Source organism: Rhodococcus sp. FG69, from assembly GCF_057808915.1.
This window is the reverse complement of record NZ_JBMDIX010000011.1, coordinates 56377-159088: the sequence shown is the minus strand read 5'-3', so window position 1 is coordinate 159088 and position 102712 is coordinate 56377. Positions and strand designations below refer to the sequence as shown.

Annotated in this window: 101 protein-coding genes, 1 tRNA gene and 4 pseudogenes (1 of these 106 cut by a window edge); 64 read left to right on the top strand and 42 right to left on the bottom strand. The window is 62.5% G+C overall.

The window, feature by feature from the left end:
- Positions 1-36 precede the first annotated feature (36 nt).
- Complete coding sequence (locus ACODSO_RS11330) at positions 37-396, bottom strand: LysR family transcriptional regulator (protein WP_489037052.1); 360 nt, start codon at positions 394-396, stop codon at positions 37-39.
- 136 nt (positions 397-532) lie between these two features.
- Positions 533-1273, bottom strand: coding sequence for an SDR family NAD(P)-dependent oxidoreductase (locus ACODSO_RS11325; protein WP_489037051.1), 741 nt, complete (start codon positions 1271-1273; stop codon positions 533-535).
- Positions 1274-1410: 137 nt separating this feature from the next.
- On the opposite strand from ACODSO_RS11325, the gene ACODSO_RS11320 reads away from it, so the two are divergent.
- Positions 1411-1863, top strand: coding sequence for a MarR family winged helix-turn-helix transcriptional regulator (locus ACODSO_RS11320; RefSeq protein WP_068368039.1), 453 nt, complete (start codon positions 1411-1413; stop codon positions 1861-1863).
- Between the two features lie 103 nt (positions 1864-1966).
- On the opposite strand, the gene ACODSO_RS11315 is transcribed toward ACODSO_RS11320, so the two are convergent.
- Positions 1967-2647: a TetR/AcrR family transcriptional regulator gene (locus tag ACODSO_RS11315; protein WP_068368040.1), complete on the bottom strand. Its 681-nt coding sequence runs from the start codon at positions 2645-2647 to the stop codon at positions 1967-1969.
- Between the two features lie 278 nt (positions 2648-2925).
- Here ACODSO_RS11315 and ACODSO_RS11310 point away from each other — a divergent pair, with 278 nt between their 5' ends.
- Positions 2926-3330 carry a RidA family protein gene (locus ACODSO_RS11310; RefSeq protein ID WP_068368045.1) on the top strand — a complete coding sequence of 135 codons (405 nt, stop codon included), beginning with the start codon at positions 2926-2928 and terminating at the stop codon, positions 3328-3330.
- Between the two features lie 204 nt (positions 3331-3534).
- On the opposite strand, the gene ACODSO_RS11305 is transcribed toward ACODSO_RS11310, so the two are convergent.
- From ACODSO_RS11305 to ACODSO_RS11280, 6 genes are all read right to left on the bottom strand, one after another.
- Positions 3535-3957, bottom strand: a complete 423-nt coding sequence (locus ACODSO_RS11305) for a nuclear transport factor 2 family protein (protein WP_489037050.1) — start codon at positions 3955-3957, stop codon at positions 3535-3537.
- Positions 3954-4076 (bottom strand): hypothetical protein, encoded by a 123-nt coding sequence (locus tag ACODSO_RS11300; protein ID WP_269455165.1) that lies wholly within the window; start codon positions 4074-4076, stop codon positions 3954-3956. The genes ACODSO_RS11305 and ACODSO_RS11300 overlap by 4 nt, the downstream gene beginning before the upstream one ends.
- 32 nt (positions 4077-4108) lie before the next feature.
- Positions 4109-5281, bottom strand: a complete 1173-nt coding sequence (locus tag ACODSO_RS11295) for an alpha/beta hydrolase family protein (RefSeq protein WP_489037049.1) — start codon at positions 5279-5281, stop codon at positions 4109-4111.
- Positions 5232-6620, bottom strand: a complete 1389-nt coding sequence (locus tag ACODSO_RS11290; RefSeq protein WP_489037060.1) for an APC family permease — start codon at positions 6618-6620, stop codon at positions 5232-5234. Before ACODSO_RS11290 ends, ACODSO_RS11295 begins: the two co-directional genes overlap by 50 nt.
- Before the next feature lie 17 nt (positions 6621-6637).
- Positions 6638-7033, bottom strand: a complete 396-nt coding sequence (locus ACODSO_RS11285) for an amidase family protein (RefSeq protein ID WP_489037048.1) — start codon at positions 7031-7033, stop codon at positions 6638-6640.
- Between the two features lie 311 nt (positions 7034-7344).
- Positions 7345-7974, bottom strand: a complete 630-nt coding sequence (locus ACODSO_RS11280; protein WP_288438582.1) for an IclR family transcriptional regulator domain-containing protein — start codon at positions 7972-7974, stop codon at positions 7345-7347.
- A gap of 249 nt (positions 7975-8223) precedes the next feature.
- Between ACODSO_RS11280 and ACODSO_RS11275 the strand changes: the two genes are divergently transcribed.
- Together ACODSO_RS11275 and ACODSO_RS11270 are read left to right on the top strand one after the other, a co-directional pair.
- A complete protein-coding gene (locus tag ACODSO_RS11275; protein WP_157894436.1) occupies positions 8224-8373 on the top strand; it encodes a hypothetical protein in 150 nt (49 codons plus the stop codon).
- A 60-nt stretch (positions 8374-8433) separates the two neighbouring features.
- Entirely contained in the window at positions 8434-9300 is an 867-nt protein-coding gene (locus ACODSO_RS11270; RefSeq protein ID WP_047040723.1) for an aldo/keto reductase, read from the top strand.
- A 125-nt stretch (positions 9301-9425) separates the two neighbouring features.
- On the opposite strand, the gene ACODSO_RS11265 is transcribed toward ACODSO_RS11270, so the two are convergent.
- Positions 9426-10640 carry an integrase catalytic domain-containing protein gene (locus tag ACODSO_RS11265; RefSeq protein ID WP_157894437.1) on the bottom strand — a complete coding sequence of 405 codons (1215 nt, stop codon included), beginning with the start codon at positions 10638-10640 and terminating at the stop codon, positions 9426-9428.
- Positions 10641-10994: 354 nt separating this feature from the next.
- Between ACODSO_RS11265 and ACODSO_RS11260 the strand changes: the two genes are divergently transcribed.
- From ACODSO_RS11260 to ACODSO_RS11220, 9 genes and pseudogenes are all read left to right on the top strand, one after another.
- A complete protein-coding gene (locus ACODSO_RS11260; protein WP_047040730.1) occupies positions 10995-12236 on the top strand; it encodes an IS110 family RNA-guided transposase in 1242 nt (413 codons plus the stop codon).
- A gap of 170 nt (positions 12237-12406) precedes the next feature.
- Complete coding sequence (locus ACODSO_RS11255) at positions 12407-13870, top strand: aromatic ring-hydroxylating oxygenase subunit alpha (RefSeq protein ID WP_047040736.1); 1464 nt, start codon at positions 12407-12409, stop codon at positions 13868-13870.
- Between the two features lie 8 nt (positions 13871-13878).
- On the top strand, positions 13879-14478 hold the full coding sequence (locus ACODSO_RS11250) for a 3-phenylpropionate/cinnamic acid dioxygenase subunit beta (RefSeq protein WP_095795377.1): 600 nt from the start codon (positions 13879-13881) through the stop codon (positions 14476-14478).
- A complete protein-coding gene (locus ACODSO_RS11245) occupies positions 14475-14807 on the top strand; it encodes a hypothetical protein (protein ID WP_047040740.1) in 333 nt (110 codons plus the stop codon). Before ACODSO_RS11250 ends, ACODSO_RS11245 begins: the two co-directional genes overlap by 4 nt.
- An 18-nt stretch (positions 14808-14825) precedes the next feature.
- Entirely contained in the window at positions 14826-15020 is a 195-nt protein-coding gene (locus ACODSO_RS11240; protein ID WP_047040743.1) for a ferredoxin, read from the top strand.
- On the top strand, positions 15020-16252 hold the full coding sequence (locus ACODSO_RS11235; RefSeq protein ID WP_047040745.1) for an NAD(P)/FAD-dependent oxidoreductase: 1233 nt from the start codon (positions 15020-15022) through the stop codon (positions 16250-16252). The genes ACODSO_RS11240 and ACODSO_RS11235 overlap by 1 nt, the downstream gene beginning before the upstream one ends.
- Positions 16252-16998, top strand: a complete 747-nt coding sequence (gene phtC / locus ACODSO_RS11230) for a 3,4-dihydroxyphthalate decarboxylase (RefSeq protein WP_047040748.1) — start codon at positions 16252-16254, stop codon at positions 16996-16998. The genes ACODSO_RS11235 and phtC (ACODSO_RS11230) overlap by 1 nt, the downstream gene beginning before the upstream one ends.
- 70 nt (positions 16999-17068) lie before the next feature.
- A pseudogene (gene phtC / locus ACODSO_RS11225) lies at positions 17069-17524 on the top strand (3,4-dihydroxyphthalate decarboxylase); the annotation flags it as partial.
- Positions 17525-17580: 56 nt separating this feature from the next.
- Positions 17581-18372: an IclR family transcriptional regulator gene (locus tag ACODSO_RS11220; protein WP_047040750.1), complete on the top strand. Its 792-nt coding sequence runs from the start codon at positions 17581-17583 to the stop codon at positions 18370-18372.
- A gap of 267 nt (positions 18373-18639) precedes the next feature.
- Here ACODSO_RS11220 and ACODSO_RS11215 read toward each other — a convergent pair.
- The 6 genes and pseudogenes from ACODSO_RS11215 to ACODSO_RS11190 form a co-directional block, all read right to left on the bottom strand.
- Positions 18640-19701: pseudogene (locus ACODSO_RS11215) on the bottom strand (ISL3 family transposase); the annotation flags it as partial.
- A gap of 126 nt (positions 19702-19827) precedes the next feature.
- On the bottom strand, positions 19828-20250 hold the full coding sequence (locus ACODSO_RS11210) for a hypothetical protein (protein ID WP_156525812.1): 423 nt from the start codon (positions 20248-20250) through the stop codon (positions 19828-19830).
- A 179-nt stretch (positions 20251-20429) separates the two neighbouring features.
- Positions 20430-21221, bottom strand: coding sequence for an IS21-like element IS1415 family helper ATPase IstB (gene istB, locus ACODSO_RS11205; RefSeq protein WP_003944771.1), 792 nt, complete (start codon positions 21219-21221; stop codon positions 20430-20432).
- Complete coding sequence (istA, locus tag ACODSO_RS11200; RefSeq protein ID WP_030538069.1) at positions 21221-22762, bottom strand: IS21-like element IS1415 family transposase; 1542 nt, start codon at positions 22760-22762, stop codon at positions 21221-21223. The genes istB and istA overlap by 1 nt, the downstream gene beginning before the upstream one ends.
- 115 nt (positions 22763-22877) lie before the next feature.
- On the bottom strand, positions 22878-23051 hold the full coding sequence (locus tag ACODSO_RS11195) for a hypothetical protein (protein WP_489037047.1): 174 nt from the start codon (positions 23049-23051) through the stop codon (positions 22878-22880).
- 94 nt (positions 23052-23145) lie between these two features.
- On the bottom strand, positions 23146-23523 hold the full coding sequence (locus tag ACODSO_RS11190) for a hypothetical protein (protein WP_047040757.1): 378 nt from the start codon (positions 23521-23523) through the stop codon (positions 23146-23148).
- A 161-nt stretch (positions 23524-23684) separates the two neighbouring features.
- Here ACODSO_RS11190 and ACODSO_RS11185 point away from each other — a divergent pair, with 161 nt between their 5' ends.
- The gene (locus ACODSO_RS11185) at positions 23685-23975 is read left to right on the top strand and encodes a transposase (RefSeq protein WP_047040760.1); all 291 of its coding nucleotides are present in this window, start codon (positions 23685-23687) and stop codon (positions 23973-23975) included.
- 5 nt (positions 23976-23980) lie between these two features.
- On the top strand, positions 23981-24865 hold the full coding sequence (locus tag ACODSO_RS11180) for an IS3 family transposase (protein ID WP_489037046.1): 885 nt from the start codon (positions 23981-23983) through the stop codon (positions 24863-24865).
- A gap of 523 nt (positions 24866-25388) precedes the next feature.
- On the opposite strand, the pseudogene ACODSO_RS11175 reads toward ACODSO_RS11180, so the two are convergent.
- Positions 25389-25715 (bottom strand): annotated as a pseudogene (locus tag ACODSO_RS11175) (transposase); the annotation flags it as partial.
- Between the two features lie 77 nt (positions 25716-25792).
- On the opposite strand from ACODSO_RS11175, the pseudogene ACODSO_RS11170 reads away from it, so the two are divergent.
- A pseudogene (locus ACODSO_RS11170) lies at positions 25793-25942 on the top strand (IS1634 family transposase); the annotation flags it as partial.
- A gap of 586 nt (positions 25943-26528) precedes the next feature.
- On the opposite strand, the gene ACODSO_RS11165 reads toward ACODSO_RS11170, so the two are convergent.
- On the bottom strand, positions 26529-27440 hold the full coding sequence (locus ACODSO_RS11165) for an alpha/beta fold hydrolase (RefSeq protein ID WP_489037045.1): 912 nt from the start codon (positions 27438-27440) through the stop codon (positions 26529-26531).
- Between the two features lie 712 nt (positions 27441-28152).
- Between ACODSO_RS11165 and ACODSO_RS11160 the strand changes: the two genes are divergently transcribed.
- The 3 genes from ACODSO_RS11160 (at position 28153) to ACODSO_RS11150 (ending at position 32636) form a co-directional block, all read left to right on the top strand.
- Positions 28153-29409, top strand: a complete 1257-nt coding sequence (locus tag ACODSO_RS11160) for an MFS transporter (protein ID WP_489037044.1) — start codon at positions 28153-28155, stop codon at positions 29407-29409.
- 204 nt (positions 29410-29613) lie between these two features.
- Positions 29614-31062 carry a glycosyltransferase family 87 protein gene (locus tag ACODSO_RS11155; protein WP_064257180.1) on the top strand — a complete coding sequence of 483 codons (1449 nt, stop codon included), beginning with the start codon at positions 29614-29616 and terminating at the stop codon, positions 31060-31062.
- A 32-nt stretch (positions 31063-31094) separates the two neighbouring features.
- Positions 31095-32636, top strand: a complete 1542-nt coding sequence (locus ACODSO_RS11150; protein WP_489037043.1) for a carboxylesterase/lipase family protein — start codon at positions 31095-31097, stop codon at positions 32634-32636.
- Here ACODSO_RS11150 and ACODSO_RS11145 read toward each other — a convergent pair.
- Positions 32629-33495 carry a DNA-formamidopyrimidine glycosylase family protein gene (locus ACODSO_RS11145; RefSeq protein ID WP_489037042.1) on the bottom strand — a complete coding sequence of 289 codons (867 nt, stop codon included), beginning with the start codon at positions 33493-33495 and terminating at the stop codon, positions 32629-32631. The genes ACODSO_RS11150 and ACODSO_RS11145 overlap by 8 nt on opposite strands.
- Positions 33496-33524: 29 nt before the next feature.
- Between ACODSO_RS11145 and ACODSO_RS11140 the strand changes: the two genes are divergently transcribed.
- From ACODSO_RS11140 to ACODSO_RS11130, 3 genes are read left to right on the top strand one after another with little or no spacing between them, the layout of a single operon-like run.
- Positions 33525-34325, top strand: a complete 801-nt coding sequence (locus ACODSO_RS11140; protein WP_489037059.1) for a thymidylate synthase — start codon at positions 33525-33527, stop codon at positions 34323-34325.
- A complete protein-coding gene (locus tag ACODSO_RS11135; RefSeq protein ID WP_489037041.1) occupies positions 34322-34831 on the top strand; it encodes a dihydrofolate reductase in 510 nt (169 codons plus the stop codon). The genes ACODSO_RS11140 and ACODSO_RS11135 overlap by 4 nt, the downstream gene beginning before the upstream one ends.
- Positions 34832-34885: 54 nt before the next feature.
- The gene (locus ACODSO_RS11130) at positions 34886-35212 is read left to right on the top strand and encodes a cupin domain-containing protein (protein WP_032395790.1); all 327 of its coding nucleotides are present in this window, start codon (positions 34886-34888) and stop codon (positions 35210-35212) included.
- Here the strand turns inward: ACODSO_RS11130 and ACODSO_RS11125 are convergent.
- Positions 35205-36065, bottom strand: a complete 861-nt coding sequence (locus tag ACODSO_RS11125; RefSeq protein WP_064257158.1) for a universal stress protein — start codon at positions 36063-36065, stop codon at positions 35205-35207. The genes ACODSO_RS11130 and ACODSO_RS11125 overlap by 8 nt on opposite strands.
- A 98-nt stretch (positions 36066-36163) precedes the next feature.
- Positions 36164-37069, bottom strand: a complete 906-nt coding sequence (locus tag ACODSO_RS11120; protein WP_064257159.1) for an acyl-ACP desaturase — start codon at positions 37067-37069, stop codon at positions 36164-36166.
- 327 nt (positions 37070-37396) lie between these two features.
- Between ACODSO_RS11120 and ACODSO_RS11115 the strand changes: the two genes are divergently transcribed.
- The 9 genes from ACODSO_RS11115 (at position 37397) to ACODSO_RS11075 (ending at position 48036) form a co-directional block, all read left to right on the top strand.
- Positions 37397-38629, top strand: a complete 1233-nt coding sequence (locus tag ACODSO_RS11115; RefSeq protein WP_032377353.1) for a PucR family transcriptional regulator — start codon at positions 37397-37399, stop codon at positions 38627-38629.
- Between the two features lie 87 nt (positions 38630-38716).
- Positions 38717-39418, top strand: a complete 702-nt coding sequence (locus ACODSO_RS11110) for an ABC transporter ATP-binding protein (RefSeq protein ID WP_057479335.1) — start codon at positions 38717-38719, stop codon at positions 39416-39418.
- Complete coding sequence (locus tag ACODSO_RS11105; protein WP_064257160.1) at positions 39415-41886, top strand: ABC transporter permease; 2472 nt, start codon at positions 39415-39417, stop codon at positions 41884-41886. Before ACODSO_RS11110 ends, ACODSO_RS11105 begins: the two co-directional genes overlap by 4 nt.
- Positions 41887-42056: 170 nt before the next feature.
- Positions 42057-42683 carry an isochorismatase family protein gene (locus ACODSO_RS11100; RefSeq protein WP_064257161.1) on the top strand — a complete coding sequence of 209 codons (627 nt, stop codon included), beginning with the start codon at positions 42057-42059 and terminating at the stop codon, positions 42681-42683.
- A 114-nt stretch (positions 42684-42797) separates the two neighbouring features.
- A tRNA-Arg gene (locus ACODSO_RS11095) sits at positions 42798-42873 on the top strand.
- A 75-nt stretch (positions 42874-42948) separates the two neighbouring features.
- A complete protein-coding gene (locus ACODSO_RS11090) occupies positions 42949-43707 on the top strand; it encodes a CPBP family intramembrane glutamic endopeptidase (RefSeq protein WP_156665549.1) in 759 nt (252 codons plus the stop codon).
- Positions 43708-43783: 76 nt separating this feature from the next.
- Entirely contained in the window at positions 43784-45139 is a 1356-nt protein-coding gene (locus ACODSO_RS11085; protein WP_082900148.1) for an HNH endonuclease, read from the top strand.
- A gap of 222 nt (positions 45140-45361) precedes the next feature.
- Positions 45362-46765 (top strand): DEAD/DEAH box helicase, encoded by a 1404-nt coding sequence (locus ACODSO_RS11080; RefSeq protein WP_057479224.1) that lies wholly within the window; start codon positions 45362-45364, stop codon positions 46763-46765.
- A 155-nt stretch (positions 46766-46920) separates the two neighbouring features.
- The gene (locus tag ACODSO_RS11075; protein ID WP_296779686.1) at positions 46921-48036 is read left to right on the top strand and encodes a DUF2232 domain-containing protein; all 1116 of its coding nucleotides are present in this window, start codon (positions 46921-46923) and stop codon (positions 48034-48036) included.
- 97 nt (positions 48037-48133) lie between these two features.
- Here ACODSO_RS11075 and ACODSO_RS11070 read toward each other — a convergent pair whose 3' ends face one another.
- Together ACODSO_RS11070 and ACODSO_RS11065 are read right to left on the bottom strand one after the other, a co-directional pair.
- On the bottom strand, positions 48134-48568 hold the full coding sequence (locus ACODSO_RS11070) for a hypothetical protein (protein ID WP_197481895.1): 435 nt from the start codon (positions 48566-48568) through the stop codon (positions 48134-48136).
- Positions 48569-48874: 306 nt separating this feature from the next.
- Positions 48875-49333: a hypothetical protein gene (locus tag ACODSO_RS11065; protein WP_064257162.1), complete on the bottom strand. Its 459-nt coding sequence runs from the start codon at positions 49331-49333 to the stop codon at positions 48875-48877.
- A gap of 166 nt (positions 49334-49499) precedes the next feature.
- On the opposite strand from ACODSO_RS11065, the gene ACODSO_RS11060 reads away from it, so the two are divergent.
- From ACODSO_RS11060 to ACODSO_RS11035, 6 genes are all read left to right on the top strand, one after another.
- Positions 49500-49964, top strand: a complete 465-nt coding sequence (locus ACODSO_RS11060) for a hypothetical protein (RefSeq protein ID WP_064257163.1) — start codon at positions 49500-49502, stop codon at positions 49962-49964.
- Positions 49964-51844, top strand: a complete 1881-nt coding sequence (locus tag ACODSO_RS11055; RefSeq protein ID WP_064257164.1) for an AcrVA2 family anti-CRISPR protein — start codon at positions 49964-49966, stop codon at positions 51842-51844. The genes ACODSO_RS11060 and ACODSO_RS11055 overlap by 1 nt, the downstream gene beginning before the upstream one ends.
- Positions 51841-52209 (top strand): hypothetical protein, encoded by a 369-nt coding sequence (locus ACODSO_RS11050; RefSeq protein ID WP_064257165.1) that lies wholly within the window; start codon positions 51841-51843, stop codon positions 52207-52209. The genes ACODSO_RS11055 and ACODSO_RS11050 overlap by 4 nt, the downstream gene beginning before the upstream one ends.
- A gap of 138 nt (positions 52210-52347) precedes the next feature.
- The gene (locus tag ACODSO_RS11045) at positions 52348-52698 is read left to right on the top strand and encodes a hypothetical protein (RefSeq protein ID WP_064257166.1); all 351 of its coding nucleotides are present in this window, start codon (positions 52348-52350) and stop codon (positions 52696-52698) included.
- Positions 52699-52894: 196 nt separating this feature from the next.
- Complete coding sequence (locus ACODSO_RS11040; protein WP_157920713.1) at positions 52895-53044, top strand: hypothetical protein; 150 nt, start codon at positions 52895-52897, stop codon at positions 53042-53044.
- A gap of 245 nt (positions 53045-53289) precedes the next feature.
- Complete coding sequence (locus tag ACODSO_RS11035) at positions 53290-54306, top strand: LacI family DNA-binding transcriptional regulator (protein WP_489037040.1); 1017 nt, start codon at positions 53290-53292, stop codon at positions 54304-54306.
- Positions 54307-54805: 499 nt separating this feature from the next.
- Here ACODSO_RS11035 and ACODSO_RS11030 read toward each other — a convergent pair whose 3' ends face one another.
- The 4 genes from ACODSO_RS11030 to ACODSO_RS11015 all read right to left on the bottom strand — a co-directional run bounded on the left by ACODSO_RS11030 (position 54806) and on the right by ACODSO_RS11015 (position 57714).
- Positions 54806-54958, bottom strand: a complete 153-nt coding sequence (locus ACODSO_RS11030) for a cold shock domain-containing protein (RefSeq protein WP_489037058.1) — start codon at positions 54956-54958, stop codon at positions 54806-54808.
- Between the two features lie 521 nt (positions 54959-55479).
- The gene (locus ACODSO_RS11025) at positions 55480-55731 is read right to left on the bottom strand and encodes a hypothetical protein (protein WP_489037039.1); all 252 of its coding nucleotides are present in this window, start codon (positions 55729-55731) and stop codon (positions 55480-55482) included.
- A gap of 234 nt (positions 55732-55965) precedes the next feature.
- Entirely contained in the window at positions 55966-56469 is a 504-nt protein-coding gene (locus ACODSO_RS11020; RefSeq protein WP_489037038.1) for a DUF8608 domain-containing protein, read from the bottom strand.
- 183 nt (positions 56470-56652) lie between these two features.
- Positions 56653-57714: a S1 family peptidase gene (locus ACODSO_RS11015; RefSeq protein ID WP_489037037.1), complete on the bottom strand. Its 1062-nt coding sequence runs from the start codon at positions 57712-57714 to the stop codon at positions 56653-56655.
- A 409-nt stretch (positions 57715-58123) separates the two neighbouring features.
- Between ACODSO_RS11015 and ACODSO_RS11010 the strand changes: the two genes are divergently transcribed.
- A complete protein-coding gene (locus ACODSO_RS11010) occupies positions 58124-59473 on the top strand; it encodes a Fic family protein (RefSeq protein WP_489037036.1) in 1350 nt (449 codons plus the stop codon).
- Positions 59474-60879: 1406 nt separating this feature from the next.
- Positions 60880-62406, top strand: coding sequence for a hypothetical protein (locus tag ACODSO_RS11005; RefSeq protein WP_489037035.1), 1527 nt, complete (start codon positions 60880-60882; stop codon positions 62404-62406).
- 227 nt (positions 62407-62633) lie between these two features.
- On the opposite strand, the gene ACODSO_RS11000 is transcribed toward ACODSO_RS11005, so the two are convergent.
- The 3 genes from ACODSO_RS11000 to ACODSO_RS10990 all read right to left on the bottom strand — a co-directional run bounded on the left by ACODSO_RS11000 (position 62634) and on the right by ACODSO_RS10990 (position 66313).
- Entirely contained in the window at positions 62634-63197 is a 564-nt protein-coding gene (locus tag ACODSO_RS11000) for a hypothetical protein (protein ID WP_489037034.1), read from the bottom strand.
- 593 nt (positions 63198-63790) lie between these two features.
- Positions 63791-65623, bottom strand: coding sequence for a hypothetical protein (locus tag ACODSO_RS10995; protein ID WP_489037033.1), 1833 nt, complete (start codon positions 65621-65623; stop codon positions 63791-63793).
- Between the two features lie 288 nt (positions 65624-65911).
- Positions 65912-66313 (bottom strand): nuclear transport factor 2 family protein, encoded by a 402-nt coding sequence (locus tag ACODSO_RS10990; RefSeq protein ID WP_489037032.1) that lies wholly within the window; start codon positions 66311-66313, stop codon positions 65912-65914.
- A 642-nt stretch (positions 66314-66955) separates the two neighbouring features.
- On the opposite strand from ACODSO_RS10990, the gene ACODSO_RS10985 reads away from it, so the two are divergent.
- Positions 66956-67093 (top strand): hypothetical protein, encoded by a 138-nt coding sequence (locus ACODSO_RS10985; RefSeq protein ID WP_489037031.1) that lies wholly within the window; start codon positions 66956-66958, stop codon positions 67091-67093.
- A 106-nt stretch (positions 67094-67199) separates the two neighbouring features.
- Here ACODSO_RS10985 and ACODSO_RS10980 read toward each other — a convergent pair whose 3' ends face one another.
- Genes ACODSO_RS10980 through ACODSO_RS10965 form a run of 4 tightly spaced genes read right to left on the bottom strand, consistent with a single transcriptional unit; the run spans position 67200 to position 70021 of the window.
- Positions 67200-68621 (bottom strand): carboxylesterase/lipase family protein, encoded by a 1422-nt coding sequence (locus ACODSO_RS10980; RefSeq protein ID WP_489037030.1) that lies wholly within the window; start codon positions 68619-68621, stop codon positions 67200-67202.
- Positions 68618-68926, bottom strand: a complete 309-nt coding sequence (locus ACODSO_RS10975; RefSeq protein ID WP_489037029.1) for an alpha-L-rhamnosidase C-terminal domain-containing protein — start codon at positions 68924-68926, stop codon at positions 68618-68620. The genes ACODSO_RS10980 and ACODSO_RS10975 overlap by 4 nt, the downstream gene beginning before the upstream one ends.
- Positions 68919-69371 (bottom strand): alpha-L-rhamnosidase-related protein, encoded by a 453-nt coding sequence (locus tag ACODSO_RS10970; protein WP_489037028.1) that lies wholly within the window; start codon positions 69369-69371, stop codon positions 68919-68921. The genes ACODSO_RS10975 and ACODSO_RS10970 overlap by 8 nt, the downstream gene beginning before the upstream one ends.
- Positions 69368-70021, bottom strand: a complete 654-nt coding sequence (locus tag ACODSO_RS10965; RefSeq protein WP_489037027.1) for a TetR/AcrR family transcriptional regulator — start codon at positions 70019-70021, stop codon at positions 69368-69370. The genes ACODSO_RS10970 and ACODSO_RS10965 overlap by 4 nt, the downstream gene beginning before the upstream one ends.
- A gap of 105 nt (positions 70022-70126) precedes the next feature.
- Between ACODSO_RS10965 and ACODSO_RS10960 the strand changes: the two genes are divergently transcribed.
- Both ACODSO_RS10960 and ACODSO_RS10955 read left to right on the top strand, forming a co-directional pair.
- A complete protein-coding gene (locus ACODSO_RS10960; RefSeq protein ID WP_489037026.1) occupies positions 70127-71605 on the top strand; it encodes an MFS transporter in 1479 nt (492 codons plus the stop codon).
- A gap of 71 nt (positions 71606-71676) precedes the next feature.
- Positions 71677-71976, top strand: coding sequence for a hypothetical protein (locus ACODSO_RS10955; RefSeq protein WP_489037025.1), 300 nt, complete (start codon positions 71677-71679; stop codon positions 71974-71976).
- A 365-nt stretch (positions 71977-72341) separates the two neighbouring features.
- Here the strand turns inward: ACODSO_RS10955 and ACODSO_RS10950 are convergent, their stop codons facing one another.
- Together ACODSO_RS10950 and ACODSO_RS10945 are read right to left on the bottom strand one after the other, a co-directional pair.
- Positions 72342-72926 carry a TetR/AcrR family transcriptional regulator gene (locus ACODSO_RS10950; protein ID WP_489037024.1) on the bottom strand — a complete coding sequence of 195 codons (585 nt, stop codon included), beginning with the start codon at positions 72924-72926 and terminating at the stop codon, positions 72342-72344.
- Positions 72919-73755, bottom strand: coding sequence for an alpha/beta fold hydrolase (locus ACODSO_RS10945; RefSeq protein WP_489037023.1), 837 nt, complete (start codon positions 73753-73755; stop codon positions 72919-72921). The genes ACODSO_RS10950 and ACODSO_RS10945 overlap by 8 nt, the downstream gene beginning before the upstream one ends.
- Positions 73756-73922: 167 nt before the next feature.
- On the opposite strand from ACODSO_RS10945, the gene ACODSO_RS10940 reads away from it, so the two are divergent.
- From ACODSO_RS10940 to ACODSO_RS10925, 4 genes are read left to right on the top strand one after another with little or no spacing between them, the layout of a single operon-like run.
- The gene (locus ACODSO_RS10940; RefSeq protein ID WP_489037022.1) at positions 73923-74276 is read left to right on the top strand and encodes a PadR family transcriptional regulator; all 354 of its coding nucleotides are present in this window, start codon (positions 73923-73925) and stop codon (positions 74274-74276) included.
- Between the two features lie 2 nt (positions 74277-74278).
- On the top strand, positions 74279-74659 hold the full coding sequence (locus ACODSO_RS10935; RefSeq protein WP_489037021.1) for a DUF1048 domain-containing protein: 381 nt from the start codon (positions 74279-74281) through the stop codon (positions 74657-74659).
- The gene (locus ACODSO_RS10930; RefSeq protein WP_489037020.1) at positions 74656-75468 is read left to right on the top strand and encodes an ABC transporter ATP-binding protein; all 813 of its coding nucleotides are present in this window, start codon (positions 74656-74658) and stop codon (positions 75466-75468) included. Before ACODSO_RS10935 ends, ACODSO_RS10930 begins: the two co-directional genes overlap by 4 nt.
- Entirely contained in the window at positions 75465-76229 is a 765-nt protein-coding gene (locus tag ACODSO_RS10925; RefSeq protein WP_489037019.1) for an ABC transporter permease, read from the top strand. The genes ACODSO_RS10930 and ACODSO_RS10925 overlap by 4 nt, the downstream gene beginning before the upstream one ends.
- A 178-nt stretch (positions 76230-76407) precedes the next feature.
- Here the strand turns inward: ACODSO_RS10925 and ACODSO_RS10920 are convergent, their stop codons facing one another.
- Positions 76408-77052, bottom strand: coding sequence for a TetR/AcrR family transcriptional regulator (locus tag ACODSO_RS10920; RefSeq protein ID WP_489037018.1), 645 nt, complete (start codon positions 77050-77052; stop codon positions 76408-76410).
- A gap of 131 nt (positions 77053-77183) precedes the next feature.
- Between ACODSO_RS10920 and ACODSO_RS10915 the strand changes: the two genes are divergently transcribed.
- From ACODSO_RS10915 to ACODSO_RS10870, 10 genes are all read left to right on the top strand, one after another.
- The gene (locus ACODSO_RS10915; protein ID WP_197480580.1) at positions 77184-78554 is read left to right on the top strand and encodes an oxygenase MpaB family protein; all 1371 of its coding nucleotides are present in this window, start codon (positions 77184-77186) and stop codon (positions 78552-78554) included.
- 138 nt (positions 78555-78692) lie between these two features.
- Complete coding sequence (locus tag ACODSO_RS10910; RefSeq protein WP_231912324.1) at positions 78693-79433, top strand: MlaE family ABC transporter permease; 741 nt, start codon at positions 78693-78695, stop codon at positions 79431-79433.
- Positions 79433-80296: an ABC transporter permease gene (locus ACODSO_RS10905; RefSeq protein WP_068369157.1), complete on the top strand. Its 864-nt coding sequence runs from the start codon at positions 79433-79435 to the stop codon at positions 80294-80296. Before ACODSO_RS10910 ends, ACODSO_RS10905 begins: the two co-directional genes overlap by 1 nt.
- 5 nt (positions 80297-80301) lie before the next feature.
- Positions 80302-81357, top strand: a complete 1056-nt coding sequence (locus ACODSO_RS10900; RefSeq protein WP_489037017.1) for an MlaD family protein — start codon at positions 80302-80304, stop codon at positions 81355-81357.
- Positions 81357-82364: an MlaD family protein gene (locus ACODSO_RS10895; RefSeq protein ID WP_068369145.1), complete on the top strand. Its 1008-nt coding sequence runs from the start codon at positions 81357-81359 to the stop codon at positions 82362-82364. The genes ACODSO_RS10900 and ACODSO_RS10895 overlap by 1 nt, the downstream gene beginning before the upstream one ends.
- The gene (locus tag ACODSO_RS10890) at positions 82361-83341 is read left to right on the top strand and encodes an MlaD family protein (protein WP_082897529.1); all 981 of its coding nucleotides are present in this window, start codon (positions 82361-82363) and stop codon (positions 83339-83341) included. Before ACODSO_RS10895 ends, ACODSO_RS10890 begins: the two co-directional genes overlap by 4 nt.
- Positions 83341-84441 (top strand): MlaD family protein, encoded by a 1101-nt coding sequence (locus tag ACODSO_RS10885; RefSeq protein ID WP_068369140.1) that lies wholly within the window; start codon positions 83341-83343, stop codon positions 84439-84441. The genes ACODSO_RS10890 and ACODSO_RS10885 overlap by 1 nt, the downstream gene beginning before the upstream one ends.
- Positions 84438-85499, top strand: coding sequence for an MlaD family protein (locus ACODSO_RS10880; RefSeq protein ID WP_231912323.1), 1062 nt, complete (start codon positions 84438-84440; stop codon positions 85497-85499). The genes ACODSO_RS10885 and ACODSO_RS10880 overlap by 4 nt, the downstream gene beginning before the upstream one ends.
- 62 nt (positions 85500-85561) lie before the next feature.
- The gene (locus ACODSO_RS10875; RefSeq protein WP_489037016.1) at positions 85562-86458 is read left to right on the top strand and encodes an MlaD family protein; all 897 of its coding nucleotides are present in this window, start codon (positions 85562-85564) and stop codon (positions 86456-86458) included.
- Between the two features lie 13 nt (positions 86459-86471).
- The gene (locus tag ACODSO_RS10870) at positions 86472-87059 is read left to right on the top strand and encodes a hypothetical protein (protein ID WP_068369130.1); all 588 of its coding nucleotides are present in this window, start codon (positions 86472-86474) and stop codon (positions 87057-87059) included.
- Between the two features lie 57 nt (positions 87060-87116).
- Here the strand turns inward: ACODSO_RS10870 and ACODSO_RS10865 are convergent, their stop codons facing one another.
- The 4 genes from ACODSO_RS10865 to ACODSO_RS10850 all read right to left on the bottom strand — a co-directional run bounded on the left by ACODSO_RS10865 (position 87117) and on the right by ACODSO_RS10850 (position 92392).
- On the bottom strand, positions 87117-87686 hold the full coding sequence (locus ACODSO_RS10865; RefSeq protein WP_068369154.1) for a TetR/AcrR family transcriptional regulator: 570 nt from the start codon (positions 87684-87686) through the stop codon (positions 87117-87119).
- Positions 87687-87728: 42 nt separating this feature from the next.
- The gene (locus tag ACODSO_RS10860) at positions 87729-88604 is read right to left on the bottom strand and encodes an SDR family NAD(P)-dependent oxidoreductase (protein ID WP_068369127.1); all 876 of its coding nucleotides are present in this window, start codon (positions 88602-88604) and stop codon (positions 87729-87731) included.
- Positions 88605-88662: 58 nt separating this feature from the next.
- Complete coding sequence (locus tag ACODSO_RS10855; RefSeq protein WP_489037057.1) at positions 88663-91197, bottom strand: AMP-binding protein; 2535 nt, start codon at positions 91195-91197, stop codon at positions 88663-88665.
- 238 nt (positions 91198-91435) lie between these two features.
- On the bottom strand, positions 91436-92392 hold the full coding sequence (locus tag ACODSO_RS10850; protein ID WP_489037056.1) for a LacI family DNA-binding transcriptional regulator: 957 nt from the start codon (positions 92390-92392) through the stop codon (positions 91436-91438).
- A 248-nt stretch (positions 92393-92640) separates the two neighbouring features.
- Here ACODSO_RS10850 and ACODSO_RS10845 point away from each other — a divergent pair, with 248 nt between their 5' ends.
- A complete protein-coding gene (locus ACODSO_RS10845) occupies positions 92641-93417 on the top strand; it encodes a TIM barrel protein (protein WP_489037015.1) in 777 nt (258 codons plus the stop codon).
- 217 nt (positions 93418-93634) lie between these two features.
- Here ACODSO_RS10845 and ACODSO_RS10840 read toward each other — a convergent pair whose 3' ends face one another.
- Entirely contained in the window at positions 93635-94381 is a 747-nt protein-coding gene (locus ACODSO_RS10840) for an SDR family oxidoreductase (RefSeq protein WP_489037014.1), read from the bottom strand.
- 311 nt (positions 94382-94692) lie between these two features.
- On the opposite strand from ACODSO_RS10840, the gene ACODSO_RS10835 reads away from it, so the two are divergent.
- From ACODSO_RS10835 to ACODSO_RS10805, 7 genes are all read left to right on the top strand, one after another.
- Positions 94693-95910 (top strand): cytochrome P450, encoded by a 1218-nt coding sequence (locus ACODSO_RS10835; protein ID WP_489037013.1) that lies wholly within the window; start codon positions 94693-94695, stop codon positions 95908-95910.
- An 87-nt stretch (positions 95911-95997) separates the two neighbouring features.
- The gene (locus ACODSO_RS10830; RefSeq protein ID WP_489037055.1) at positions 95998-97254 is read left to right on the top strand and encodes an FAD-dependent oxidoreductase; all 1257 of its coding nucleotides are present in this window, start codon (positions 95998-96000) and stop codon (positions 97252-97254) included.
- A gap of 33 nt (positions 97255-97287) precedes the next feature.
- Positions 97288-97752, top strand: a complete 465-nt coding sequence (locus tag ACODSO_RS10825) for a flavodoxin domain-containing protein (protein WP_489037012.1) — start codon at positions 97288-97290, stop codon at positions 97750-97752.
- A gap of 83 nt (positions 97753-97835) precedes the next feature.
- The gene (locus tag ACODSO_RS10820; RefSeq protein WP_489037011.1) at positions 97836-100508 is read left to right on the top strand and encodes a helix-turn-helix transcriptional regulator; all 2673 of its coding nucleotides are present in this window, start codon (positions 97836-97838) and stop codon (positions 100506-100508) included.
- A gap of 211 nt (positions 100509-100719) precedes the next feature.
- Positions 100720-101775, top strand: coding sequence for an LLM class flavin-dependent oxidoreductase (locus tag ACODSO_RS10815; protein WP_489037010.1), 1056 nt, complete (start codon positions 100720-100722; stop codon positions 101773-101775).
- Between the two features lie 32 nt (positions 101776-101807).
- Positions 101808-102194, top strand: coding sequence for a nuclear transport factor 2 family protein (locus ACODSO_RS10810; RefSeq protein WP_489037009.1), 387 nt, complete (start codon positions 101808-101810; stop codon positions 102192-102194).
- Positions 102181-102712: the 5' portion of an SDR family NAD(P)-dependent oxidoreductase gene (locus ACODSO_RS10805; RefSeq protein ID WP_489037008.1), read on the top strand. Its footprint extends 425 nt past the window's final position; the window shows 532 of its 957 coding nt (coding positions 1-532); it begins with the start codon at positions 102181-102183; its stop codon lies beyond the right edge, outside the window. Before ACODSO_RS10810 ends, ACODSO_RS10805 begins: the two co-directional genes overlap by 14 nt.

Genomic DNA, 102712 nt, shown 5'->3' with positions numbered 1-102712 from the left:
CGAGAATCGACGGAAAACTCGAGCCGACACGCCGACCTAACAAAGTACTACTAGGACCGTGATTCCGTAATCGCTTAGCAGAACACCAAATTCGCGCGTCGACTGCGCAGGGTCGAACTCGGGTTGCGCGGAGAAGACACGCTCGACGCCATCGAGGGCAAGGCCGGTGCGTTGACGAAGTTCGGCTGCCAGCGGAGTCAGGTGGTATTCGTTGCCGACTCGGTAGAGCAGTTCGTCACCGAAGTGTCGTCGCAGGCGCGCCAGGGAAGCTGACAGCGCGGGCTGGCTCAGGCTCAGTTGCTGAGCGGCTTTGGTCACGCTCTTGTGCTGTACAAGAGCGTCGAGCGAGACCAGCAGGTTCAGATCGAGGCTCGCGACACTGATCACCTTGCGCATCCACGCATCCTAACTGTGCAGTGTCGCTTGCCCCGTGGAGGAATTCGATCTGATCGGAGATCTTCGTGCGCCGATTGCGCAGCGTGTCTTGAGCTGCGGGTCGAATGAAGGCGACTTCTGTGGGAGCGAGGGCCGGTCAGATTGCGGTGCGCCCACCGTCGACGGGGAATGTGCTGCCGGTGACGTAGCTCGCCCGCTCCGAGGAAAGGAACAGGATCATTTCTCCGATCTCGGTCGGCTCCGCTGCCCGTTGCATGGCGGTTGTCAGGCCGACCGTATCGAACCAATCCCGCGGTGCGGCAGCGGTGTAGGTCGGTCCGGGTGCGACGCTGTTTATTCGGACACCTCGAGCGCTGTATTCGGCCGCCCATGATCGTGTCAACGATTCCAAGGCCGATTTGGTGGCACCGTAGACTGCCGCCCCGGGAGTTCCGACGGCTCCGGCCATACTGCTGACGTTCACGATGCTGCCGCTACCGCGCTCCGCCATTCCGGGCGCGATGCCAGCGACGAGAAAAAACGCTCCGCGAATATTGGTGGCGATCATCTTGTCGAAATCGGTGGGTGTGAGCGCTTCGGTCGGGCCCAAGATCGCCGTCCCTGCGTTATTGACGAGAATGTCGACAGGACGCGCACGGGCCACGTCGAGGACATCGTCCAGTCCGGATTGTTCGCCCACGTCCGCACTGACGAACTCTACTGAGCCGCCCTCGGCGGAAATCCTGTCGCACAACGCCTCGCCGCGTTGTCGGTCACGACCGACCGCCACGACGTGAGCGCCTGCAGCCGACAGCCCGTGCGCCACTGCTCCACCAATGCCAGCCGTTGCGCCCGTGACCACGGCAGTCTTTCCTGAGAGTCCGTATCTGTCATGCATCTGATGACCCCTTGCGTTTGTGATGTTGTCGTCGGTTCGGCAACTCAATGGAGAGTACATGCTGGTGCATAATATGCAAATGCATAGGTTGATGACACATAAATTGTGCTTGCATACGATGTGGGTACAATCAAGGTATGCCGCAACCATGGACAGAGGATCAGCTCGCACGGGCGTGGCACGACTTGATGGGTAGCTACCACACAGTTCTGTGCAAGCTCGATGTGGCGCTCAAGCGTGATCACGACCTCAGCTCGAGCGAGTTCGAGGTACTGCAGGTTCTCTATTCGGATCGCGAGGCCGAAGCTGTTCGGATGAACCAGTTGAGCGAGCAGGTGCATCTGTCGCAGTCCGCGTTGTCGAGGTTGGTTGCGAACCTGGAGGGTGACGGGCTGGTGGTCCGGGTTATGGCATCGAGTGATCGGCGTTCGGTAGTTGTGTCGATCACCGAAGAAGGCCGGCAGCGGTACGTGGACGCGAAGCCGACACAGCGTCTTGTCCTGCGGGAGCACGCGTCCGAGTGCTTGCCGCCGGGGGCGGAGCTTGCGGATCCGACCGGCGCTGCCGGAAGCGTGTGCGGCGCAGGATAGTCAATTCTTGGACGTCGCTGCGCCGGTCGTGAAGCGGTGTTCTGGAGACCTCGATCGACTGTGCGGCATCAGGTTTCGACCGGTGTGTGTGTCGGGTGGTGTTTCAGCCGCGGTCCGGCCGGTTCATTGCTGCCCACACGTGCTCGTGCGTCGGTGGATCGGGGAGGGGTGCGGCGTGATCTGCTCGATACGCCTGAATCATCAACGCTACGTGGCGCTTCCATGCGTCGGGTGCGGCATTGCGCATACCGCTGATGACGCCGGCGTTAGAAAGTAGGAGAAGTACGAAGTCCTGTGTGACGAAGTCGTTCCGCAGTGTGCCCTCGTCTTGGGCGCGCCTAACGATTTCGGCGAAGCCGTCAGCTGTGCGTCGGCGCTGTTCTTCGAGGCTCGGCGACTCGGGGAAAGTCAGCGTCAGCACGTCACGAAGGCCGATGTCCGATGCCTGCATTGCGCACGCCTCGTTGACGAATTGACAGAAAGCCGACCAGCCGTCCGGGAGCTCGAGCGCATCTCGCACCGCTTCGCTGTATCGGCGCATCTTGTCCTCGAAGCTCGCCGCAATGAGCTCGTCTCGTGTCGGGAAACGTCGGTACAGGGTAGCGATACCGACGTCAGCCCTCTCGGCTATCGCTTCGAGGGGAACATTGAGCCCGTGCTCGGCGAAGAGGGCACGTGCTGCCTTCAATATCCGCTCTCGGTTTCGCGCTGCATCTGAACGGAGTGGCTCCGCCGACCCGAGTTCGGGAGGGGCGACGGGTCGTGGTTCTTCGCGTTGCGCCATCGTCCGTTTTGCCTTTCGAAATTTCGTGCAAGCACGAGATGGCGGGTCTGCACCGCGGTGGCCTGCGAGTCAGATCTGATCGTACGCAGTCGATACCGGACCGAGGCTGTGCGTCCGGTTGAAGGGTGTGCGTCCGGTTGAAGGGTGTGCGAGATCTTACGCAGGGGCTGCTAGCGGTCCGTCCTAAGTGGAAGTCTTCCTCCGAATCCGACGTATGCGTGCTACGCTCGATTCGGAGGATAACCTCCACTTAACGATTCGCTTCCGAAAGGATGACAATGACTGTCACCGAACCTTCCACCCGCTTTCTGGCACAGGCACCACACGGGTTTTCCAACGTTGTCGAAGTGTCCGGAGGTCGACTGGTATTCATCACCGGCCAAATGGCGCTCGACGCGGCAGGCTCCCTGGTGGGGCCCGGAGATTTCGAGGCCCAGTTCGAGCAGGCGTTCAGGAACATCGAATCTCAACTCGCTGTCGTGGGCGCGACCTTCGACAATGTGGTCAAAATTTCGGTCCTGGCGGAGGAAGGATTCGTGGAGAGTGCCCACAAGTTCGGCGAAGTTCGAGACCGGTTCGTCAACACGACGAATCCGCCTGCGAGCGCTATCGTTCTCACGCCGAGGCTGGTTCACCCTGGAGCGCTCGTCGATATTTCCGCGATAGCTCATTTGACGGAGTGAGTCGAGGTGTCCCCCGCCGCAGGCGAGGTCGGGCGCTTTGACCTCGTGTGCCTGACACGAGTGATCCCGCTTCCCGCGAGCTCGATAGAGGTCGATCACGGTGTCGATTTCGTCTCCGCGCGAGGGCAGGGTGCCGTATCGCTCTCGTGGCTCGGCCAGGCCACTTCCGTTGAGCGAGTAGGTGGTCGAACCGACAGGCTGGGCTCAGGCCCCATCCCCGGTCATCTCCATAGGGACGTTGTCACTGACCACCGAGATGATTCGCCAGAGGGCGTCGACGCATGCCAAAAGAAACACGTCGATAGCATTCGATGGTTCTTGGTGAGTGAAGTTCATCGTAAAGTTCTGGTGCACTACTGCGACGGAGCCAAATATGTCAACGGTTCGGGTTGTTGGCGTCTCTGTATAGCCGTGGTCGCTGAGGCTGTGTTGCATCTGCGCTCGACTGTATTCCTCTAGGCTCATCACGGTGATTGCGTCATCCTGTGGAAAGACGCGGAGCGCAAGGGTTGCAGATGGGACGAACAACCGGCAGAAGTCCTGCCATTGAGGCTGCTCTCCTGGCTCGAATCCGATCAATTCGTAAGCTTCGTCGACAATCGAGCCGATTCGTTCTTGTTCGGTCACTGCATCACTCGCGCATACAGTGTCGGGTCGATTTTCGGCAGCGCAACGCCGGTGCCGGTGTGCGCTCCGACATCTTCGACGGTGATCTTCGCATTGTGGTGCTTACCGTTATGGGGCATGCCTCGTCCTTTCAGAGCGCCGGGTGCGTAGTTCACGCCGTAGCCGGCCGGGGATCGATGACGAAAGCCCCGATCTCGCGGTGGGCAAGCGCCTCGCTGATGTTGCCGTGCAATAACTCTCGTGCTTCGATGTTCGATCTCAGGTGGGCGTCCATGTGTGCCGTGATGAGACCTCGCCACGCCTGATGCGCCTCGGCACCTGGGACAATTTCGTTCGCGGGTACGACCGATGCGGCGACGAGAGGCCAGTTGCCGCATTCGCGTTGTGGGAAGAGTGCGGCAATTCGGTGTGCGAATTCGCGCAGCCACTCCTGGCCGGTGTCGATGTCGTCCACGAAGTGATTGTGATCGGCGGATTGCAGCACCACCATTTGCCGATCATGGGTAGGGACACGACGGAGAAGTTCCAGCTGACCGTCGAGTGGCAGGAGCGCATCGCGATCGGCGGCGAGTAGGAGTGTTGCAGCCGGTTGCTTCCAGTCCAGGTCCAGAAGTGCCCTGAACAGGTTGGATTCGTTCGGGACCACGGGGGAGCGCCCGCCGGCGGGGCACATGGGGACGACGGCTGCGATCCGGGCGTCGCTCGCCGGTGCTTGAAGTGAACTCCAGCCCCCGAAGCTTGCGCCGGTGATACCGACCGCACTGACGTCGACATCGAGAGATGCTTCGGCTCGGTCGACGAGGAAAGTGATGTCGCCCTTCCGAGCATCTGCGATTGCTGTCAGGTGATGGTGCAGCGCGTGCGCGTCGGTGGGCTGCGTCTGGGCCGACAAGAATGCGTCGACGTCGGTGTACGTGCTCAGGACAACATCCGGCGAGACAACGATGTATCCGTGACTGGCCAGGTGGGTTCCGATGAACGTCGACTCGCGCCGGAAGCCGGCCCAACCGTGGATCAGCAGAATCAAACGGTGGGGTCCTGGTAGTGCGGGTGCGTTGCGTATCGCTGCTTGTTTCGAGAGCTCGACGTCCGTGTCGTTCTCTGTGACCCAGCCTGGAGCGAACGAATCCTGTCGTTGAGGATCTAGGTCGTGACCGCGGACTTCGTCTGTGGCCGGGTACCAGATTTCGACGGGTAGCTCGCGGTTGCGCTCGTCGTCGAACCACGAGTGCGTACGCCTACAGGATGTCGTCCGCGATCGAATGAGTTGTAGGTCATGAAGACTCCTGGTTGTGCTGATCTGGCGATGATCTGGGGTGCGCACTGTGCGGGCTTGTGTGATCGCGGCGGAGGAGTGCCCACGCCATCCCGCCGAGGAAGAGAAGGAACATCAGGGCCGAAACAATCAAGTTGGCAGCGCCGGTGCGTGCGGTGAACAGTTCGATATTTGCGATGATTGCTGCGATGATTGCTGCCAGGCACGCGGCGGCCAGTCCTGAGGTGACGAGGACGACGGTTCTGGTTCGGGATGGGGTACGACGGTAGAAATAGCAGATTATTGCGATGCCGGCCAGAAGTTCGAGGAGAGGAATTCCGATGATGGCGGGGGTGCTTCCAAGGATGTACAGATCGAGGTAGGGATCCCCGTTGAAGAATGCGAAAGCGGTGATGACGACGAAAGTCAGTGCGGTATGCGACACGCTTGCTTTCCATGGCGTTCTCGACTTCTGGCGAATTGTGTTGAGCCACTTCGGGGCCATGCCGTTCGACCCCATGGTCGCCAGGTAACGCGCGGTGGCGTTGTGGAACGCGAGGATGGAAGCGAACCAGCTCGCAACTATCAAGACCTCGAATATTCTGACTGCCCAGGTGCCGACATATGTCTGAGTCGCTGTGAAGAACATGGTTGTCGGATCTGTGGCGGCGGCCGAGACTGCACCGATATTTCCATACGCTGTGATTAATGCCCATGTGACAAAGGAATACAGTGCCGCCAGCGCCACTATCACGAGGAATGTTGCACGTGCGATGGAACGCTTGTTCTTGACTTCATCGGAATAGATCGCAGTCGCCTCGAAGCCTGCGAAGGCAGCGAAAGTGACTGCGAACATTGCGCCGCTGTGCCCTCCGAAGACTTCCTTCGGTTGCCAGGGTGCGATCGAGGGGCCCTCTGCCCCTCCTTGCCACACAATGACGCAGGCCACTACGAGGAGCATGGCGATCTCGACGACGATAATGGCCCCGAGGACCTTGGCGTTGGCTTCGATCCTCAGGATGCCGAACACACCCATCAATGCTGCGACTCCGAGCGCCCACACTGTCCAGGGCACCTCGAAGCCCAGCAGATCTTGACTCGCGATGTCCGCGAAGACAGCGAACGCACCAGTGGCACCGATCGCTGCAAGGGCGTAGGTCGCGACTGCAACGTACGCGGCTCCCACTCCTGGGACCCGGCCGATGCCTTCGACAACGAATTCGTAGAGTCCGCCGATCTGTTGGACCCGTTGGGCCATGGCGACAAAACCGACGGCGAAGAGCAAGAGGACGACCGCGGTGACGATGAAGGCACCTACCGTGCCGATGCCGCCGCGTCCGATGGCCAGGGGAACGGCACTGAGCACGAACCCCACGGGAGCCGCAGCTGCCACGACGAAGAAGAGCAGGTGTGGGGTGCCGAGGGTCAGTGTCGGTTCCGATGGCCACGTCCGCCAAGCCGGCGGCGACCGCTGCCGCGGTTCAGGGGGTTTCCCACGGCGCCGAAGTCGCTGCTGGTGCTGAAAGGACCATAGGCCAGGGCATGCAGGTTGGCCGTTCCGATGATGACGGCACCGGCTGCACGAAGGCGAGTGATGACCGCGGCTTCGGATCCGGCTTCCATGCGGAAGGCCCCGGTAGCGCCCGAGGCGGCCCACCCGTTGATACGCATGATGTCCTTGACGGCCACGATGGCCCCGCGAGCAACAACATCGCTCTTGGAGTCGCCGGTAATGTCCGAGAAAGCTTGCAGCTTCTGGGTATCAGCAGCCTGCATCCGCACGGTGATGTTCCGGCGGTCTCCCTTGAAGGGCTGTGGCATGGCATCCTCATTCCTTGGTTTTCCATGGACATTCTCCATGGAATCGGAATCAGGTTCCCTTAAGTGGGATGTCGCTGCCGTGTCGCGCCAATCGCCTCGCAGTCGTTCCCGCAGGTCGACCCCGTTATTCCCGCGCGAGCGTAGGTCCTCGGCTAGGCTGCACGACGTTGATGGTGACATGGTTCCAATATGTCACAAACTCAAGAAATTTTAGTTATGGAGCAAGCTGCGGCTTCGAGGTTAGCGCTTCCAGGCCCGCCGAACGACGGCTTCGACCTCGGCAGCATCGGCTGTTGAGCCGATCCCGGAGTTCAAGGCGCCCCGGAACAGGTTCCTAGTTGCCAGGAGTGATCGGAAGTACTGTCCTCGGCGGTCGATTCGTCGAGCCTGCACGCCAAGGAACTTAGCAGCTTCAGCTCCTGGTCGGCCAGCGACCAGCCTTGCTCCCGGGCCGCGGTTATCCTCTTCCGGATTTCCTCGCGGTCGATCGCGGTGTTGCCGGTCAGGCTTTCCGGCACCAGGGCTTCCAGATATTCATCAAGCTCCCCCTCGGTGAGCCCGGAGAGAAGGACGCGCCCGGTCGCCGTCGCGTACGCCGGCAGGCTGGTGCCGATGATGATGTTGACGGTCAGGACGCGGTCGGCGTGGACCCGGTCCACGTAGACCACGCTGCCCCGGTGCAGCACCGTCAGCGATGCTGTCTCGCCAGCCTCCTGCACCAGCGACGCAAGGTGCGGATGGGCCACCGCCAGCAGCTTATGGCTCAGCAGATAGGCATCCCCGATCTCCAGCACTGCTAGCCGCAAGGAATAGCCACTGGCGTCGTAGGACAGATAACCCAGGTATTCCAGGGTGAGGATGAATCGCCCCGCCGCGGTCCTGGCGATCCCGACGAACTCGGCAACATCCGAGACCGACAATGGCCTGTCCTGGCTGCTGATAGGCCTTCAGCACGGACAAAGCCCGGGCCAACGCCTCGACATGGCCCGGGTCGCTCTTCTTCAAAAGGGAGGCGGTCTCCGGGAGGCTTGGCCCTATCCGAAGCTATCTCATGGCGATGCGTTTAATGGCCCCCACTGGCGAGGATTACAGGCCAGACGGCGCTGGGCGGGCGGCTACCACTGCCACACCGGCAGATCTCGCCAGTTCTCTGCTGAACGGAATTAACATCTGGACAGCAGTTATGCGTTGTGCTTCACTTGCTGGATTACGGCGACCGTGCCGAGCTGCCGCATCTGGCCAGTCTGTTCGACATCGACAACAAGTGTGGCGGCGGCGTTGGCTTGCAGGAGGCAAACGCCTACCTTGAGCTGACCGCACCCGTGATGGCCCAAACATAAAGAGCTGAGGCTTCAGCCGTTTAGCAAACTATCGACAGATCCGAAAGACGAGGCCCTCCGATGATAAATGAAACGAGTACGGCTCCGAGACCAGGTGCGACCTCAAGGCTGCCCTTGCTGAACGGACACAGTATGCCGCGGATCGGCCTCGGAACATGGCCGATGCTGGACGCCGAATGCGAGCAAGCCGTCCGCTGTGCCGTGCAGACCGGCTACAGGCTGGTCGACACGGCCGTTCAATACCGCAACGAAGAAGCCGTGGGCCGCGGCATCAGAACCGCCGGCGTCCCGCGGGCGGAACTCTTTATTTCCAGCAAGTTCAACAAGGAGTCCCACAGCGTCGACGGCGTCCGTCGGGCGTACGACGAAAGCCTGCGGAAGCTTAGGGTCGACTATCTGGACATGTTCATGTGCCATTGGCCGGTGCCGGCGCTTGGCGCGTATGCGGAGGCATGGAAAGGCCTTGTAACCCTGTTAGAGGAAGGCGCCGTCAAGGCCATCGGCGTCTCCAACTTCAAGCCGGCCCACCTGAGGAAAATCATCGAAGCGACCGGAGTCGTTCCGGACGTCAACCAGATTCAGCTAAGTCCTGCTCTGGCGCGCACACAACCGCGTGCGGTCCACCGGGAGCTGGGAATCCTCACCCAATCCTGGAGCCCGATCGGCCGTGAATCCGGACTGCGTGCGAACCCCCTTGTGGTGGCCATCGCCGACCGTCTGAACAGGTCACCTGCCCAGGTCCTGCTGCGATGGCACATTCAGCAGGACCTGGTGCCCATCCCGCAGGCTTCGGACCCCGTCTGGTTGAGAGAGAACATCTCTGCGTTCGATTTCACCCTGACCGCCGACGACATGAACGATCTGGCCCGCCTGGATATGGGCGAAACTGCTGCGCGGGACTCAGATGCTGCGGAAAACGGTCACTGAATCCCGGCCAACGGACGCGGTCCGGCGGGGCCTCGGCCACTCGGCCGACTGGGGCCGTGGTGCCTCATGTCAAGATGCTCGCCAAATGATTCCTGCGTGCCTCATCTATTGTGCTCGCGAAAGTCTCATGCTGCGTGGGGTGCTTGGGAGTAGGTCTTGGCGGCGGCCAGCCGGATGAGTCGCTGCTGGATCTCGTTGATCCGGTTCGTCAGGCCGGCCAGGTCCAGACTGGCGTAGAGCTCGTCCAGGTAGTGACGTTGGGGTTCGAGCATGATCCCGGTGTCCTTGATCCGGTCTGCCGGGGTCCGCGGGTCGTCGTAGCTGCGCACTGACTTCCCCTTGCGGCTCAGGTGATATCCGGTGACTTTCTTGGTGGGCAGGAACAGGTTTTTGCGCAGGTTCACCAGCGGCCAGAGCTCGTTCAGGAGCCCCAATTCAGCATCGGTGTCGTAGCGGTAGTTGAACGCCGAGCGGCGGACGACGGCCTCGTTTTTCTGCTCCACGAACGGGTTGTCGTTGGAGTGGTGGGGCCGGGACCGGGTCATGCGGATGTTATGGGCATTGCACCAGGTAGTGACCGGATCGTTGAGGAATTCAGAGCCGTTGTCGCTATGGATGTGGTCGATGGGGTATGGGAATTCGTCCAGGATTTCATCCATCGCCTTGACCACCCATTTGGCGGCTTTGTTCTTGATCGCCCGGTTGCTGGTCCAGCCGGTGTACACGTCCGTGGCGGTCAGTGTGAATGCGTACTGGCCTTTGGCATTGTTGCCGCAATGCGCGACCGTATCGATGGCAACCAGGCCAGGCTGCCAGTCAATATCCGGGATGCGGGACATGATCGGGATCGACTCGGTGTACTGGTTCCGCCGCGACCTGGTCGTGGACTTCCCGTCCGGATACATCGAGAGCTTGAACGGTGCCAGCAGCCGGTCGATCGTTGCCGCGCTCATCGCCAGCAACTGGTCATGCACTGCGGGGCTGTAACGGGCCCGCACCCTCCCGAAAGCGCCAGCGCGGATATGGGCGTCCATGTTGGCCAGTGTGGTGCCCATGACCGCGGCCAGGTACTTCCCGCAGGGCTGCCCAGCCACGACCCAGACCTGCTGGAGCACCTTCACCGTGTCATAGCCATACGTCGGCGGTCTCGGCTTGCGCACCTCCATACGGGCCGGGCCCCGCCGCTTGAAGGCCCTGCCCAGCTGCCGCCGGGCATTCGCCCTCGACCAGCCCACCTCCGCCACCAACCGGTCCAGGATCTCGCCCTTGGCCTTCTTCGACGCCGCCACATACGCGCCGGCTTCCTTCTTAGTGATTTCCCTGCGCGCAGACAACGTCAACCCATACATCCCTCCAGCACACCAAAGCACCCGACCATGCACCAGAGATTTCGCGAGCATTTCCCAAATGAGCGTGCCAGCGCCGCTGCGCGCCGTGGGTGTCGAAAGTCCCTCTTGACGCACCTTGCCTCTGGTGAATCGGATGGCTCAGCGGGATGATGGTGGTGTCTGCCGTGTCCGACGCCGGTCGTTCCTTGGTGCTGTTGTTTGGCCCGTAAATGAGCGTGGTGCGGAGGGTTCCACGGGAACCGTGGATTGTTGCTGTGAGCACGAGTATTAGAGTCCTGATTTAATTCCACCCTCTACATGGCAGGCATCACCACCCATTGAAACAAGCAGGTTAGGAGGTGTCCCGTGGACTTGGTTCATGAACGTGCCGCGGGCATTGATATTTCCAAGGGTGACGCGAAGGTCGCCATCCGGTCCCCGGGCAAGCGTGCCGGGACTTTTTCCACCGAGGTCACCACCTGGGGTTCCACCACCAATCAGATCCTCGCCCTGCGGGACATGCTGGTCGCCGCGAAGGTCACCACGGTGGTCATGGAGGCAACCAGTGATTACTGGAAGCCGTTCTACTACCTGATGGAGGACCTCCTGCCAGTGATGCTCGTCAATGCGAAGGCGGCCCGCAACATTCCCGGGCGAAAAACTGACGTGTCCGACGCTTCCTGGTTAGCTCAGCTCGGTGCGCACGGGCTGCTGCGCCCTTGTTTTGTCCCGCCTCAACCGATCCGCGTACTTCGGGATTTGACCCGGGCACGAACCATCGCCACCCAGGACCGGACCCGGGAAGTCCAACGACTGGAGAAATTTCTGGAGTCTACCGGCCTTAAGCTCTCGGACCATGTTTCGGACCTGATGGGTGTCTCCTCCCGGGCCATGCTCAAGGCACTTATCAAGGGTGAGCGGGATCCGCAGGTGTTGGCTGACCTGGCTCGGGGGCGCATGCGCGTGCGGGTTCCCGAGCTCGTAGAGGCGCTGACCGGACGCTTCGAGGTGCACCATGCTTATCTTTGCAACATGCATCTGGAACGCATCGATTCCATCACTCGGTGCGTCGAGGAACTCACCACCCGCATCAACGAGGCGATGGAACCCTTTCAAACGGCACGGGAATTTCTAGCTACCATTCCCGGGGTCTCCACCCTCGTGGCCGATGTCATCATCGCCGAAACCGGGGCAGACATGAGCTCCTTCCAGAGCCCGGGCCGACTCGCATCCTGGGCGGGCCTAAGCCCAGGATCCAACGAGTCTGCCGGCCGGGCAAAGTCCACCAGGACCCGACCTGGGAACCGCTATCTCAAGGGCGCTCTGGGCGTCGCGGCCTTGTCGATTTCCAGAAACCCCAAGAACAGCTACCTCGGGGCACGCTATAAGAGACTCATTGTGCGCCGCGGCAAGATGAAAGCCATCGTCGCCACCCAACACTCCATCCTCACCGCCGTCTGGCACATGCTCGCGGACGGCGAGTGCTACCACGACCCAGGATCCGACTTCTTTACCAAAAAGGACCCCACCCGCACCAAGAACAACGCCATCCGCCGCCTCCAAGAACTCGGCTACAACGTCACCTTAAGTAACCAGGAGGCAGCCTGACCCACCTTACTTTCGTATTAGGCACGCACCCCATTTCGCGAGCACTTTAGATGAGTCTCGTCGGGGGCTTGACGAACGCCACACTTTAAGTCATTCTCTTTCTAAAAGAAACTATCTCTGATTACCAGAGATGACTGGCGTCTTGCCGGCCCGGACAAGGAGATCCATCAATGACTGACCACAGCGGCGTGATTCAGGATGTACGGCAGGGCATGATCCCTGCACACATTTACAACGACAAAGAGATCTTCGAGCTTGAAAAGGAGCGGGTCTTTGGTCGCAGCTGGCTTTTCGTCGCCCACGAATCCGAGGTGCCCGAAGCTGGCGACTACGTGGTGCGCCGCGTCCTGGAAGACTCATTCATCATTTCCCGTGATGAACATGGAGAAATCCGGGCACTGTTCAACATGTGCCTTCACCGCGGCATGCAGGTCTGCCGCACGGAGATGGGAAACGCTTCCCACTTCCGTTGCCCGTACCACGGGTGGTCCTACCGTAACGACGGCCGCATAGTCGGACTGCCCTTCCACAAAGAGGCATACGGCGGCGAAGAGGGCTTCAAGAAGCAGGGGCAGACGTTGCTGCCTGCTCCTTCCCTGGGCATCTACAACGGCCTTATCTTCGTCAGCCTGGATCCTGACGCAGAGCCGTTGGAGGACTTCCTGGGTGACTTCAAGTTCTACATGGACTACTACACGAAGCAAAGCTCCGGCGGGATTGAACTGCGCGGGCCGCAGCGGTGGCGGGTCAAGGCCAACTGGAAAATCGGAGCCGAAAACTTCGCCGGCGACATGTATCACACCCCCCAGACCCACACCTCCGTCGTCGAAATTGGTTTGTTCCGCGAACCAAAGGCGGAAAAGCGCAAGGACGGGACAACCTATTGGGCCGGCAACGGCGGCGGAACTACCTACAAGCTTCCCGAAGGAAGCCTGGAGGACCGCCTCCGCTACGTGGGCTACCCGGACGAGATGATCGCCCGCATGAAAGAGCAGTGGAGCCAGGAGCAGCTCGACGTCGTGGGCAAGGACGGGTTCATGGTGTCGGCGGCGTCGGTGTTCCCGAACATGAGCTTCGTGCACAACTGGCCACGGGTCGAAGAAGACTCCGATGAAGTGCTCCCGTTCATCTCCATCCGGCAGTGGCAGCCAATCAGTGAAGACGAGACCGAGATCGTATCGTGGTTCGCCGTCGACAAGAACGCGCCCGAAGAGTTTAAGGCACTTTCCTACAAGGCCTATCTCATGTGCTTTGGCAGCGGCGGCATGTTCGAGCAGGACGACGTGGAAAACTGGGTTTCCTTGACCAGCACCGCCGGCGGCCCGATGGCACGGCGCCTGCTGCTGAACAGCCGCATGGGCATGCTGGAAAACGGACAGAACGTCGTCGAACCCCTGACCCCCGAGCAGTACTCCGGCCCCGGCTCGACCCGCGTCGGATACAGCGAATACAACCAGCGTGAACTGCTCCTGCGATGGGCCAACCATCTTGAACGACCGATGGAAAAAGCGGCCCAGGTGCACGTCGGCAGCAATCCGGTGCAGGACTGTCCGTCTGACACCCCGGATTCTTTCCCGGCTCCCGCTGAGCACAACGGGCACGCCCCGGCAATGACCGTTTCGAAGGAGGGCTAGCCGTGGGTATTGAAGCCGTAACCGAACGCAGCAACAAATCTCTCTCGGAGCAGTCGGTGCTGGGAGGGCACGCCCCCCGTACTCAGAGGACGGGTGACTCCCTGCCGTTCAATGATGAACTTCATCTGCAAGCCCACAAGTGGCTTGTCGATGAATCCTATTTGCTCGACGCACAGGAGTACGACGAGTGGCTGAGCCGCCTCACGGACGACGTGCACTATCTCATGCCGGTGAGGGTGACCACTGCCCTCGGGGCCGGTTACAGCACGTCTCCCGGGATGGCGCACATGGATGAAAACAAGTACTCGCTGAGCCGCAGGGCGGCGCGCTTCGCCACGGAACACGCCTGGACCGAAGACCCTCCGTCGCGGCTGCGCCACTACGTCACCAACGTCCGGACGTTCCGTACCGGTAACCCGGATGAGATCATCGTGGATTCGGCGGTCCTGCTGTTCCGCAGCCGGGGCGACGTCCGCGAGGCCGCGACCGTGTCGGCAGGCAGGGAGGATCTGCTGCGCCGCACCGGCTCCGGCTGGCAGCTCGCCCGCCGCACCATCATGGTCGACGAGGCGGTCATCCGGATGCAGAATCTGGCCATATTCCTATGAAACTCGAATGGGAAGGCGAAGAGGAGGACCGCCTTGCCGCCATTCGAGCGGCGGAGGAGCGCGACCGGCTGGAAGCACGGGTCAACGGCGCTCCGATCGTGATCGCCAACGAATTCTCCGAAGTCCAGGTAAGCCGCGTCGAGACGCGGAACGGCTCGCGGCTGATGATCAAGTCCCCGCGCTCCGGCCAGTGGGTGTCCCTGTGCCCCCTGGAGCTGGAAGCCCTCACCTGGCAGGCGCCGGCAACCTTCTCGGCCATGATCGGGCATCCGTTCGGGCCGCTTGTCACCGAGGACGAGCAGCCGCCCCAGAACAAAAACAACATCTAGAGGCCAAGGAGATTGACAATGCCTACCGTAAAAGCAGATCTGCAAGCCTGCCAGGGCTACGCCAACTGCGTCGTTGGGGCACCCGACTACTTTGATCTGGATGACGACGGAATCGTTGTTCTCCTCAGGACCAAAGTTCCCGAGGCCGAGCGTTCCCGTGTCACCGAGGCTGCCCGCAGCTGCCCGGTGTCCGCCCTAGTAGTGGAGGACTGATGAACACGACCACAGTTATCGTCGGCTCCTCAACCGGCGGCGTGCGTGCTGCCCAGTCCCTGCGCCTGGAGGGGTATGAAGGCGACATCGTCCTCGTCGGTGCTGAGACGGAACTCCCGTACGACAAGCCGCCGTTGTCCAAATCCGTCCTCTCCGGCAAAGCAGAGGAGTCGTCCATCCGCCTCCTTACCCGCGAGCAGGCGGAGGAAGCCAGCATCCGGCTGCTGCTCGGGCACGCCGCCACAGGCATCGATGTCGCCGGAAACCTGTTGTACCTCCAGGACCACGAACCCCTACACTTCGACAACCTTGTGATCGCCACGGGCGCATCTGCCCGACCCTCACCCTGGGGCCAACGGCCCGGGATCCACGTGCTCCGTTCCCTGGACGATGCCCGGAAACTGCGCGCCGACCTCCTCAAAGGCGGGGAACTGGCAGTGATCGGCGCCGGTTTCATCGGTGCCGAAGCAGCCGCGACGGCACGTACGCTCGGTCTGGAAGTGACAGTCATCGACCCGATGCCCATACCAATGAGCCGCATCTTCAACGCCGAAATCGCACAGCTGTTTGGAGAACTCCACCGCAACAACGGCGTCACCACGATCTTTGGCACCGGAGTCGAGGCCATTGAGGGCGAGCACGGGTCCTTCAGCGTCAGGCTTACCAACGGCCAGACAGTACAAGCCGCCACCGTTCTCATCGGGATCGGCGCGGTTCCCAACGACGCCTGGCTGGCCTCCTCGGGACTGCTGGTGGACAACGGCGTCGTGCTGGACGAGTTCTGCAGGGCTGTGGACGCCCCGAACGTGTATGGCGTCGGCGACGTGGCGCGCTGGCGGCATCAGAAGCACGGTGCGGACATCCGGATCGAGCACTGGACAAACGCGGTTGAGCAAGCCTCATGCGTCGCCCACAACATCACCCATCCGGACAGTCCCCGCGAGTACACACCGGTTGAATACGTCTGGAGCGACCAGCACGACTGGAAAATCCAGGTCGTCGGTCGCGTGGGAGGCAACGCCGACCATGTCCTCATCGGAGACCCTGAGCTGCACGGTCGGTTCGCAGCGCTCTACACCACCGACGGAGTGGAACTGTACGGTGCCGCGATCGTGAACTGGCCGAAGGCCCTGCTTGCCTGCCGCCGCGGCATGGGATCAGGGATCGGCGTGCAGGAACTGCGCGACAAACTCGAGCTCCTGCTCGAGCCCCGGCCGACGGCGGCACTCTGATGCGGGGAAGTCAGCCGCCGGTGGTCCACGAAGAGCAACGGCAGGCCATCGCAATGGCCTGCCGGGTCCTGGCCGGCCGCGGCCTCGCCGACGGAATCCTCGGCCACATCAGTGCGCGAACGGGGGAGAACGAGCTCTTGGTCCGTTGCAGGGGTCCCAAGGAGCGTGGCCTCGCGCACACCGAAGCCAACGACATCCGGCTGGTCGACCTCGACGGCAATCCCGCCGCCGAAGGCGAGCTCGACAGCGGCTACACGGTCCCCAACGAGCTGCCTCTGCACACCGAGCTGCTGCGGCGGCGCCCGGATATCAACTCCGTTGTGCATGCCCACCCCCCGCAGGTCGTGGCCGCCGACTTGGCAGGGCTCGCTATCCGGCCGATCGTCGGGGCGTTCGACATCCCGGGCACCCGCCTGGCGGCAGACGGAATACCCGTCTACCCCAGAGGAGTGCTCGTGCGAAACCGCGAGCTCGCAGCGGAAATGCTCGACGCCATGGGCGATCGGCCCGTGGTGCTGCTGCGCGGACACGGCCTCACCAGCGCGGCGCCGACGATGGAGCAGGCGGTCCTCCAAGCCATCAGCGTAAACACCTTGGCAGGCCTGTCGCTTCAGATCACAGCAGCCGGAGGGCAGCTGCACGACCTTCCCGGTCCCGACATGGCGGAGCTGCCAGATCTCGGAGGGCCGTTCAACATCGCGACCGCCTGGCGACACGAGCTCGCCCGGCTGAGCGTCAGCCCATGAAGCCGGCCAGCGCGGCAGTGCCGACAGTCCCGCCGACGCTGGGTACGATACAAGGCATGCGATCGACAGAGACAGAAGACGGATCCAAATACGGTCCGCCGCCGCAATACCCCCCCCGCAGGTCGTGGCCGCCGACTTGGCAGGGCTCGCTATCCGGCCGATCGTCGGGGCGTTCGACATCCCGGGCACCCGCCTGGCGGCAGACGGAATACCCGTCTACCCCAGAGGAGTGCTCGTGCGAAACCGCGAGCTCGCAGCGGAAATGCTCGACGCCATGGGCGATCGGCCCGTGGTGCTGCTGCGCGGACACGGCCTCACCAGCGCGGCGCCGACGATGGAGCAGGCGGTCCTCCAAGCCATCAGCGTAAACACCTTGGCAGGCCTGTCGCTTCAGATCACAGCAGCCGGAGGGCAGCTGCACGACCTTCCCGGTCCCGACATGGCGGAGCTGCCAGATCTCGGAGGGCCGTTCAACATCGCGACCGCCTGGCGACACGAGCTCGCCCGGCTGAGCGTCAGCCCATGAAGCCGGCCAGCGCGGCAGTGCCGACAGTCCCGCCGACGCTGGGTACGATACAAGGCATGCGATCGACAGAGACAGAAGACGGATCCAAATACGGTCCGCCGCCGCAATACCCCATCGAGTCTGTTGATAACGCCCTGCGGCTGCTCCTGCTGTTCGAAACCCAGCCCAGCATCAGGCTGACCGATGCCAGCACTTACTTGGGCGTGGCGTCGTCGACGGCGCACCGGCTGATGGGCATGCTTCTCTACCGTGGCTTCGTTCGGCAGAACCCGGCGACCCGGGCCTACGAACCTGGGCAGGCGCTGAGCTCGATTGCCTTTGCGATCAGACGGCAGGTGGACATCCGGACACTGGCCCGGCCGGTCCTCGAGCGGATCTTCGAACAAACGGGAGAAACCGTCCACTTCGCCAGGCTTGAGAGGACTGACGTCCAATTCATCGACGCCATCGAAAGCAGGCGAGCGGTCCGCGTCGGTTCCCGCCAGGGCCTCACCTTGCCAGCAAACTGCACTGCGACTGGTAAAGCGATGCTGAGCCTCCTCGGTGAGAAGCAGCTGCGGAATCTGTACCCAGGGCAGGAACTCCCCAAGCTGACTACCAACTCAATTACCTCCAGGTCGGACCTTGAAAGGGAGCTCGACGAAATCCGGCACAGGGGTTACGCAAATAGCCGCGAAGAGAGCGAAGACGGGGTGACATCGGTCGCCGCCGCGGTTGCCGGCCCAAGCGGCACTGTCTACGGAATCAACGTATCTGTGCCGGCCCACCGCATGTCGGAGGAGCTTCGCAGCGACCTCGGGGGCATGCTCCGGGCAGCCGCAGAAGAACTCCAGGGGCGCCTGGTCTAGAAGACTTAAAGCGGCTTCGCGTTTAGGCATGGTTGGTCTGTTTGTTCCGGTAGGGGCGGTGGCCGCCGGCGGCCAGTAGGCATCTGAGTCTGTAGTTGGTGAAGTTGCGGAAGCCGCGGGCGATTCGGCGGGTGGTTTCGATGACGCCATTGAATCGCTTCGGTGGGTCCGTTGGAAGCGCCGTGGGTGTCGAAGTAGGCTAGGATCGCTGTCTTCCATTGAGTGTCCGCCCGAGTCGGGCGACTTCCGGGATGGGGAGGTCGGGAATGATGTGATTACTTCGTTGACGAGTTCCCGGCCCCGCTCCGGGCGGGCGTGGTAGATGTTGCGGAGCTTCTGGTAGCACTGCCAGGCCAGGGTGACTTCGTGGCCGTGATCCCCGGCGCTGAGCTTAGCATCGAGCCGGGCGGCTTGTTTGTCGGTGAGGTGTTCGGCGCCGATCTGCAGGGTTCGACGGATTCCGTAGAGCGGGTCGCCCTTGCGGCCGCGGTGTCCCAGGGTGTCCTGCTGGACCCGGCGGCGGACCTCGTCGATCATGGCCGAGCCGAGCTTCACGACATGGAACGCGTTCAGAACGGCGATGGCTTCGGGCAGCTCGTCACGGATCGCGTTCGCGTAGCCGCGGAACGGATCCAGCGCGGCGGTCTTGATCCCGGCAGTGAACCCTGCGCCGCGTTCTTTGAGCCAGTCCGCATAGGCCTTCCCCGACCGGCCCGGAACCAGGTCAAGCAACCTGGCGTGCACCACCCCCGCGGGGTCGCGGGTGTGGTCCACGATCCCGGTGACCATGCCGGTTCCGGGCGGGCCGGTGTGGGACCAGACATGCTCATCGACCCCGAGCGCATCTACCCCGGTCAGCCGGCCGGTCGATGCGATCCGCCGGGTGGCTTCGATCCTGACCGCGTCCCAGACGGTGTGCCAGGAGACGCCGAGCTGATGGGCCAAGGCGGAGACCGAGGTGTCGAAATGCTGGAGCGCATCGGTCGCCCACCCGGCGGCCCTGGCGGTGAGCTTCGCCCGTGGTCCTGCCAGCGGGTGCTCCTCTGTGAACGTCGTTCTCGGGCAGTCCGGGTCCGGGCACCGCCAGACACGTTTGGCCCACAGCAGCCGCACCGGGCGGCCGAAACAGGGAATGTCATGGAGACGGACCTGGCGGCGTCCATGCCCGACCGCGATGACGCCGCAGTCGGCGCAGCCGGTGACGTTCTCCCCGGTTTCGACGCCCAGAAGCAGGCCGGTACCGGTTGCCGTGACGGAGCTGACGCGGACGCCCTCGACACCGAGCAGCGCATCCGCGCGCGTGCACCAGCGGCCACCGGAACACGACATAGAGTTATTCATGTCAGGGTCTCTTTTGGGTATTGGTTGCTTGGTCGCGACCAATTCAAAGAGGCCCTGACCTCTTTCCTGCCGCACCACGCCGCAGCTGCATGCGGCCACGCCCTGCCCCCGGCGTCAGACGGCCCTCACCCTGCTCATCGTCGAAGGCCCAAGGCGACCGGCTTCCCGGCGAACGCGGCCGCAGGCGCCGGACTCCTCCGGCCGCCAGATTGTGTGCACGCCAACGTCGAGCAACTTCCGCTCACCGACGTCCGTGATGACCCAGACAAATCCGTGTTCCGGAAACGTCATGTCAACCCGCCCGTACCACAATGCCCCGGTTTCATGATCCCTCACAGCGATGCGGTGCCCGCGGGCCAGGGACAGGAAGACTTCGATTTCGCATTCTGTCAGCGACTCTTTCAACCCATTCCTCCCCGGCGCTGCGCCGAGAGCCGCCGTACGCAGGGAACAGCCGGCCTGGCGGGCGGCGGGGCAGACCATGCTAAAAACGCTGCCAGCCGGCGCGCCGGAGAGATCGCTCTGCTGTCCGTTCATCGCAGCCCGCTCCCCCACCTTTCGAGTGTCACACCGCGTGGAACGTCGCTGTCCAGGCGCGCTTCTGTCAATGGCCACGAAGTTCTCCCCGTAGGCGGCCAGTAGTTCTCCCCGCTGGTGGCCACGGGTTCTCCCCGGTGGCGGCCAGTTGTTTTTCCCCACCCGCTTTCTGATTTGGGTTAGCTGAAGGGCTTCACCCCCTTGCCGGTGGTGGCTTCGGTGAGGCGGAAGGAGTCGCCGTCGGTGACGACGACGTGCGCATGGTGCAGGAGCCGGTCAACGGTGGCGGTGGCCAATGTTTTGGGCATGATCTCGTCGAAGCCGGAGGGGTGCAGGTTGCTCGAGACGGCAATCGCTCGGCGTTCGTAGGCAGCGTCGACGAGGCGATAGAATCCTTCGGCGGCGTCTTCAGAGACCGGGAGCAGACCGATGTCGTCGACGATGATCAGGTCGGAGCGGATGATCCTCGTCAGGGCTCGGGCGATGGAGTCGTCGGCACGGTGCCGGCGGACCAGGGCACCGAGGTCTTCGATGGTGAACCAAGACACCGCCAGCCCAGCTTCGACTGCGGCCTGCCCGAGTGCCTCGGTGAAGTGAGACTTGCCAGTTCCCGAAGGCCCACAGACGCAGAAACATTCACGCCGCCCGACCCACTCCAGGGTGCGGAGCGCGTCCTGGGTGGCGCGGGGAATCGACGATTTCGTTTCGTCCCAGTCGCCGAAGGTCTTGCCGGTAGGGAAACCCGCGCGTTTGCGGCGAGTGTGCAGGTTCGCCCGGTCCCGGCCGGCGGCTTCCTCAGCGAGGAGAACCCGCACGACTTCGGCGGGGTCCCAGCGTTGGGCTTTCGCGGTCGGGATGATATCGCTCAAGGACCTGCGGATATGGGGCAGTTTCAGGCGTTTAGTCAGGTCGATCGCCTCGGCCAACGGGTCGCCGTTAGCGCTGGTAACAGTGCGCAAAGGGGTGCTCATCAGGCGTCATCGCTTTCATCGTCAGTAGTGGCTGGGCTGGCCGGCGCTGGTGTCTGGCCGAAGGTGGACCAGGCGGCGGTGCCCGGTTGCAGAGTGTGGTTCTCGCTGCGACGGACCGGATCAGCGTGTTCGTGGGTGACTTGGTAGTCGAGGATCGAGATCAGGTCCCGATCGGCGAACCGGCCGGTCATCGCCGCCGTCCCCAACGCTCTGTCGACTGCGTCCGGGGAGTGCAGCTTCGAAAGGTCCACGGCCTCGGCCATCTTCGCCCTGATGCGGCGCGCTCCCGCGGCGGCAGCCTCGACCAGCCAGCTGTTGGCACCCTGGCCCAACTGTAGGAAGGCGAGCTCGGCGGCGGTACGAGGCTTGGGCACCCGGTCGGCGGCGTCGCGGTCTGGGCGGGGTGGGTAGTGGTCGTTGTCGAGGACCGGTGAACCGGGTTGGCCGCGGCGGTGCCGCGCGACTTCGACTGCACCGCCATCATTGTCGACGGCGGTCACGATCAGCTCCTCACCATGGAAGCGGGCCCAGACCCGAGTGTCGATCAACGTGTGCGGCACCGAATACCGCACCCCTTCCACCGAGATCGTCGACTCCCAGTTCACCCGCCGGGTAGTGCCGAACACCGCGGTGAACGGAGATTTCGGCAGCGGATGCAGCCGCTGCAACTCTTCGGCCAGCCGCTCGACCGGCCGCCGCCGAGTAGAGCTGTGGACGCGGGTGTTGACGTCGGTGCAGAACTGCCGGCAAGCCGACTCGAGCTCACCGAAAGAGTGATACTGCTCGCGCAGGTTCACCTCCTTCGGCAACAGGTCGGCTTTGGCGATCCGCACCGTCGCCTCACTTCCTCCCTTCGACTCCGGATCAGCAGGTAAACACGTCCGCAGCGTCGTGCCGTAATGCCGTGCCACCTCCACGATCTCCGGATTGCGGACCGCGATCCCGGCCACGTGATCGATCGTCGCGGTCTTCTCGTTGTCGGTGAGGACATAGACCGGAACCCCGCCCAAGCGGCGGAATGTCGCATCCAAACACGCCGCCACCGTCGGCAATGTCTTGTCCCAGATCGGGATCACCACCCGAAATCGCGACCACGCCAACCATGCGCAGAACAACGTCGTCTTCCGGCCGGAAATCGTTGGCCCGTCACCGAAGTCGTACTGTAACCACAGCCCAGGTTCGGTTACCCACGGCCGATACACTCGCCGCCGACCAGCCCGAAACTGGGCCTTCGCCTCCGCGACCGTCCGGCGCGTGGTCCGCTCACCGCCGGTGAACCCCAGCGCGACGATCCGTTCGTGGATGACATCCGCGCGGACCTTGCCCTGCGAGCGGACCACCAACTCCTCGATCTTCGGCAGAAAGTCGTCGATCGCCCGCGCTCGATGCCGCCGGCGGTCCGGCGGCTGCCCCGCAGCGCGCATCTGCACATACCGGGCCACCGTGTGGTGATCACACCCAGCCAGCTCCGCCGCCGCCCGATAACTACCCGTGAGGTCGTACGCCTCCAAAATTTCCATGATCTCCCTGCTCGATTTCATCCACCCAGCGTTGCCGGGACCGAATCTGACTCACAGCAGGTGGGGAACTATCTGGCCGTACGCGGGGAGAAACCATGGCCACAAAATGCGCCATAAATGGCCGCCAGTGGGGAGCTTACGATGGCCGTCGACACGCTTCATAGCGGCCCGGGGCGAGGCGGGCCACCGAGATGCCGACGTGTTCAGCCATCGCCGCCGGCTTCAGCAGATCCACCGCTTCATCCAGGGCGGCGTCCAGTTCTTTTCGGGTGTGAACGGCGACGACGAGACAACCGGGTGCTGCGTGCATGGTCAAATCCTTAATCTGAGGGCGGTGATCAGTACTTTGGGACACGCCAAATGTCCCTGGGACGGAACGGAGGAGCGGCAGCCCGCCGGCATGATCAAGCCAGGGCCCAAATCCCGGCGGCCCCGGCGGAACCTAGGGGACCAAGGCTTCCGGCAGAAGAAGGGGCAGGACCGTGGAACGCTGCAGAACGGCGGCGGTTTACCTCCGACAGTCCCATGATGGTGGCTTCAACATCTTCCAGGGATTGCTGAATCCAGGCGAGGGCGGCCAGGTCATCGGAACTGTGGGCCGCGTCGATTGATGACGCCTCTAGGAGCGCAGCCCGGCGGCTGATCCTGCCGGAAAGTTCGAGGATCAACGGCGGAATCATGGCCAGGGATTCACCCCGCGTTAGGTGCGCGAAGGCTTCTTTTCCAGCGCCACGGTGGGTGACGGCGACCGTGAGGGCCAGATCTGAGGAGTTTGTGGTCATGGGTCTGTCCTTCAGGTTGTTCAAAGTCCTGGTCTTTTCGGAGTGCTTCCGGTACGACGGAAGGGGAGTCTCGGGTGGTTCGTCCCGCCGCAGATCGTCCGCGCCGCAGGCACACTGAGGTGTACTACTGATGTGAGACACAGTTTGAAAGGATTGTGCTCATGTCTGCTCGACCTACCTATTCCGATGAGTTCAAGGCTGATGCCGTTGAGCTCGTGGTTTCATCTGGCCGTTCGCCGGCTTCTGTCGCTCCGGAGCTCGGCATTTCCGTCACCGCGTTGAAACGCTGGGTGCGGGTGTCCCGTGAGGGGCAACCAGGCGGTGGGGGGAAACCGGATGATCCGGTGGATCCTGCGAAATACAAGGCGTTGGAAGCACGGATGCGTGAGCTGGAGAGGGAGAACGATTTCCTGAAAAAAGTTTCGGCGTTCTTCGCCAAAGAACAACGGTAGAGGACTTGTACCGAGTTGTTCAGGAGAAGAACGCCGACTTCCCGGTGGCCTGGATGTGCCGCCAGCTTGGTCTCCCACGGGCGACGTATTACCGGCGGCTGGACGGCGGCGACACCCCGACTGCGCTGCGCCGCCGGGAACTGACGGATCAGGTGAAGACCGTCTTCGATTCCTCCGACGGGATCTTCGGGCACCGCATGGTCCATGCGAAACTTGCCGCCGCCGGCATCGAGGTTTCGGTGGGCACTGTCGCGGGGATCATGGCCGAAAACGGGTGGGCGGCAAAGCGGATGAGAGCGTTCAAGCGCACCACGATCGCCTCGGATCCGGATAAAGTCTTCGAGGACCTCATCGGCCGGGACTTCACTGCAGAAGCCCCTGGAACGCGTCTGGTGGGCGATATTACCTACCTGCGCACCGGCGAAGGGTGGCTGTATTTGGCCACTGTCATTGACCTGTGCACCCGCATGGTCGTCGGCTGGGCCATGGCTGAGCACATGCGCGCCTCGTTGGTTACCGGAGCCCTGACGATGGCCAGGGACAGCGGCCACCTGAGCCCCAACGCCATTTTTCACAGCGACCACGGAACGCAGTACACCTCCCGGGAAATGGGCGCCTGGTGCGCAGGAAACAAGATCCGCCAATCCATGGGCGCCACCGGGGTGTGCTGGGACAATGCAGTCGCAGAATCGCTGTTCTCATCCCTGAAAAACGAGTTCTACCATCACCACAGCTTCACCACCCGCCAGGACGCCAGACGGGCGACCATGCGCTACATCGAAGTGTTCTACAACCGCTGGCGCCCTCACACCAACAACGAGGGTCTGCCGCCCGCGACAGCAATGGCCAACTTCACAACCAGAAACCAGCCGCTTCCCGCTGCTGCCTGACCGAAAAGAAACTACCCGACTGTCTCACATCCTTGACACACCTCACACCGTCCGCCACCGGAATGGGCCTGCGGCACGGACGGTCTGCGGCTCTACAAGCCCGGGCGCACCTCCCGATCGACGCAGCCAAATACGAAACGGCAGCTTTCAAGGCCGCGTTCTCCACGGCCCGGTCTTTGGTTTCAACAACACCGACCGTCAGTGCCCCTGCCCGGCCGAGACATCAACCATGCTTAACTGCGAAGGGCCCTTAAAGCGACCCCGTACTGCTCCGGCAGTACTTTCCAAAGGGCACGGACCTGAACGTGTGGAGTTAGACCAGCTCGATGACGTCTGCGACGGACTCAACGACAGGCCCCGAGCATGTCTCAACGACCGCTCGCCACGGGCAGCCATGCAACGATTAGGACACCGGATGCAAACACATCTAATTCGCAACGTTCACTAGAAACCGCCCCGTATATCGGGGGCTGATCCTCGGCGCCAACGCAGCACGGGACCTTCGCAGCAGGGCCTATCGGCACCCCTCCCGGTCCCGCGGAACGTCGATCTGCACCGGGCCTGTCGTCTCCGTCAGCACGGTCTGGGACCGCGTTCCGTTGCGCGAGTTGGCAGTATCCTTCGCCGCCGTGTCGTGCCGTTCATAACCGAGGTGCTCGGTCAGTTCCTCGTCCAGGGCGGTTTCGATGACGGTCTTGGTCAGCTGCTTGAGCAGTCCGTCAGGACCGGCCAGGGACAGCCCCTGCTCCCTCGCCATCCTGACCAGCTCGCGGGCAGCCTCGGCCTCGGATTTCTCTGTCAGTTCGTCAACGGTTTTCGTACTCGGCACAGCCTCAAGTGTTGCGGCCATATCGGGCTCCTTCCCGCCAGGCTTGCCGCCCCGGCGTGTCGAGCCGGATACACCGTTAATTCCCCAGTCCCTGCCCGGGCAGCACGCCGCTGAAGAAGGCGAGGTTCCTGAAGGTCACCGGCGCCGAGAAGATGTCCGCAGCAGCGGTGATCGGCGCGTATCACGACCTGTGGCAGGTTGAGGCGTCCTTCCGCATGACCAAGTCCGATCTGAAGGCCCGGCCAGTGTGAGCCCCGCCCGGCACCGATCTCAGACCCAGAACCGGCCGCAGCCGAGGGCTTCCACGATGGGGACCGCTTCTTCCTCCGCCCCCTCTGGCGGGGCCAGCCAGTGGCCCGTGGAAGGGGGAGCGGAATCAGGGGTAGAATCCACCCCGCGGGAGGACCGCCATGCCCCAATGCGGGCCGCCCTGCGGCTGTCGCCCGCCGAAGGATCCCGCGCTTGTGCGTCATCCGGCGCCTGCGCCGGGCCGGCCCGGCGCGCTGAGCGCAACCGGCACACCAGCCCGGGCAACAATTCCCTCAACCGGGTTCGTCCGGGGAGGACGGAGCCACGGGCGCCGCGATCTCTTTCACGGGCACATCACGCCCAGCCGAAAACCGCCGCTGTCTTCGGCCCCTCTCCCAGAGCCCACCGTGGTCGCCGGAAACCGGACACGAACAGGGGGGCCACTTCAAGAGATACAGGCCAGTTTGTCCGCGATCGCGGTGTTCGACTCGCACGCCGAAGCCAGCAGCACGATCTGGGCGCGCTGCGCCAATCCGGCACGGACTCGAAGACCCCGTCAAGCGGGATAGTTCCCCAGGATCACCATCAACGACGCGTCGCATAGCTGGCGCTGCGACGGCCTGCGTAGTCCGCCAGGATTCGAACGAAGTCCTCGGTTCGCTCCGCGAAGACGGCGTGGCCCGCGGTTCCCAGGATGTGCAGGCTCGTGGTCTCCGAGACGAGGGCGAGCTTCTGGTAGAAGGCGATGCCCAGGTCAACCGGCGCCGAGCGATCGTCGCGGCCCCAGACGACTTCGACGGGAATATTGACCTCGCCGGCGAAGAGGCGAGCGCGGATGTCGTCCTTCGCCGCCTGAAGACTCGGCTCCCAGTATTTCTTCTCAACCATCGGGTAGGTCTTGAGGGCGTTCTGGTGGTTCTCCTTGACGTACTTAGCGGCGGCCGCATTGATTTGTTCCTGCGGCACCGGGGTCACGTACAGCGCACGGAAGTAGGCTCCGCAGATCTCCTCCGGAGACGCGTCCGCCGGAAGCGAACGCGTGATCGCGTCGTAGAACTCAACGTCGCGGAACTTAGCGTCGGTGCCAGCGAGCGTCGCGCTCGACACGATGAAGAGACCTTTGGTCGACTCCGGCATGTCAAGAGCGAGCTTGCTCGCCAGCAGGCCACCGCGCGAGTGCCCGACCAGAATCATGTCCTCGAGTCCCAGAGCGTCGATGAAGCCCCTGGCGTGCTTGACCACCGCATCGAACGTCCACTCGGCATGCGTCGGCGCGAGGTCAGTCTCTCCCTGCCCCAGCTTGTCGAAGGTCACGACGCGGAAGCCCTTGTCGACCAGAGGAGCGATGACGGGAGCCCAACCATCCCCGCCGACCGGCATGCTCATACCCGAGTGGCCACCGTGGATCAGGAGGATGACCGGACCCTCGCCCTGATCGATATAGCGCGTCCTGATTCCGCCGACGGATATGTAGTTCACGGACAGGTCTGTGTTCAACTCAAGCCTCCTGATCAAAGCAACTGGCTCGCCTATGGGGCGAGTATCTGCCATTTCTGTCACACAGAGAAGCCTTCTGTCAAGAGGGATCCGTGATTCAACGCCGGTGACAAGTTGAACGCCCGCGATCGCCGTCGACATCCCGGTCGTCGGTTGACGCTCGTTGTGCGCCAGCTGCTGATGGGGCCCGCCGAGCCCATCCCGATTGGTACGCCTTGGTTGACGTGAATACACGCCGATACAACAGCAACCACAACCGGCTGGCTGCCAGGCGCCATACCAACATCCGTGCGCCTACTCGACATTGGCTCTCCACGGCTCCACTGGGCCGCCTGGCCAGCGTCAACGCGATCGAGTAGGCGGGCGACCGCCACGAGCTGCGAAGCCCGGATTGAGCGGAACCATTGACGAACGACGAGCGAGTGGATAGCACCCATCAGAGTCACTCTCTGCCTAACAGAGGGCAGTGGCCCACAGGCCATCATGCTCCAACTGGAATGCAGCGCCAGGTCAATCTCCCCCAGGAAGAGAGATTGACCTTCGACGTGAAAATGCTCTCGAGCGAGACAAAAAGCTTCTGCGACGCGACATGCCGTCGCGTGTTCGACACAACTTCGCTTCAAGTGGTCGGATGCATCAGTGATCGCGAATTAGACACATGGAGAAGTTCGACATTCTCACCCTCCGCCTATTAGAGAAGGAAGACTGACCAATGAAACAAACACTGTCCAAATTCGAGTCTGAGTCGGTACGTACCCACTCTCGCCGTGCCGCCATCGCCGCCGCAGCCGGTAATGTCTTGGAGGGTTATGACATCGGGATTTATGGCTATTCGGCGGTTATCCTCGCCAAGCTCTTCTTTTCTGACAACGGAACCGGCGCGTTGATCTTAACCTTTGCCGTCTTCGCCTCCGGCTACCTCACGAAGCCACTGGGCGCCGTGCTGTTTGGCCACATTGGAGACCGTTACGGCCGGCGCTTGGCTCTCGTTACTTCAGTCCTGCTCATCGGTATTTGCACGGTACTTATTGGTGTGCTGCCAACCCAGGCCTCCATCGGAATTTCTGCGCCTATCCTACTTACAATTCTCCGCCTGCTCCAGGGCATCGCAGCTGGAGGCGAATCATCTGGCTCGGCCATCTTTATGGTTGAGTCGGCCCCGCCCGCGCACCGCGGCCTCTACGGAAGCTGGCAGCAGGTAAGTACAGCTGGAGGTCTATTGCTTAGCTCGGGAGCGATTGGTGTCCTGTCAGCCGTATTCACTCAGGAAGAAATTTTCGTTTGGGCATGGAGGATCCCCTTCCTTCTCGCCATATTCACAACTCTCGGAGCCCTGTGGCTGCGCCTCGGAGTCGAGGAGACCCCCACGTTTGAGGCACTCGAAAAGAGTGATGCAGTTGTGCACAACCCATTGATGGTTAGCATCAAAAAATTCTGGAGAGAGATAGTCGTGACCATCGGGGTCGCGACAATTGGATCAGTCGGTTACTACATCTTCCTCATGTACATGCCGTCTTACTTGATTGCGGTAATCCACGTCGATCCGAACACTGCGCGCTGGTCTAACGTCACGGCAATTGTCGCGTTCGCAGCGCTCACCCCAATCTTTGGCGGCCTCTCTGACCGCGTCGGGCGCAAGCCACTCTTGCTCGGATCCTGCATCGGCTTCGTACTGCTCAGTTTTCCCGCCATGTATCTGATTACTCAGGGGTCAACCGCACTGATCTATATCGGGCAACTTATCCCAGCCGCGCTGCTTGCCATCTACTCCGGTGCCGTGATGACCGCGTTCGTTGAGCTATTCCGCACCGAGGTTCGGTACACGGCTATGGCAGTGGGATACAACATATCAGTACTCCGCGCCCGCACCGACGGCCACGGTCGCACCGACGACTGCTCCGCCGCAGGTGACCCTGCCGATTCCGACGGAGATCTCCCCGCCCGTCGTCATCACGCCACGGCAGGTTGAAATTCTGCCCGGAGTGACGATTCCGCTTCCCGGGTTGGCACCGGCTCAGCCGGCACCGGCCGCGCCCGAACCGGCTACTCCCGGGCAGTAGCGACTCCACCGGTGACGACCGAACCCGACCGCAAGGGTCGAGCATTGGCGAGCCCCGGTCGCCTCGACGCGGCGAGCGAGAATGACCGAGATCTACCCAGTCGGACCGATCCGATGGCCGGGGAATTGTCCTCGGTCATCGGCGGTCCGGTCGGACGTCACGCGGTGATCGGACGGCAACGGTGGTTCACCGCACTGCGGGTGATCCTGCTGTTGGCGGTGATCTTCCTGTGCTTCGGTTGGTTCGCGAAGGCGGCGTGCATTCAGCAGGCTCCGGTCGGTCCCAACGGTGAACTGGGACTGGATTGGAGTGGCAGCCGGCAGTACGTGGCCATGTGCTATTCGGACACCGTGCCGCTGTACGGTGCCGAGCGACTCGACCAAGGCGCGTTCCCGTACAAGAAGTCCTGGGAAGAAACCAAGGCCGACGGCTCGACCCAGGTTCGATACATGGAGTACCCGGTGCTCGCGGGGCTGTACCAGTACGGCTCGATGGTCGTCGGGAAGATGTGGAACTCGCTGAGTTTCCTTCCCCAGGCCCTGCCCGTCGTCGTGTATTTCAACGTGGTTGCCCTGGGTCTCGCCGTCGCCTGGCTCGTCACCGTGTGGGCCACGGCAATAGCTGCGGGACGGCGGATCTGGGACGCGGCCCTGGTCGCCGCGTCGCCGCTGGTGATCGTCCACGGCTTCACCAATTTCGACGCTCTGGCCGCGGCTTTCGCGCTCACCGGTCTGTTGGCATGGGCCAAGAAGAGGCCGGTTCTCGCCGGTGTGCTGATCGGACTCGGCGGTGCCACTAAGCTCTATCCCCTGCTGTTCCTCGGTCCGCTTCTGGTGTTGTGCTGGCGGACCGGCCGGATGCGGGAGTGGGGCCTCACCGCGAGCGCTGCCATCGGAGCCTGGCTGGCCGTGAATCTTCCTCTGGCGCTGCTGTATCCGTCGGGGTGGTACGAGTTCTTCCGGCTCAACTCCGAGCGCGGAGCCGACCCCGATTCCCTGTACAACGTGGTCACCTCGTTCACCGGCTGGCCCGGTTTCGACGGTCCGCTCTATGCAGGCGCCAAGCCCCTGATCCTCAATGCCGTGACGCTGGTGTTGTTCGCCATCGTGTGTGCGGTGATCGCCTACATCGGCACGACGGCCCCCGTGCGGCCGCGGCTCGCGCAGTTGATATTCCTGGTGGTCGCCGGCTTCCTGCTCACCAACAAGGTATGGAGCCCGCAGTATTCGCTGTGGCTGGTTCCACTGGCCGTGCTTGCGTTACCGCATCGCCGAATACTGTTGGCGTGGATGACGATCGACGCGTTCGTCTGGTTCCCGCGGATGTACTACTACTTGGGCGTGGAGAACAAGGGCGTGCCCGAGCAATGGTTCACCGCAGCCGTCGTGGTGCGCGATATCGCGGTGATCGGGTTGTGCGCGTTGATCATTCGGCAGATCTACCGGCCGTCCGAAGACCTCATTCGAAACGGCAGCGCCGTCGACCCGCTCGGTGGCGTTCTCGACGGCGCTGCAGATCGGGTCAGGGCCCGCCCGGTCACATATAGCGGCCCAACTGCTTGACGGCTTCACCGGCGTGCTTGTACACTCGCGACATGGCTGTGACGACACGCGTGACCACCTCCGACGGCATCATCGAGGGAAAGCCCGTCGGTGACCTCACCACCTGGCGAGGCATTCCCTACGCCGCCCCACCCGTCGGCCCACTGCGTTTCCGGGCGCCGCAACCCACCGAACCGTGGGACGGCGTGCGCGACGCCACCGAGTGGGGCAATGCCTCCGTTCAGCACAAGCGAGGCACGATGCTCGCGATCGGCAAGTACCAGCCGTCCAGCGAGGACTGCCTGACGCTCAATGTGCTCGCCCCCAGCGCACCGAGCGCGAACCCGCGTCCGGTCATGGTGTTCATCCATGGCGGGATGTACACCCTCGGCACGTCCGCTACTCCCCTGTACGGCGGCGGCTCCCTGGTGCGCCGCTCGCTGAAGGACGGCGACGGCATCATCTACGTCTCGGTCAACTACCGACTCGGCGCTCTCGGCTACCTCGACATGTCCCAGTTCTCCACTCCCGAGCGGCCGTTCGACTCCAACCTCGGCTTGCGAGATCAGGTAGCCGCTCTGGAATGGGTGCAACGCAACATCGCCGAGTTCGGCGGCGATCCGAGCAACGTCACCGTTTTCGGTGAGTCTGCCGGCGGCAACGCCGTCACCACCCTGATGACGGTTCCCTCGGCCAAAGGCCTTTTCGCTCAGGCCATTTCCGAGAGTTCCGCTCCCGGCATGACCGCCACCAAGGAGCGCGCCGATCAATGGGCGCGGGAATACGTCGGCTACCTCGGCGGCACCGTCGAGAACGCTGCCGAGACCCTCGAGAACGCCGAGGTACTACGGCTCGGACGCGCGGGGACCAAGCTGGGTCTCACCACGTGGCACCGCACTCCGGGCCTGCTCCCGTTCGGCCCGGTGATCGACGGCGACTTCCTACCGATCAGCCCGGTCGAGGCGTATGCGAACGGAACCGCGCACCGCGTGCCGCTGATCATCGGTACCAATGCCCGTGAGGGAACGCTGTTTCCGAAGTTTCACGTGTTGCCCACCAATCCAGAGCGCATCACCAAGCTGTTCTCACTCACCGATCCCGACGCCGAAGCGGTGGTCACTTCGGGCTACCGGGGCTACCCGAACGAGCGTGCCGCCATCGACTTCGGCGGCGACTTCACCTTCTGGAAGCCGTCACTGGAAGTGGCCGAGGGACATTCGCGTCACGCACCGACGTACTTCTACCGCTTCGACTTCGCCCCGCGATCGATGAAACTGCTCGGCCTCGATGCCACCCACGGCTTCGAGCTGTTCGCCGTGTTCGGCATCAACGAGACCCTCTTCGGCAAGGGGCTCACTCTGGCCGGAGGACGTAAGGCCTTCGCCGAGGTCACCGAGCAGGTGCAGTCGAACTGGATTGCGTTCGCCACCAACGGAAAACCGTTGGACACGTGGCCGGCGTACGACGAGGATTCGCGTCGGACATTGATCTTCGACACCCGCACCCGGGTACAGAAGGACCCACGGAGCGACCGGCGCAAGGCATGGGAAGGCTACCGGGGCTACGACAGCCAGAAGCTCGAACCCGTCACTTGAGCAGTCGCGACATGCGACGGTCGGCGAGAATCTTGCCGGCCGTCTGGCATGTCGCGCAGTACTGAAACGAGCGATCGACGTAGGCGACCTCGCGCACCGGGTCGCCGCACACCGGGCACGGAAGTCCGGTTCTGGCGTGCACTCGCATCCCCGATCGCTTCTCCCCCTTCAGACGCGCCGCATCCTGCCCGGCCGACCGCGCCACCGCGTCGGACAGGACCGAGCGCATCGCGGCATAGAGCGCGCCGACTGATTCGGGATCGAGCTTGCTCGACGACGCGAACGGCGAGAGCTTCGCGACGTGCAGTATCTCGTCCGAGTAGGCGTTTCCGATGCCGGCCAACAGCGACTGATCCACCAACGAGGTCTTCAGTCGCGCGGTGGTGCCGGCGAGGATCTCGGCGAATTCGAGTTCGGTGACCGTGAGCGCATCCGGCCCGAGCCTGGCGATGCTCGCGACCTGTTGCGGGTCGCGCACCACCCACACCGCCAGCCGCTTCTTGGTACCCGCCTCGGTGAGATCGATGGCGGGCGTCGCTCCTTCCGGGGTGAAGAAATGGATCCGCAGCGCCAAGGGTCCTTTGCCCGGCTTCGGCGGTGCGACGCTGGGATTGTCCACCCACCGCAGCCATCCTCCGCGAGAGAGATGGGTGATCAGCCAGAGGTCACCGGCGCGGAGTGCCAAATGCTTCCCGAAGCGGGCGGCATCGGTGACGTCCTTGCCCTGCAGCTCGGTGATCGGCGGATCGAACGTCTTGAGAACGCTCAGCGCGGCGATGTCGATTCGACCGATCACGGCACCGACGGCATGCTCGCGCAGAAAGCCGGCAAGGGCTTCCACCTCGGGTAATTCCGGCATGTGTCCAGTATGCAGCTACGATGACCGTCGTGATGGTTCCGACTCCGTACGAAGATCTGCTGCGCCGCATCCTCGATACCGGGACGGCGAAGTCCGACCGCACGGGAACCGGCACCACCAGCGTGTTCGGGCATCAGATGCGCTTCGATCTGGCCGCGGGCTTCCCGTTGGTCACCACCAAGAAGGTCCATCTGAAGTCGATCGTGTACGAGTTGCTGTGGTTCCTGCGCGGGGATTCGAACGCCACCTGGCTGCAGGAGCACGGCGTGAGCATCTGGGACGAGTGGGCAGCTCCGGACGGCGAGCTCGGCCCCGTCTACGGAGTGCAGTGGCGATCGTGGCCCACCCCGTCGGGCGAGCACATCGACCAGATCAGCCAGGTCATCGAGACCTTGAAGACCGATCCGGATTCGCGGCGGATGATCGTCTCGGCCTGGAACGTCGGTGAGATCCCGCGGATGGCGCTTCCGCCGTGCCACGCGTTCTTCCAGTTCTACGTGGCCGACGGCAAGCTCTCGTGCCAGCTCTACCAGCGCAGTGCGGACATGTTTCTCGGTGTGCCGTTCAACATCGCGAGCTATGCGTTGCTCACGCACATGGTGGCGGCCCAGACGGGTCTGGAAGTGGGCGAATTCGTGTGGACCGGCGGCGATTGCCACATCTACGACAACCACCGCGATCAGGTCACCGAGCAGCTCTCGCGCGAGGCGTACCCGTACCCCACTCTGAAACTGGCGCAACGGGATTCGATCTTCGACTACACCTTCGAGGACATCGAGATGGTGGACTACCAGCACCACCCGGCGATCAAGGCACCGGTAGCGGTGTGAGTGCACCGCAATTCGTCGGTCTGATCTGGGCTCAGAGCCGGGCCGGGGTCATCGGCGACGGGGGTGGCATCCCCTGGCATGTCCCCGAGGACATGGCGCACTTCAAGTCGAAGACGGCCGAGCATCCGGTGATCATGGGCCGCAGGACCTGGGATTCGTTGCCTGCGAAGTTCCGTCCGCTGCCGGGCCGTCGCAACATCGTGGTCACCCGTAACGCGTCGTGGACCGCCGACGGTGCCGAAAGCGCACCGAGTGTCGCCGACGCTGTGGCCCTGGCGAGCGGAAGCCCGGTTTGGATCATCGGTGGCGGCGAAATCTATCGCAGTGCAGTGAGTATCGCGACGCACCTCGAAGTCACCGAGGTCGATCTCGACATCTCCGGCGATACCGTCGCCCCCGAGATTCCGGACGGCTGGACCGCGAAGGCCGGCGAGTGGCAGAACAGCCGAGTGAACGACACTAGATTTCGCTACGTCGAGTACGGACAGGCTACCCAACCTTCCTGAGCGCGTTCAGGATTCCCCCGTCGCGACCGCAGACCGTGCGTCATACTGACGATCATGGACAAGAAGTCACTCACCGCACTTGCCCGCCAACAACTCAAGCTCGCCGTCGGTGCGTCGAGTGGCCGCAGTTCGCAGACGGTGTACGGCGGTCACCGACGCCACCTGAGGCAGACTGTCGTGGCGTTGGCCGCCGGTAACAAGTTGGCCGAACACGACCTGTCCGGCGAGTCGACGGTGCTGGTGCTGAGCGGAAAGCTCGAGCTGATCAGCGGCGAGCGATCCTGGAAGGGCTCGACCGGCGATCTGCTCGTCATCCCCGACGCCCGCCACAGCGTCGAGGCCCTCGAAGACGTGAGCTTTTTGCTGACCGTCGCTATGTGAGTGCTTTTCGCACTACCAACACCGGGCAGTCCGCGGTGTTGACGAGAGCGAAACTCGTGGACCCCAGCAGCATTCCACCGAATCCGCCGCGTCCCCGGTTGCCCACCACTATCAGTGCTGCGGTTTCGGACAGGCCACTGAGTACCCGTACCGGTCGGTCCTGCGCCACGATGCGCTGCACCTCGACCTCGGGGAACCGCTCCTGCCAGCCGGCGAGGCTCTCTGCCAGCAGTGCCTCTTCGCCGTCGGCAATGGCGTGCCAATCCTTGGGCGCGCGGCCGAACGATTGCGTCAGATCCACATCGGACCACACGTGTACCGCGATCAATACGGCATCGCGCGCCGACGCTTCGACGAACGCCGACTCGACGGCAGTCTGATTGACGTCCGATCCATCGATGCCGACAACGACCGGGCCCTCGGCGACCCGACGACCGTCGATGTCACGGCCCCGCACCACTGCCACCGGCGAGACGCTGTGGGCCGCCAAAGACAATGTGACAGCGCCGGTTTCACTGGCGCCGATCACCAGAATCTCGGCCTGCGCCGAGACGCCGATGAGAACGTCCATGACGCCGCCCTCGATGGCGCTCGACGTCACCTCGAACGCGGGATCGTCGACGACCAGCGCGGCCAGGGTCTCTGCCGCCACCAACCTGGACTTGGCCGTCGCAACGAATTCCGTTGCTTCTCCGGCGAATTCGCTCAGATCGACAACTCCCGGCATGTCGACGGCAGTGACGATGTGCAACCGCCGATCGCGTCGATGCGCGCACAAGGCCGCCCAGATCACTGCCTTGTCCGCCGCGGCGGATCCGTCTATACCGACGATGATCGGTCGAGAGCCTGTCACGATGGGGGCCTCCGGTCGTTGCCCCGAACACAAGGTGTGGAGCGTGAAGAAGAGTAGGAGTTCAGGTTAGTCGATCCACCCCGTCGAGGTAAGTGGTGTCAGCTGGCGCGCAATGCGTTTGCGTACTCCCGCGTTCGCACAGAGCTGCGTTCGATGGTGGCGGCCTGGGCATCGAGATGGTCCAAGTAGTCCGCCAATTGATCGCGACTACGCGCCCCGGCACCGAGATCTGTCCGCTCGAAGATGCGCCACTGGGCCAACATGGGCCGCAGTACCTCGTCGAGATGGCGCGCAAGGTCGTAGATGCCGTCGCGCGCGATGAGCATCGCACTGCGCGCGAAACCGGGGAGGTTGGTACCCGGTAGCTGGAAATTCATGACGACCTCGGTGATGGCGGTGACCGTCAGGCCGGGTGCCACGGTGAGCGCTGCCGAGACCAAGTTCGCGAAGAATCGGACGTGCAGTTCCTGATCGGCGACGATGCGTCCGAGGAGACGATCCGCCACCGGATCATGGCACTGGTCCGCGGTGTTGCGATGACTGATAGTCGAGACCGACTCGTCGAGGACCACCTGAACCAGTGACCGAAGCAGGTGTGCACCGTTCATGGGGGCGTCGAACCCCACCGTCATACATTGCGCTCGAGCTCGTCCGAGGGCGACCGGATCGACGCTGCGGGTGGCGACCAGGTAATCGGTGAGGGCCACCGAGTGCCGACGTCGTTCGCTGCTCCAGTCGGTGAGCCAGGACGGCCAGGCACCGATCTCGGTTGCCCCTGCATCTCGGCGGTAGAGCGGAATGTTCTGCTCGACCAGAAGATTGGTCACCAACGCGGCTTTGGCAGTTTCGGTCAGCGGCGAGGGACGCGATCCCCAGTACATCTCGGCACGCACGAAATCGGCCGGTACCCACTGAACCGACTCGACACGGTGACGGGCGAGATTTTCCTCGATCGTCGGGCGCAACTCCCGGAGGACAGTGAACTGACCGATATCACTGTGCATGCTCGTCCCTTCGTTGCCCACTCCCGACGGGATCAAGGTAGATGTGCGCCGCGTGCGCCGTGAACAGCTTCCCGATTGTTTAGGGCAAGTCGCAGCCGGCCACGTCGGTCGCTCGAGATAGATCACAACGAGTTTTGCCGAAACCATGGATCACACGTAGATAACAACCTATGATCGATCCTGTTAGAGGCCAGGAAACAAACTTGAAGTACGAAAACGACGCGGTTTCAGGTTCGATTGTTTACATTGAGCCATCGAAGCGCGTTGATACGCGCCAGTAAGTTTGCAGTCCGTATGACCTGAAGAACCAACACGAAGGGTTGATCTGTGACCGTTCACAACTCGACTAGCCTCGGAATCATGGTCGCGGGTCAGCCTGCGTCGGCTCCTCTTCGCGATTTCCGCGCGGTGGCGCGGCTCCTGGTAGGACACTTCGCAGCCAACACTCCCTGCGGGTCGTTGCCAGGCGAACAGCTCCACGGCGACGTCACCGAATTCACCGTCAAATGCATCAGCATCGCGGTCCAGATGCTCGACGAGCGCCGCGCCCCGGCGGAATCCGACCTGGCCGAGCTTCGCGCCAAGGCCAGCCAGTGGGCTCGCGAAGGAGTTCCGCTCGAATCGGTGCTCAGCGTCTACCACGAGGGCATCCAGATCGGCTGGAATCTCGTGTCGAAGCGAGCGGGTGAGGGCGATGCAGCGCAGCTGATCGAGGCCGCGCGCATGTTCGTGCTGCTGTCGGAGAAGGTATCCATCGCCGCCAGCAAGAGCTATGTGGAAGAACTGCAGGCCGTGGCCAGCGAACACCACACTGCAGCGCACACTCTGGTCACCTCACTTCTCAGCGGCCACAACGCGGTGTCGATGGCACGTCAGTCCGGCATCGAACTCGCCGACAGCTACCTCGTGCTCGCCATCTCGGTGCCGCCGCACCCGGACGAGAACGACCCCAACATCCAGAAGACGGTCGCCGCTCGCAGAAAGCTGCGTCGTGTCCAGGCCGAGCTGGCCACGATCTGCGGCCGCACTCCCCTGTCCTTGCTGAGCACCGAGGGTGGCACCGTCCTGATTCCCGGTGTCCACGACGACGAGTGGGTCGAGGCTCTGGTGCATCGCATCGGTACCGCCGCCGAGGTGCCCGTCACCGTCACGGCCGAGCAGGCCGCCACTGCGGACATCCCCACCGCAGCCGATCAGGTCCACGAACTGCTGTCTCTGGCCCATCAACTGCACCGCCCGTCCGGCCTGTACCGCATGGACGATCTCGTGCTGGAGTACCAGCTGACGCGTCCGGGCCCCGGCCGACGCCACCTGACTCAGATACTCGAGCCGCTCGATTCGTCACCCGAGCTGCTCGAAACCCTGGAGATCCATATCTCGCACGATCTGAACCGTCAGCGGTCTGCTCGTCAGCTCCATCTGCACACCAACACCGTCGACTACCGCCTCAAGCGGATCGCACAGCTCACGGGCTTCGACCCCACACGTCCGTCCGGAATCCGACACCTGCAGGCCGCGCTGGTGGCCCGCCGACTCGAATCCTCGCGCGGCGCAGCTTGATCTGAGAGTTCCGAACGGTTTCTCGATCCGACGGCAGGTAGCGTCGAAGATACATTCGAGAAGCAAGGGGATTCGTCCGTGGCGAAGTTGATGCTGGAGTTGTCCGGGGTGGTCAAGGAGTACCCCACCGGAGAGCAACCGGTGCGGGCGTTGGACGGCATCGATCTCACGATCGAGGGCGGCCAGTTCGTCTCCCTCGTCGCACCGTCCGGTGCCGGCAAGTCGACGCTGCTGCACATGCTGGGCGCACTCGACACACCGACGTCGGGTTCCATCAGGTTCAACGATGTCGAAGTCACCACCCTCGACGACAACGCCCAATCCGATTTCCGACGCCACCAGGTGGGCTTCGTCTTCCAGTTCTTCAATCTGTTGCCGACGATGTCGGCGTGGGAGAACGTCGCCGTCCCCAAGTTGTTGGACGGCACTCCCATCAAGAAGGCCAAGGCCGACGCGATGCGACTGCTCGAGATGGTCGGGCTCTCGCAACGCTCCGAGCACCGGCCGGCGCAGCTGTCCGGTGGTCAGATCCAACGCATTGCGATCGCCCGAGCACTGATGATGAATCCGGCACTGTTGATCGCCGACGAACCCACCGGCAATCTCGACTCGAAGACCTCCCACAACATCCTCGAAATACTGGCGGACGTGGCACACGCCAGCGAGGGGCGTCGAGCAGTGGTGATGGCGACCCATGACCTCGAGGCGGCGCGCTCCACCGACCGCATCGTCAGCATGATCGACGGTCGCGTCGAGACCGACACACCGACGGCCGGTCTCGATCGGTGATCGGTACCGCTCTCAGCAGATTTCGAGTCATCAGCCTTCGCGACCTCCGCATGCACTGGGTGCGTTCGCTCGTGTCCGCGGGTGTCGTGGCCGTCGCCGCCGGGCTGCTCATCGCCGTCCTCGGCACCTACGGGTCGTTGACCGGATCCGTCGAACGTCTCGCGGTGACGATCGCAGGAAACGCGAGTTACGAAGTCGTCGGTGTCACCGACTCCGGCTTCGACCAGAGCGAACTCGACGTGGTGCGCTCCGTTCCCGGTGTCGACACGGCGGTTCCCCTGCTGCGCAGCACCGTTCGATCCGACGTCGGAGATCTGACGGTCCTCGGTGTCGACTCGTCCATCACGGCACTGCAGTCGGATCTGCAGGGCGCGGTCGGCAACGCGGCGGGACTGTTGTCCGATCCTTCCGGTGTATTGGTCGGAGCCGCAACGGGTCTGAATCAGGGAGACACCGTCACGATCGACGACGTTCCGACGGCGGTGGTCGGCGTGATCGACGGCCCCGGCACGCAACGCATCGGTGGGGGCATGTTCGCGGTTGCGCTCCTTCCCGCTGCGCAGGCACTCACCGATCGCCCCGATCAGCTCGATTCGATCTTCGTCCTGGGCAACGGCGACACACTGCGGTCCGACCTCGACGCCGCACTCGCCGGCCGAGTGTCGGTGATGAGCCCCGACTACCGGGCCGACCGCGCGAACCAGGCGATGAGTCTGACGCGCAATGCCACGCTGATGGTCTCGCTCATCGCATTCGTCGTCGCGGCCTTCCTCGTCTTCAACGTCATGAACATGGCCATCGCGAAGCGTCGACCCACCATTTCTCTCCTTCGCGCCGTCGGTGGACGCCGCGCGGATATCGTCCGCGACCTGCTGTTCGAGTCCGTCCTGGTCGGACTGGTCGGCGGTGCCGTCGGTGTTCCACTCGGAATCGCGATGGGCCGCATCGCCATCGAGAGCCTTCCGCCGTTCCTGTCGCAGGCATTCGACGCTCGAATCGAGTACGTGTTGCCAGGTTTTGCCATTCCCGTGGCGATCGCAGCGTGTGTACTGGCCTGCGTCGGAGCCTCGGCCGTCGCTGCGGTACAGGTGTATCGCATCTCGCCGATCGAGGCACTCGCCGTCGGCGGCGGAGAAACGGCAGGTGGACCACGTCGTCGATTCGTCGCTGCAGCCACCGCGTTCGGCCTCGTCGCCATTGCCGGATCGTTCGTGTTCGCCGTCAACGTCGACGGCCAACTGACCCTCGGTGCCGGAGCGCTGTTCATGTTCGGCGTCGTTGCGCTGTGCGTCGGGGGGACGGGACCGATCGTGTCGGCCACGGCGGCCGTCCCTCGCCGCTGGGGTGGTGCCGGCCGGCTGGCCACCGCCACCATCGAACGTGCCCCGCGACGGATCTGGGCAACGGTCATGACGATCGTGATTGCGGTGGGAGTCAGTGTCGGAGTGTCGGGTTCGTTGGCCAACATGACCGACTCGGCGGCCGAATCGCTGTCGTCGTTGGCGAACACCGACCTGTACGTGTCGATGTCCTCGCCCGACGCCATACCGTCGGGCCCCATCGTTCCTACGGAGGTGGCAGACGCCGTCCGTTCGACGCCCGGTGTCGCTCGCGTCGTCGAGGGGCAGTGGGCATACGCAACGATCGACGGCGAGACGGTATCCATCCAGGGCGTCGCCGACGGCAGCAATGCGGTGACGCTCGCATCGCTCACCGACACCGTGCGGTCCCAGGTGCTCGCAGGTGACGGTGTGGTGCTGTCCCAGGGGTTCGGCAGGACGTTGGGTGTATCGGTGGGCGACTACATCGATCTGCCGACGCCGACGGGCGTGAAGAACGTGCGAGTGCTGGATCTGGTCCAGTACATCAATGCCGCGGGCGGCACGATGGCAATCTCGCTGGACTCGATGCAGCGTTGGTACGACCGACCCGGCGCGACCTACCTGGAGATCGGCGTCGACGGAGACGTTGCGGCCGTTGAGGATTCGTTGCGTTCGACACTGCCGCCCGAGGTCTTCGTGTACACCGGCGCTGCCGCACTCGAGGGCACCAGCGCTGCCATCAGACAGTCCGGCGCACTGGCCATCGCGTTGCAGTGGATCGTCGCGCTCGTCGCCGCGGTCGCGTTGCTCAACACGTTGACGCTGTCGGTCCTGGAGCGTCGACGCGAACTCGGCGTACTGCGAGCCATGGGCGGTGGACGGGGAACCCTGGCACGAATGGTGTTGGCGGAGGCACTGTCGGTCGGCATCGTGGGCGGCGTGCTCGGCCTGATCATCGGCGCGGGTCTGCAGTATCTGAGCACCTTGATCCTCGGCGCCAGCATCGGAATCCCGGTTGCCTACACCGCCGGTTGGTCGGTGCTGCTGTACGGCCTCGTCGCCCTGGGCCTGTCGCTGCTGGGCTCGGCTCCACCCGCCGTGCACGCCTCGCGACTGAACATCGTGGAGGCCATTGCGGCGGACTAGGTTGTGGGCGGGGCCTCTGGATTCGGCGGGTCGGCAGGATTCGCGGGGCCTCTGGATTTCGCAAACGCGCGCGCGTTTGCCAGGTGCGAGCGGAATGGTCAGCGGACGTATAGCAGGACTGCGCGCGCCTAGCGAATGCGCGCGCGTTTGCGGGAGGGAAGGGTTGTCGGATGGCCACATTCAGCGTCGCAGCAGAGGACTACGACGCCGACGCTCTGCTCGACTGCTCGGGCGGCCCGGAGTGGGAGTTGGTTCCTCAGCGAGCCGCCCTCCTGGTCCACGACATGCAGCCGTACTACCTCAACGTGCTCGACGACTCTGTCCGCTCGAAAGTGTTTGCGGCGGCATCGGAGGTGGTCGCGTGGGCGCGGTCGAGTGGGGTACCCATTCTGGCCAGTGCTCCACGAGCGGCGAGTGACGTCGCCCAGCGGGGACTGCTGGGACCGATGTGGGGGTTGGGCCCAAACGCCGAGGAGGTAGCGATCACCGAGCCGGACTTCGCTCCGATCGCAAAGCGAAGTTACAGCGCCTTCTACGCCACCGATCTGGAGGTCGAATTGCGCCGACGCGGCCGTGACCAGCTCATCATCGTGGGCGTGTTCGCGTCGGCGGGAATTTTGGCGACGACGTTCGACGCTTCCGCCCGCGATATTGAGTGCTTCGTCGGCGTCGAAGCGATTGCCGATTACACCGCTCACCAGCACCGCACCGCATTGAAGCTGATTGCGTCACTGACCGGTCGAGTGGCGTCGATCCAGAACCTGCTTCCCGATCCGCGGGGTGGGCCGCTAGACTAGCGAGCGCGATGTGGGTCGGCTGTGCACTCTGGCAGCAAACCTATCCGCAACCGATTGTTCCGAAAATCGAAAAATGTTGCGCTGCAGCAGTTTACGATCAACGGACAGTTACCAGCCTTCGTAGCTCAGGGGATAGAGCAACCCTCTCCTAAAGGGTAGGTCGCAGGTTCGAATCCTGCCGAGGGCACCACAGAGCGCTGCAAGACTGCCATGATGCCCGGGTGCGGCACTTGCGGAGGCGAGCGTATGGCGAAATAGTGCAGGTGTGGACCACTCCCCTGACGAGCATGCGCCACTCGTCCACCTGAACCACAAGAGTTTCCCGCAATTCACCGGCTCGCCACTGCCTACACCCACCGTGGGCGACGTCGCGTTGGCCTTCGTCAGCGGGTTCGGGGGAACGACGATCGGCGGACTGATCGGGGCCGTGGCGGGGTTCATGATCGGCGGGGTCGCCGAGGCAGCTTTGCTCGCCATGGTTCTGGCCGGCATCATCGGATGCGCCGGCCTCTATTTCGCGTTGATCCGTCGACGTCGATGGTCGCTGTCGGACTTGGGTTTTCGATCCCCCGCGCACAGCCTCCTCCATCTCCTGTGGCAGGTTCCGCTCCTGATGCTCCTCGCCGTGCTGGCCACGGCCGGAATTGGCGCACTCCTCGACGTCGCACCGGACGGCAATCAGAACGCGATAGTGAAGGACGCCGTAGAAATCGGACCGGCCTCGATCGCCGCGATACTCGTGCTGATCGCGGGCGTTGTTCCCTTGATAGAGGAAATAGTGTTTCGCAGGATCCTGCTCGATTGGCTCAGGTCCAAGATGCCGACAGCGGTCAGTGCTGCGCTTGTCACCATCGTCTTCGCACTGTGCCACATTGCACCGCCGGCGATGCTGTACATCCTCTTCCTGGGCACCGGCCTTGTTGCACTCCGTCTCTGGTATCGATCGCTCTGGGCTCCGCTGATTTTGCACGCATTCAACAACGCCGTTGTCAGCTCCATCGCCATCGCAGTAGTGCTCACCTGACGTCCGAAGCAGGTCTTGCGTACCATCGAATTCACCCGTACTATCGAACATGCATTCGAGTACTGGGGAGGAACTCGTGGTTACAGCTTTGAAAAATTTGCCGCTGACACCTGATGAGGTGTTGCGTTTCGTCGCACGTCTTCAGGCGTCCGATGTCGTTGTCGACGCAGCAGCAGGCATCGATTTGATCTCCGCTCTCGAGACGGTCAAGTGCGTCAGCGTGGCAACGCAAGCCGTGGTGACCGATGCCGTCGCAACAGCCATCAGCAACGAACGCAAAGAGCTCGGCAAACCGAAAGCTCAGTGGCGCAGCGGGATTGCGTCACAGATCGGCTTGGCCCGACGCGAATCGCCGAACCGTGGCGGCACTCACCTCGGACTCGCACGCGCGCTGGTGCACGAAATGCCGCACACTCTCGCGCGCCTGAAAGCCGGCGAACTCAACGAGTGGCGGGTCATGATTCTTGCTCGCGAGACGGCGTGCCTCACCGTCGACGATCGCCGCACCATCGACGAACGATTGTGCGCAGACCCCGCGACATTGGCCGGTGCCGGCGACCGCACCATCGAGGGTCGCGCTCGCGCACTTGCCAACGAACTCGACGCCGCCTCCCAGGTGAAGCGGCGTGCGAAGGCATACGCAGCTCGGCGCACCAGCACCCGCCCCGCACCCGAATCCATGGGTTTCTTCACCGTCCTCACATCGATGGAGAAGTCCGTCTGCATGTGGGCCACGCTGCGACGAGATGCCGACACCATCATCAACTCGGGCGGCGACACACGCACGCGCGACCAGATCATGGCCGACCTCGTGTTCGAGCGGGTCACCGGCGCGTCAGCAGCCCAAGGCCCGCCAGTGACCGTCGACATCGTCATCTCCGATTCGACGCTGCTCGCCGGCGGTGACACGTCCGCATATCTGCACGGCTACGGCGAAATCCCGTCCGATGTCGCACGGCAACTGATTCGAGACGCGCTCGACGACGCACAAGGCAATGAGACGCACGTCGCATTACGTCGCCTCTATGCCCATCCGAAATCCGGAGCGCTGACGGCAGTGGAGTCCACGTCGCGAGGTTTTCCCACCGCGTTGGGACGCCTCATCGACCTCCGAGATCGCACCTGCCGCACCCCGTGGTGCGACGCGCCGATCCGACACCACGATCACATCCGGCCACACTCCGCGGGTGGTAAAACCAGCGCCGAAAACGGCGCAGGCCTTTGTGCCGCATGCAATTACGCGAAAGAAGGGGAAGGCTGGACGGCCGAAGCGCGGCGAGACAAACGCAACGCGCGACATCGGTACAGGCTCATCTCACCCACCGGCCACACCTATGACTCGAGTGCCCCGCCCATGCCGGTGGTCGAGCTCTACAACTCGCGAATCGAGAACGTGATGATCACGGGTCTCTTCGACGACGGCGCCGCGTGACGAACATGCACGGGAAGAGACCGAGCCACAACTCGGTTACACTCGGTGACGACGCGCGTAGCTGCACGTCAGACGTCGTGGAATGCTCCCGAATCACCATGTGCACCCCGCACAGGCTTCTCTTACGGCGATCGAAACTGCCCACCGGCAGTCTCGCCACCTTGCATCTCGGCCCAAGGCCCGCAGGTGCAACACCCTGCCCGAAAGGCACTTTTCATCACTATGACGACCCCACAAACATTTGCTGCACTCGGTGTACCCCAGGCCATCGCGGATGTACTCGCGAGCCAGGGCAAGACCGAAGCCTTCCCCATCCAGGCCGATACGCTCCCCGACACACTGCAGGGACGCGACGTGCTCGGACGCGGAAAGACCGGCAGCGGAAAGACACTCGCCTTCGCGATCCCGATGGTCGCTCGGCTCGCAGGCCAGCTTCCCGGCAATCGCAAGCCCGGCCGCCCGCGTGGCCTGATTCTCGCTCCGACGCGTGAGCTCGCCACCCAGATCGCCGTCGCAATCGAGCCCCTCGCCGCCGCGTACTCGCTGAAGGTCACCACGATCTTCGGTGGTGTGTCGCAGGTTCGCCAGGTCTCCGCGCTCAAGGGTGGAGTCGACATCGTCGTCGCCTGCCCCGGTCGCCTCGAAGACCTGATGAAGCAGCGCCACCTCACGCTCGACGGCGTTCAGATCACCGTCCTCGACGAGGCCGATCACATGGCCGATCTGGGCTTCCTGCCTGTCGTCACCCGCATCCTCGCCGCCACCCCGGACAAGGGTCAGCGCATGCTGTTCTCGGCGACACTGGACAACGGCGTCGACAAGCTGGTCAAGCGCTTCCTACACAACCAGATCACGCACTCCGTCGACGAGGCCACCTCCCACGTCGAGGCCATGACGCACAGCGTCTTCGAGGTCGACGGCGTCGAAGCCAAGAAGAAGCTAGTCCATCAGCTCGCCTCGGGCACCGGACGACGCATCCTGTTCATGCGCACCAAGCACCAGGCCCGCAAGCTGGCCAAGCAGCTCACCGACGCCGGAATCCCGTCCGTCGACCTGCACGGCAACCTCTCGCAGGCCGCACGTGACCGCAACCTCGCAGCCTTCTCCTCCGGCCAGGCTCGCGTTCTCGTCGCCACCGACGTCGCGGCCCGCGGCGTCCACGTCGACGACGTTCAGCTCGTCGTCCACGTCGATCCCCCGGCCGAGCACAAGGCGTACTTGCACCGCTCCGGCCGCACGGCGCGCGCCGGCAGCGCTGGCGACGTCGTGACCGTCGTCCTGCCCGAGCAGCGCAAGGACACCGCAGTGCTGCTGCGCAAGGCCGATATCAAGGTCACCCCGATCCGCGTCACCGCCGATTCGCCCGCAGTGGCGAACCTCGTCGGCGAGCAGGCCCGCTACGTCGAGCCTGCACCGCGAGTCGAGCAGGCACCCGCCCGCACCGGAGCCCCGCGCAACAGCAACGCTCGCCGCGGCGGCCCGGCCCGTTCGGGTGGTCAGCCGCGCAGTGGTGGTCAGCCGCGCAGCGGTGGCGGACAGCCCCGTTCCGGTGGACAGCCGCGTAGCGGTGGCGGCGGCCACAGCCGTCGTGCAGCAGGACCGGCTACGAGCCAGCGCAGCCGCTGATCTCGGCCTGAGCGCGGAAAGCCCTTTTTACGAGGGCTTTCCGCGCTTTTCTGTTCTCACGCTCACCACCGCAGCAACTGCGCAAAGACCGGCCGGCCCGAACCACGGAAGTCACGTCGAACAGTGTGTCTCGGTCGAGCTGGCACACTGGAGCGGTGACCGTCAGTTCTTCTCGCACTCCGAAGTCAGGGCCCCTCGGTCCTCAGGAATTGGCGACCGCCGCGGTCATGAGCAGCTTCACAGTCGCATTGACGGTGATCGGTGTGCTCGTGCCGATGGCAGCGATTCTTCAAGTCGTCGCGGCCGTTCCGATGTCGGTGGTCGCACTTCGGTATCGGACCCGTGCGCTTCTGACCGCTGCGGTAGCAGGCACCCTCGTCGGATTCGTCGCTGCCGGTACACAGACGGCACTCACCGTGGCGAGCGCGGCGCTGTTGGGCGGCCTGGTCGGGCGAGCGAAGCGCAAGAAGCAAGGCCTGTTCGGTGTGCTGGTCACCTCGATGGTCGTCGGGCCCGCACTGGGAGCCCTGACGGTGTTGCTCTTGCTGATCCTCGTTCCGCTGCGAACGTTGTTCCTCGACACCCTTCGCAACACCCTCGAGGGCGTGTCCAGGTTGCTCGAGCGCACGTCGGCCTTGCAGGGTGCCGCCGATGTGCTCCGCAGCAGCTCCACCGCGGTGCTCGACAACTGGTGGTGGTGGGTCGGCGGTTCCATCGCGTTCGGGATCGTCACCGGAACACTGTTCGCCTGGCTGATCCTCACCGCCATCCTCGACCGTCTCTCCACCATCCCCACCCCCGAAGCTCTTGTCTCGAGCACCGACGACGACGAGATCGGGCCGTTGCCGGTCACCCTCGCCTCGGTCGGTTATCGGTACCCGGGAAGCGCCACAGCTGCATTGACCGGAGTCGACCTACACATCGAACACGGTGAGTTCGTCGCGATCGTCGGTCACAACGGCTCCGGCAAATCGACCCTGACGAGGATCATCGCCGGCCTCGAACCGTCGGAAGGCACCGTCAGCGTGGCGTGGATGTGGAATGGCACGACCGGACCTGGTGTCGTTGCCCAACCGCTGAATCGGTCCAATACGGAATTTCACTATTCCCTCGAAGATGATCCGAGTATCTGGCTCGAAGGCAGAACGACGGCAGCGACACTTTCGCACGGATTGGGCATGTCGATTCCGGCGTTCATTGCCGCCGTCATCGCTCACCCGAAGGTGACCGGCAAAGATGCGACGGCCTGGCCGAAACCGGTACAACCCTGAGCCGTGGGCGATGGTCCTTGGGTACGCGGCGGAGTGCCGCATGAACGTTGTTCGCGTTGTCGCCGCCGATCGAGCAGGATGTGGCGTGGTGGGCTCGCTATTGAGCCAAAGAGCTGACCCGGTAGGTGATCTTGTTGGTGGTCGTTGTGGGCATGTCGTTGAGATACGAACTGAGCGCACGCGCGGCGTCGTTCGCGAGTGCCGTTGCAGCGCCGGGTGTTCGTGCGCGAGCAGTCACCGCGATCCCGGCGATGTCGGAGGCCCCAGTAATGGTCAGATCGGATTCGTAGTCTGCTGCCGCGCCGCCGCGTGTGTGTGCGAGGAGTTCAGCGGTCTTGGCGAGGTCCTCGGGGGTTGTCTGGATCCCGACGAAGACGTAACTCGTGGTTCCGGCATCGGGTTGCGTCGGTGTAACACTGAACTCGACGAGAGCCGTGCGGGTGAACGCGATCGTCTTCGTCCACCACAACCCGCCGAATACTGCGAGCACGAACACTGTTACGAGGACGATCAGGCGTTGCGGGCGTGTCACGGACTGCTCCTTCGTTCCTACAGCCGTCGGCGACGCGCGTGCGTCCCAGTATTCATCACGGGGCTCTCGGGCCGAGCTTCCGCTACCGCCCCGGGACCGCGGGCGGTAGCGGGGACTGTGCAGTGATGGGGCCGCATTGACAGGCGTGGCCTGTGTGCGGGTGAGAGTCCGTACGGTCCGGTCAATCCGAGTAGTCCTTTAGGGCTAATACTTTTGGCGGGGAAGCGCTTACGGCGTCGGCCCGGCGGGGAACGTCCTGCCCCTCGGAATACATGGATGTGACGGTGTGAAGGGCGGACAGAGAAGTTAGTCGGTGAACACCATGAACGCGACACGCGCCTGGCCGGTGTGCGCGAAGACTGCTGCGTTGACTAAATCGCAGAGGGCCTCGGCGCCGTAGTTCGCGATCCGTTGAGTCGAGAGTGGCGTCCGGCCGCGGGCGTACACCACCTTCCCCGCGACAGCCGTTGTGTCCTTGATGGTCAGACTCGACGCGTATTCGGATCTGTTGCCGCCGTATGTGTTTACGATCCGCTCGGCGACAAGCCTCACGATCTCGTCGTTCGAGAACGGGAAGGCCGCGATCACTGTGGGAGTGATGTCAGAAGGATCGCCGCGCGGAACGTAGACGAAGGTTTCGGCCGTGAACGCGACCGGTGATGAGCGGGTGAAGGCAATCGTCTTCGTCCACCACAGTCCGCCTATCGCGACGATCACGACAGCGACGACGATCAGAATGCGGTGTCGAACGACCAGAGGTCTCATCGGTTAGTTGTACCGTGCCGGACGCACTCGACAGGTCAACGTGGCCAGCGGCATTCGCGTCGGTGCGAGTCGATATGGTGCACGACATGATTCGCTACCGCTTTGGCGCTTCCACAATCACGTTTGGCGACGACCTGTCACTGCGTGGCGGACGGAGGTCGAACTGATGGCCGACGCACCAGCAACTCTCGACGAAATGCACAAGCAGATCGCGGACATCCAGGACAAGATCCGGCGACTGCGCCGGGAGCGGATGGACACCGAGAACACCACCCCGAACCCCGAACCGCTCCGCGTGGCCATCCGCCAAGCGCACCGGGACCGGGACGCCGTGGTCAATCCGAAAGTCGAGGACTTGCGCTCACGGGCGGGTGAACTGACGGACGCGATCGATGAAGTCTGGGCGAGCTGCGACCACATTCGGTGGTCGCTCTACCGCTTGGACCGCACCGGGGTCATCGCGAGGATGTCGTCCTACGGCAAGGACACGCTCAACTCGCTGCAGCAGTCCTTGGAGGAGGAAGCGGTGATGCGGACCCAAACCCTCGAATCGCTCGAAGCGCAGGGCGTCTCGGAGTTCCCGGTACCGAAGCCGTTTGCCATGTACCCGGCGAACCGTAGGGAGTTCTGATGGCGCGCGGCAAGCACCGTCAGGCCAAGCACAACCGCGACATGCGGGAAGCGCAGGACAAGCTCGCGACTGTCCGGGCGGAACTCGCCGAGGAAGAGCGCCTGCACGAGGCGGCATTCAAGGCACGCGCCGAGGCGGATGAACTCAAACGCGAGTTGGACGCTGCGTGCGTGGACCGGGACAGGGCGTGCCAGGCGGAAGTCGATCGACTCGGCAACGAGATCGCCGCGCTCGGCCTATGGGTGAAGTCCCATCGCGCGCTGCATCAGCGGGTCCACGATCGCTGGGGGAGGATGCTGGATCCCATCACCGACGCCCTGGGGGGCGGCAAGACCGAGAGCTTGGAAGCCTTCATGGCGGTGATCGGCGCCGAGGACAGCGTGACTCTTCAGCTCGATGTCGCAGACCGGCGACAAATCTCGCAGGAAGCAGCCACGGCGATTCAGCGCGCTCGCGGCGGACGACGATCGGCTCAACCGAAAAAGCACTACACCGAGGCCCAGAAGCAGATGCGGAAGGAGCTACTCGTCTCACGGTTGCCTGCGGATGATCATCGCGCGGACGCCGATGTCGACGACGACACACGGCAGCGCGCTCTCGGTACCCTCTTCGATCGCACTCCAGCGGCGGTCAGTGCTTGGCATCCGGCCTCGTGGATCGCCGAGCCCAGCCCTGAGTCGGCTGGGTCGGCGCAGGCCCTGGGACTGGTCCTGGGCGAGGAACACACCGACTTCCCGGAAGGGCCTTCCATCCCGACGCAAGCGCACGCGACACTGAGTGCGGCGACACGCAATGCGTTGTCCGGGTTGCCGCCCCGTCAAATATTTACGACGTGGCAGCGTGCGTACGGTGCGGGAACCGAGCAGGCTCTCGATTCCCGGATTCGCCTCCCGATCGCTGCGATGCCTCGTCATCCCATTCCCGCGGACGCGGCCTCGCTGCAGCACTGGTACACCGCGGCAGCATGGGGGAGTGCGCTCCGCTACGCCGGTGGCGCTGGGTCGTGTGCGCCGTCGAGGATCGCGGTCGCCACACAAGCGGCCGTCCCCTTCTGGCTCCCGCCCGGACACACACTGAACTATGCAGATTCGGAGCCGCTCTCAGCCGACGATCGCGCCGACATCCGGTTGCCTTATGCGCAGGTGTTCCTCGCATTCGCTGATCCGCTCCGACTCGACGCCGCCGCACCGTCGACACCTGAGGTGGACGAGTCGTGGGAGTGGATGACGCGCGTCGTCACGGACATCTTGGGCCGCGGTCAGACAAGGTCCCTGGGATCGATGTTGCTGGCCGGAACACGAGGATTCACCGCCGACCGGGTCGACCTCTGCGACATGATCGAGCAGCGCGGGGCAAGGATCGAAGGCCTCGTCCTGCTCGCCGACGCCGTAGGGCGGCTCGACGACGAGTTCGCTTGGTGCGTAACGATCCCCGCCAAGTCCAGCGGCGTGCTCGGGCGATGGACCCTGCCCGCGTCGTTGGACAGCACCGCGTTCCGCGATCAGGTGATCAACCTGGCGGCGGTCGCGGCATGGGGCGATTGGCACAGTGCAGCGGAGGAAACCGACGGGCATGTCACAGTTCGGGAGTCTGCGGACGGCGAGTCAGCCGAACGCAAGGACGGCGCGGTGCGGGTCCTGAACGTGAAGGCAACCGGGCGTGCGGAGTCCGGGGCTGCGCAGGGGACCGGCGCGCAGGTGGCGCCTCATATCCGGCGTGGGCATTGGCGGCGGCAGCGGTACGGGCCGAAGCGTTCACTCGAACGGCGAGTGCGGATCGCGCCGGTACTCGTGAACGCTGCTCGTGGCGACATCGGCCCGCGGGTGTACCGGTTGCCGTCGTTGCCGCGCGAGGGCGCAGCTGTGACGCGTCAGCGGTGAGCGCGCGAGCACTACGGGTGAGTCAGGCATCGCTGGCTATCTCGGTGGTCCTGCTGGTGCTGGTCTATTTCTGGGATCTGCTGTCGTTGCGACTCCAACACCAACCCAGCTGGTGCATGGATCACTACGGAACCCCGGCGCGGTTCGCCAATCTGCTGCCCGACCGCGCGGAGCGGGTAACGGCAGGAGTTACGGACTTCTGGGGATGGCTCCCGCCAGGTGTGAGCTGCACCTTCACCGACGTAATGACCAAAGAAAGCGAGACCCTGACACCGGCCGCGGACAGGTCGTTCTTCGTCGTGGTCCTGGTGGCGATGGTCCTGATTTCAACTGCAGGCATCGTTTTCACCCGGCGAAGGCACTGAACACCAGGAGGTACTGGGCGGTCAGAGCCCCGTCGGCACTGTGGTGGCCGCGGGGCCACGCCGACTCCGCGAAATCACTGAATCGCGTGTAGAAATAGTCACGAAAGACCCACCCGTAGAACGAGAAAGGATCCGCACATGGGGACCTACCATCATGTGGTTTTGCGTTCGGCGGCTGGCGAATACGTCGCCAGAGTGAGGCCGAGCGCATTCGGATGCGACGTCAAAGTCGGTAGTGGAGGATACTTCGATCAGAACGTCCTCCCTGCTGTGACGGCATTCGCGGAGAAGCATTTCGGCACTTCCCTCACTCCCATTTGGGTTGACGACATGTCGTGTGACGGTTGGGAATACAACCCAACACTCGTCGCTCCCTGGGATGGCCCGGTGTCCCTGGACGACGAACCGGAACTTCCCCACCTGGTGCCAGCCAGTCAACAGGGTGCTGCTGTCCGCGCACATCCGGACATCATCGTCGCCGGGATGTAGCCGCCCCCGCTAGCCGGTAACCAGGAAACCGCGGATACATCGCGCGCAGTGTCGTTCTAGGTTCCGTTCAATGCGGCGACGGATTGCTCGTGTTGCAGTTTGGAGTCGACGGGCTCAAAGCAGTTGGGGGAGAATGTATGAACGGATCGAGAACCGTTCCGATTCATCAACTTCGACTGCTGGGAGATCGACGCCAATGCGCAACTGGATTGTGTACGACGACGAGAACAATCACATTGGTACGGTGACCGCCGACGACAGGTATTCGGCGCAAGACAAGGCGCAGGAGATCGAGGGTTGCTCCTGGATCGAACCCGAAGATGCACCGCACACACCGGTCCCCTAAACGGGCCGCGCTCACGCAATAAGGGGATTCGAACCTATTGGTTCGAGTCGGCGAGAGGGCTGTGCGGGAATTTCTGTGTTGTGCTCGATCGCGGCCATGGGGTGCTCCTCCAGAAGCAATTGTGACTCGGAGGTCTTCGCGCCGTTGGGAAGTAGTTCCAAGCGTCGCCAAATCGTTTTGGCGGGTGTCGGCGAGTGTGCCAAATCGTTTTTGCATCTGTCAAGCGGTGCGATAGTGTCACGTGCATGGCGGGTGCAGGTCGAGCGAAGATCACCGACGTTGCGAGAGCAGCGGGAGTGTCTGTTACGACGGTCTCGCACGCTTTGAACGGAAAAGGGCGGGTCGATGCAGAGACCCGTAGTCACGTTCAGCAGGTGGCCGCGCAACTGCGATATGTGCCGTCCCGCGCAGCTCGTCACCTTGTGGCCGGTGGTTCGGATGTGGTCGGGCTGACATTTCCGTCGATCGCCCGCTTGCCTATCGGCGAGTTGATGAGCACGGATTGGTATTCGCAGGTTGCTCTGACGGCGAGTCAGGCCGCCTTCGAGCATGGCGGGGCTCTCACGCTCCTGCCGCCGTTCGTCGAGACAATGAACTTGACGAAGTTCGGCCTGCGCGGGGTAGTGGTACTCGAGCCGACGAGGGGGGACTTACGCATCGAGATGCTCCGACAGTGTGCGATCCCGTACGTCACGATGGGCCTCGACCCAGGCCATCCAGACGTGTTTACCGTGACACCGGATACGACCCACGGTATTGAAAAACTCTTGTCACATCTACGAGCCATGGGAGCTCAGCGGATCGCTGTTCTGTGCACCGATAGCGGATGGCACAACGAGGTTGTTGCGACCGAGGCGGCACGCAAGTGGGCAATCGCGAACAGTTGCGCACTCGACCTCCGAACGGTCGCTCTGGCCGAACAAGACACTCGCGCTGGGATTGTCGGTGCCGCTCGAGCTGCTGCGTACGACCTCCTCACAGGTGATGAGGTCCCGGACGCAATCGTCGGTCTGTTCGAGGACTTCGGCATCGGCATCCTCGACGCCGCTTCCGAGCTAGGCCTGCGTGTTCCGGCAGATTTGCTTGTCGCTCAAGATGTCGACGGCTTCAAGGCCCAGCATTCGCGCCCACCGATTACTGCGCTCGAATTGCACGCAAGTGAGCAGGTCGCTTCGGCGATCGATCTTCTCATCTCAGATTCCACGTCGTCGTCGATCGCGGTTTCCACCACTCTTCGGATTCGAGAATCCTCGAGCCGCTGAGACTTGTCACATTCAAGGGGACCCCTCTCCGCGTCGACGGTCGCCATCAAGAAATCGGCTTCGAGCGTCTCGTTCCAGCGTGACCTGACCGGCTAAAACGATTGCAGTGGTGTCGATTTCGGTACCCAACACCCCGTCGTTGACGACGACCACACGAAAATTTCGTAAAGACACGACCGCAGCCGTTGCGAACGGCGAGACCACGGAGCACGACGACACCGGCCAGTTCGCACTGCGAGGGCAGTGTTCCGGGGTGCGGCGTCCCTGCCGATCGACCTCGTGGACGCTAGCCCCATGACCGATTGTGTTTGAAACGAACGCAGCAGCGGGCAGCCGTGCCAAGAGGTTTACAACCGCGCTGAAAGCACCACTGTCGCCGATGCATCGTGCACCGAGGCGCTGTTATAAAACGTGGCACTGCCGCTCAGCACGGGATTGGGTGCGGCCACTCTCGCACTCGATCCCTCGACGCGGCTACCTTTGTGCGTGTTCCACGCTGTCAGGTGATGCGAACACCAGTTGCTTGCGGACCTTTGACGCCTCGACCGATCTCGAATTCCACGCGCTGACCTTCATCGAGGTTGCGAAAACCGTGCCCCTCGATCTCGGAGTAGTGGACGAACACATCAGCTCCGCCGCCCTCCTGCGCGATGAAGCCGAAGCCCTTCTCTCCGTTGAATCACTTCACGGTGCCTTTCGTCATGATCTCTTACCCTTCTTGTCGAAAGTGCCATCATGCGAAAACCCGATCTTCAAAGAACATGATCGCACCCGTTGCAAGCGCTTGGTGCGTTACGCAGGTTCGACTGAACTCACCGGCGAAGGTCTGAGGCGGTAAACGATGACAATCGCCTCTGCTCCAGAGAGTCTCTAAATGGAGTCGACAGTGAAACCCGAGGCGTCGAGTCAACTTGAAAAGACGGTGAGCCACGCTGCTGCAGTGCAGGTGCCCCAAGGCCGGCTGCCCCCTTCCCGGGGTCCTAGCGCGTAGGTCTGCAGCTTCGCTAGGAGCTATTGGGCGCAAACCGGCGTCGTGGACGACCATGCGAACCACCATTGGGTCCACAGTTATCAGCGCTTTGACGTGCTTGGAGCACGGTGAGTGTTCGTCGTCTTCGGCCGACGGCCAGCCGTCGAGAGGGAAGAGCGCGCCGGTGAGCTGCCGTCCGACTCCTATGGTGTCGATCGGGGGCTGCTGTGGTCGATGATGTCGGCGTCGTCGACGAAGACCAGCGTGCCCGCATCGGTCGCAACAGCCCACCGATGAGGCATGGCCCAGTTTCGGCCAACTGCGTCGCCGGTGAGGGTGTAGTCGGCGAAGTCCTCGATCAAGGTGCCGGACGTGACGCGACCGTCCGGCAGTCGAACCTGGACGGTGTCACCAGCAGAGGGCTGTTGCGTTGTGACATCTACCGATTCGTTCATGTCCGTATTGAAACAGATCGAGATGTGCCCTTTGCGCGCCAACCCCACGCACCCTCACTACCCCACCCGGGCTACGCCGCCTTGGTCCTCGTGAGTTGCCACATTTCCCATCCACTTCGTCGCCAGGAGTAGCTCGCTCAGCTCGGGGTGGTCGCGCTTGAAATCGGACAGCCGCTCATCGAGCGGAAGACGCCCCTTGTACCTGTGTTCCGGTGGTTGGCAGCCCCCGCTCGGTCAGCAGCTCCTCGCCCCCTTCCTCAGAGCGGTCATGGCAGCAGCGGGGTCCGGCCACACCAACGCATCCACTCGCCTCAGCGCCTGATCCACCGATACCGGGTATTCCGAGTGGTGATCGAACACCTCCACCGGGGGATAGAAGTGCTTCACCTGGAGGACGTCAACCTCGCTACCCCGGTAGTGGCCGTCATCGTCGACGCCGAACCGCACATCCACCGCCACATCACCCACGGTGTGCACCACACCGCGACAATCCCCCTGATTGCACTCCAATGCCACCGAAAAGATTCCTGTGACGTCGGCTGGGTTCATAAGCTCGTATCGAGCCTGACTCAGTGGATGGTCATACCTGACAGCGTCGCAAATTCGACCATTCTTCTCGGCCCGCGGCACTACGAGGACACCCTGATTGCGCACCGGACACTCGATCGATGGCCATGACGACGCGTTGAACCACCCGTTCGTTAGAAGCTGCGAGACAAACGTTTCACGGAGACACATTCCTTTTGCTCGAGGACCGACCATCATAGGAAGCAGAAGCACGAAACACGCAGGCCCTAACGGTCCCACCGCACCGCCGCCTCTGTGGTCTGGAACTGTCGATCCCTGCCGGTCGAGAAGTGCAACGCCAGTCGCACGAGTAGAAGCTGCGATGCGACCCCCCAAGCAGCTGAGCCAGCAGCCTCAGCCTCGAAGTGACTGCCACAACTCCACATTCAGCAAATCTGCATAGCCCATATCCACCAATGCCCTTTGAATCTCGTGAGTCGGTACGCCCGCATAGAATGGCGACTCCAAGCTCTTGTCCGTCCGCAGCTCTTGGGCGACGATACCGACGACCCTCCCGTCGGCCGCGACAATCGGACCGCCACTGTTACCCGGCCGAGCAACCGCGGAAAACAGCATCAAATTGTTGCCCGCGTAGTCCATAACCTCCGGATTCACCACCCCACCCGAGTGAACCACCAAAGTCCGCTCGCGAGTCATCGGTACCGGCGGATAGCCGAAAGTCCACACAGAATCGGACCACTCCGGGTTTCGGAACGCCATCCCTCCGGTCAACCCGGGAGCACCCTCCAGCCCGGCGACCTCGACAATCGCCACGTCCAATTCTTTGCCTGGACTATCGACTGCAGAGTGACTCCGAATATCGGCGATTTCCAGTCGGGTCGTTGCAACCGAAGCGACTTCTGCCGTCGGCGGAGCGGCCGACGACGTCTCAACGAACTCCACCGACATGTCGGTCACCACATGCCGATTGGTCAGAACATGCCGATCATCGAGCAGCAGACCCGTTCCCGCAGTCTGACTACCATCGCCTGTTGTCCCCACAACGGCCACCGTGGCCGGCATGAAAGACTTGATTACGAACTCTGGCCCCAGGCCGCGAGCAAGCCACAGATCGCCCCCTGCCTGAGCCTTCGTGATGCCACCGAATCCGGTATGGAAGCAGTCACCCCACGGCGGACCGCCTGAGCCCTGCATCCGATTCAGGAAGCCTGCCCGTGTAAGCTCGTCGGCAATCGCAGCGATCTGAGTGCCGATGACCCATGGATCCTCGACCAGCTCGACGGCCTTGGCGTACTGCATAAATTGGTTCAGAGAGAGCGGCAAGAAGACCTGCTCAGGGTTCGGGTCGCCCAACGCAGTCTTGATCTTGTCGGCCTTGATAGGGAAGAACGCCTCCATCATTTCCTTTGCGATCTGGAGCCGGACGCGAAGCGGTAACCTTGCGTGCGGAGTCATCTTCTGCGCCATCGAATAGATCCAATCGTCTTCCCCGACCCGACCCCAGTGTGCCTTAGCCCAGCGCACTCAACGCCCGACCACCCCACCCGCGAACAGCCCTGAAACCGGCACCAGCTGCGCGTCCAGCACTGAGCACAAGCTGGAATCGCTCGTGAAAGTCAAAGTCTAATAATTTTTGAGGTTCACTGGGTGTTGCCGGTGTCGTCGACCGGGCCTGCGCAGGCTGTGTCCTCTGCGGTTCGCGGGACCAACGTCAAAGTTCAACAAATTTTGAGCTTGAGTGTACATTCAAGTCAGAGTCAAACTCGAAGAAACTTTGACTTTCGCTGTACTATCGACGCCACGCCGTGTCGAAACGTCAAAGTCCAGTGCGTTTTGGCTTTCGTTGGGACTTGAATGAGAGGCCATGAAGACACCTGCACCTCCGCCACCGTTCGCTGACTTGTTGTCAACGCTGCGCGGAGACATGGACCGGTTCATGACAGTCATGATGTCGGGGGAGGATCTCGATGACCGCGACTACCTGGATTGGGACAAGCTCCGCTACAAGACCCCGCCGGACGGCATGACCCATGAAGAATGGTGGTTTGCCCTCAAAATGAGGCGCAGGTCGATGCTTCGTCCAGTGCCCCTCAAGCGGATCGATGACTTGTCCTTGAGCTATGCACTGCCCGACGAACTGCTGCGGGCACTTGACGAGGTCTCCCAACGTGCCAGCGGTCAGATCGCACTACCCGACGAGGTGATGAATAAGACAACCCGTGACAGGTATGTCATTCAGTCGCTGGTTGAGGAAGCGATCAGTTCCAGTCAGTTGGAGGGTGCTTCGACCTCCCGAAAAGAAGCAAAGCGGATGCTAGCTTACGGGGAGGCTCCAAAGAACCGGAGCCAGCAGATGATTCTCAACAACTATTGGGCAATGCAGCGCGTGCGGGAGATTCAGCATGAGCCATTTACCCCAGAGCGGATATGCGAGATTCATCGCATAGTAACTGACAAGACTCTGGACAACCCCGAAAGTGCTGGAAGAATCCAAGAAAACCCCGATCCGAACGATCGGGTCAAGATCTTCGATGAGGAAGAGAACGTTTTACATCGACCACCGCCGGTCGAGGAATTGCCAGCTAGAATCCGGGCGTTATGCGATTTTGCTAATGGCGATTCCAAGACGGATCCTTATATCCCGCCGGTTGTGAGGGCTCTAGTCATCCATTTCATGATGGGATATGACCACTACTTCGAGGACGGGAACGGCCGGACTGCCAGGGCGTTGTTCTATTGGAGCATGCTCAAGCAGGGTTACTGGTTGACCGAACATCTAGCGATTTCGAGGATTCTCAAGCAGGCACCTTCGAAGTACGCCAGGTCTTTCCTCTACACCGAGCAGGACGAGGGCGACTTAACCTACTTTCTGATCTACCACCTGCAAGTGATACAACGTGCGCTGGGGGAGCTTGATGAGTACTTAAATCGAAAAACGCTGGAATTGCAGCGAGCTCGCACATTGCTGGCTCGCGGCCCTGGCGGGTTTAATCACAGGCAAGCCGCCTTGCTTCAATCGGCAACCAGAGATCCGTCGAACTATTATACTGCGGAGTCGCACATGAACTACCACTCGGTGTCTAAGCAAACAGCTAGGAATGACTTGTACGACCTGGAGCAGCGGGGATTGCTACACCGGACGAAGATAAGTCGGCAATTTGCCTGGGTTCCAGAACAGGAATTGCTGAAGATACTTGAAGCCGAGTCGGTTTAAATGCGAGGTAGGCGTGTGCATCGTCGAGGCCATTATGGAAATCGAGGAGGTGGAACCCCACACTTGCTTGCATCCGTTGCGTCTTGGCTCAGACTCGCGATGGTGCATAAAGTTTCATCTGGCGTCGGCGGGAGCAAGTCCGCACCGAATCCGGCCCCGTTGTGACGAACTCGGGCGGCACGTCTGCGGCTTTCGGATTCAGTTACCAGTATCTTGCGACGGCGACCTTCGTCCTGAACTGGCTCATCGACAATCCGGATCTCGATGTCGACGCTGTCGTACTGGAAGTAGAGCCGCCGTTCTCGGGAACCGACCCAGACAGCCCGGACGATGACATCGTGGACTTCGCACTTCATGTTGGGGGCGTCGAGAGGTTCCGTGTACAGGTCAAAGCGTCCAAAGATCCGAGCGCTCGGACTTTGGCACCCGCCGAGGCACAGCGAGTGTTCGATCGTCTCAACGCGATCAGGCATGACGGGGAATCCGTGCTGCTGACCAATCGTCACCTCGGTCCCACAATGACCTCGGCATGCTCTGCGCCGACGAAAAACGAACTTGGACTTCTCTTTTTCTGGCCTGGTGGTGCAGCCAGCAGTGGCCCCCGTGGCAGGCAGATCGCGGTGTCGCACAACCAGCGGGAGCTTGAGGCGTACTTCGAGAAATCGATCAGGAAGGTACGGCAGGACAAGGACCTGAGCCAGGGCGTTGTGTCGAGTCGAATGGTCGGTACGGTCCTCAGACACCTAATTTTCGACGCCGCAGCCGGGAACCGCGATCGGCAGATCTCCGGAAAAGAAATTCTCGGCACACTTACAATCCCCGACGCACGCATCGCGCACGCCGCAGGAGCCTTCGATTGGGGCAACGCGGAGTCTCAAGTACCCAACGTTCGCTCGTCGGTGCCTCGCCTCGACGTACTCGACGAAGTGGGCGCAGCCTTGGAGGTCGCCGATCGAACGCCTCCACTGGCGGTCCTGACCGGACACACTGGCGTCGGCAAATCAACAGTCGCCAGCGACTATTGCCACCTCAATCACAACCGGTACGAGACTGTTCTATGGCTCGACGCCCGCGACGGAGGGTTGTTACGAGCGCAGATCCGTGACTACGCTGAACGACTCACAGGACGGAGGGTAGACCCCTCGGCAAATCCCGCCGGCCTGATGGCGGCCGCGCTCGCGTCGCATCGCGGCCCGTGGTTGCTCGTGTTCGACGGCGCGCCCGGGCGGGGCCACATCGAGTCGTTCATCCCCACAATTGGGCACGGATCAATCTTGGTCACAACGACGAACAGCACCGGGTGGTGGCCAACTGCACGCATCCACGAGGTCACCTCATTCACTAGCGCCCAAGCACTCGAATGCTTCGCCGCCTACGCCGATATACCGCCCCGGGACATACCCGCAGTGGCGGGCACCATCAATACGATCGTTGAGCGGCTTGGCAAGATACCGCTGGCCGTGAGTATGGCTGGGTTGTACTTCCGGAACGCTCAGAGCGATCTCGCAGAACTCGTACCGAGCTATTTCCGCACATTGGAGGCCCTCGACGACACTATTGCGATTCCGCCGGGCTTCGACCGTACTGCGTTCGCAGCCGTGTCGACGGCAGTCGAGCGCATCGGCGATGGGACCGGCTCTCCTTACATACGGAACGCTCGGATATTGGTTATGACTGCTTCGTTCGTTGCGCCGGAGATGATCCCGTTGAACCTGCTGATACCAGCCACCACCGATCCCCTTCGAATCGATATGGCGGATCTGCCTCAGCCCGTACGTGCTGAGCCTGCAGTCTCCCGCGCGATCATTACACTCCTCCGGACTCAAACGATTGCACACCGGACCGTCGGCGACGCCTCGACGGGAGGAAGCGATCTGAGTTCGGATTGCATTCAGATACACCCTTTGATTCACGAGATCGTCCGCACCAAGTACATAGCCGACGCGCCCGAAGGTGCGCTCATGAATGCAATGACCGCGTTGTTCGGCCACCTTATTCCCTGGCTTGGCGTGATGAGAACGTCGAGTTCGTTTCTGGCGCTCGAGCAGTTGCGAGTACACGCTGAGGCCGCCCTTTCGTACATCGAAGAGCTTGAACCTCTGAGCTACGTTGCAACGCAACAGCGGAAGGTCTACCTCACTGCCAAGGCCGGCGTAATAGGGGAGGTAGCAGCCTGCTACGCCAACACCGCCCGGATGAGTCAGTCCAGCGAGCTACTACAGAAACTGGTGGTGCTCTACCTCGGCGAGTTCCCAGGCGAGGAATGGGCGCAGGTCTTCGCAATGAAACACGCGGCGGACATGCTCAGCGATCTGTCATCTGCTTCGGTAGAACCGCACAACCTGCACCAAGTTGCAGAAAAGACTTTGCCGATGATGCTGCATCTGGAGCAGCACGGCACCGACAGCACGAAAGAGATGGTGTACGCGAACGTACATCTAGCTCTGCAGTCCGTGACACACGAGCACCAATATCGGTCGCACGCCGGGTTGGATCAGCTAGCGTCCGGATTTGGTGAGATCGCCGATCGGGACCCGAAGAAGGAGTCGCGGCCCGAGTGGTTGATGCGTCGGAACAATCGATTCATCGCTGCAGGAAACTACCAAGCAGTCTTGGACTCTCTGGAAAGTTTACGTTCGGTCATCGGACTGGTTAATGACATGGTCACCTTGGACGCTCTAGAAGTGACCGCACTCATCAAGACCGGCCGACTGGACCGAGCATTCGAAAAGCTCAAGGTCTTCTTGGCCTTCGAGTTGGTTGCGAATCATGTGGTGCTGAGTTATCGAGACGGCCTCGGGCGAATTGCCGGCGCGTTGCGACATCTTGAGAGCCCGGATGATCAGGAGCGGGCCGAAGAATACCTGATGCGAACGGTGGGTCGTTTCACGGCGGTCGAGCGAGAAATTCAAGCAGCTCAATTCGGCCAATGATACGCGATGCGTGCATGCACAAATCGGGTCTGGCGTGGTGGGCCAGGATGTCGAATTGTTAGCCTTGCGCTCAAATTTCGCTTCCTCCTCAGGCCTGTGGTCCAACTCCTCCACCGGCGTACACCTCGATTGCCGAAAGACCGCGTCGGTAGTCGGCTATCGCGGACCGATGTCCTTCAAGGATCTCAAGTCCTTTGCCCGTTGACTAGCCTTTCTCATCGACATACTCACACATCTCGGTTTTCGGCATGACGCAATGCTTCGATCAGCAGGAGCCTGCAGAACAGCCAACCGGTAATGAAACCCGCAGTTAATCCGGCGATTATGAGCGCGCCGACGAAGGCGGATGAACCCGATTGAGTGAACCCTCCCGGATTTGAGTATTGGCCCTGTGTACTGGACGCAGAACCGCCCGAACCAGCCGGGGTTTTGTTCGGATTCAAGTCCGCTGAAATCTGTTTCGTTAGGCTGTTGAAACCTTCTGCAATCGAGCGAAATTGAGTCAGTCCAATACCTATTATGATCGTAGTCAACCAGTCGCTAACCTTTTCCAGGTTCGTGTTTGCGAGGATCCGGGCGCGAATATTGTCCGAACGCTTTAAGTTTTGCGCATCCGACTGCTCGACACGCGGTATCCCAAAGATGAAACCAACGAGCCCTCCTGTGAGTTGAGCTGCGCAGTAAATAATGCTCATTACCGAGAACGCGGATCCCACCGTCGAGTAGAATGCACAGAATATCAATCCGACGGAGAGGGAGAACGCGGTCCATGCGAGCAGTGCCGCGCTCATGGCCCCCACTGTCCCCGTATGCGGCGGTAGCACAGTCGACCAGAAATTTTTCAGAATGCCCGGTGGCTTCGGACGATTCAACAGCCTGCCGTGAAGCTGCGGTTTGGCCCTTCGGCTCTTGACTCGTGGACGGTCTGCGGTCGTTCGTCGAGGGCGTGGTGAGGGCGGACGGCGGAGGCCGGAACCAGGGAAGAACACCTGAGAATATGTTTTCCTCATTTGGAGACCCTTCAGGTGGAAATACAGCCCGATTGTATAGCTCAATCAAAAAATGGTAAGACTCAGTGAGCATCCTCGAAGCCAAACGGTAAATTGCGTTGCCGACTAGTTTTCAAGCAGGGTACCTAGGAAATTCATTAGTGACTATAGATAAGCGCTAGGATTCGGTACTTTTATTGGCCAGTCTCGGTGGACGGATCCATCCTTGGTCTCGACTGGCGACAGTCGGGTCAGCTATGGAGGGTGGGTGTCGGGGAAATACGGAAACCCGGCGGGTCAGTGTGGCAGGGAATCCACCGACAGCGAAGTCGAGGACCAGCGGCGTGGGTGAGGTCCTTTGCGTGCCGCGGGTGTGTCGATGGAACACGGCTTGGTCAGGACGATCTTGGGATGTTGATAAGCAGCGAGTCGTCGCTTCGCTCAAACGATGACTCCCCGGCCGTTGAGGTAACGAGGCACACATGACCATTGAGCGGAAAGACCCCGCCGCGCCGGTGTTTACGGCGGAAGTTCTTCCATTTCTTCCAAACGGAGGGGTCGGAAGTCATCACGGCGTCGACGGCCGTGACCCACCCGGGCTGCCGACATGCCATCCCTAAGGCAGCGGTGACGTCACCCGACACACCCGTTGCGGGTTTCTCTGCCGCCCACCCAGCTTCCTGCCGGGTGTAGAACTCGTTCAACGCCTCGCATGAGTGCCCAATCAGAATGCTGGTGTTTTCGTCCGCTGAGTCCAGAATGCTGAGGCGAGACAGAAGGTAGGCACCAAGGGTGTCGGCTTCAGTCAAAGTACGGGCCCGCGCCGAGTGCATCTCGGCACGTCTGCGTGCATAGTGATGAAATGCCGATGGGTCCGTAAGGATGTCCGAGTTCATCAGCAGGTCCGTGAGGGACACCACCCATGTCGGCCGATTGACGTTGCCTGCGACTGCTAGGCCGCCAGAAGCAAACGGGTCGATCCGCTCGAAGGTCACGATGATCGCGGTGCCGCCGGCGACGTCAGGGAGCAACTCGACCGCCCGCCCTTTCTCCGTGGGTGCGAACTTGCGGCCGCGTTGATCGAGGATGTAGCTAAGAGCGCGATCGGTTTGGTCGAGCGCCTTGCTCAGGATGGTCTTGATTTTCGTGTCGACCCGGCTCGGGGCGCCCCGTCGCCCCGGTTCCGTCAGTGCGATCGCCTTCGCCTCGACGACCAGCGGCCACTCGGTGCAGACGAGGGAATCGATTTCACCGTGTTTACCAGCGGCTAGGTTGTAATGCTGCGTCGAGTACACGTTCGCCTGACCGAAAACCGTCCGAAGCGCGGAGGTAACAAGGCGTTCGTGCGCGTCCTGACGGTGCTTGAAGTACTTCTTTGGGTCATAGTTTTTGCGTGTTGTTTCCGCGGCGAGGCGGCGGTGGATACCGGCTGATAACGCCCACGGGTCCGGAACGAGGTAAGTGAGATTGCCTAGTCTGATGCAGGGGTGCGTGCGTGCCCGGTTCAGGTCACTGGGTGCCCGGAAAGCCGGTTGGCAGCCGTATTCGGTGGAGAAGAAATCCAACATCGCAGTGATTTGCTCTGCGTCGATTCCTGTACTCGCGGCGACGTCAGCGGGTTTCCACAACGTAATTGCGTCTAACGCCTGTCGCATCACCTGCACCTCGTCGGGATTGATCCCGCCGGTGTTCAGTGCTTCGGCCATTGCGTTGATCCCCGCCGAGTACATCTCACCTATCGATCGGGTGTGCAATCGCGTACACCGGATCACATCCGCCGGATCGAAGCCGAATGCGTTCACGTAATAATCTCGGTGTCTCCCAAATACCTCTGAGTCCACGCGTTCGAGATGAACTGCGTAGCCAGGCATCCGGTCCGTCTGGTACTCCAACTGCATTTGCTGCAGGAGAAGCTCACGTTCCGAGTCGGAGCCGGCCTTTTCGATGGTTTGTGCAATCAAGCGCAGCTGCTCGGCTTCGAAGATGTCGCTGATCAGTTGCGTCACGCGGTGCATGACTTCAGGTGGAGTGCCCGCGTCGCCAGTGTTAGTCATGGACAGTGCGACGCCGACTAGGTACTCGACTTTTGCCGCCCACGTCGACGTCGTGTTGCCGTCAGCGACGCTCTGCGTGCCTGGTGACCTGACTGTCATGGCGGGTACAACCACTGCTTTAATGAGCTGGGTGATGTCTCGACCGACCATCAACCCGCGAAGTTCCTCGATCATGGCGGTCGAGTCAGTCGCCTGTTCGGATAACGCTCCTAGTAGTTCGTTGAGGATTGCGTCGCGTTCGGGTCCAGGGGGCAGCGACGTTTGCACTGTCTCGGACCCGGAAGAGCTGGCGGTGACCTCGAATAGTGCATCGATGTTGGGGGAGCGGTTCTCTGGGAACCCACCAAGCCTGGCCATAGCATGATCGTAGGTGTTGCATGTGACAAACAGTCCGGTCGCCGGGGACAGTGATGTCCGCAACTGTGAATGCGCGAGTTCGATCGAACATCTCGCGCTGGCCGGTCACGCTACCTTCTGCAATGCCCCATTGACGGCGAACGACGTTATGTACGAACCCGAGTCGCGTGTCGAGCATGTCCCAACGTAGTTTCCGATCGCGTGTAGTTCCGCTGTGGGTTCGACCTGCCATCGGGTGTATCGGCATCGAAATCGAACGTCGTCGCCGTTGGTTTCGACGATGAGGTTGGTGATCAGGTGCCGGCTGAGCGGTGCGGAAGCGAACAACCGAGCGTAGTGCGTCCTGATGCCGTCACGGCCGACGACGTCGGTTCCTGCGAAGTGGACTACGGCTCTGTCCAACAGGCTGGCGACTGTCTTTGCGTCGCGTTCGTCTGCCGCTTCGGCGTAACGCCCGAGAAGGTTCTCGATCTCATGCCGCGCGTCCGCTGGAGGCAGTGCGTTCACAGTGACCACCAGTCGAGCCGGGTCGTGGCCGGGTGGAGCGCATGGCAGAACCGTCCGATCGAACCCGCGCTCCACAGCATTTCGACCGACCCACAATCGCGTCCCTGAAAATTGCGCCGCTGCTTGCGGGGAATCAGTTAACTTTGGCAAAGTCTGTCGACGCCAGGCTCGGTGTCACGAGCGTGTCACATGTCGGTACGAATGGACGTGGATTCGGGTGGTCTCGCCTGGACAAATCACACAGGTCAGAGCCTCTGTGGTGGTTCCATGCGGACGTATCTGGTTGTCTCGCAACATACTTGTAAGCGAGCGGTCAACGGTTCAATCCCGTTAGGAGGCTCCACGAGACGGCTCCGACCACGTGAAGTGGTTGGGGCTTTGTCGTTTGATCAGCTGGGTGGCGTTGGTGGGCAGTCTGTGTGGCGAACAGGCGTCGCCCGAGCGCGGGTTGCATTTCAGGGCCCGGATCCTGCTGCACACTACCGTCGAGGATCGACGGAGAACCGTCGAGATCGGACGATAGTGTGCAGGCAGGTCCGGCGGGCCGTCCCCGACTCTTGCCAGGGTTTTCGAGTTGTCGATCTGTGGGCGTCGATGCCGGGCTTGGTGAGAGTACGACGCCATCGGGCGGGGAGTCAGAAGTTGCTGAGGCCCGCTCTCGGCCATCAGATCGGCGCCAGCTGGATGCCGGGCTTGGACACGGCGGCGGCCGGCATCGCTGTTGCGGCGCACGGCGGCGACGACGTTGTGGTGACGGGTGTCAGTGCAATCCGGATGTGATGGCCGAGATCGCGGAGGCTCAGAAGATGCGAACGACGTTGACGCGGAAGCAAGTTCGGTTGCGCATCAGGCGTTGCCTCTTAGCGCGAACACTCGCGCAGTGTGCTCACAACAGGTCCAGCCCGACCGTACGGCGCTGGGAGACCGTGGTCGTCTCCGCGTCGAACAGGCGCGTCTGACGGTGTGCATCGAACGCCGGCCAACCCGGGTGACCCGTCTGGATGAACCGGACCCAGGCCGCGTGCATCTCCGTGGCAAGCTCGTTCGGTGCATCCGGACCCGCCATGCGCAACGCCTCACCGTCGTCGAGACGGTCGAACACGAATCCGAGCTCCATCGCGTGGGCAGCGCGAAGGTCGCGCACCGGGCTCTGCCACGCGAATTCATACAGGAAGGTCGGCACGGAGCGGACGGTGGCAATGCGCGTTGCCGGGGCGCGCAGGATCACGTCGGTGGCAAGCTGTCCGAAGATTTCGCCGGTCGAGGCTTGTGGCCACTCCGCGCGGTAGGCCCGCACAACTCGACCGGGGATCCGCAGCGCGAGACGTGCAACGAAGAGCTTGAATCGGCTGATGCCGGCAAGCGCCTCCGGCGTGAACCACAGTCGATACTCGTCTGTGTTCGTGCCGATCAGGATTGGCGTGTCGATCTCCGACAGCACCTCGTGGGGTGAGCGCGGCAAGCTGTCCGCATCGATCGCGAGTTGAAAGCCGGGGGCGCCACCGAACGGCGCGGATCCAGCGGACTGCGTCCTGCGTGCCTCGAGGAGCTGCACGGGGGAGAGGGCCGCGAACGCATCCCTCTCCGCGCGGATGCCGAGCTGTGTGGCGAGCTGAGCGGTCACCCTCCCCGCCTTCTTGGCCGATTGAGCCTCGAGCGGACCGGATTGAACGATCGCCTGAGCGATGAGCGGCCTGGAGTCGTCGCGTGCGAGGAGACCGGACACGAGGGTGCCGCCGGCAGATTCGCCCATCACGGTGATCCGGGTCGGGTCGCCCCCGAACACGGCGATCTCGCGATGCACCCACTCGAGCCCTGCCGCAGCGTCACGCAGACCCAGGTTTCGCGGTGCCCCGTCGAGCACGGAGAAACCCTCTGCGCCGAGGCGATAATTGATAGAGGCGAACACGATCCCGGCACGAGCGAACTTCGAGCCGTCATAGCCCTGGAGGGCTGCGGTGCCGCGTTCCAGAGCCCCACCATGGATCCACAGCACGACAGGGGCACCGTTCGCGTCCTCCGGCGCCCACACGTTCACCGTGAGGATCTCGTCTCCGTCGATGGTCACGGTGCCGAGCAGCTCGCCGATCGCACCGGGGTAGGCGAGCTGCGGTGCGGTAGCACCGAACGAGGTCGCCTGGCGCACGCCGTCCCAGGGGGCGGGGGGCTGCGGTGCGCGGAATCGATTGTCGCCGAAAGGCGCAGCGGCGTAGGGGATGCCCTGGAAGCGTCGAATGCCATTCTCGACGGTGCCCTCGAGCGTGCCCGTGCCGATCGTGACCTGTGTCGCGGAACTCGTGGAGGTCATCGCAGCGTCCTTTCCAATCGATGCAGTCCAGGGGGAAGCGCCTTGCGATCTCCGCCCCATTCCACCGATGACGGCACCGGGGTCCGGACGATCAGCAGATCCTGCTCCACTCGAACCTCGATGTCACCGTGCGGCGTTGGGATGAGGGTATCGGCCCACTCGAGATCTTCCACGTGCGGTGCGATCCTGACGGCAGCATAGCCAGGTGCCGCGGGCGTGACACCGAGAGTGTGCACAACGACATCTCGCGCGACCGTCGCGGACCAGCCGTGGCAGTACGAGCCGCCTTCCCAACATTCACGCATCGCCGTTGGGCCGGAATCGAGGAGACGAGTCCATTCTCGGTACCGGGGGAAGCAGATCGCCGCCGAGTGCCGCGACTGCGTCGTGGACGAGTGCCCGGAAGAAGGGTTGGGGATCGACGCTCTGATGGACCACCGAATCTCCGGTCCACGCGCGCTGTTCTCGAGTCGGACAGTCCAGGTAGGCGTCGACGGCGCTGAGGTCGACAGTTCGCAGCGAGACGTCGACGATCCTCTGCAGTTTCGGATCGCTGCAGGCGAACCGTGCCCCGTATCGAGGACGATGCACCTCGATGATCTCGGCTCTGAGGAGTTGGGGGAGGGTGCCGGAGAGAGATGACGCGCTGAAGACGAGGTAGCGGCCTCCGACGGTGTCGAACGGTTCGTAGACCGTCTCCCCGTCAGCGAGCACGACCTGCAGTGGCGCGGCTCGTCGAGCGGATGTCAAGGGCCGGAACCCGTCGCCGCCTCCGCGGCCTCGGCTCGGCTCAGTGGCGGGGGTGCGCCGACGTCGACGGGGGTTGCACTCGGAGTGCGCAGCCCGTCGATCATCATCTGCAATGTTCGACGCCACAGTGCGGGGTGGGCGTCGCCGCCGAAGCTTCGAACCGCCTGGACGGCAGTGAGAACGAGAACGAAGTCGCTGGGCGCAAACGACTCTCTGAGCCATCCCGACGCCTTGGCCCGATCGGTCAGGGTCTCGATCGGTGCCTCTATCCGGGACATGATCGATCTGTCGGCGCCCGCATCTTTCGCCCCGGACAGCAGTAGTTCACGCAGGCCCTTGTTCTCGGCAAGAACTGCGCACACCTCGACGCAGTGGTTCAGGAATGCGGCACCGGCGTCGTCCTCGGCCGCGGCGCGTTCTGCCATGGCAACCATCTGATCGGCCTTCTCGGCAAACAGTGCCGCAATCAAGGCTTCCTTGCTGCCGAACCGCCGGTACACGGTCCCGACTCCGACGCCGGCGCGGTCCGCCACATCCGCCATCGACACCTCGAGGCCGCGTTCGGCGAACACGTCCATCGCGGCGGTCGAGATTCGCTCGACGTTGCGCGCTGCGTCCCGCCGCAGACCGGGATTCGTGTCGCTCGTCATCACCGCAGTCTACCAATCCGGAATGACATCGTCCGTTTTGTGGTTTAGTCTGTGATCGAAGCGGACGAACCCATTCCGTTTAAAGGTTGGAGCGAAGGACGGATCATGACGAACAAGAGAACGCGGGTCGACGGCAACACTCGGTGGTGGGTTCTCGGAGTCCTCGCGCTGACGCAGTTGGTGATCGTCCTCGACGCGACCATCATGAACATTGCGCTGCCCGAGGCTCAGAAGGCTCTGGGATTCGATGACAACGGCAGGCAGTGGATCGTCACCGCCTACTCGTTGACCTTCGGTGGACTCCTGCTCGTCGGGGGTCGCGTCAGCGACCTCTTCGGACGCAAGCGGTCCCTCATCGTGGGCCTGGTCGGCTTCGCTGCTGCATCCGCCCTCGGCGGGTGGGCACAGAGCTTCGAGGTTCTCGTCGCCGCACGCGCAATGCAAGGTGTGTTCGGCGCGCTTCTCGCCCCGGCAGCCCTGTCTCTGCTGACCGTGACGTTCGCCGACAGCAAGGACCGCGCCCGCGCGTTCGGCATCTACGGCGCCATCTCCGGTGCGGGCGGTGCCGTCGGCCTGCTCCTCGGCGGCGTACTGACCGAATACCTGTCCTGGAACTGGTGCCTCTACGTCAATGTCATCATCATCGCGATTGCCGTTGTGGGTGCAGTCAAGCTCCTACCCGCCACGGAAGAGTCGACGGGGGACAAGCCCCGCCTGGACATCGTCGGAGCAATCCTCGTCACCACCGGGTTGTTCTCTCTCGTCTACGGCCTGGCCAACTCCGAGACCAACGGGTGGACCGACACCTGGACGCTCACGTTCATCGGAGCGGGAGTCGCGCTGCTCGCCGCATTCGTTCTCGCGCAAACAAAAGTGGCGCACCCCTTGCTGCCCATGCGGGTGTTGCTCGACCGGTATCGCGGTACGTCCTACCTGGTGATGGTGATTTCCGCGATCGGCATGTTCGGCGTGTTCCTGTACCTGACGTACTACCTGCAGTCCCTTCTCGAGTACTCCCCGGTGGTCGCCGGTGCCGCCTTCCTTCCGATGGTCGCTGCGCTCGCGATCACTGCGTCGACGATCGGCAAAATCACCTCCCGCGTCACTCCCAAGATCACCGTGGGTGTGGGACTGGTCGTGGGAGCGGCCGGAATGGCGTTTCTCACCGGCATCGAACTGACCAGCAGCTACGTCGCCGATATTCTGCCCGGATTGCTCCTGCTGGGCGTCGGACTGGGAGCGGTGTTCTCCACCGCCATGGGGCTGGCGACCCTCGGGGTCCGGACCGAGGACGCCGGCGTCGCCTCGGCCACCGTCAACACTGCGCAGCAGATCGGTGGTTCCATCGGCGTCTCGTTGCTCTCCAGTTTCGCAGCCACCGCGGCAGCGAACTACTACACCGACAACGGTTCGAGCGGCCTCGATGCCGAGGCTCTGGCACGAAACGCCGAACTCGCCAGCTACCACACCGCGTTCTGGTGGGCATCGGGCTTCTTCCTCGCCGGCGCTGTCGTGGCCGTATTGCTCTACCCCGCGAAAGCGGCTGTGCCCGAACCGGATGCTGTACGTGTCCTTGCGCATTGATCATGTCTTCGGCGCCAGAAACTGCTAGTGCGTTCCCAGGCTCAATGCCTCTAATGCAAAGGACCAGATCGATGCGACAGTGGTTTCGTTGGCGCGCGCTCCGCAGGTTTGTCGTGCTTCGCCGCGATCATCACCGATTCGAGACGGTAGAAGTGATTGCGGTCGATCTTGTGAATGCCGGTGACGCATTCGGAGTCGACTGGCCCGACGACGAGATGCGCTGCCGTCGCCGTCTGCGCTGGCTCGGCTACCTGCCGCGCGACGACGGAGAGCGCGAACACGCACTCGCACAGGGGATTCTGGCCGCCACCCAACGACGCAATCAGATACGCAGAGTATTTGGCGCATCGCGATGCCCGTCCAGTCACTGACGGGCGCCGGTAGCTACGTGTCGACCTTGGTGGTCCCCGGCTGACCAAGCGTGGACAAAGGCGTATTGCCCACGCCTGTCTCAGCATCGCGGTAGGCACGGGTCATGAAGACCTAGGTGGCTGGAACCTTGGCTGTCTGATTGGTTGGCCCGCGTTTGTGGGCAGGTGTGCCCTTCAGCGAATCGACGGGATTCCGCATCTTTCAAGAGTATCGGGCAATCTGTGTCGCGAACAGGCGTCGCCCGAGCGCGGGTTGCATTCAGGGCCCGGATCCTGCTGCACACTTCCGTCGAGGATCGACGGAAAACCGTCGAGATCGGACGATAGTGTGCAGGCAGGTCCGGCGGGCCGTCCCCGACTCTTGCTCATTGTTGAAGTTGTCGATCTGAGGGCGCCTGGAGTCCGCGGTCGATGAAGCCGATGATCCAGTCGAAGCTGTCGTCGATGTCGGTGCTGACCTGGAAGCCGCCGGCTGTTTCGAGAGTGACGAAGCCATGAAGCTGGCTGCGCAGCATTCGTAGGGCGTGGATCTGCTGTGCGGGTTCGATGCGGTAGCCGTGCAGCATCGCGCCCCAGGAGTCCATGACTCGATTGGCCGCTGCGATGAGCGGATCATCGGGGCCGGTGATCTCGGCGGCATTGCCGGCGGCGTAACGGCCCGGGTGTTCTCGGGCCCAGACACGCATTGCTCGCGCTCCGGATTCGAGGGCATCGCGGCCGGCCCGCCCTTGGATGGCATCGCGAATGGCGTCGGCGAGTTCGGTCATGGCCAGCACGCCTATTCGGTGTGCGAGGTCGGCCATTCCGTCGACATGTTTGTACAGCGAGGGTGGTTTGACGCCGAGTCGCTCGGCGAGCAGACCCATGGACAGGCGCGCGAAGCCGACCTCGTCGGCGAGTTCGGCGCCGGCTTCGGTGACCGACGATGGCGCGAGCCCAGCCCTAGGCACGGGCGAGAGTCCGAGTCAGGAAAGGCAGCGCGAGCGCTAGTGTCTGCTCGGGCGCCTGAGCGTGTGGGTAGTGGCCGACTCCGTCGAGAACGGCGAGCTCTCCGAGGCCTGTCGGCAGGTCGGCGATGATCTTCTCTCCTTCGGCGCGGGGGTCGGCCCAGTCGGGGTCCGCGCTGCCCTCGACGACCAGGACGGGGCAGCGGACGTTCTTCAGCTGCTCGCCGGCGTCGGTGGGCTTGGACTTGCACATGGCTTGAAGGGCCTTCATCCTGCCCGGCTCGCGGAGCGTGTCCGTGATGCGGTCCAGTTCGACATCCCAGTCGGCCGGCTTGGTCGGGTACGCCAGGTCGAGGTACTTCTCCCAGGCTTTCTGGCTGCCCGTCATCACGGTCTGTCCGAGCAGCATGGTTCCGCTGCGGTAGCCCTTGTTCGTGAGCAGCCCACCGACGGAGTAAGACACCGCGCGCGTGAACGGCGCCAGCTCGATGACTCCCGTGATCGACTCGGGGGCGGTGGCGGCGGCAATAGTGGCGGCCCCGCCGCTGATCGACTGGCCGATGATCACGGCCGGCCCGCCCAGGTGACGCACGAGCGCCACCAAGTCGCCAGCGATGTCGGTGCGGCTGTACCCGTCCCATCCGAGACTGGATTCACCGCAACCGCGAAGGTCCACGTTTGCTACCCGGTACCCAGCCGACACGAGTGCAGGCGCCAGGAAGCGGTAGGAGTGCCGACTGTCGCCGATGCCGTGCGCAAGGACTACGAGCGGACCCTCCCCGGTCAGGTCGTAGGCGAGCGTGTTCCCGTCGATGCTCAGGTGTTCGATCATTTCGTCTCCAGATCTGAGTGGCTAATTGCTATAGCTAAAAGCTAATGCACATAGCTTCCGAAGTCAACGCTCTCATTCGTTTTCAGTATTTGGTGTTGCTATGTACCGGTACCTAGTGTTACTTTTTCCGGTAGTCAGCAACACTGAGTAGATAGGGGAGTGGTCCGATGGGCAGCCAAATGACGGAGATGCTCAAGGGAACGCTCGAGGGCATCGTGCTCGCGATCCTCTCCGAACGGCCTGCATACGGCTACGAGATCACGTCACAGCTAAGGGATTTGGGCTTCACAGAGACCGCGGAAGGCACGGTGTACGCGCTGCTCGTTCGGATCGAACAGCGAGGCTTCGCCGATGTGGAGAGGGTCCCCTCCGAGAAGGGGCCACCGCGAAAGGTGTACGCGCTCAACACTCAGGGGCGGGAACAGCTCGCCGAGTTCTGGAGGACATGGAGCTTTCTCGGAGAACGCATCGACCAACTCCGCACCACCGCTGATACCGCGCAGAACGAAGGAGAGAAGTGATCATGGCCGCCAAATGGATCGAGGCCCTTACCGGGTCGATCGAGCAGAAGAAGCACTACAAGCTGCACATGTCGCGCATCGAGGCCCTCCCCGAGCCGTACCGCAGCGCCGCGAAGGCACTCAACCGGTACTTCATGTACTACGGATCCGTCTCCGACGGCGAACTTCTCATCACGATGATCAGAGATCACGCCGACCTTTGGGAACGCGCGGCGATCGACGGCACCCCGGTGCGCGATGTCGTGGGCAACGATCCGGTGGAGTTCGCCGAGGAGTTCGTCCGCGCCTATTCCGACAAAGAGTGGCTCGACAAGGAGCGCAGTCGTCTGACGAAGTCGATCGCCGCCGCCGCAGGCGAGAGCGGACAGGAGTCGAAGACATGACCATCGACGCGACCGTCGAACCAGCAATACGGGTGCAGGGGATCAGGAAGTCCTTCAAGAATCTGCACGTGCTGCGGGGCGTCGACTTCGACGTCCAGGTGGGGAGCATCTTCACGCTCCTCGGCTCCAACGGCTCCGGCAAGACCACCCTCGTGCGGATCCTCTCGACCCTGCTCACCGCCGACGCAGGCACCGCCGTCGTCCACGGCTTCGACGTCGCGACGGACCCGAACGAAGTGCGTCAGGCGATCAGTCTGACCGGCCAGTTCGCGGCCGTCGACGAGGTGCTCAGTGGCCGGGAGAATCTCGTGCTCGTCGCGAAGCTTCGTCACCTGAAGAATCCGAGTGCGATCGCCGATGACATGCTCGCCCGCTTCTCTCTCACCGAAGCGGGGAGCCGAAGGGCGGCGACCTACTCCGGTGGCATGCGGCGCCGGCTCGACATCGCGATGAGCCTGATCGGGAATCCCCCGATCATCTTCCTCGACGAGCCCACCACAGGGCTGGACCCACAAGCGCGAATCGAGGTGTGGCAGACCGTCAAGGACCTGGCACAGGGCGGCACGACGGTGCTGCTGACCACGCAGTACCTCGACGAGGCCGAGCAGCTCGCCGACCGCATCGCGATCCTGCACGAGGGCACGATCATCCAGAACGGCACCCTCGCCGAACTCAGAAAGCTCCTCCCATCCGCCACCATCGAATACGTCGAGAAGCAACCCTCACTCGAAGACGTCTTCCTCGCCCTCGTCGGCGACACGGACAGGACCGGCGACGGCTCGGTAGCCGCTGACAAGGAGCACCGATGACCACCCACGTCCTCAGCGACACCGGCGCTCTCACCGGTCGATCGCTGCGTCACATCGTCCGCAGCCCGGACACGATCATCACCACAGCGGTCACCCCGATCGCGTTGATGCTGCTGTTCGTGTACGTGCTCGGCGGAGCTATCGACACCGGATCCGACGAGTCCTACATCAACTACATGCTCCCCGGTATCCAACTCATCACCATTGCTTCCGGCATTGCCTACACCGCGTACCGTCTGTTCCTCGACATGCAGGGAGGCATCTTCGAACGCTTCCAGTCCATGCCCATCGCCCGCTCCAGCGTGCTCTGGGCGCATGTACTCACCTCGGTGGCCGCGAATCTGATCTCCGTCGCGATCGTCACCGGTGTCGCTCTGTTGATGGGATTCCGCACCGGAGCGTCAGTGGGTGCCTGGCTCGCCGTCGTCGCCATCCTGGCCTTGTTCACCCTCGCGCTGACCTGGGTCGCCGTGATCGCAGGACTATCGGCAAAGACCGTCGACGGTGCGAGCGCCTTCAGTTACCCGCTGATCTTCCTGCCCTTCATCAGCTCGGCGTTCGTGCCCACCGAATCGATGCCCGGACCTGTGGCCTGGTTTGCCGAAAACCAGCCCGTAACCTCGATCGTGAACACCATCCGCGCCTTGTTCGCGCAGGAACCTGTCGGCAGCGACATCTGGATCGCCATCGCCTTCCTCGTCGGCATCTTCGTCCTCGCCTATGGCTTCGCGATCGCGATCTACCGCAAGAAGATCAACTAGAGGCCCCGCATCCCTGCTCGCCGGTGACGAAGTCGTTGTGAGACAGCTGATGTCGAGCATCGAACGGAACAGAGAGATCTGGTTCCGCACGCTCGATTTCGGCCTCCACGGCACCGCCCCGGAAGTCGAGAGCATCCTCGACGAACCCCAGTGACGATGAGGGACGGCGCGCAGTCGGTCATCGATCCGCTACGAGAGCCGTGGCGGCCGGTTCGCGGTGGGTATCGATCCATGCGGTCAATGCATCACCGGCACAGGCGATCAGACGTTCTCGGTTGAGACCGGGTTCGCGTTTGACCCCGATTCGCATCGCCGCAGCGAAGCCGACCGTCACGCCGATGTAGGACAGTTCCGATATCTCCGTATCGGATAGATCACTGCGATGGTAAGCCAGAAAGTGTCGGGCGAGCCGCATCAGTTGGCCTTCCACTTCGGGGAGGATGTTTCCCTGCAAGCCCATCGGCACTTCGTTGGCGAGCGCATTGATGATCGCCTCGTTTCTTTCGACCGCCTCGACGAGCAGTGTGAACAGTTGCCGGACGGCAACCGACTGGTCGAAGGAGAGCGACGTGGTGACTGCCGCAGCGAGCTCGTTGGTTATCTGCACGCTGGCGCGGTCGCGAAGTGCGGTGAGCAACTCGTTCTTGTCCGCAAAGTACCGGTACACCGTGCCGATGCCTATACCCGCCTCGGCGGCGATGCGATTGGTGGTCAAACCGATGTAGCCGTGACGGATCAAAAGCTGAGCAGCAGTGTCGAGGATCTTCTCGATCGTCGCGATCGAGCGTTGTTGAACCGGTTTGTAGCGCGCTGAACTGCTCATTTGTCTATGGCAACAGTTCGTTGAGCTCGTGTCAATAACCGAGTTGAAACCGAGCAGATTTCAGCTCTAGGGTTTCGTATGATCTCGGTCACATGGTTGGCCGGCTCCGGACGAACAAGGGAGACGAAGCTGTGTCGACATCGATGTCGCGTCCTGGCCGAGGCCCCGTCGCCGCGCCCCCCGCGCAGGACTACTACTACCGCCCCGGCATGCCGCTACGGCCGTGGCCGCAGCGATCGACCGAAAGTCACGAGCTGTGGGACGTGTCCCGCAGTCGCTTCGTCGAACCGATGGTTCCGCGGGATCGGTTGTCGGCGCCGGGCCCGCTGATCGGCTTGGTGGCCGACCACCAGTGGCAGGGTGACGAACTGATGGACGACGTCGTGCGCGCATTTCGCCGCATCGGAATGTCCGACGGCCGCCGGATGCTCGAGACCGCCCTCGACGACGGGATCGACGCCGTCACCGATCCACCCCCGGAGCTCGTGCGGCTGTTCGACAGTCTCGACAACCCGCCCGCCTGGCACGATCCGGAGCGGTGGGAACGTGGGCGCCAACTGTGGATCAGCGCGTCGTTCGCCGGCAAGACGGGGATGGCGGTGATGGATGCACTGGCGACGTTCGTCGGCAACGACGTCTCGACCGCCACCGGAGCGACGCGGCGATTCATCAACGACTACCAGCGTCGAATGTTCGAGAGCTACACCTGGTTCTGGAACGTCACCAGATCGAGCGCCATGGACCGTTATTCGCCGATCTTCAAGGACACCGTGAAAGTACGGCTGATGCACTCTCAGGTGCGAGCCGGACTCCGCAGGTCCTGGGAGCCATCGAATTTCGAGCGAAACGGCTGCCCGATTTCCTGCACCGCAATGCTGATGGGTGCTATCTCCTTCGGTCTTCTGCCCATGCTCGTCGATCAAGGGCACGGCCGAAAGTTCTCCCAATCCGATCTCGATGACGCATGGATTCACTGGGCGTACATCACACACGTTTTCGGTGTCAGTGAGGACGTCATTCCAACCACAGCGGACGACGCCATCGAGATACTCAACTACTACCTGCCTTACACCGGTGGGCCGACCGAGGCGACCGCGGAGATGTCCGGGGCGGCTGCGGTCACGATGACCGATGAGCACGGCCGGCTGACCCTACGGGGTCGATCGACGGTCAAGCCTCTGCTCGGCATGATGGCCTACTTCGGCGGCGAACCAGCGGTGCGCGCCCTCGTCGCCACCACACCGGCACACGACATCGCGATCGCTCGGTGGGTGCGGGCCATCGGCGCAGTGGCCACGTTCAACGTGTGGCTGAACAGAGTCTCCGATGTTCTGCCGTTCGCCGACACCCGCCTGCGTCGGCGCGCTGCCAAAGGCGATCGCTTCTGGCGCATCAACGTGCTCACCTCCCGTGCCGCCGCGAAACGCAAAGGAATTCTGACCACCCCGTACGACCACCACGATGCAACACCGTCCACTGAAGCGGGTTGCCCGATTCGGTGACTACGCCGTCTCTGTCCGTAGGCGTTATCCGGTATATCCACAAGCTCGACGAGAACGGAGGTGGTCGTGGTGTCCGCCGTATCGACTAGCCACCCGCCGAGCGCCATCTCATCGAGCGTCGGCACCTTCGGCCGGACCATGCGGATGGGTGCCGAGGCACTCTCGTTCGGGCTCGAGGATGCTGTGCGGCTGCGGTTCCAGTGGCGAGAAACTCTGTCCCAGGCCTGGTTCTTCATCACGGTCACGGCAATTCCCGGTGTTCTGATGGCTGTTCCGTTCGGCGTGATCGTCTCGGTTCAGGTCGGAAACCTGGTCCACGAACTCGGGGCGAACTCGTTGATCGGTGCGGCCGGTGGCCTCGGAGTGATCAAGCAGGGTGCGCCGATGGCGACCGGGCTCCTTCTCGGCGGTGCCGGTGCCGCGGCGATCGCGGCCGACCTCGGCGCTCGAACCATCCGCGACGAAGTCGACGCTATGCGGGTAATGGGAATCAACCCGACGCAACGACTCGTCGTTCCGAGAATTGCAGCGATGCTGGTCGTGGCCCCTCTGCTCAACATCTTGATCATCGCGGTCGGCGTCGTCGCCGGATATATCGTCGCCATCGGGGCTCTCGACGTCACATCCGGGAGCTACTGGGAATCGTTCGGCGCATTCACCACCTCGATCGACGTGTGGGTATCGCTCGCGAAGTCGCTCCTCTTCGGATTCCTGGTCGTCATCGTGGCGTGTCAGCGCGGGATGGAAGCGAAAGGCGGGCCTCGCGGCGTTGCCGACGGCGTCAACGCAGCCGTCATTTTGTCCGTCGTGTCGATCGTCGTGATCAACACCGCGATCACCCAGGTGGTCACGATGTTCTTCCCGGTCAGGCTGGCGTGATGACGGTCTCGACCTACACTCCGCCGCTACTGCGGCCCTTCGTCTGGCTGCGTCGCACCGTCCGTCCGATGGCACCGATCGACAATGCGGGCTTCGTCCTGGTATTCGCATGGCAGGTTCTGTCGTCGATTCCGTTGACGCTGAAGAAGTATCGATCGCAGACGATGCTTCAAGTGACCGACATGACCTGGGGGCGCGGTTCGGTGCTCGTCGGCGGCGGAACTGCGGTGGTGATGGTCGTGATGGGGGCGGCCGTGGGCGCATCCATCGGCATCGAGGCGTACAGCGCATTGAACCTGGTCTCGCTCGGCCAGCTCAGCGGTGTCGTTTCGGCTTTTGCCAATACGCGCGAACTTGCCCCGATCGCTGCAGGAGTCGGCTTCGCAGCTCAAGCGGGATGCCGGATGACAGCCGAAATCGGATCGATGCGAATATCGGAGGAAATCGACGCCATCGAAGCTCTCGGTGTGCGGTCGGTGCCGTTCGTCGTCACAACCCGCGTCATCGCCGGCGTCGTGGCCATCGTGCCGACATTTCTTATCGCACTGATCGTGAGCTACCTCGCCTGCGGTGCAGTCGTGGTGACGCTGCACGGCGCACCCAGTGGGGTCTACGACCACTACTTCACCCAATTCGTCGCGAATTGGGACGTGGTTGCGGCGGTCGTGAAGGTGACCGTGTTCGCCGTCGCCGTCATCCTCATCCATTGCTACCAAGGCTATTTCGCCACCGGAGGCCCCGAAGGCGTGGGGACAGCATCCGGGCGCGCAATTCGTGCCAGCCTGGTCGCGATCATCAGCCTCGACATGATTCTCACTATCGTTCTGTGGGGCCTCACCTCCCCTGTGACCTTCTCCGGATAGGACCAATGCCCACCTACGGATTACCAGGCGTCGCCGCCGGACGTCGAACAGCGCGGACCACGGGCGTCCTTGCCATGGCCGCTGTCGTCGCGCTCGGAATCGGCTGGCGTCTCGCCCCCGCCGGAACCGATGCGAACCTTCTCACGATCGATCTGCTCACCGACCGAATCGGAGCCGGGATAGGCCAGGGCAGTGACGTGCGACTCGACGGTGTGAAAGTCGGCGCTGTCGGGTCGATCGAAGGCACCGCTGAGGGATCGCAACGCATCGAGCTCGAGTTGGACCGGTCCCAGGTATCCGGTCTCACCGACACGATGAGCATCGACTTCGCGCCGGGAAACCTATTCGGAGTCACCGAGATCGAGATGCAGCCAGCTCCGGGTGGAGCCACCCTCGTCGACGGCGCAGTCCTCGATCTCACCGGAGAGGAGCAGGGGCGTGTCGACGACGCCACAATTTCCACCCTGCTCGGTTCGCTGGGTGGGTTCACGTCCGGGGTCCTGACTCCGAAGCTCACAGAAGTGTTGCGCCGAATGGACATCGGAGCGACCGCGTTCACGCCGCTGTTCCAATCCATGGTTGCCATGTCGAGGGCAGTGGCCGATACCCAAGTCCATCCTGCGCCATTTCTGCTGCGCGAGTATGGATCTGCGCTGGCCGGTCTGCCGTCGACCGCCGACGGCGGAATCCGTCTGCTCGACGCGGCATTCGACTCCGAGTACATGAAGTCCGAAGAGAACCGAACGAGATTCGACGCCACGACGTCCGTGCTCAAGGACAGCCTATTTCCGAGCCTCATCCCATTGTTGACCACTGCTCAGCCGAACTTCGAGGAACTCGCAATCTTGATCGCACCGATTCTCGATGCCATCGCCGCCACCGTTCCGACGCCGCACACCACTGGCCGTGACCTCGGCGTACTTCTGGATCGGTTGAACGAGAAGTTCCACGACACATCTGAGGGCCCGGTGCTGAATGTCGAGGTAGACCTCAGTGCAATTCCAGCGCTGTCAGGACCGTTGCAGGCAGCCGTGCCTGCACCGGTGGACAGAGGGCGATGATGAGCACGCCGAAACTCGTTGCGCGACTTGCTGCTTTCGTCACCGTGATGATCATGCTGCTGACGGTGGTGTTCCAGCTGATCGACCGGCCGGTCGGTGGTCCTACCGAAGGCTACTCGGCGCTGTTCACCGACGCGAACGGGCTCAAAGCAGGTGACGACGTGCGTATGTACGGCGTGAGCGTCGGAAAGGTGTCTGGCCTCGAACTCGACGGCCCGTTGGCTCGCGTCACGTTCACCTCGGAACGCGCGCGGCCGATCTACGTCAACAGCACCTTGGCGATTCGCTACCAGAATCTCACGGGTATGCGGTATCTCGATGTGCAGCAGCCGGACGATCCGGGTGAGGAACAGCAGCCAGGCGAGACGATCACCACGGACCACACTGTCCCCGCGTTCGACATCACGACGTTGTTCAACGGTTTGCAGCCGGTCCTGGCGACCCTGACCCCGAACGATCTGAATCAGCTGACGGGCAGTTTGTTGGCGGTCATCGAGGGAGACGAGACCCGCGTCGGTTCGGCGTTGGACGGTATCGAGAAGCTCACCGATCACTACGTGACCGACAGGCAAGCCGTCATATCGACCCTGGTGCACAACCTCGGTCAGGTAGTGGACCATCTCGGCGGCAAGTCCGGCCATGCGATGGAACTCCTCACCCAGATGACGGCAGTGTTCGGGACGCTCGCGGATCGCATCGGTGGTCTCATCGACTTCTCGTTGACCATCCGTCCTGTGCTCTACCCGTTGCAGAGCCTGTTGAACACCGTGGGTTTGACCGGAGACCCGAACCCCCACCTCGACAACGTGCTGCGCACAGCTATTCCGGACCCGGCCGCCGCTGCCGACACGCTCGGCAGGTTGCCTGCACTGATACAGGGACTGGCAGCAGCGATACCCGACCCCGGTGCTTACGTCAGCACCACGTGCTCGAACGGGACGGCGCAGGCCCCGCATGCGCTGGAAATTTTGATCCAGCAGCAGAGGATCGCGCTGTGCAACAAATGAAGTGGGTGACCCGGCAGAGAGCGCGCGTCGCCGGAGGATCCGGAATTTCCGATGTTCGGTTGGGGCTCCTCGGCGCTGTCGCGGTAGTGGTTCTGCTGGCCGCCGTGGGCATCGTGTCGGTGGTGGAGACCGGAATGACGACGTACACCGCAGAACTGTCGGACGCCGGATCGGTCCGCGCCGACGACGACGTTCGGGTAGCCGGAATCACCGTCGGCACGATCAAGTCCGTCACCCTGCAATCGGACCACGTGGACATGAGTTTCACGGTGAAGGACGACGTCTTCATCGGTGACGCCACCTCGCTCGAGGTGCGGATGCTCACCATCGTCGGCGGTCACTACCTGGCTGTGCTCCCCGCGGGGGACGCGCCGCTGGGGGAGACGACCATTCCCCGCGAGCGCGTCATTCTGCCGTACAACCTCCCACAACTTTTCGAGGACGCGGTGCGGCCGGTGGACGAGTTGGACGGTGACACAATCCGAGTGGATATGGGCGCGGCGGAGTCGAAACTGGCCGCGAATCCCGACTCGCCTCGTGCTTTGCTGACGGCTCTGGACAACATCACGACCATCATCGAGCAGCAGAACGAGGATGTGTCGCGCACGCTGGCGTTGGCCGACGAGTACTCCTCGGCGCTCGATCGCAACTTGGACGTCGTGGTGAGGCTGGTCGACAAACTGAACCTGCTCGAGACTCTCATCCACGACAACAAGGCCGAAGTCGGTGTGGCGCTGCGGAGGATAGCTGAAGCCCTGCACGCGCTGGCTCCCGTCGGGCGGGCATGGGAGTCGACGTTGAAGCCCCATGCGCAATCGCTGGCCGACACGATTCCCGCATTGGATGAGGTCGGTGCCGAACTCGGCGCGATACTCGAAGCCGTCCGCGTGTTGCAGGAACGATTGAACCCGTTGATCACCGACTCCGCTGGTGCACCCTCCAGCCCTTGTATTCCCGTTGCGGGAAGGACCTGCTGATGATCGATCGACTGATACGGTCCAGGACTTTTCTTTCGGTGGCAACGGTTGTGGCGCTGCTCGGATCCGTCGGCGGGGGATACAAGGTACTGATGCCGTCCCCGGAGATGCGTAGCTACTGCGCTCTCATGCCCGACAGCATCGGACTGTTCGAGGGCAGTGCGGTGTCGATTCTGGGCATAGATGTCGGATCGGTGACGTCGATCGAGCCCGAGGGAGGCTCGTCTCGCGTCGATTTCGAGATTCCGGCGAATCGCGCGCTGCCGCTGAATGTGGGCGCAACGACGGTGGCGGACTCGCTCATCGCCGACCGCAGATTGGCGGTGATCGGCAACGAACCGAGTGGGCCGGCATGGGACTCGTCGAGGTGTATCGACAACACTCTCACCCCCCAAAGTTTGACGGAGACCTTCACGGCCCTGTCGAATCTGGCAGACGAGCTGAACGGCCAGGAAGACGGAGGCGACAACCTGTTGGCCGGAGGTATTGCAGCACTCAACGATTCCACGAAAGGGACTTCGGATCAGATCAACCGGATCGTCCACGGGCTCGGTGCCGCACTCGATTCGCCGGACGCCGCGATAGCCAATATCGGCAATCTGATCTACACCCTCGCATCGCTGGCGCGCAGCGCTCGGAGCGGTTGGGGCGACGTCCACTTGATGGTCACTCGGCTGACCGAGGAATTCGACGCCGCCACGAAACTGGCGATTCCGCCGATCGTCGAGATCATGGACACCCTTCACGATCTACTGCCTGCTGCCAACGACTTGGTCAAGATGTTCGGTACGCCGGCGCTGCGCAGTCTCAGCGCTCATCAGGATCTGCCGCGACTGATCAGCGCCGGAGTGTCCGACCTGCGCGATGTGGTGACAATGCTCCCCGCAGTTTCTCGTGCGTTCACCGATTCGCTCGACCCGGAAACCGGGCGAGTCTCCCTCACCTACGCTGCGCCGCGGGTCGAGATACCCGATCCGCACCTCGCCCAGGTGTGTGCGGCACTCGATGGCCGCGCCGGGCAGTCCTGCGCTGTGGACAGCGGCGGATTGGTCGATATTCCACTGGAGCAATTGATACTCGAAATGACCGGTGCCCGATGATGAGACCGACCGAATCCGGATGCAGGCGACGCACGACGGGGTCCATCGCCGTTCTGTGTGTCCTCGTGGTTGCGAGCGGATGTTCGTTCGACCCGGCCGCATTGGCAGTACCGGGGACTGGAGTCTCGGGTGAGACCTACTCGTTGTCGATCGAATTCGCCAATGTTCTCAACCTTCCGCTCGGTGCCGATGTCATCGCCGATGGAGTCGAGGCGGGCACTCTCGTCGACGTGAGAATCGTTGCGCCCGAGTCCGCATCCGGGGACGCGGCGCGCGCAGGGTATGTCGTCGCCGACGTCGAGATCACAGAATCGACTCGGGTCACGGCGGAGACTCGCGCCGAGTTGCGTCAGGCGACTCCGCTCGGCGATGTCCACATCGCCCTACTGTCCGCCGTGGACGACAACGGACCGTTGCTGACCGATGGGGCAACGATTTCGATCGATCGGACGTCGCAGGCACCACAGGTCGAGGACACCCTGGCCGGGCTAGCCAGTGTGGTAGGCGGTGGAGCCGTCGACAGCCTCCAGAACACCGTGCGCCAGATGAACTCCGTCTTTCCCGTCGATCCCGCCGAAACTGCGCGCATCTTCAGCGCGGTGGAGAACGATATCGCCGCTGTGGGTGCCGATGTCGGCTCGGTCGACGCGATTCTGGACGGTCTCGGTGCCAATGCTGCACTGGTACTCGACGATCGGGACATGCTCGATCCGCTGCTGACCGACTACGGTGTCCAGCAAACCACCGCAGTCGTTACCTCCACAGTCGGTGTGATGTTGATTCTCGCCGGGCTCGGTCCCGTCGCGCACAGTGCCCTCTGGCTCGCCCCTCTGGTGCAGTCGCTCGACCGGACCGCCACGGCCGTTGTGCCCATGGTGTTGTCGTCCAACCCGCTCGATCTGAGTCAGCCGACCAATCTCAGCAAGTTCAACGATCTGCTGCGGACTCGGATCTTCCCGTTCGTCGAACAGGGGCCCAAGGTCGACGTCACGATGTCGGAATCGGAACAGAGCGATCAGATTGCCACCGCGTTGCGCATGATCGGGGCGGTCCGGTGAAGGTTCGCTCGGTAGTGTCTCTGGGCGCCATCGCGGCTGTGTTGCTCCTTGGAATCGGATACATGACTTTCGGAGTTCTCGGATACCAGCTGTTCGAACGTTCGACGACTGCGGTTGTGCTCATGACGAATTCGGGCGGTCTGAACAACGGTTCCGCTGTTCTTCTGTCCGGTGCCCGAGTGGGTGAAGTGGACTCGGTCGTCAGATCGGCCGACGGAGTCCGGGTCACGGTACGGTTCAGCGACCGCTACGACATCCCGGCATCGAGCGCGATTGTCATCGAAAACCTCAGTGCTCTCGGCGAACCGTACATCGATTTCGCTCCGGGCAATGAGTTGTCGCCGCCGCACCTCTCCGACGGGCAGACGATCGACGCCCGCACAGTCGACCCGCCGCGAACCATTCCCGAGATGTCGGCGCGACTGGTGACGTTGCTCGATCAACTCGACCCCGAGGCCCTCGGTTCGCTCATCGACACGGTCGAGAAGGCAACGGCCGGAACAGGATCGGAAATTCCGCGGCTGGAGCGATCGACGACATTGCTTGCCGCGACGCTGATGAGCCATGAACCGCAGCTCCGCTCGCTACTGACCGACCTGCAGTGGCTCGGCGGCGACATGACCTGGTTGGGGCCGGCGTTGGAGTCGGCCGGACCCGAGCTTACCGAAGTCGGTCTCGGGCTGTCCGATGTGGTTGTTGCACAGTCGAAATTGTCATCCATCGGGAATCCCGCGACCGACTACACCACCGACGGTGGCTTGGTGCCGTTCTTGCAGCAACTGACGACGTTGCTCGCCGAAATCGGTCCCTCTATCGCCGAACTGGTGCCCGTGCTGCAGCCGCTCACCGCTGCAGCGCTCGACACCATGCCGGCGCTCGATGTCAGCGCCCTCGTAACGCAGGCAGCGACAGCGGTCGGCGACGGCAGTGCGCTACAACTTCAGATCACCGTGAAATAGAGAAAGAGGAACCATGTCTGCCATCACAGAATCGGAAAAAGGAGTGCCGGAGTCGCGCGAAGACTCCCCACGTCGGCCTACACGTATCGAGCTTCGGCTGTCCACCGTGGTGACCGGGTTGATCGTGGCGGCCTTGATCATCGCCACCGGTACATTCGCAGCCCTCTACCTGTCGGCACGCGGGGATCTCGCCGACAATGAGGCGCGCGCCGCCGACAACGCACATGCCGAGCAGGTGGCCGCCGACTACGCCCTCGGTGCGTCCACGATCGACTACCGGGATACGACGGGGTGGCTGGACGAACTCAAGGCGAACACGACGCCACAGCTCGCGGCGAAGTTCGACGCGACGGCGCAGCAACTGGAACAGATCCTCCTGCCGCTGCAGTGGACGTCCTCGGCCACACCCATCACCTCGGTCGTGACGTCCGAGTCCGATGGAATCTTCCAGGTCAACGCATTCTTGAATGTGACCTCCACCAGCGCGCAGACCCCGCAGGGAACGGCAACGACCGTCACGTATTCGCTGACCATCGACAAGAACGACGATTGGAAGATCACCGACGTCGGTGGCCTCGACGGCGCGTTGCCCGGCAACTGACGGTTTGTGCGGTTGGCTCGGATCTTCCGCAGTTTCCGGCGGTGACCACCGACCGGCTCACCGCTGGACGGCCTGAACCAGTGTTGCGACGAGTTCTTCGCCGGTTGCGTTCCATTTCTCTTGGCCGAGATGGCCGCTCAATTCCATGTTGGCTATACCTTGAGCGCTCGACAGGAGAAGTGCACCGTACCTACGCGCATCCTGCTCACCCACCACGCTTGCGACGATGTCGAGAAATCGGTCCTGCGATGCCCCGACCGCTTGGGCGGCAACGGCCGGGTCTCCGGCGGGTGGGGCGAACATCAGAATGTACAGGTGTGGGCGTTCGCGACCTATGGTGATCAAGGTGAGGAGCGCCTGCTCTAGTCGGGTGGCCGGGTCGATCGCGGTGTCGGCGATCAGTCTGTCCAGTGCGAGGGTCACCTCACCCCATGCGTCGAGTGCCAGCTGGGTGAGCAAGTGTTCTTTGTCCTTGAAGTGTCCATAGGGTGCTCCCCGGGAAACACCCGCCCGAGCTCCAACCGCGCGAAGGGTAACTGCCTCCGGCCCTCCGGAATTGAGCAGTTCGAGCGCCGACTCGATGAGTGCCGCCCGTGTCGCCGCGGCGGATTCGGCTCGTGAGACCATCATTCGAGCGTAGTCGACATTGCCGTGCAGACGGAGCAGCGATCAGCGTGCGAGTTCTTTCGGGAAATGTGGCCGGAGGTTCGCTGCGGCGACACGGTCGAGGGCGCGGTCGGGGAGGATCTTGGCCAGGCGAGTGAGCATTGCGGCGTCACGTCCGATTGTGTAGCGAGTCTTAGGTTTCCGAGTTGTGACCGCTTTGGCGATGACGACCGCAGCGGCGTCCGAGGTGACGCCGGTTTCGGTGAATGCAGTGGCTTGATTGATGATGGCCTGCATGAGCGCGCCGTAGTGCTGGCGCTGCTCCGATGACATCTCCTCCACGAATGCTCGTGCGCGTTCGATGCCGCGGCCCGTCATCTCGGTCTTCACGCCGCCAGGTTCGACGACGACCACCTGAACACCATGTGGTGCGACTTCCCGACGAAGGGCATCGCTGACTGCTTCGAGTGCGAATTTTGCGCCGGCGTAGGCACCGTATGTACCCATTGCGACCTTTCCGCCCACGGAGCTGATGTTGACGACGCGGCCGTGGCTTCGACGCAAGAACGGCAGCATTGCCTGTGTGAGCGCGATATGGCCGAAGAGGTTGACCTCGAACTGAAGTCGCCACTGGTCGAGAGGCAAGGTCTCCACCGGAGCGTTGACTGCGATGCCGGCGTTGTTGACGATCGCACGCAGACTTCTGTTCTCGGGATCGGCGTCGATACGGTCGACGAGCGCATCGATGTGATCGGGGATGGTGATGTCGAGGATTACTGGTTCGATGTTCTGTGCGCGGATCGTGTCTGCGTCGAACGGGCGTCGGACGCCGGCCAGTACGTGGTAGCCCTGCTTGGCCAATGCGTGCGCGGTTGCTGCTCCCATGCCGGTGGATGCACCGGACACGACGATGAGTTCGCTTTGATGTGACGTTGTCATATGACAACTGTGAGCTACCCGTGTGACATTGTCAAGTGAAATGCACCCGAAGGTGCGCTCACCCACCTTCGGAAAGCCGGATGCCCGACTCGGTGGTGGGGCTCCGGTCGGACTGTCGAATTCGCGCCATGACCCGTCGACCCAGGGAGAGTGCGAAGCTCACCGCCTGCCAGTACAGAATCCCGACGAGAATCGACAGGGCGAATGCCAGCCAGGGATGGTCGTCGCGCAGCGGTAGGTAGACCTGGAAATGGGTCAGGTAGATATAGAGGGAGGCGCTCGCCAACACTCCTGCAACTCGGGCCAGCATTGTGGGGCACGGGATCGCCCTGAGCCACACCAGCATGCAGAGGCCGGCGACGATGATGACCTCTCGTTGCGTTTCGCCGAAGAAGAACCCGGGTACCGTGGCCACGATCGCCGCAGTGACCCACACTCGATGCCACGTGGTGCTCGCCTGCGCGGCGGCCCAGCCCAGGGCGAACAACCAGAAGACCACGGACGCGGTCAGGATGCGATTGCGGCTGTCGTCGACTTCGATCAGCCCGTATCGAGTGACGAGGCCCAATGCCACGACTCCCATCGCGAACCAGAACGAGTAGCGACGCTCGAGACGGTCGATGAACGGAATGGAAAGTACCGCGGCAGTCGCGAGAACGATGTACACGATCGCCTCGACGAACCAGTAGCGCCATTCCGCAGACCACCCTTCCGGGCCGAGGATCCCGTTGAGCAGAAATGCACTGGTGATCTGGTAGTCCCCGGTGAGGGCGATGACGGACCCGATCCAGACCATGCTGGGGACGGCGATCCGGGCGACGCTTCGGAGCACACGGCGAGTCCGTTCGGTGCGTTCGGCCGCCCCGAGGGGAAAGCGGGCGAAGTTGTAGCCGGCGATCCCGAGAAGCACATGCGCCCCGCCGAGTACCGAGAACAGGTGGATGTGCGAGCCGACGATCAGGACGATCGCGAGGGCACGCAGCAGAACGTTCGTCTCCACTCGGCGCCAGCCGCGGCGCACACGTGGAGCCTGATCGAGGTCCCGTACTCGGGTGGTGTGCCAGTTCTCGGGGAGGCGGCCGAGCATTTCCTCCAGCCGCAACGACATCCGAACGTACGACAGGGAGTCACCGCCCAAACTCACGAACGTACTGTCGTCGTCCACGTGTGAACAGTGCAGAATCTCTGCGTACAGCGCTTTCACATCGCCGGTAGTCGGGACAATGTCCGATGGGTCGGGTCGGCCCGCGATCTCGGCAACCGCTCGCACATCGGGTTTGCCGGTGGATGTTCGCGGCAATTGATCGACGAGGCACACCCGTACCGCTGCTGAGGGAAGGCCGCTGGCCTGCGCTGCGGTGCGTCGGACGACGTCGACGTCGCCGTCCTCCGCAACGACGACGAGCTCGTCGATACCGCCGGTGCAGCACGCCGTCAGCCCGCGTTGTTCGAGCGTGGACTCGACGTGCTGCAGGTCGATACGCAGGCCGAACACCTTCGCGAATCGGCTGCGCCGGCCCACCACCTCGTACAGTCCGTCGTCCGTGCGCCGGGCGAGGTCACCGGTATGCAGTTCTCCGTCGAGGGTGTCACCGAGGCGCAGGTCGTCGGGACCCTCGGCGTAGCCGAGCATGACGTTCGGCCCCGAGTAGACAAGTTCACCTGTCCCGTCCGGGGCGTCGTCGACTGCCTGTAGATGAAAGGATCCCCCGGGAATCGGACGGCCGATGGTGTGCGGGTGGGTGGCGGCGAGATCCGGTGGCAGATAGGCCATCCGGGCGGTCGCTTCCGTCTGCCCGTACATGACGAACAAGTCCCAACCCCGACGTCGACCCACCTCGGCGTACCTTCGGACGCGGTCCGGGGACATCTTGCCACCGGCCTGCGTGATGTAGCGCAACTCGGGCAGATCCAGCTGGTCGAAACCGATGCGGTCGAGCAGATCGAAGGTGTACGGGACGCCCGCGAACGTGGTGCCGCGCTGGGCCCGCATGAGGTCCCAGAATTCGGGATCGGTGACAGAGGAACCGGTCAGAATCAGTGCGGCGCCGCGTGCCAGGTGACTGTGCACGACCGACAGCCCGTAGCAATAGTGCATGGGCAGCGTCGTCACGGCGCGGTCGGTCGCGCGGATGCCGAGGTATTCCGCGATGGACTCGGCATTGGCCTGCACGTTGCGGTGGGAGAGTCGGACGAGTTTGGGTGATCCGGTCGAACCGGAAGTACTCAGCAGCAATGCAAGGTCGGGGTGCAGCTGATGCCTCGATCGCCGGCCGTGTTTCTCGATGACCGGGCGGCCGTCGACGCTGCGCACCACCCCATCGGGCTGGTACGCATCGATCAGGCCGTCGAGATGGTCGGGATTGTCACCTGGTGCCATGAGCGCCGGATGTCCTGCCCGCAGCGCCGCAAGATAGGTAACGACCACGTCGATCTCGTTGGCTCCGGCGATGAGCACCAGGCCACGTTCAGTCCCGAGTTTCGACGCCTGCTGCTCGACGCGTTCGTCCAGGTCGCGGTAGGTGACAGTCTCGTGCGCCGTGATCAGAGCTGGTGCATCGCCGAAGCGGCCCAGGTCGCACGCGAAGCGCACACCGGGGCGGTCGACGTAGTTGGTCTCGCTGGGCACCGACGGAGTCTATATAAGGAATGCCGAACCTAACTAGATGGCATTGCGTCTTTGCGCGTGCACGCCACAGAGCGCCTACTGTCCTCGACACAAGACTGCTCACTCGGGTGGGTTCACAGGCCGCAGACTCTCCTGCACACTATCGACGTGGATCGATGGAAAGCCGTCGTGAGAAGCGCGACGGTGGGGCATGCCCGAGGTGCTACGTCGTGGAGCGGCGAACCAACTTGGGAGTGAGGACGGTCTCGCGCGCGTCGGCGCCCGAGATCTGTGCCAGCGCAGTCTCGACGGCAGCCTCGGCAAGTGCTGTCGCGTCCTGTGCAATGGAGGTCAAGTGCACGTGTGCGATGCTTGCCAGGCGCGAGTCGTCGTAGCCGACGACAGCGACCGTCTCGGGAACCGAGACACTCGTCCGGACGAGGTAGTCGAGCACGCCCGTCGCGCAGCGGTCGTTGAAAGCGATTATGGCAGAGGGTGGTTCGCTGCGCATCAGCCGTTCCGTGGCCTTCGCGCCGTCGGTTTCCGTTGTTCCGCCGGCCGCGAGCAACGCTGAGCCGGACAGCCCGTGACGGGCCATGGCATCACGAAATCCGTGGCGGCGATCTTCGGCGCCGGGTGCGCGGCTGCCATCGATGTGCGCGATCCGTCGATGGCCTCGCTCGACGAGATGGTCGACGGCGAGTCCGACGCCGGCGACGTCGTCGCTGCGCACCGAACCGACGCCGTCGACACCGCTGCGTCGCATCAGTGTCACCGTCGGAACCGAGGAACCCAGTGCGGCAACGTAGTCCGACTCGAGATTCGATCCGAGCAGGATCGTGCCCTCGCACCGTTCCCTGATCAACGACCGAACGGCAGCGTCCTCGTCGCGGCTCGGCGCCGTGGCGCTGAGCATGACGTCGTACCCGTGCAGATCGGCTGCGGCATATATCTGTTCGACCAGGTCTCCATGGAACGGCTCCTGCAGATCGTAGGTCACCCCGAGTAGGCGTGAGGTGGTCTGGCGCAGCTTCTGCGCACGGCGGTCGGGGATGTATCCGATGCTGTCGGCTATCGACTTGATGCGCGTACGTGTCGACTCGCTTGCGCCCGGAACGCCGCGCATGACGATCGACACCAAAGCGGGGGAGACCCCCGCGATCCGTGCGACGTCGGCCATCGTGGGGCGAGTCCCATTGGTCACCGTGCTCCATCCGTTCGTTCGGTCAGACGGTAGTTGACGCATCTGTCTCGTGGCTCTACCGTAGTGCAACTAGAACGTACTAGTGGCGCTGAGCAGCAGTTCCAGTCTGGAGAATTCGATGTCATCGTCAGCTGAAACCTGTTCGCGTGGGAGTGCACGCCGACACCGCCAGGAGCGACACCGCAGTGTAGAGACCCGTGCCGCAGTGACGTTGGGGCGCTGACATGTCCGACTACACCCTCGCCGCGAGCGCCGAGATGCTGTTCGTAGATCTGCCGTTTCTCGACCGCGTGAAGAGCATCGCCTCACGCGGTTTCGAGGTCGAAATCTGGAACTGGGCAACCAAGGACGTCGACGCTCTCGCCGCATCCGGAGCGACGTTCTCGTCGATGACCGGCTACCTGGAGGGAAACCTCACCGAACCCGACGGTATCGAGCTGCTCCTGAGTACTGCCCGCAAATCCTTGGCCGTCGCCGCTGAACTCGATTGTCCACGCTTGAACCTGCACGGAACAGGCCTCGACGGCAGTGGGCGCCCGGTACTGCCGGTCGAGGTGGTGACTCCGTCGATGTGGCTTGCCGCCGCCGACACACTCCGCAGGATCGCTGCGCTCGGAGAGGAAGCGGGCCGGGTCTTCACGTTGGAGAATCTCAACCTGGCGGTCGACCACCCGGGTACGCCGTTCGCCTCGGCAGCAGACACATTGGCGCTGGTGCAAGCCGTCGACAGTCCGTACCTGAAAATGAACTGCGATCTGTACCACGCTCAGATCGGCGAAGGCAATCTGATTGCGTTGGTGGAGAAGTCACTTCCATTCATCGGTGAGATACAGGTGGCCGACGTACCAGGGCGGTGCGAACCTGGGACAGGGGAAATCAACTACAAAGCCATCGCACGTGCATTGCGGCGCCTCGGCTATCGAGGCGTCATCGGGCTCGAGGGGTGGGCATCCGCCGACCCTGACGCGGCTTTGGACGCGTTTTCCGAGGCATTCGCCTGACGTCATCAGTGTTCTCGGTATCGAGCGGCGACCAGCGAGGCTGTGACCATCCTCCTTGCCTCGCGCTATTGTGGGCGCTCAATCGGATTGGTGCTTTCGAGCCAGAGTGGGCTGACCTGCACCGAGGATTCGAGCTGCGGAGAATCCGGTGGTGTTTCTGCGGCCAGCCGTTTCGGGCCGTTCTCGACCGGAGTGCTAGAACGGCCCGTCAGTAGTGCTATTCGTCTACGACCGCTCCGGCACAGTTGACCAATCCACCGTCGACCAGGTATTCCGATCCGGTCGAATACGCGGACTCGTCCGACGCCAAGTAGACCACGAGGTTGGACACCTCGATGTCCTCGCCGATGCGCCTGATCGGTGCTGCAAGCGAGGACAGGTCCATTCCTTCGGTCATCGGTGTCTTGATCGTGCCGGGATGAATCGAGTTCGCTCGGACGTTCTTGCTGCCGAGTTCGGCCGCAACGGTTTTCGTCAACCCTCGGACGGCGAACTTCGAAGCAGCGTACCCATGCTGCCCGGCGCTGCCAGTGATTCCCGCAGTCGAGGAAATATTGACTATCGACGACGGTGCGGCATCGACCAACGCGTTGCGGGCTGCCTTGATGCCGAGAAACTGTCCGGTCAAGTTGACTGCAAGGATTGCGTTCCACTGCTCGAGCGAATAGTTGTCGAGAAATCCAAAATTGACGATTCCGGCGTTGTTGACCAAGACGTTGAGCTTGCCGAATTCGGAGATTGCAGTGGAAACGGCGGTCTCCCAGTCTTCTTCGCTCGTGACGTCCAGGTGCACGAAACGTGCATTGTCCCCCAGTTCATCTGCGAGGAGCTTTCCCCGGTTGTCGAGGATGTCACCGATTACGACTTGACCACCTTCCCTGACGACGGCGCGTGCGTGGCTTGCGCCCATGCCCTGTGCGGCGCCGCTGACGATAGCTACTTTTCCTGCGAGTCTGCCTGTCATGAGTTGCGTGCTCCTTGTTTCGGTTGGTTGAGAGTGAACGGCCGATGACAACCAATCGGTCGTTTGAATACCGTAGCCGTGGTCGCATCCGACGACAACGGAAACGGGATACATGTTCACGATCGACCCTGCGCTCGATGTGAGGCAAGGTGGCGGCTGCAGTTCAAGTCGAGTAGTCACTACTCTTGGACGAGTGGGTGACGGCCATCACAGTGGGTGAGCGGCAAAGTTGCGCGTACGCAGCCGACTGCATTCCGACTCGCGACCGCAGATTCTGCGGTCACCCGCCCCACATTTAGGAGACCTGATTAATGACTGCCACAGTCGATCCCACGACCAGTTTGTTCACTACAGCGGACCACTACCACACCCCACTTGGTTCGGACGGGACCCCGCATGCGTTCTTCGAAGCGCTGCGCGACGAGGCCGAGACCGCCCCGATCGCGTGGAGTGAGGCCTACGGCGGGCATTGGGTAGTCGCGGGATACAAAGAAGTTCAGGCCATCATCCAGAACCCCAAGGCGTTCTCCAACAAGGGCGTGACTTTTCCTCGCTATGAGACCGGGGAGTTCGAGCTGATGATGGCCGCTCAGGACGATCCGGTCCACAAGAAGTACAGGAAGCTGGTCGCGAAGCCCTTCTCACCCGAAGCAACCGACCTGTTCACCGAACAGTTGCGTCAGACGACCAACGCCTTGATCGACGATCGCATCGATCTTGGGGAAGGTGATGTCGCGTCCTGGTTGGCGGACGAGATTCCGGCCCGACTCACTGCCATCCTTTTGGGTCTCCCACCCGAGGATGGAGACACCTATCGCCGGTGGGTGTGGGCGATCACCCATGTCGAAAACCCTGAGGAGGGTGCCGAGATATTCGCCGAGCTGGTTGCCCACGCGCGGAACTTGATCGACGAGCGGCGCAAGAACCCGGGCGGCGACATCATGTCACGAGTAGTCATGTCAGAGGTCGACGGAGAAAGACTGTCCGACGACGACCTCGTCGGTTTCTTTACCGTCTTGCTGCTGGGAGGTATCGACAACACGGCTCGATTCTTGAGCTCGGTGTTCTGGCGTCTTGCCTGGGATATCGAGCTGCGACGTCGTTTGATCGAGCATCCTGAGCATATTCCTGCCGCAGTCGATGAACTGTTGCGTTTCTATGGTCCCGCCATGGTCGGGCGCCTCGTCACCGAGCGGACGACAGTCGGAGACGTCACCATGGAACCGGGTCAGACCGCGATGCTGTGGTTTGCTGTCGCCAACCGCGATCGGTCCGTATTCCCTAACGCCGACAACATCGTCATCGACCGAGACCCGAATCGTCATCTCTCCCTCGGACACGGGATCCACCGCTGCCTCGGCGCGCATCTCATCCGTGTCGAGGCGCGAGTCGCGATTGGTGAATTCCTGAAGCGCATACCTGATTTCGCGTTGGACGCCGACAAGGAGTGCGAGTGGCTCATGGGTCAGGTCGCAGGAATGTTGCATGTACCGATCGTCTTTCCCAAAGGCGAGCGATTGAACGACTGACCGCAAGACGGTGAGCGTGCAGTCAGGAATCTGACGACCGGCAGAGGTTCACAAGGAGGAATCGCTTTGCTCGACCACCCAGCGACCATGCAGGTCCTCGGTCCATCCGGAGACGAACCTCGTTCTCTGCACATTGCGATCGTAGGCAGTGGTCCGTCCGGCTGCTTCACTGCGCAGATGTTGCGCAAACAACTGCCGCATGCGGCAATCGTAGTTTTCGATCGCCTACCGGTGCCGTACGGTCTCCTACGCTATGGGGTATCACCGGATCATCAAGGCACCAAAGCGATTACCCGCCAATTCGACAAGATGTTCGGTAGCGGCGCGGTCGACTTCGTAGGAAACGTCGATGTAGGCAAGGACGTTTCGCTCGATAGGATGCGCACGCTGTTCGACATCGTTGTCCTGGCAACGGGTCTGTCGTCCGATCGTGCCGTGCATGGCGTCGAGGGAGATCGGGTGTACGGTGCCGGCAAAGTGATGCGGTGGTTCAATTCTCACCCGGACGAATTGCTGTTCGAACCTCTCTTCGGCGATCGGGTAGCTATCATCGGACACGGCAACGTCGCGGTTGATGTGCTTCGCCTGCTGTCGAAGGACGCTTCCGCGTTCGGCGGTAGCGACCTCGATCCGCTCAGGCTCGGGCACCGGCCGTCACATATTCATGTCGTCGGGCGTTCGGCTGCATCGGCGGCAAAGTTCGACAGTGTGATGATCCGAGAATTGGCCTCGATCGACGGCTTGGCTGTCACCGTGGACGTTCTCGATTCGCTCGATCATCAGGACGCACGGGTGCGGGCAAAAGCCGAGGCCTTACGGGATCTAGCTGAGGGAAACGCCGTGGAGCGACCCCGAGTGCGGATCGATTTCCATTTCGGATGGCAGCCTCGCAACCTGGAGATCTCCGGCGGTGCACAACAACTCGACTTGATCAGCACCGATGGCTTGTCCACGGTGCGGCGAATCGACGTAGACAGTGTGGTGACAGCCGTCGGGTTCGCCCCGCAGAACTGTCACACCGAGTCGGGCCTCACCTCGACCGGGGTGATATCCGAAGGCCTCTACTGCGTCGGCTGGCTCGAGAGGGGTTCGACCGGCGGGATTCCGGACAATCGGGCGGACGCAAAGCTCCTCACCTCGCGCATCGTTGCGGATCTGGCTGATGGAACAACAAGTACGGATAGGCGCGGACTGCGCGCGCTGGAACCCGAACTGCACGATAGAACAATAGATTTCGCAGGTTGGAAGCGTATCGATGAATTCGAGTCGGCACAGCAGAGGGAGGGTCGTTGCCGAATAAAGGTGCCTGACATTGCCACGATGATCGAGATCGCCCGAACCTGAGCCCAGAACTTAGTAGAGAAAGCATGGATAGCTATGAGTGTCGTCATACTGTTTGGAACCGAGACCGGCAATGCCGAGGGATGCGCATTCGAGATCGGCAGAGTCATGGGCGAAGTTGCTCCGGTCGATGTTCACGACATGACTGACTACAGTCCACAGCAGCTGCTCGACTCGAGAGCTGACACTGTGGTCGTAGTCACCGCAACGCACGGTGAGGGCGAGTTGGCAGGCGGCGGAGCGCGATTCTTCGAGGCGCTCGTAGGGATGTCTGCGCGGTTGGAAGGTGTCCGTTTCATGGTTTTCGGTCTCGGTGACAGCTACTACTCGACGTACAACCGAGCGAGCGAGATAGTGGTGGAGCACTTGAGCGCGCTGGGTGCCACACAACTAGGGTCGACCTTTCGTCACGACGCGTCGAGCGGAGACGATCCCGAAGAACTCGCGGGAGAATGGGCCGAGGAAATGCGGGCGCTCGTCGCGGCGCCGGTCGCGTCCTGACCGCAGGCGGACGAAGATGGCGTGGACGGTCAGGTCTGCCGAAGTTGCACACAGACGCGGAGTCTCGGAGTTGAATGGTCAGGATGTCAAAGCAATTCGCAGCTCCGTCGCTCGCAGACCAGTGGCCTTTGGTGGGTCGGTCAGGTGAGGTTGCCGACATCTGTGCACGCCTGCAGTCGGGCCGCGGTGTGCTGTTGGCGGGCTCTGCTGGAGTTGGCAAGAGTCGACTCGCGGCCGAGGTGCTACAGGTACTCACCGGCCAGGGCATTCGCACAGCACGTGTGAGCGCGACTTCGTCCAGCTCGAGTATTCCACTGGGCGTGTTCGCACCGTTGGTTCCTGCGAGTGCTTGGATTCAGAAGAACGGCGGAGTCACCCATCGCGCCGACTTGCTTTCTCGATTCGCCGACATGCTCGTCGATCAACACGGATCCGGCCAGCTGGTACTCATGGTCGATGACATTCATCTGCTCGACGAGATGTCGGCGACGCTTGTCTACCAGATGGCAGATACAAACAGGGCGGTGCTGCTTGCAACGTATCGGACACGTGAAGCCACATCGGAACACGTAGTCAATCTGTGGAAGAACGGAGTCGTGGATCGAGTCGAAGTCGAGGGACTCTCTTCCGCCGATATCGAAGAAGTGGTCAAAGCGGCATTGCAGGGGCCGGTAGACGATGGGACGCTCGAGATCCTGGCCGACAAGGTCCGCGGCAACGTGTTGTTCCTACGCGAATTGATCATCGGGGCGATCGATACAGGCAGCCTCGTGGACGATTCGGGTGTGTGGCGGCTGCACGGTGGCCTCGAAACAAGTGATCGGCTCGTCGAGCTGGTGACCGCTCGACTAGGTGTCCTGACAACTGAGGAACACAGACTCGTGTCGTTTCTCGCGTTCGGGGAACCGCTCACCGTCGACGAGGTCGAACGCTTGGGAATGCTCGCTGCCGCAGGCGAAATCGAACGCAAAGGCCTCCTGCTGACTGAAACAGGGGTGACGGGTCATCTACAGCTTCGCATTGCCCATCCTTTGTACAGCGAGGTCGTCCGCAGCAGTCTTCCGCCGTTGCGTGTCCGAGAGGTCGTCCGCGAGCTCGCAGAGTCGGTCGAGCTCGACGAGCCCTTGTCGGATCAGCGCCTGATGCGTGTCGCCGAGTGGCGATTGCTGGCGGGGGGCGGCGACCCGGACCAGATGCTCACCGCAGCGTACGTGGCACGTTGGCACTACGACTTCGTCCTTTCCGACCGTATGGCTGCCGCCGTGCTGCACCAGGTCGACAGTTTCGACGCCGGGCTGTTGCGGGCGGAATTGGCCAGTCTGAGGGGGAACGCCGAGGAGTCGTCACGTCAGTTGTCCGCTCTTGCCGACTCGGCATCCACTCCGGTCGAGATCTTCCGCGTCGCGGTGGCCCAGCTGGATCACCGCGCGATCTACGCCGGGACAGTTGACGAGGGTCTCGAGGTGGCCGATGAGGCGGAGCGTTCGCTTGCCGGCACACCCTATATTCGCGATATCGCGGCGCGGCGGGCGGCGCTCATACTGGGGAGAGACGGTCCGGCACACGCGCTGGCAGTGGCAGAGCCGCTACTGAAGGTTGCGTCGGGTTCGGCGTTGGTGTGGGCATGCATGCCTGCGGCATACAGCCTTGCGCGTACCGGCCGAATCGCAGAAGCCCTCGAGGTGGCCGAGTTGGGGCGTTCTGTGCAAACCCAACTGCAGACGCCGATGGACTGGTACCCGTTCATGCATCGGTTCTACGAGGCCGAAGCGTACTCGCACGCCGGTGAGTTCACGAAGGCGTCGATGATAAGCCGAACCGAGTACGAATGGGCAGTACAGAACCAGGCAATAGAGGCACAGGCCCTGTTTTGTTGGCAGCGCGCCAAGGCGGTTGTCGACTGTGGGTACCCAGTCAGGGCGGTGCGTCTGTTGTCCACCGCTGTCTCTATCTACCGCCAATTGGACAGACCGCAATTCGTCCAGTTCTGTTTGGGCTATCTCGCTCTTGCCCAGGCGGTGGCCGGCAAACCGTCCGAGGGAAGAAAAACGCTGCAGCAGTCCGCGGAGTTGGGACTTCCCTCGACGATGTTCATGGGGGTCGATCCCATCAATGCTTCCGGATGGGTCCACGCGCTCTCTGGTGACTTGCGCAGTGCACATGTAGATTTCGAGCTCGCGGCGTGTTCCGGGCGGGAGATCGGCGACCGTGTGGGGGCTATTGCGGCGGCTCACGCCCTGGCTCGGACTGGGGCTGCAGCCCGGGCCCGTGAACTCTGTGTTCCCCTGGCTCGCGGTGTAGAAGGAGATTTGGTAGCGGCAAAGCTGGAACATATCTTGGCTCTGGACGCCGCCGATTCCGGCAGGCTCGAAAGGGTCGCGGAACGTTTCGAACGATTGGGTGCGATCCTGATTGCAGCCGAGGCCTATTCCAACGCGGCGGCAATTGCCGACAAGCGCGGGGACGCAAAGCACTCGGCAGTATTGTTTCGACGCGTCGGCCACCTGGTCGGTCGATGTGAGAATCCGTTGACGTCGGCATTGGACAAGAGGGACTGGCACTTGGGGCTGACCGCTGCTGAAATGAAGACCGCCACGCTCGCTGCTTCAGGAATGTCGAACAAGGGCATCGCCGCGGAGTTGTCCATATCGGTTCGAACAGTCGAGAACAGACTGCAGGGTGTCTACGCCAAACTCTGCGTCAACGGTCGTCACGAGCTCCCTGAGGCCATCTCGGGGTCTATCGGGGCTCGTTGACTCGCATCTGCCGCGGTCGGGGCCTCACCCCGCCCCATGCAAGCCGCAGCTCCGGAATGCGTTGCATGTTGTTGACCTAGAACAGCTTTCCACGTGAGATCTCCACACGCCTGATCGAGCCCACCGATTTCGGGACGGGCTTGTCTAACGGTCGTTTGGTGGTATGTTGTCGATCACACACCGAGTGTGATCCCGTTTGAAAGGTATGCCCGTGAAATTTGCAATGTTCCAGACCCCGTTCATGCGCCCGGAGCGCACACCACGCGAGGTCTTCGACTTCGCTGTCGAACAGGCGATCGAGTGCGATCGTCTCGGTTTCACCGAGTACTGGATCGGCGAGCATGCGACGATGTCGTGGGAATCGATCACCAACCCGGAACTGATCATCGCCGCGTCGGCACGTGAGACTCGGAACATCAAGTTGTGCCCGGGCGCGCACCTGCTGCCGTACCACAACCCGGCCTCGCTGGCGACGCAGGTGGCATGGATGACGCATGTGACCGAGGGCCGCTACATGCTCGGAATCGGAGCAGGTGGATACCCGAGTGATGCCGCACTTCGCGGCTTCAAGGACATGTCCACCAACCACAAGCGCGTCACCGAGGCGCTCGAGATCATGAACAAGGTGTGGGAAAGCAAGCCGTTCCACTTCGAGGGTGAGTACTACACGGGCGGCTACCCGGAACCCGACGAGCACCACGAGTACCGGAGTACGGCGCCCTACGGTGGCAAGGTCGAAATCGCTCTCGCCGGCCTCAGTCCCAATTCGCCGTCGCTGTCTTTTGCGGGTCGCAACGGTTACCACGCACTGTCGGTCTACGCAGGCGAAGCTGCGATCTCGAACCACTGGAACACGTACGAGCAGGCCGCGAACGAAGCCGGCCACACGGTCGATCGTAGTGACTTCCGCGTCGTGCGCGACGTGATCGTCGCCGACACCGATGCCGAAGCGCGCAAGCTTGCTGTCGAAGGCGGAATCGGCAAGGCGTGGATGGAGTACCTCATTCCTGTGTACAAACAGTTCGGCCTGCTGCAAGCGATGCTGCCGAATATGGACATGGCCGACGTCACCATCGACGACATTGTCGAAAAGGTGTGGATCGTAGGGTCTCCGGACACCGTTGCCGAGAAGCTCGCAGCCGTGACCGAGGCAACCGGGGGTTGGGGAACGACGATGGTTTACGGCCACGACTACCTCGACGACGTCAAGCCGTGGAACTACTCACTTCAGTTGCTCACGGAGGAAGTCGCACCGAAGCTCGCCTGACCGTCTCGTCACTGCACTCGAAAGGACCACACATGAGCGCACAGAATCAGACGGCCGTCGAGGTCGTCGAGAAGTTCATCGCAGCCTACAACTCCGGTGACATCCCCGGAATCCTCGCGGTCAGCGCAGAGAATCTCCACTTGGAGCATCACAACCGCGGAGTCTTGCTCGACAGCGCGCAGGCATTTGCCGATCTACTCGGTCAGTTCGCAGGAGCGTTCCCGGACAAGCACTTCGAGAATCGTCGTGCTTTGCACGTGTCGGGCGAGAACACGGTTGTCGTCGAACAGACCTGGGTCGCGACCGCGATCGTTGACGTGCCAGGTTGGGCGGCTTCCGGCGAGACGGTGCGCCTTGACGTCAGTACCCGCTTCACCGTCGAGAACGGCTTGGTCACCGAATACCATGATTACGGATAAGCCACTCGATATGCGCTTCGACGGTGATGTCGTCGTCGTTACCGGTGCGGGCCGCGGCCTGGGGCGCGAGCACGCGCTGCAGTTCGCAGCGCGTGGTGCATTCGTCGTGGTCAATGACTTCGGCGTCACCTCGGACGGTGACGGCAACGATGTCGGCGTTGCGCAGCTTGTTGTCGATGAAATTCTGTTTGCCGGAGGACGAGCCGTGGCCGACACCAACAGTGTTGCAAGCGCGGACGGTGCAGCAGCGGTAGTAGCTACCGCCGTCGACACGTTCGGTCGGCTGGATGTCCTGGTGAACAACGCAGGAATCATCTCTTACGGTGCCCTTGCGGAGCTCACCGACGAACAGTGGCAACGGATGCAGTCGGTGACTGTCGACGGTGCGTACTACATGTCGAAAGCAGCATGGCCTCAGTTCCTCGAACAGGGGTGTGGCCGGATCGTGAACACTACGTCCAATGCGGGATTCGCGGGTTGCCCACAGCTGGGGCACTACGGAACTGCGAAGCTGGCAG

Bases quoted from the DNA above. Each gene is read 5' to 3' on its own strand.
- ACODSO_RS11330 (WP_489037052.1), bottom strand. From the start codon at position 396: ATGCGCAAGGTGATCAGTGTCGCGAGCCTCGATCTGAACCTGCTGGTC.
- ACODSO_RS11325 (WP_489037051.1), bottom strand. From the start codon at position 1,273: ATGCATGACAGATACGGACTCTCAGGAAAGACTGCCGTGGTCACGGGC.
- ACODSO_RS11320 (WP_068368039.1), top strand. From the start codon at position 1,411: ATGCCGCAACCATGGACAGAGGATCAGCTCGCACGGGCGTGGCACGAC.
- ACODSO_RS11315 (WP_068368040.1), bottom strand. From the start codon at position 2,647: ATGGCGCAACGCGAAGAACCACGACCCGTCGCCCCTCCCGAACTCGGG.
- ACODSO_RS11310 (WP_068368045.1), top strand. From the start codon at position 2,926: ATGACTGTCACCGAACCTTCCACCCGCTTTCTGGCACAGGCACCACAC.
- ACODSO_RS11300 (WP_269455165.1), bottom strand. From the start codon at position 4,076: ATGCCCCATAACGGTAAGCACCACAATGCGAAGATCACCGTCGAAGAT.
- ACODSO_RS11285 (WP_489037048.1), bottom strand. From the start codon at position 7,033: ATGCCACAGCCCTTCAAGGGAGACCGCCGGAACATCACCGTGCGGATG.
- ACODSO_RS11270 (WP_047040723.1), top strand. From the start codon at position 8,434: ATGATAAATGAAACGAGTACGGCTCCGAGACCAGGTGCGACCTCAAGG.
- ACODSO_RS11255 (WP_047040736.1), top strand. From the start codon at position 12,407: ATGACTGACCACAGCGGCGTGATTCAGGATGTACGGCAGGGCATGATC.
- ACODSO_RS11245 (WP_047040740.1), top strand. From the start codon at position 14,475: ATGAAACTCGAATGGGAAGGCGAAGAGGAGGACCGCCTTGCCGCCATT.
- ACODSO_RS11240 (WP_047040743.1), top strand. From the start codon at position 14,826: ATGCCTACCGTAAAAGCAGATCTGCAAGCCTGCCAGGGCTACGCCAAC.
- ACODSO_RS11235 (WP_047040745.1), top strand. From the start codon at position 15,020: ATGAACACGACCACAGTTATCGTCGGCTCCTCAACCGGCGGCGTGCGT.
- phtC (WP_047040748.1), top strand. From the start codon at position 16,252: ATGCGGGGAAGTCAGCCGCCGGTGGTCCACGAAGAGCAACGGCAGGCC.
- ACODSO_RS11220 (WP_047040750.1), top strand. From the start codon at position 17,581: ATGCGATCGACAGAGACAGAAGACGGATCCAAATACGGTCCGCCGCCG.
- ACODSO_RS11210 (WP_156525812.1), bottom strand. From the start codon at position 20,250: ATGAACGGACAGCAGAGCGATCTCTCCGGCGCGCCGGCTGGCAGCGTT.
- istB (WP_003944771.1), bottom strand. From the start codon at position 21,221: ATGAGCACCCCTTTGCGCACTGTTACCAGCGCTAACGGCGACCCGTTG.
- istA (WP_030538069.1), bottom strand. From the start codon at position 22,762: ATGAAATCGAGCAGGGAGATCATGGAAATTTTGGAGGCGTACGACCTC.
- ACODSO_RS11195 (WP_489037047.1), bottom strand. From the start codon at position 23,051: ATGCACGCAGCACCCGGTTGTCTCGTCGTCGCCGTTCACACCCGAAAA.
- ACODSO_RS11190 (WP_047040757.1), bottom strand. From the start codon at position 23,523: ATGACCACAAACTCCTCAGATCTGGCCCTCACGGTCGCCGTCACCCAC.
- ACODSO_RS11185 (WP_047040760.1), top strand. From the start codon at position 23,685: ATGTCTGCTCGACCTACCTATTCCGATGAGTTCAAGGCTGATGCCGTT.
- ACODSO_RS11160 (WP_489037044.1), top strand. From the start codon at position 28,153: ATGAAACAAACACTGTCCAAATTCGAGTCTGAGTCGGTACGTACCCAC.
- ACODSO_RS11155 (WP_064257180.1), top strand. From the start codon at position 29,614: ATGGCCGGGGAATTGTCCTCGGTCATCGGCGGTCCGGTCGGACGTCAC.
- ACODSO_RS11150 (WP_489037043.1), top strand. From the start codon at position 31,095: ATGGCTGTGACGACACGCGTGACCACCTCCGACGGCATCATCGAGGGA.
- ACODSO_RS11145 (WP_489037042.1), bottom strand. From the start codon at position 33,495: ATGCCGGAATTACCCGAGGTGGAAGCCCTTGCCGGCTTTCTGCGCGAG.
- ACODSO_RS11130 (WP_032395790.1), top strand. From the start codon at position 34,886: ATGGACAAGAAGTCACTCACCGCACTTGCCCGCCAACAACTCAAGCTC.
- ACODSO_RS11120 (WP_064257159.1), bottom strand. From the start codon at position 37,069: ATGCACAGTGATATCGGTCAGTTCACTGTCCTCCGGGAGTTGCGCCCG.
- ACODSO_RS11100 (WP_064257161.1), top strand. From the start codon at position 42,057: ATGGCCACATTCAGCGTCGCAGCAGAGGACTACGACGCCGACGCTCTG.
- ACODSO_RS11080 (WP_057479224.1), top strand. From the start codon at position 45,362: ATGACGACCCCACAAACATTTGCTGCACTCGGTGTACCCCAGGCCATC.
- ACODSO_RS11065 (WP_064257162.1), bottom strand. From the start codon at position 49,333: ATGAGACCTCTGGTCGTTCGACACCGCATTCTGATCGTCGTCGCTGTC.
- ACODSO_RS11060 (WP_064257163.1), top strand. From the start codon at position 49,500: ATGGCCGACGCACCAGCAACTCTCGACGAAATGCACAAGCAGATCGCG.
- ACODSO_RS11055 (WP_064257164.1), top strand. From the start codon at position 49,964: ATGGCGCGCGGCAAGCACCGTCAGGCCAAGCACAACCGCGACATGCGG.
- ACODSO_RS11045 (WP_064257166.1), top strand. From the start codon at position 52,348: ATGGGGACCTACCATCATGTGGTTTTGCGTTCGGCGGCTGGCGAATAC.
- ACODSO_RS11040 (WP_157920713.1), top strand. From the start codon at position 52,895: ATGCGCAACTGGATTGTGTACGACGACGAGAACAATCACATTGGTACG.
- ACODSO_RS11035 (WP_489037040.1), top strand. From the start codon at position 53,290: ATGGCGGGTGCAGGTCGAGCGAAGATCACCGACGTTGCGAGAGCAGCG.
- ACODSO_RS11025 (WP_489037039.1), bottom strand. From the start codon at position 55,731: ATGAACGAATCGGTAGATGTCACAACGCAACAGCCCTCTGCTGGTGAC.
- ACODSO_RS11020 (WP_489037038.1), bottom strand. From the start codon at position 56,469: ATGTGTCTCCGTGAAACGTTTGTCTCGCAGCTTCTAACGAACGGGTGG.
- ACODSO_RS11015 (WP_489037037.1), bottom strand. From the start codon at position 57,714: ATGACTCCGCACGCAAGGTTACCGCTTCGCGTCCGGCTCCAGATCGCA.
- ACODSO_RS11010 (WP_489037036.1), top strand. From the start codon at position 58,124: ATGAAGACACCTGCACCTCCGCCACCGTTCGCTGACTTGTTGTCAACG.
- ACODSO_RS11000 (WP_489037034.1), bottom strand. From the start codon at position 63,197: ATGAGCGCGGCACTGCTCGCATGGACCGCGTTCTCCCTCTCCGTCGGA.
- ACODSO_RS10995 (WP_489037033.1), bottom strand. From the start codon at position 65,623: ATGATCGAGGAACTTCGCGGGTTGATGGTCGGTCGAGACATCACCCAG.
- ACODSO_RS10980 (WP_489037030.1), bottom strand. From the start codon at position 68,621: ATGACCTCCACGAGTTCCGCGACACAGGTCACGATCGGCACGGGCACG.
- ACODSO_RS10975 (WP_489037029.1), bottom strand. From the start codon at position 68,926: ATGCGTGAATGTTGGGAAGGCGGCTCGTACTGCCACGGCTGGTCCGCG.
- ACODSO_RS10965 (WP_489037027.1), bottom strand. From the start codon at position 70,021: ATGACGAGCGACACGAATCCCGGTCTGCGGCGGGACGCAGCGCGCAAC.
- ACODSO_RS10960 (WP_489037026.1), top strand. From the start codon at position 70,127: ATGACGAACAAGAGAACGCGGGTCGACGGCAACACTCGGTGGTGGGTT.
- ACODSO_RS10955 (WP_489037025.1), top strand. From the start codon at position 71,677: ATGCGACAGTGGTTTCGTTGGCGCGCGCTCCGCAGGTTTGTCGTGCTT.
- ACODSO_RS10945 (WP_489037023.1), bottom strand. From the start codon at position 73,755: ATGATCGAACACCTGAGCATCGACGGGAACACGCTCGCCTACGACCTG.
- ACODSO_RS10940 (WP_489037022.1), top strand. From the start codon at position 73,923: ATGGGCAGCCAAATGACGGAGATGCTCAAGGGAACGCTCGAGGGCATC.
- ACODSO_RS10935 (WP_489037021.1), top strand. From the start codon at position 74,279: ATGGCCGCCAAATGGATCGAGGCCCTTACCGGGTCGATCGAGCAGAAG.
- ACODSO_RS10930 (WP_489037020.1), top strand. From the start codon at position 74,656: ATGACCATCGACGCGACCGTCGAACCAGCAATACGGGTGCAGGGGATC.
- ACODSO_RS10925 (WP_489037019.1), top strand. From the start codon at position 75,465: ATGACCACCCACGTCCTCAGCGACACCGGCGCTCTCACCGGTCGATCG.
- ACODSO_RS10920 (WP_489037018.1), bottom strand. From the start codon at position 77,052: ATGAGCAGTTCAGCGCGCTACAAACCGGTTCAACAACGCTCGATCGCG.
- ACODSO_RS10910 (WP_231912324.1), top strand. From the start codon at position 78,693: ATGCGGATGGGTGCCGAGGCACTCTCGTTCGGGCTCGAGGATGCTGTG.
- ACODSO_RS10905 (WP_068369157.1), top strand. From the start codon at position 79,433: ATGACGGTCTCGACCTACACTCCGCCGCTACTGCGGCCCTTCGTCTGG.
- ACODSO_RS10900 (WP_489037017.1), top strand. From the start codon at position 80,302: ATGCCCACCTACGGATTACCAGGCGTCGCCGCCGGACGTCGAACAGCG.
- ACODSO_RS10895 (WP_068369145.1), top strand. From the start codon at position 81,357: ATGAGCACGCCGAAACTCGTTGCGCGACTTGCTGCTTTCGTCACCGTG.
- ACODSO_RS10890 (WP_082897529.1), top strand. From the start codon at position 82,361: ATGAAGTGGGTGACCCGGCAGAGAGCGCGCGTCGCCGGAGGATCCGGA.
- ACODSO_RS10885 (WP_068369140.1), top strand. From the start codon at position 83,341: ATGATCGATCGACTGATACGGTCCAGGACTTTTCTTTCGGTGGCAACG.
- ACODSO_RS10880 (WP_231912323.1), top strand. From the start codon at position 84,438: ATGATGAGACCGACCGAATCCGGATGCAGGCGACGCACGACGGGGTCC.
- ACODSO_RS10875 (WP_489037016.1), top strand. From the start codon at position 85,562: ATGACTTTCGGAGTTCTCGGATACCAGCTGTTCGAACGTTCGACGACT.
- ACODSO_RS10870 (WP_068369130.1), top strand. From the start codon at position 86,472: ATGTCTGCCATCACAGAATCGGAAAAAGGAGTGCCGGAGTCGCGCGAA.
- ACODSO_RS10865 (WP_068369154.1), bottom strand. From the start codon at position 87,686: ATGGTCTCACGAGCCGAATCCGCCGCGGCGACACGGGCGGCACTCATC.
- ACODSO_RS10860 (WP_068369127.1), bottom strand. From the start codon at position 88,604: ATGACAACGTCACATCAAAGCGAACTCATCGTCGTGTCCGGTGCATCC.
- ACODSO_RS10850 (WP_489037056.1), bottom strand. From the start codon at position 92,392: ATGGCCGACGTCGCACGGATCGCGGGGGTCTCCCCCGCTTTGGTGTCG.
- ACODSO_RS10845 (WP_489037015.1), top strand. From the start codon at position 92,641: ATGTCCGACTACACCCTCGCCGCGAGCGCCGAGATGCTGTTCGTAGAT.
- ACODSO_RS10840 (WP_489037014.1), bottom strand. From the start codon at position 94,381: ATGACAGGCAGACTCGCAGGAAAAGTAGCTATCGTCAGCGGCGCCGCA.
- ACODSO_RS10835 (WP_489037013.1), top strand. From the start codon at position 94,693: ATGACTGCCACAGTCGATCCCACGACCAGTTTGTTCACTACAGCGGAC.
- ACODSO_RS10830 (WP_489037055.1), top strand. From the start codon at position 95,998: ATGCAGGTCCTCGGTCCATCCGGAGACGAACCTCGTTCTCTGCACATT.
- ACODSO_RS10825 (WP_489037012.1), top strand. From the start codon at position 97,288: ATGAGTGTCGTCATACTGTTTGGAACCGAGACCGGCAATGCCGAGGGA.
- ACODSO_RS10820 (WP_489037011.1), top strand. From the start codon at position 97,836: ATGTCAAAGCAATTCGCAGCTCCGTCGCTCGCAGACCAGTGGCCTTTG.
- ACODSO_RS10810 (WP_489037009.1), top strand. From the start codon at position 101,808: ATGAGCGCACAGAATCAGACGGCCGTCGAGGTCGTCGAGAAGTTCATC.